This is a genomic window from Bacillus cereus group sp. MYBK15-3, from assembly GCF_051916765.1.
Lineage (GTDB): Bacteria > Bacillota > Bacilli > Bacillales > Bacillaceae_G > Bacillus_A > Bacillus_A cereus.
Genome location: NZ_JBQAHG010000006.1, coordinates 113,649 through 226,206 on the forward strand (window position 1 = coordinate 113,649; position 112,558 = coordinate 226,206).

Below are 112,558 nucleotides of genomic sequence, written 5' to 3' on the forward strand. Positions count from 1 at the left end.
GATGTACCATAAAATTGTACATGGTGTGTGTGCGTTAGGTATGGCAGCTGCCATGTTTAGTTTCAACCCTAAAGATGTACATGCAATTCGGCAGAACAAGTTAGATGACCCTGCACCTAATACAGCATCTTTAGAGATTGAACAGGCAATTGCAAAAGGTAAAGAGTTGGTAGGGGTTACAGACTACTGGTGGGGCGGAGGTCATGGTGGAGCTGACACCAAACAGTACAATGACAACCCACCAAAATTGGACTGCTCCAGTTTCGTCCATTGGGCGTATAACAAAGGGGCAGGAATGATGCTAGGTGAGGTAGGAACAACTACTTCATATAAACAGTACTTCAGTAAGTACAAACTGACAGGTTTAAAGAAAGAAGACTTTAAGCGTGGCGACCTTGTCTATCTAAACGGAGGGACGCATATCGTTATTTGGTTAGGTGGAGATGCGTTTATTGGCTGTCAGGGGTATGGTTCTCCCGATAAAAAAGGTGGAGTACAGATTTCAGATACAAAAGGGTATAAAATCGATGGTGTTGTTATCCGTATCGATAAAAGCTCAGAGGGCGTTAAGCCGGGGAAAGCTGAGCCGCTTAAAAACGGTTCGGTTACAGGAACTACAGGCGGAACAACTACTGAGAAAAAAGAGGGAGAAGGTACAACAGCTGCAACTGGTGGAAGTTACAAAGAGCCATTTAATCCGTTTATACAAGTAGAACAAAAAGGAAATGTAAAGGGTGCAGATGCAGGAGATAGAGTGTTAAGTCAAGATGTATACATGGCAGTAAACGATTGGTTTAAGAAAGCGCAGCATGGTTTGTTTATTCTAGCTATGTTACTTTCAGCGGTTCTTATTGTATATACGTCCTCGGTTATTGTTTGGTATTTTGCATTATTGCCGCGAAATGGAGCAAAAGGGTTGAATATGTTTGAGAAGTTTAGCGGTATGGATGCCATTCACGATAGACGTACATCGCTTGACTTGTGTGGAAGATGGGTAGTTAGTATCGCTATCCTTGGATTCTTTGTCTCAAAATCGTATGTAGTTGTAATGAGTGGGATTTACAAAGGTATCCTGACTATTATGAGTTAACTGAAATGCAACATGGTTGGAAATGGTTTTATATACATAGGCATGAACCATGTTTATGTACTTACAATCGAATAGGAGGGATACCGAATGGAAACTGGTGGACAACAAGGATTATCGGATATCGTCAATTTTTTTAACATGCAGTCAACAACTGGTGATGTATCGCAGGCGCTTTCAGCATCTGGTTGGGCATTCAAAATTGCGTTATTCTTAATCATGACAATCGGTGCTTTAGCAATGGCTATTTGGTTATCTCGTATTGCAGTAGATATCATCTGCTTAGTAACACGAGGAACGGCTATTGAATCTAAAATGGGCAAATTCGGTACAGGTAAGGGTGACAGTTACTCTTCAGTTGGAGCATATGCTAAAGGTAATTTAGTAGAAATTATCTTAGTAATCGTACTTATCACATTCTTGATGACTGGTTGGTTATTCCGATTAATCGCAATGGCTCTAAGCGGTATTGGAATCTTAATGAACAAACTATTAGGCTTGGATATTTCGGGCGGATTGGCAACTTTAGATGCTGATGCATTTAAAGAAAACATCTCAGCTCGCCGTACAACAAGCTTACGTAACCAGTACGATGATGAGTTATCTTCAGTTCGTCACTACGCTAACGTGTTATACGATAAAGCTAAAGACGGAGCTATTTCAGATGACCCTGCTTTCAACCAAGCAAAATCAATGTATACTCAATCAATGGTTAAAGCTGACTTATTAGCAGCTGAGTTAAATAAACGTAAAGCTTCTGACGAAATGAAATTAGGTGCTGATTACTTCAAACAACATCTTCGCCAAAACGGAGATGGAGCTTGTAACAAATCATTCCTAGTAAATGACGTTCAAAGCACATACGGTAAAACAATCTCTTGCGCAGGTTAATCTGTTAAAAAGAGTAAAAGAGGATTCCATCGGAGTCCTCTTTTTTATTGGATTTTAAGGGGAAGTAGAAAGAACGTAACACGATAGATAAAAGAGTAAAAAGGAGGGGATTGAGTTGCGGAACAAGGCGTTAAAACTGGGGATGGCTTGTCTACTATTCCTACTTATCTGCATACCTAGTTTACTAGTTCCATCACCTGCAATGGCGGAGGATTGGGGGAGTTTTAACCTTATGACCAAAAACTCACCGGGTGTAACAGCCGAGAAGATAAATGAGGTCGCTAGAAGTAGAGGAAGTGACTGGTTAGTGATTGGGGATTCTGTCATGAAAGCCAGTACCGAGACAGGAATAAATGCTTCTTTCATGATAGCGCAGCTCGTTATGGAGAGTGGTTGGAAATATAAGAGCTGTATGCCCAAGGATGCGTACAATTTCGGGAACATTAAAGGACAAGGGACGGCAGGGTCGACCCATTGTTCAAGCGGAGCGTATGCGAAGAATAACAATGCGGACGAAGGTTTCCGTATGTATGCGGAGTATATTGCGAGATATCCAAAAGGGACTGCTCCTGCAACAGATACACATAAAGCGGGAGAACCTTTAGAGACAATTAAGAAAATGCTTACGGTATATGCGCCTGAGAGTGATGGAAACAATCATGCGGAGTATATAGCGACAATGAAGGGAATTATGACGCAGTTAGGTCAGGATTATAGCGGAGAATTGGCAGTAGGTACAGGTGGCGGAGGGGTCACACCTACAAAAGACGGGGCGCAAATAAAGCAGCCTGACGGAACAGTGAAAGAAATTAAGTTCTGGATGGAGCCGAAAGTGGGATTAGGTTCAAGTAAGGGGGTGACTGGTAGCTCTGATGAGTTTGATGGAGCAATGGCTAACGCTTTTAGTGAAGGCTCTAAAACTGCAAATAAGTGGCTTGTGAGGAGTGGAGTTGTTTTATCCGCTTGTTTACTAACCTATATTGCTGCTTCGGTTGCTATGTATGTAGTGGCGGTTAATGGGTACGCAAGCGGTCGAGTATTTGAAAAGATGACAGGAATTACAGATGCCGATTATGGAAAGAGAACTATAATGAAGCTAACAGCTAGGGCATCCTTAGGTATTGGGGTCGCTGCGTTCTTCCTTACTAGTATGTATGTACAGGCAATGCACGGGATTTACAGTGGTGTGTTAAAGGTAGTTAATATCATATCTGGATAACAAATGAAGATGATAAGGACAAGCACTCTTTCGGGAGTGCTTTTTGATATGCTTGGTTAGATGATAGAAAGTGTACTGAAAGAGACTATAACTACTTGAAAGTGATAATACATAGGAGGTGGTTAAACCAATCTTGCAGGGAGCAAGATACAGACTCATCAAGAACAAGCATGGAAGGTGGGTATTGACAATTGAATATAGAAAGCAAGCGGAAACAGGTAAAGCCGTCTAGTACACTGAAGTCTTGCGTGGTTAAAGTGTTAGCAACTACGGTACTGCTCGGGTCGTTACTACCTACGTATGGAGCGCATGTCTACGCAGAGCCGGATAAAAACGGGGATGCAGGTAAGCAACAAAACGTAGGTAATGAGGTAAAAAAGGATGACGACAAAGATGGTACGAAAACGCCAGAAGGTAAAGGTAATAATAACGTTTTCGACACAGCCAATCAATCGTATGTTGAGCCTTTTAAGAAAGCCACGGGGTATAAACTTGGGATGCAGTATGCGGTAACGTATAACATTTTAAGTAGCCAGTACGGTGATGGTTCTAAGTATAGCGGACTTTTCCGTGGGGATAAGAGTTCTGTGTCCGGGTCTTGGTCAGAAACGTTTGCACTACCACAGGGTAATAGTGATTTAGCAGTCAGTAAATTCGGGGGTAAGAATTTATATGACGAGGTTACAAGTGGCGGTGTAAGGGATGGTTCTTTTGAAGAACACGATAAGAATCAAGATACGGGTAATGACAAATCGAAAGAGTTGGAAAAGTTAGCAGAACCACTTGCGGATAAGATGGCAGAGCGTTATGCATCTGTTATTAACTACTACTTAGGGGCTAGCGAGTCTTACATGACACAAGCATCTGAAATAGATGGTTGGGGTTGGACTTCTGACCAACGTGGTATGAAGGTTAAGTGGTACGATATGGGTTCTCGAGGTAGCAACCATGCGGAAGGTAAGTACGAGAAGAAGCTAAAAGAGGTTATTAAACCGAAATTAGTGGAAGACCTTAAGAACATAACCAAAAAAGAGGACATCGTAAAGCCGAACGGTGCAGGGTTAACGCTTGAGAAGGTTGTAGGTGGTAAAGGGTATATTGAGGCTTTCCGTGAAAAGAACACCGATAAGTCTGTAAAGAAAGGCTATAAAGGCTTAGGGGGTCAAGGTTGGTATAACCCTCGTGATAAGAGGTATTTATACACGGTAGAAGTCGGTGATATGTCCAAGGAGAAAACGAAAAGCGAGATTGATAGCTACGTTCGATTTATTTCCGAGCCTACACATGGTACAACGCAGGGTGCGAATTACCGAGCGGACTTAGGTAAAAAGTTTACCGAGGCTTCCCAAGAAGCTTATGACAGGCTCAATAAGAGTGACTTAGATAAGTACCTTAAAGTGCTTGCAGAAAAAGCGAAAGATGGGGATAAGTTTAAAGAGCAAACGGGCGATTACAGTGTTATGGGTTGGATGCCGCTTGTTGTAGGTTATCAAAAAACCGATATCACAGAATCAAACGGAGAGGCTTGGTATGATGCGAGTGGAGGCTACTTAAAGGCAATCGAGAAATTCGATGGTAGTAAACTATCTGGTACGTCGTTGCAAACGAAATCGGGCAGTCCACGTGCGGTAAGGCTTTATGACTTGTATGCAAATAAGAAAATTTCACCAGTCTTTATTTATAATACTGAGAAATATAAAAATAAGGCAGTAAGTGTGCAAGCAGGTAAGGCAGGTCGTTTCTCGGATAGCTCACCGGGTGAATACATCGGGGCGAAAGGCTCATCTGAGTTCAATCTAACGTGGAACGTTATTGATATGGTGTCTAATGCTGAAAAGCCAACGTTCGAGGTGGCAAAGCCGGAAAAAGGCAACTGGTATGGCGAGGGGTTAATGAAAGCAATTACAGCTAACCCTGGAGAAATCAAGAACCTGAAAACGGAGTCTGACGATACAGTCGGTATTGATAACTACGGTAACGTTATTGTAGGGAATACAGGGGCTGTGTTGATTCCGTATTGGCAAAACTACTTGTTCCTTGGAAAACTGGGAGATAAGTCGTCTTCTTACGTTTCTTCACCGATTTATAACAACAAAGGGGCATCGAAAATCAAAGATGCACTGAAAGATTACTTAGGTGAAGCAGGTGGATTCTCTTCATTAGAGAAGAAAGCAAACGTAGATAAAGTAGATGCATCTTTACGTGATAAGGTAAAAGCGGTACAAAGCGCATTACCGGATGGCGGTCAAATCAGTTTTGAAAAAATGAACGAGTTTATGCAAGGTAAAACACTTGATAACAACCAAGATACGATTCGTGCGTTAGCGATGCTTATTACCGCTGATACATCGGATGCAGTAAAGAGTTGGAACGGTAAGTTTATAGAAGATGCTGAGAAATCTAAGGAGCTTTACATGGACTTAGGTACTGGCGGATTCAATACTTCTGGGACTTCTTCTGATGGCACGGCTGATAAAAACAAGTGGGATGCCGCATCTCTTATCCAACGTATCGGAATGTTACTAGATATCGGTTTCTATGAGTTAATCCGATTGACGCTAGCAAGTTGGGTTGTTAGTTTGTACAACTCATCATTCATCGGGTATTCCATTAATGCTATTTTCCATACGTCTACAATCGCAGATACGGCGATGTGGGGAGATATAATGGGTTCAATTTCGCTGCTGCTTATTGGATTTATGTCCGTGTACATGATATTCATGGCGTTCAAGGTGTTTAGAAGAACGATGACGGCTAAAGATTTTGCGAAGCAGTTTGTGTTGGTGACTCTCATTATTTTAATACCTGCAATGGTGTATAGTCCGTTAATCAAATATGCAATTAACGAACCTGCAAATGTAGTTATTGGGAAGCAGCTACGTCAAACTTCTCTATTAGATACATGGCTTGCAATGGAGACAAAAGAGCGTAAACGTGATGAAATGTATGTGAAATTATTTGGCGGTACTGACCAATTGCGGGATAGAAGCCAAGATTACATCGTATATTTCTACACAACAAAGCATCGTCACGGTTTCGATATTGATACAGTGAAGGATGAAGAGTTAACGCTTAAGGATAAACTTAGCAAGCAGGTTGTAAATGATGGGGGTACTTGGAATAAGAAAGACTTGGTTAAAGTAGGTATTAGTATTTTCGACTTGTTTGATTGGGCTGAGGCTCGATATAACAAGAAAACCGAAGATAAATTATTTAACTGGGTCGAAACGAACAAGAATAAAAAAGGTGAGTATAACGGTGTAGGTGGCTATACGGAGTATCATATTGATACAAGCTCTAAATTTGGAAAACAGGCTGAGACAAACGGAATTAAGAATGCAAAAGGTATCGATATTACCGCTTCTGAGTTGTATTTACGTATCGTAAATAATACGAAGGATAAAGGGGTACTTGATAGCTTAAACGGTCTATATAAGGTGGCAAGCGCTCTTAGAGACCCTGTGCAGGGAAGTCCAATTACCGAAGAAGAACGTGAAGCGTTACTTCGTGACCTGTCTATGACAAAGGCGAGCAGACATGCAGCGTATGGTATGGAAGGGAATCCATTCTCTCCAAAAGCTGAGAAGTTAATGAATGAAAACGGAATTAACAAATCCGAAGAGGATATGTTAGGTATCGGGTCATTGGTTAATGAATTAGCACCTTACCGAGATATGCAGACAACAACGCTCGATAGGGATATTTACAATGTAAACCGTGAGTTACTTAACGATTACATGACTACGTATTCTATCGTTCGCGATAACATGAATAACCCTGCGGGGTCGTTCAAAGATGCGGAAATCCGTATGATAACACTGTCTGAGTTCTTTAAAGTCAACGGCGTTCTAGACTTGCATGGCTTCCCACGTAACTACGAGGGACAAACAATTTCGTTTGATAGTTATGTACGTATGGCGTTTGTACCGATGTATTTCTTCGACTTAGAGAATCAAGACATTGATAATGTAGCACAGTATCTATCATTACGTGAGAATCCGTTAGTGTTATTTGTATTCTTAGTGGCGTTATTCGCATTGCTTGTGTTCGGTATGACGTACCTTGTAGTGTTCTACTTCGGTATGATGCTAGTTATGGTTATCGCATTTGTGAAAAACTATGTGATTCGATTCAATCGTGATAATAAAGCATGGCTTGGGGCGCTCGTCATAATCGGAACATTCGGGTTAGCGAAACTAGGGTTATTGAGTTTATGGTATGCGATGACGTACTTCATGAACTACTCAACAGCTAAGGCTGAAGGGTTAACGTACCCATACACACTTATCCATTCGTTAATCATTTCGGTTTATATCTTTATTGTTATGAAGTTTGTCTTTATGAAGCTGTTTAAAGCGGTTATTAAAGATAAAGGAAATTTAGGTGGAGAAATATTCTCAAATGGTATTAATAGAATGGCAGGTAACTTACGTGGTCGTTTCGGTGGAGCTACAAGAGGTGTTTCTCATGGCGCAATGAGAGCTGCAGGAGGTTTAGGTAGTGCAATTAAGCGTACGCTTGGGCGTGAAGGAGCTGCGGGTAAACTTGCGGGTGCAGGTTTAAGTAAGCTAGGGGGTAAAAGTCTTGGCTTAGGTAAGCGTTTAGGAAGACGTACAGCGGGGGCATTATTTGGTAAGTCGTTGTCTAAAATGAATATCGTTGGGGCAAGAGATACAATTGTCAAAAAGCTGCAGGATGCAGGTTCAAGCTTGAAAACTGGGTTTAACGATAGCAAGGCAGGAAGACTACTTAAATATATGACCGGGGCTGATGGTGGAGCGTTTACGGCTGTTATGCAAGATTACTATAATATCGATGAAAACGAGTCAGATGTGTCTGGAGGTAAACAGAAAGAGGCAGGAGTTATTGCTTCTGGTGGCGCAAGCTATACAACAGTAGCGCTCGATACGGTAGAACAGGCACAGAAGATGGTGGATTATCTACAATCCCAAGGAGTTAAGGCAGTACAAGATATGTCTACGGTTTCATTCGATACAACGGGTCTAAATTTACAAAAAGCAGGCGTACGTAAAGGACTATTTAAAGGGTTACTGGATAGCACAGTAGATGAGCTTGAAAATCTACCAAAACCAAAAGATGTTTACGGATTAACGTCATTGAATTACAGTACGTATACAGATGACAACGGTCGTAAAATAGATGGATACAAAGTAGATTTAGGTCAGGATGGGTTATCTAATGAGTCATTCTCAAATCTTGTAAACTCTCAATACTTCCAAGATAACTTCAAAGTGTTAAAAGTACCGCAACGTGATGCACAAGGTAATTATTTACCGGGTACGGCTGAGTTAGAGTACATCGGTAAGCGTAACGGTAAAAAAGCAATGAAGAAGTTATTTAAAGAAGATGCTAGAATCCGTGAGGAGAATGGAGTAGAGGAGCGTAAAACTAGTAAACTATCTACTGGTTTAGAGGTGGGTGAAGGCTCACAAGATTTACTTAACGAAATAGATAATTTACTTGTTCAAGGAATGAAACGTCAAAACGGAAGAATCCTTTACGATAACCGAAATAAATACCACCGAAAAGCGATAGAGGAGATTAGAGATACGGCGTTATCTGGTTTCAATGAGATTCGTGAGAATAACGTAGATATGGCACAGAAATTAAGTGCTTATGTCGTAGATGGCGACAACCACGGATTTAACACAGGACACTTCTCAACGCAATCTGAGGGTTCTGACGCTATGTTTGAGCGCTTAGGTGTAGAAGCCGATACACATTTCGATAAAGTATTTACGGGAGCAGGTAACAGTGCTGCTGAAAATAAAGGGGTACTAGAGGGGTTACTGTCTCTTATCAATTTAGATGGGCAAGATATTGGGGAGTTTGCTAGAGCGAAGGCAGAGCTTACACAACGAGCAAATGAGCGCATCCTTACTGATGAGTCTGGGGCTGCGGATTATGCAAAAGGTGTGGCGAGTCTTACAACTTATGCTACAAAAGTAGGTTTACAAGGTGATTTCACTTCATTAGAAGATGAGTATGTACAACTAAACGAGGCAAGAGAAAACAACACGGTTAGTGATGATACGTACAATCGCAAAGCAAAAGAAATATTTGAAGCTATGCAGAGTGTAATGGAGACTACGGGTCACCTAGAAGGATTTGCTTCTGATAAGTTAGGAAGCTCAGTAAGTTCTAATGATAGAGATGCGTTAACTAAGTTTAGAGGGGTTAAAGAACATCTTGTTACAGATAAGCATGTAGATGCGGATATGTTAACAAAGGTTGATATCAGTCGCTTAGGGGAGTTAGAAAGCATCCTCGGACAAATTAAAGATATCAAAGCGAACCAAGATGGAGTACTTACAATCTTATCTAGAGGAAACGGTGTTAGCCAAAAAGGTATTGAGAATATCTTAAGGAGATATGGCAACATAAGCTGAAATTAAGTAAGGAAGTTCGAAAGCGAACTTCCTTATTTTTTATGTTTAGGCGATAGTAGGTAAACAAGATAGGTACATCGGTTAGGAGTTGATACATTGGGATTTTTTGATGACAAAGAGAAGATGTTTGTACCGTTAAGTATCGATAACGTAGACACGGAGAGGAATAGCTACTTCGCTTCTAATAAGAAGATGGTGGGTGTGTTCTTCGCTATCCTACCTTATGTCGGACTTCTATCTATATTTATGAAGCTAGGGGCAGGGATAATTCCTATTGTGGTTATGACAGGGATTTACTTGTTTATCTTTTCATTCTTCATTAGGTATTGGGTGTTTGAGGAAGTACGGCTAAGGAAGATGGTACAGGAAAAGGATGACAACGTAATAAGCGGTGTCAGTCATTTCTGGGGAACTGATAAAGTAGGTAGTGGCGAGCGTGATGACGGGTTGATTTACTACCAACGTGAGGGCGCAAAGCTAAAACGAGGGTTAGTGGTTTACTTTGATAGACGCTCAAATGTTGGAGTACCAGAAGGTCATTATGAGCAGTACCGTAAAACAAAGAATGAATTTTTACGGGAATTGTATACAAGAGGTATGGACTTTCAGTGGTACGAGGTACAAAGAAAGCCTGAAATGTCTAAGACACTCACACGTTATGCAGATATTTTAAATGATGAGCCACGAGAAGCAATGAGAATGTTGGCTAAACTTCAGTTAAATATCAACTCCATGTACACGATGGATGCGGAGCAGCGGTACGTAGACTATATTGTGGTCACAAATACTAGATTCGTAACTATGAAACGATTTAAGAAGATGCTAAACGATATCCTAACTTTAACGTTAAAGTCAAACGGGTACTTGGGGGATGTAAAAATCTGCAGCAAGGAAGAAGTAGATAAATTCTACGAGACAATTTATATGCTAAATTCCTTTAATAGTAGTTACATTCGTAAGTCGGTTGACATGCAACCGTTTAACAAGTTTGCGAAGCTTAAACGTCTTATTGGTGAAGATGGTCAAGCAATACCGATTGAACTTCTTGATGAGTTAGAGCTTTCAACTGGCGGTAAATCTCTTGAGGAGATTAGCCAAGCCGAAGAAAGAAAAGAGAAAGCTATTGAAAATGTACGTCTTAAGCAGTATAAGAACGAGCTTGAGACTGCGAAGAAAATTCGAATGTCTAACGAAATTACAACGGATGAGTACGATAAATTGGTTGCTGAGATTGAGTATAAATACAGTCCTGACAACTATGAGCCTGACTTGGATAAGAAAAAGCGTGAACAGGCACGGGCAGATGAACTAGAGAAACGCCAAAGAATAAAAGAAGAGCGTGAGGCTCTCAAAAAAGAAGATGTACCTGATAAAAATTGGCATCAACATAAACAAGGTATGGAAGTAGTAGTGGTTAAAGATACAGAACCGAATAAAGTCGATAATCCGGATGTTTTTGGCGATTACGATGATGACGATGAAGATTTGGAGTCATTCAATAAATAATGGGCAAGCCTTCGGGCTTGCTTTCATTTTAGGAGGATGGAATATGTGGGTTTTATTAGGTGGAAGGTTAGCGAAATCTATTGCAAATGAGGTGAGCAAGGTTTCGGGAGAGATGATAACTGGAGTGGAGTATGTAGATGATGTTTTATTTACACTAGAAACAAGAGGTAAGGATGCGTTTACTGAGGTAAAGGGTTTCATTGTATTGGATACGTCATTATCGACTCTTAAGAACTGGGATGTGGTGCGGAAATTGGCTAAGGAACATATGAATAAGCCAGTGCATGTGGTGAGTCGATTCCCAGAGCTTACACCAAGTTCTGATAGTTTTGGTTCGAATGTGGTTGTAGAAGCGACAAATAAGGTGACTGTGGATGGGTTGGCATATTTAATGCAGGCTGATGCAGCGCAGGTGTCTTAAAAATACATACATCGGTAGATACGAAGCAAAAAGACGAACATAGGAGTGAAGATGATGAAGAATTTCGGTATTGTAGCAGGATTACAGAGTGAGGCGTTAGCAAGTCAGATGGTATCTGAGTATCCAGATATTGAATTTACAAAGGCTTGGGGAGACTTAAGAGAGTTAAAGAACGATGTGGCTAAAGGAGACCGTGAGGCGCTTGGTGATATCGAGGGAATTCTGGTACTTGATTGGGGGATGACTAACCCAGATACGGAGGATGAGTTCTCTCATATTGTATTCGTTCAGAATATGTTTAACGCTAAGAAGTTTTTCGGGACATATCTCTTCTTCTGTACAAAACGAGTAGATTTATACAAACGATTAGACCAACATTTCATGGAGATGCCGGATGCGAAATACGATGGGACAAAGATTGATTTAGTGCATGAATATGAGATTGATAAACTTTATAAATTACTATCCTTCCCGTATGCGGTACTGCAAAAAGGAGCAAAAGAGTTAGATATCCGTAGGGAGGAACAACGTAAAGCTGCGCAGACCATTCTAGATACAAGACGATTCTATACGTTAATGGGACGCAAAGAGGAAATTAACTCACAACAACGTAGGTTAGATGCAGAGGAGCGAGTAATTGATGCGGAGCTGCTGAAGTTTACGCAGGAACGCTTAGACAGAAACTTAGATATGTCGGCTAGGGACTTTGATGCAGGTGTGAAGAAGCACCCAGAGGCAGTGTTGCTAGAGCCAGAAGAGATTGAAGAGGTTGTGAAACAAGAGATAGAGCCTAAGAAAAAACGAAACTTATTCTTTAGGTAAGTAGGAAGATGTGTAAGAAAAAGAAATGAGGGGTGAGACCGTGGCTATTTACGGGTTAGTGGCAGGTAAAAATTCGGATGCGTATGCAAATGCGTTAACAAAAGCAAACACAATGTTGGAGTTTCCTAAGACTTGGAGAACAACAGTTGATTTGAAAGATAGTTTATTGCGTGGCGGCGGGATGTCTATTAGTAATTATAATGCTGTGTTAGTGCTTGATTCTGGTTTCCGTAATGGTGAAGATGCACAGGTTATGGCTGAGGACTTTGTAGCGCTGCAGGATGTGTTTCAATCACAGTCTATTCACGGTACAAAACTGTATTTAATTACAAAGAATAGTAATTTATATCGAATGCTTGAGGGTTCGGTAAACGGCGTAAGCGGTACGTATTACGATGACGTTGAAATCTTTGTCACGAAGAGGGATGTCAAATCTAAGATGATTGTGGATACCTTGCAGGGTGCGCATGATGGTAAGGGGTTATATAACCGTGAGGCTAAGAAAGTCAGTCGTGAGGAGCGGTTAGAAAAAGAAAGTGAAGAGTTTATTGAAGATGCTAGAAGTGTAAGTAAAGAAGTCCTGCAGTACGGGGTAGATACACCGGTTAGTGAATTGTCGGATAACGATTACATTGATAGCGATAAAAATCAGCGCCAAGTGGAAGTGGAAAAGAGAATGGCTGCTGAGAGGGAAAAGGTGAAAGAACGTCAACGTAAAGAGTTAGAGCGGTTAAACGAGAAGGAAAAGAAGCAGATTGAGGCAGCGAAGGGTAGAAAAAACCCGGCGTTAAACCGATTAGGTCTATCGAAAGAGGATAAAGAGTTCTTAGAAAAGGAAAAAGGAACGCAATCTATCGACTTAGGTAAACCTGAGGTGCAGGTGCAAGAGCCAAACGTTCCCACATACCGTCCACAAACGCCGACTGAGGGTCAGAAAGGTGAGGTAGGTAAATCAATCCACATTTCAAATAAAGACGTCCGTGTGGGCGTTCCTAGCGCCCAGAGGTTGCGAGAACTATTTCAAACGGCAGTAAAAAGTGATTCGTATATCTCTGAGGATAAATTAGCTTCGGATGAGGGGATTATTTCGTTCATTGGGGCTAACAACTCTGGGTGTTCGGGGTTAGTGGCAAATGTGGCAGATATGTACGCTATGGTGGGTCGTAAAGTGTTAGTGGTTGATTTAGATATTAACAAACGTACGCAAACCTTATATTTTAAAAACTACGAGAGGGCGGTACGTGAACATAAGGGGATTAGTAGTTCTCTATTAAAGGTGGCGCAGGGCGGTGAGATTGAAAACGCTGCGGTTTCTGTAACATCTCGAGTAGATGTACTGAGTGTATCTCGTGACGATGTAGTGGACGAGGCATGGGCGGATACAGTTGGGGCAGAGTTAGGTACGTTCCTAGCGGATGCGAAGGAAGTCTATGATGTGGTGTTAATTGATATCCCGTTACGAAATTTAGGGTACTACTCAAGGTATCTAGGTATTGTAGATAAGAATGTATTTGTAGTAGAAAATACGATGCTTGCAATTGAGGACTTTTTTGCAATTACATTGGCTAAATTTTATAGCAAAGATAAGTTGATGTTAGGGGAGTTAATTAGTAAATCGTCGGTTATCTTGAACAAATATAAGCGTGGACGTAGAGATGAAGAAGGGTACGAGTTAACGCACAAACAAGTGAAGAAGATGCTTGAGAGTGCAGGGAGTCCGTACGATAAAATGATGGTAGCAGGAGAGATTCCGTACTACGAAAACTGGGAAGAGCAGTTCTTTACAGGTGTGCGGTATATTTGGAAGGATGATATCGCCTTACGTGTCTTTAAAAGTATCTTTACAAAAGCAATAGTGTAGGAGGGGTTTCCGTTGGAGGTAGCTGAGAAACAAGTAAACAAAGGTTATTTTCCGGATAATGAGCCAATATGGTTATTTACAGATAAACTAGTAATCAAGCAGGAAATCGAGGACGGGTTAAACCGTCCTGTTATGCTGATTCGTACGCCGGATGACTTCGTAATGAAGTTAGATGATGTACGGAGTGGAGGTAATGCGTATGCTTCGGTTATCCTTACAGACTCTATGCCACCGGATATTGTGGCTAACTTTTCAACGTTAGTAAGAGCCTTAAAGACGTTAAAAGGAATCAGAGTCGTTGAAGTAGGTATCGATAAGGTGTTTGAGGATGCCAAAAGGTTTGGTACAATCCGGGCGATGTTAAAGTTTGCACAAGAGGACAGACGAGAAGGGCAGATTCGTAACTTAGATACAACAGATACAACAAAAGACCTTATCCTGGGGTTAGAGGTTGATTTAAACGCCGCAAAAGGAAAAATAGCTAAATTAGAGGAAGAAAAAGCTGAGGTAGTGGCTAAGGATAAAGAGAAGCTGCAGCTTCTTATGGATATGAAGGGTCAAATTGAGAATGAGTTGATGCCTGACCTCGAGAAGTATAAAGAGGAGTGTGTGGCATTAACGGAGAAAGTAAAGAAATTGGAGTTAGACCTAGACATTGAGGTAGAGAAGACCAACCACTATGTGCGAGAAAAAGACGCTATATTGCGTGAAAAACAAGAGTTAGAATTTAAGCTAAAAGGTCAGGAACGGTACTATGCGGGCAAGGATGAAGAACGTAAGAGGTTAGAGAAGAAACTTGAAGGGTTCAAGCGAGACCTTGCAAAATTAGAGGAAGAAAAGTTGCAGATTATACGTAGTCGAGTAGACGAGGAAGTATACGCAATGAATGTAAAAGAGTTAGATGCAGCAAGGGAAAGTATACGAGACTTAGAGGAAAAACTTACGGATGTACAAATAGAGTTATCTAGCAAGTCTATAGAGATTAGCAAGAAAAACAGTGAAATTGCTGAGTTACGTAAGGGCAGTGACGTACTGAGTGAGGTGGGAGTCTCCATGTTGTTAGATAACTGTACGCTTGAACGCACAGATGTGGTGTACATTAAAGTATTTAACGAGCTGCCGTACCACAGATTAGCAATTAAGATGCTGTTTGATATGTTATCGGAACGAGTACATGGGTTAAGTCACCTTATGATATTAAAGGTAGATGAGGGGTTAGATAACAAGTATTTCAAAGGAGTACCGATTGTAGGTCAGATAGGTGATGTGAAGCCTGAGGATAGGGTATTTCGTCTATTCCCAAGTCGCTCTATGTTTACAGGTTACGAGAGATTCTCACGTAATGTAGATTTACTGGTTGTTGTGGATTATACGCAGAACGATAACTACTACGTGAAATCAAACGCCAGAGAGACCTACATAACAATGGTTCAGCGTTCTCGATACGTCCGTGAATTTGGGTTAAAGGGTATACCGTTGTCGTTAGATGATGATTCTATTTTCGATATTAAGTGGGATAGTCGAATTGTGAGTTCTAGCGTACAAGAAAATCGTCATGGAACATTAAGAATAAAAGTAGAAGATTGGATAAACAGATTAGGTTATGCAGGAAGGTAAGAAGGGTTAAATTAACCCTTCTTTTTCTTTATAAAAGGGAAGCTTCCATTGACTAAAATATAATAAAATGGTATATTAATAATATAGAAAAGCGCAGGAGGTTGTTGCAAATATGGGAAGACAACAAAGCGAAGGGTATGTGATGGGTCATATACGCATGCAGACTGCAGCGGGTTGGTACATCGGGAGTATCGAGTTCTTAAACGGTGAGGCATCTCCTTGGGATAAAGATGAGTTTAGCTGTTATTATCCAAACGAAAGTAAGTTACAGCAGGACTATCCAAGGTCTATGAGTATGGAAGAAGCGTTTAACAGAGCTGAAAGAATAGGAAAATATAAACCAGAATAGGTGGAGATTGATATGAGTAAATACGAGGGAATGACACTAATTAGTTTTGAAGAGGCAGTGAGCCGTTTTAACAATAATGAAGAGGTGTTTCACGTATATGGAGACGGTACAGAAGGTCTATGTGAAAGCCTAGAAGATATGAAAGAACACCATGAACGTGGGGGAGAATTTGGTCACGAGTAAAAATGAGGGCAGCGGAAACGTTGCTCTTTTTTAGGAGGTGTGTAGTTTGGTAGTGAAGGATACTGGATTTGTAGCATATAATTTCCATCACCGCGATGCGTTAGATTACGTGGTTAGTGAGCTGAAAAAGAGAGGGTATCGGGTTGAGAATATGTGGGATACGAGTAATGTACCTCTTTTTGATGTTTTAGTAGATGGAGAAATCAGGTTACAGGTATTTGGGGCTTCTTCTTTGGGAGGTTCATATGCTTTTTCTATCAAAGCAAGCAGACGTGGGAAGTTCGCAGGGTTGGAGGAAAAGTATAAATTATATTTTGAAAACGGGGATATTCGAAAGCTCTATAGGTTAACGTGTGACATTATGGTGTTTGTAGGAGAATGCAAAGGGGAATGTCAGACATGGTTAGTGGATTCACATGTTTTCTCAGATACAGTTAAGTTGATTCGATTCGTGAAGAGTATAAAAGGGAAGTATAAAGAGAACTATGAGGATTGGGATTTGATTGAACGTAGGAAGGTAAGGTAGTGGTTACGGTAACCACTACCTTTTTATTTGATAAGAATGAGGGACATTTCAGCTACATGTGTTGGTAGACTAAGACTATAACGTAATTACGAGGTGATTGTGAGGTGACTGATTTGTTCGTAACTTCTGAAGAACTAAGGTATATGTATGAAGTAAAGAAGATGTCAGACATAGAGATTGCGGTTATTTGTAAAAAGGATAGAACATGGGTAGCGAGGGTAAGGGAGATATATGGGATTCCTACCAGAACTACAATACATGATATTGCAGTTGAGTATGTAACCAAAGAGTTAGCAAAGATGGGACATGCTGTTAAGAATGTTAAGGATACCAATAAATCCAATCATTACGATTTACTAATAGATGATAAAATCAGAGTACAAGTGATGGGTGCGAATTGGTACGCCACAGGATTTCGATATATGTTTACAGTAAGTGGTAAGGATAAAACGATTTTAGAAGATGGGGTACGGATGTTGCTGCCAAACGGTAGGATTCGGAAACTATACAGTAAAACATGCGATAGTATTGTGTTTGTAGGTGTCAAAGAAGATGAGTTTCATGTGTGGGTTATGCCATCTAGCGATTTGAGGGATACCCAGCAGTCTATCAAGTTACCTATAAGCAGTAAAAGTAGATATAGTAAGTATTATAAAGAATGGTCAAATATAAAAGGATAAATATAAAAGGATAAATATAGAGGTGGGTGTCTATGGAATTAACAGAGGAGACATTGGTCGATATGTATATACGTAAAGGTATGGCTGCAAGCGAAATTGAAACATATTTCGGGTTAAAGAGGAACCATGTATTTCGTAAAATGAAGAAGTATAATATTGAACCCCGGGTGACTACACATGATTCAGCAGTGGATTACATGATGTCAGAATTAAGTGATAGAGGATTTGTCGCAACAAATGTGAGAAGCGAAGACAGTTCTTGTGAGTTCGATATTCTCTTAGATGGGAAAACAAGGATACAGGTACTCAGTGCAAGTAAAATTGACCTGCATGGAGCGTTCAGATTTGCCTTATCTGAGAGTAACAGAACGGGTAAATACCCGCAAAAACAAAATAAGTTGCTTCTCAGGAACGGTAGAATTCGCAAAATATATCGTAAAACTTGCGAATATTTAATAGTTGTCGGGATGGATGCCGGGCAGAAGTATATTTGGGTTATCCCGTCAAATGAGGTTAGTGATACATTGCAAACATTACGCACACCTACATCTGAGGTAAGTAAATACAATAAGTACTACGAAGATTGGAATCGATTACGAGTACATTAATAGAGTACAAAGAAGATGGTGTATAAGGATGCGTAAATTCGTGTCCTTATTTTTTATGAGCTGCAGGGGCTGTATATAGGGCTACAGTAATGGTAGGTGATAGTAATCTATCTTGAGGCGGGTTAGATAGCGACAGCGCTTCGGATAGTGGCTTAAAAGGTGGTAATTATTTTATTTATGATAGTAAGGTTTGCAATTTATAAAAATACTAAGATTTGAGTAAACGAAATAGTAGTGTACTAAGATAGTAACTATAGGAAATATATAGTAATTAAATACAGGTGGTTTGGGAGGTAAGCACATGCTATACGGTATAGACGTAGTAAATGCGGTTATTGGAGTTACAAAAATGTTGTCAGTTTCAGCAGTTGCAGTGGCATCGATGGTACTTATTTGTATTTATATTTATGGGGTAACAGAATCAACGTTTATGGTGGTGACAAAGGCAGTGTTACTGCTTATTTCGGGGCTTATTTATGTAGCAATTCCTAATGACATTCTTGAGGTGGTGTTGCGTACAAACTTTGGAAGTCCGACAGTGACGGTTATTGCTTGGGGATTCGTTACTTTGATTGTTGGTATTTTAGGTTTTGGTCTAGTGAGAAGGTACAAAGGGATGATGTGGGTAAAGCCGAATGACACGGATTGTGCTGCAAATAATTGAAATAAGAAAAAGTTGGAAATTAAACTATAAGACTGTAGAACTTATGGATTTGCCATCCTAATTTCTTATGAGTTATCACCTTTTGGATTATGCGAGAAAAGACACTTTGTAAGAGGGGTGTCTTTTTCTTATGTATTGTTGAATATTTAATTATACTGTATTATAGATAAGGACATGATTTATACCTAAACTCTACTACCTAGAATAGTTTCGTTTGTAAGTTCTGATTGAGGTGTGCAAGCGAGATGAATAAAGTTACTTGGATATATTCTGAGTAACTTTTTCTTTGTTTTGATAACGATGGGGCAGTGGGAAGAGGCTAGATACTGTATAGTTATAGTTGTAAGGCAAACAAAAAGCACTTACAGGCGATACTTTCACTTTTGTAAAAGTACTTGTCGGTCTTAATTTCTTTATGATTCAAATAATCAAGGTATACCAACTTGACGGTTTGGATGATATTCCCTAATTCCCCTTTTGGAAGAGGTACTCGTTGTAGTACCTCTTTTGTGTGGTTACGGGTATAATAAGACCTAGTTTGGGTTAAAGGAGAGGTAAGTATGGGTGCAAGTGAAGCAATAAAAGCAGCTATTCAATACGCTGAGTGTAAAATCAAAACAGATAACAGTTTCTACGAGAATGGATATCGTGAAGGACTGCGTATGATTCAAACAGAAGCGGATGTCGTGACAGAAACGTACGATGTGTTGCCACAAATTATTGTAGAGTGTCGTGACGCATTTGATGCGTGGGATGATGCAAAAGAGGCTAAGGAAGATGAAAATGATGTGAATTATCTGCAAGGAAAGTTCGAGGCAGTTCAGTCATTTTTAAATAAATTTAACTACTGGTTAAAGGGTCAAGATTTCGATACCATCGTAAAACATAGCGTGAATGAGTACATTCATTTGATTCCGGATGCTACAAAAGAATTAGATGTGAGGGAGAGATTCCTGCAGGCTCTTACAATGTATAAGTTAGATATGTATGATGTAGGTGAAGATGGGAAGGTAGTCGCAGTACGTGTAAAGACAGAGGGAAAAGAGCAAGAAGTGCTAACCGTGGATGAGTTCCAGCGTAGGTTTAAGTTTGACCACTTAGAGGAAGATTTTCCTGAGGATTGCAAGGCGTAGAATGCTTTGATTTCTAAGGTTCACTGTGGTACACTGAATGAAATAGCGAAGGTGGATTCGCTTCATTTCTCATAGTAAATAACATCAAAATTCTTCGAGGTAGAAAAGGTTCTCTACACGCTTACGAAAGTAAGTTACCAGAGATGTGGGATACGCCGCCCCACCGAAGAAGGAAGGAAGTTCTCTATAGCCGTAGAGAACTTCTTTTTTGTTTTTAGTTGTGCTTAATGTAAGGAACTGGTAAAATACCTGTAGGGATTGCAAATTCCCAAAAAACTCCTTAATTCTTCAAAATATATTAATATAAAAGTCTTTGTTATAGGGCTTTTGGAAAGCTTCTCACGGAAATGGGGAGCTTTTGTTTTTGATAACAACTAAACAGACTTTATTTAAATATAGTGGTATAGTTATATTGTGAAGGCGGAAACCTTCATGTTGTCTTTATAATCTAATGTGGATTATGTCTGTCATAGAACATGGTCGGTATTAGGTTCTTGTATTTCCTACGACATAAGATGTATGTATTTGGTCACCTAACTTTGGGTGACCTCTTTTTTTTTGATAACAACATGGCAGGAAATATACATACAGGATTGTATAATGAAAGTAAGTTGTATATTTGATTTGTGGGGTTCGCATCTCAGCAATGCGCATAAATAACAAAGTAGCTAACCACTAACCAAATTAAATGAAATGCGAACCTTACAATGTGAAAGTAACCGAGTGTGGGATATTTACCAACTATAATTGAACGTACAATGGTTATTAATACAACTACAAACTGGTCGAGGGTTACACCTCCTTCGTTGTGTAACTTCATTCAGCACAATGAAAAAAGAAAGGCATCTTCTCCGAGGTGCTTTTTCTTTTGGAAACATATAAGGGCAGTGAAAGTTTAAATAAGAATAGAACTGTATGGCGGTAATGCAAAACTCATGTGTTGCTCCAACGTGAAAGGGTGTTGGCTTATGTCAGCATCCTTTTTTCGTTCGGATAGATAAATATAAGGGAAAACAAGAAAAACAGGTAATACGAAGTAGGAAGGTGTAGCAGATGAAAGGGTTATTTAAAAAACGGTTAAAGGCTTCTGAGGAGTTGGAGGCTTCCGATATCGTAAAAAGAGGTACGAAACTCTTAGGGGCGATGGATTTATATATGAGGTTATTGGTGGATAAGATTACGCACGGCGGGATGGATGTGCCGCCCCGAGTATTGAGTGATGGGGAGTTCTACTACTCTACAAACCGAATCTTCACAAGGAACGGAGTAAAGAAGATGTTCTTTGTCCGTGACCTCCCTGATGAGATAAGCCGAGGTTTTGTAACAGACTTACGTGAAGCAGTTGCGAAGGATGTATATAACTACAATACAACCAATGGGACGGATTTCAACGTTTCAGTTACATTGTTAATTGATGGGGTCTTTTACCCACTTGATTTTAGTAACAAGAGAACGCAGGCACGTTGGAACAACTTTGTTAGGCAGCATGCAAGAGTTTCAAAAGAGGCAAAGAACAGAACATTAAAAGATGAGTTAAATACAGATAAATATGGAGCTGCCGTTGTACGTAAGGTTAAATCATTCCTATACTTGAAAGAGGCAAAAGATGAGCAGAACGCTGCGTTTTTCAAAACAAAAATTATCTTTGAGTTAGTAGCAGATAACGATGAGATTTTAGAGGTAGCTGAGAGAACATTCCGAGCGTTCACATATCGATATCGAATTCAACATAAAGAGGTATTTATTCAGACAAACGAATATCAAAAAGCGTATTCACCTGCGGGAAGACCTGCGAAGTCATTATTACGCCAGATGAACGAGGGCGATGTGTATGCGGACGATACCATTACATCTCTTACAGTTACTACACATGGTAAGGTCGGGGACGATGTTGGTGTGTATCACGGAATTGATATACAGTCCCGGGATGTTGTGGCATTCGATATGTATAGCGGAACAGATGCGAAGAACGTTTTACTAACTGCAGGTTCTGGTGAGGGTAAATCTAACTTTTCGAAGATGTTAGATACGTTTTATATGATAGACCCATTGTTTTCAACAGTTGTATTTGATTACGAGGGGACTGAGTATAAAGGTTTAGCTTACATCGGGGATGCGAAGATAATCGGGATGGGTTCAGCCGAGGGACGATATGTAAATACAATGGTTATTGGAGACCTTACGGGCGATGAGGAACTTGATGCGGAATTGAAAATCAATGCGATTGAGTCAACCGAGAGAGTATTCAATTTACTGGTAGATGAGAATTATGGAATGGAGCCGGAGCAGCTTGCTATCTTCAGTGATGCGTTAGGTGAAGTATATGCGGATGCAGAGGTTACAGAAGAAAGAGACTCTTGGAAAAACTCTAAGGGGTTAACGTACTTCCATATCTACTCTAAGATTGTAGAGATGACAACAGGTAAACATGCTAAGAAATACATCGAGGTACATACGGCTGAAAGGTTAAAGAATTTCAGAGCCATCTTACGTCCGTATTTTGAAGAAGGGGGTTCACGTAAGCACTGGTTCTCAAAACCGATTGATATTCCGGAGATTATGGAGAGTCGCCATATTGTATTCAACTTTGCAATGGGCGCAACGGATGAGTCGTCAGTAGACGGGAAAGCGTTGGCGTTACGTCAGATGTTCGCAAGCCATTTAACATTAATGAAAGCAGCGCAAAACAGAGTACAGGGAATTAAAACAGTTACGTTTATTGAGGAGTTACAACGTTACCTAAAACAGAGATATTCTGGAGATATTGTAGCTAACTTTGCATCTGCAGGACGTAAGTTAGGTTTAATTAACTACTTCATTACAAACGCACCTTCTTCAATGTTAATTAGTGCGGAGTCTGGAGCAACACCTTTAGATAAAAATATCGGAACAATCATGTCTAACATTACAATGATTATTATTGGGGCGCTATACAGAAGTGATATGGAGGCGTTAGCAGAATACTTCTCACTTCATGACTCCTTAGGGTACTTAAATGAGTTAGCAGATGTAAAAGAGAATAACAGTGAAGACGCAACACTTAAACATTGCTTCTATGTGAAATACAGAGGGCAGGCGGCTATTGTGAAAATGATGTCACATCCACAGTTGGAAGATTTACCTTTATATAAGACAGTAAACAACACATACAATCCAAACTTACGAACAAGCGAGTTTACGAGCGGTGCTGATGTGCAGGATAAGGTAACTTCTGCGTTCATTCAAGATGGCGAGTGGGATAAAATGAATGTAAGTTTCGAAGATAGGGTTAAAGGCAGTAAGGTATTTAAGAAATGGGAACGTACAAAGGAACATAAGTAGTACGTAAAATAGATAAAAAGGAAGAGAGAAGGAGAAAAACCTTCTCTTTTTTGTTGTTTTGATAAGCAGTAGGAACTGATGAGTTAGGGTTTATGTTAAGCTAAAGGTACAAATTTATTTTGTGGGTATGTGTGACTTAGTGTCGATTTAATGTAGACTTAATGTTGACTGTGGAAAGTACATAATACTTCCTATCTGGGGGTAGATATGGTATACTTCATAGTGTTGTGACTTAGTGTCGATTTAATGTAGACTCAATGTCGACTACTCGAAAATTAAATAAGGTAATAGAGGCGAGGGATTCGTATGAAAATTAATAGAATGAACGGAGATTTTGGTAACTCTACAGGAAATTTCTTGTTAAATGGTTACTACTTCGAGATTCCAACTAACGTAGTAGAGATTGAAAAAGAGGAAGCAGAAGGATACTTCATTAGTGATGTGAACGATGCAGCTGATTTATTAGAACGTCTTCTGGTTTGTACAGATATTGACGGAGAAGAACGCTATTTCATGGTAGGTAAGTTGGCTGAGGGTAGCGAATATTCGAATCAGCACGTAGGAGAAATGCACGATAAAATCACAACTCCAGTACCTTATGCAATGTTTTTAGCTGCAGTTGCATACAACTACAGAGTGAAGGCAGAAGAGCCGAAAGACGTTGATACAGTAGAGATTGATAAGATGAAAATGATGCTTCCAATCTGGCTATTAACTCGTGAAACGAAGTTCAGTATTGCGTTAGAGAAGATGGCTGCTAGATTCTCTGGTGAACATAAAGTGAAGCTTATTACAAAAGGTATGGAAACAGAGCTTACGATTGTGGTAAACAAGTCAGATTGCCGCATCGAGGGCGAGGTTGCTCGCCTAGCATTAAAATACAAAATGGTTAACGATGATGAGGGTAAAACGTCTATCGTACCACGTCCAGAAGCGGCTAATTTCAAGGATTATGAGACGGTTCTAGTAGATATCGGTGGAGGTTCTACAGATGCTGTATTACTAGCTAAAAACTTAGCAGCACCTATCTCTCGTGATTCATATCAAGTTATCTCAGTTAAGCCGTTTTTAGGAGAACTTGATAAGCTGCGTAACGATAAATTAATGGGTTATTTCGGTGATTTACGTACATTAGAGCGTTTTGTAGTCGATAATCATACAAAACAAAAATATGTGCTAGAAAACCCAAATACGGGCGCACGTGTGGACTTAACGGAGCAAATTACGTCTATGTTACGTAACTACGCTAAGATTTTAGTTAGACGTGTACTTAATACGTTTGCTAAGATGGCTTCTACAACGCTCAAATTCGTTTATTTCGGCGGAGAAGCTCCTATCCTAGAGGTATATATCAAAGAGGCTCTAGAAGCCGAGACAAGCGCAGAAATCGCTGCTAAAAACCATTACTTCTTACGCGACCTATTGGTTATTGGAGATAACGAGGTATTTACGCCAGTTTCTCGTACAATCAATATTGCGGCGCTTGAACTACTAAGTGCTACTGAAAAAGCGTAATAGATAGGGGGATGCTCCTATGAGTGGCAAAGAGCGTACAAAACGGTTTACGTTGACAGGTAAAAATATGCCCGAGTGGGTGTACGATAAATTGGAAGAAAAAAGCGAGAGAAAAGAGGCTACTGCATACATAGTAGGCTTGATGGAAAAGGAAGCTATGTTCAATAGAATTATTGAACAAATGGGCAACCTATCGCTGTTGAATGGAATTAACGACAAGTTAGATGCAATTCTTGGGGGAAACATCGAGGTGTCTGCCCCAACAGTTACATTTACGAAAAAAGAGGAAGTAAAAGTCGAGCCAGAAAAAGAAGAAAGATTGCCTGAGGCAGTACCTGAAGGTGATATTCATATCTCTGAGGAAGTTGAGAGTGTGGGTATTGACGAGGATGATTTTGGAGGCGGACCCGACTTCTAGGAAAAAGAGCCATTTGCTTATGCAGGTGGCTCTTTTTTATGTAGATTGTAGGGACTTAAGTGAAAGTGACAAAAGCAAATGTAAGGGATTTGAGCAGTTAGGAGGGTAGTTACATGCGGTTACTGTTTGACTTAGTTATGTTTTTCTACATGCTTGTACTGGCGTATGCGCTTGGTAGGCGTAGGTCTGACGGTACAAAAGTAATCCCGGTTGAGGTCACATCCTATGCAATGGTAGTGTTATTGGCAATTTTTATTTTAATTAATCTACCGAGCTTAATTGGATTGGCAGGGACATATGGGAAGTAAAAAAGGAGGTGTTGTGAGTGATTAATTTTTCCGACCGGCATCTTTACGAGGTGGAACAAGGGAAGTACAATCAGTTTTTAAAGAAAAAACTAGAGACAAAAACGGAATATAATCAGAACTCACAGTATTCAGAAGGAGATGAGGATGAGCCGGGATTCATGATGGAAGATGTCATCGGTGGAGAAGGCTTCAGCTTCGGAAGTGATGAGGATGATGGTTGGGGTGTTGGTAGTGAAGGCTTAGGCGGTGGTTGGTCTGGGGCAGAGCCGGGGGATAAGAGTGGGGTAGCTACGGCAAACGATTGGCGAAAAGAGAATTTCGTCAAAACGTGGTTAATGTCACCTATCTACCTGGTTAACTACGTATTTACAGACATCATAAAGGATTGTCCGAAGAAAGAAGAGTGGGAGCATATCCTTACGGCATTGAATAAAATCAATGTAGGCTCTGCTGCTGTTGCGGTGTTTGTTATGCTCCTTGGGTTAAATTCACCGTTTACACCTTCTGTACAGCTCTTTGTGGCTGTTATTTCATTCTTAGCAACCTCTTACGCATTAAAGGCGCTCTATAACAAGGGAATATTTGCGAAAGAGGACGAAAACGCTGAAAGTGAAGAAAGCAATTTAGAGGAAGATGACGAAGAAGGTGGCGGTGAGTTTGATTTTGAGGCGTTAAACTTCAGCGGAGAGGGAGTTGCCTTAGACGATGAGTTCGGCGCTGTTTTGGCTGATGAATATGAAGAGGAGGAAGAGGATGACCTAAACGAGGGTAAATACTCGATTGGAGCTTCGCCTATTAGTATTCAAAGTGACCAAGAGTTCTACGATAGCTTACTGGATGTATTCGCTGAGGGTAATAAGCATAGGGGTCGAGTTATCAATGAACGTATAGCGTTACTGCGCTCATTCGCTCCATATATTATTACGAACGATAGAAACTTCGGTAAATACAAAAGACCGAAAGAGCGTGGGGTTGAGTATAACAATATCGCATATGCAATCTTTAAAGGGTTAGTGGCTGTAGATAGTAAGTTCGAGAAAGATGAGAATAAACTTACAGTTCTAGATATTAAACATAGCCCACTGCTGTATAAGGTTGAGGTTGTACTTCCTTCTTACTTTAAAGCAGACATGATTCAGCGTAAAATCGATGCGTTTGAAGATATGCTAAAAGCATCTACGGACGATAAGGAAGTATCGGTACTGGTTAGCTTCTATCAAGGTAGATTTGTATTCAAATTTATCAGATTCGATAGTAGAACGCTTGTATCTCTAGGTGACATTCTTCGTTTCCAAGGAGATGCGAGTCAAAACGGTACAGCGCTTGAGCAGTTTGCTGATGAGAATAAAGGTCTTCCAATCCTATTAGGGTTACAGGATAACGAGTCGCCATATGTGATTGACTTTGAAAACAATACCTCCGGTACGATAGTTGGGGGTTCTGGTTCTGGTAAGTCGTGGCTGACATTCTCGCTTATGTGGAATTTCGTATTAGCAAATTCTTACGATAGTGTGCAGTTTATTGTTATGGATGCGAAACGTGCGCCGTTCTGGGAGTCGTTTGCTAGGATGCCACACGTATTGGGATATCACTATGACATAAGTACGTTCTTAGAGATACTACTTGAGGTGGAAGAGGAACGTAAACGCCGACAAGAACTTATGACGCAGTATGGAGCAGAGGATTTAAAAGGGTTGCGTAAAGCGCTACGTAAAAAGGGCGATTATGAGACTATGAAGAAGTTCCCGCTGCTGATTGTCATTATGGATGAGATTACGGCTACCATGCTTGAGTACGAAGAGCGTGATGACGATAAAGAAATGTACATGTCTGTACGTAACATTATGGGTACGATTACGGCAAAAGGGCGCTCTGCAGGGGTGAGGATTCTTACTATCGGGCAACGTTCAATTGATAAATCAGTACCTAAAACGGTAATGGCTAACAGTTCGTTTAAGTTTGGTATGCGTATGGATGCAATGTCTGACTTTACGACAATGTTTGGAGAGGAAATTAAGAAAGTCAAAAAACCGAATATGATGGGTATGGGGTTAGCTTCTACCTTTGATTATTCCGGGTTCTTTATGCTAAAGACGCTTACTCTAGGGGGAACAAACAACGAGCAAATGCTAGCACTTATTCGTGTTGTAGCGCTTGATTGGTTAAGAAGGGCTGCAGGTAATACCGACCTTACAGTGCCGCCGGAAGGGATGAATTTCCCTAAAGCCTTTAACCGTAACGAATATGTAGCGAAGTCATTACAGGAGTTACGTGAGGGTAAAATTTTAAACGCTATGACGGTAAGTAGAGGGTATGCTTTAGACCTTGAGGATGAGGATGCTGCTTCTAAGTTAGCGCCAGTCGGAATGGGTGTGGATTTAGGTAAGGATGCTGTAGATGTTCCGTTATACGATAACGCCCCTACGGGTTATGAAAGTAAGGTTTCTTTAGAGAAAGACGAAATATCAATTTTTAACAAAGATGAGGATATTCAGTCCTTTGATAATGTGGAAGATGAGTCAGATGAAAGAGATAATGGCGTTATAGATAACGGCTCAATGTTTGGAGGTTCTCTTGACGGTTTCCCGTCCTTTGATGAAATATTAGAAAATACAAATGATGTTCAGAAAGACGAAGAAACAAATTTTAAAGAATCACAATATTTAACTGAAGAAGATAACGAACACGGCACATCGAATCTTAACAATGAGCCGAATGATTTAGGTAATGGTTTGGCTGATAGTGGAGATGATTTGGATATCGATAATTTCAAATTTCCGTCATTTGAAGATATAACCGAAGAGGTTGAGGACGTACCTGAAGATGCCGATGCTCAGGATTTGTTAGCTGCTTTTGGAGGTCAAAATTATGAAGAGGATGAGGTAGGTCATTCTTCGCATAATCCGCCTGAGCAGGTTAATGGATTTGAGGCTAAGGATACCGTAGAGGATTTTCCAAGTTTTATGGATATATTGGCACATTCTGATACGGATAACGGTATTGATTCTGAAACGTCTGAAAGCAAATTATCTGAAATACCAGAACCGATAGATGTGTTCGGTGATGATAGTGAGGACGAAGGTTTCACATTAGACGATACAGTGATAGAGGCAGTAGCTGATGATTTCCCTTTAGTAGATGTAGAATTGAGTGAAAGACGCAGTGAAACTGATACTGAAACAGTAGGTGAAGAACTGGTACATGGGTCTGAAAGTGCCGAAAAAGGGGGTAAAATCAACCTTCCCGCAGAAAAAGTAAATATAGGGGATAAATTTCACTCGTCGAGTGAAGTTTTAGGTTTTTCGGTAGAAGAAGATGCAGACCGGAGCAATTTGGAAGATGTGTTAAATCCGTTAGAGGATATCGACGAGATTGGTCGTAGGGAAAAAGAGCTGCAGGAGGATAAAGAATTGGGGGCAAGTAACCCAAACCATCTTAAACAACCTACTGTAAACTTAAGTGATATCTTAGGAGTTGGCGGAAAGGTGCAGGAGCAAAAAACAGGAAAAGAACAAAATAAACCACATAAAGAGGTGGCTGTTCAAAGTCCTGTTCCAGAACTTGAGGTTAAATTAGAACTGGAGCAAACGCAAAAACCTGTAGTAAGTCCAGAGCCAAAACTGGAGGTAGACTCTGGGGTAAAACCAAAAGCGATAGAGGTTTCTGCTCCAAAGAAAGAACCTGCTCCAGTCGGTGCGGTAAAGGTTGCCTATGATTCTCCGACAATCACTAGAAATGAAGAACCGCAAGAAACGGTAGAACAGTATATTTTTAATAACGGTACAAAAATTGATATGTTCTCTTATTGCATAGCTAAAGATGATTTACACGCTGTGTATCCGAAAAAGAAAATAGATAAGGCGCTAAACATGACCTTAATTTTTGATGACGGTGATGTGTATGTAGCGGAGAAGTAAATGTTAGAAAGGGAGACTATAGTCTCCTTTTCTTCTTATACAACTATTGACTAAAATATAATAATACTGTATATTTAAGGTATCAAATAAAAGAAACGGGTGGTAAGTATGGCGAAAGAAGTTAAGTTATTTAAAGTAGGTATGGGATTAGATAATAAGCGTAAAGTAATTGAAGCTAGAAATAAATTCGAGGCGTTAGGCTTCTTCTTACTTAAGTGCTGTAAAGGTTCTGACCTTGAGATTGATATGGAAGATGTGGCAATTGAGAAAGCAAACATGCTTGAGGTTATTGTGGTAGGTGATACTTTTAAACCTGAGCATAAAACATTGGAGGAAATTCACAAAGGATTAGGAGACCATAAAGTGCCTTGTATGGTTATTGGGTTAGAGGGTTGTTACGATGAACGCTTATGTTAAGCTTAAAGGATATTAGTTGAAAGGAAGGGGGTTTCCCCTTCCTTTTTCTTATGTTTATAAGATAATAAAAACTGCAAAATACAAGGATTTTAGAATGTTAAGAGATAAATAGCCTGTTCATCGATGATATGTTAGTAATTTAATTGAAAGTAAACAATACAAAATACAAGAATTGTGGGTAATTACTTTATGAATGTTGTAGGGTTTATCGATAATATAAAAAGCAAAGGAAAGTAATATATACAAAATATAAGAATGTCTCCAAAATACTTTTGGAATGTTCGTGTTTTATATGATAAAGGTAAAAAACCAGAAAGTGTAGAATGCAAAATATAAGGGTAACTGGGGAGAATTGTATTAAAAATTAGAAAGTAAAATTAGCAAAATACGTGAATTAGTGCGGAATACCTTATATAACCTACCTAGAATCTATGTGTGCGGGTAATTACATGGGTAGCTATTTTTTCTATGCTGTATGGTTTACTGTTTACTGCGGGGCAATATTAACGGCATGTAAGCTAGTTAGGTAGGTAAGCGTCTTATGGGCTGCCTAAGATGTTGGCGTTCGTGTTTATTTGTGTGAAGGGTGCAATAGCTTAGGTAAAGAGTTAGCTATATTTAAGTTTGGTATTTGAGTAGTGACCTACATGCGGAGAAAATTAAGGAAGATGGGTAAAAATGTGTGTGATGATAAAAGGGAAGAAACCGAGAGGTACATTTGGATATTAGGACTAAAAGAGTTGTAGAAGTTAAGTTTGAGATAGGGGAAGGTGTATGTGGGGGTAACTACACAGGAGTAGACAGGAGGTAAAGGTATCAGTCGATTATTTTAGGAAATTGATAAGGGATTCACATATGAAAAGTTTATACCTGTTACAATAAAGATATATATTATGCATACATGAGGAGGCGTGACCATTTGTTATTTCAGAGCAGGGTGGCACAATTCCAAGAGAATGACTTTGAAGAAATGCTGTTTGAGGAGAGTCCCGATTTCTACATGAGTGGAGGGCTTTCTAAAAAACAAACAGAGATGCTCGATTTTCTGAAGGTCGTGCCGTTTAAGAAGATTGAAAAGACGGCGGATATTTTAGTGAGGTCGGCACGGGAGTTCAATCGGGATTGTGTAGAGATTTACTTACGTGAGGCGCAGGTATCTCCAGTGTTAATGAGTTATGTGAACCCGAGGTTTTTTATTGGAGATAAACCGGGTTTAGGTAAAACAGTTATGTCGGCAGCGAGTTATGCGTACTACAAATATATGCAGAAAAGAAAAGGGTTGAAGCCTAAGAAGGTTCTAGTTGTGACGGATTCGAGTCACGTTATGGGTTTTGCGAATGAGTGGAATAGTTACGGTATTAGAATCGTACCACTTACAAAATCTAGTACGGGGATTGCACGTGCGCTGCGAAAACATGATATGGATGAGCAGGATGGAGTAATTACAAACTGGGACGGGTTAAAGACGAATGGATTTTTAGAGTACTACTTGGAGCATGCGAATGAGTATGAGTTTGCTATATTCGATGAGACTTCAAAACTACTAAACCCAAAGTCTATGTTATATAAAACAGTAAATAACATTGTAAACAAATTCGAGGGTGGAATTGAAAGAGTTATCTTTTTAAACGGTTCAAGTTTCGAAAAGAACATTTTCGATTTCTACTACCAGTTCAATGTACTAAAACCAAAGTTGATACCGAATAAGGATTTTCTTGAGACAAGGTATGTAGTTCGTGGGGGTCGAGAGGTTTACATGCGAGACCTATCTAAATTTGACCCGTTTCAGCAGCATGTGGTCAAACGTAAAGTCGGCGAGATTGTGGACTATAAGAATCAGGCTGAATTAAGGGATAGGTTAAAGTATTACTACATAGCACGTTCTAAACGAGATTATTCGAAAGACTTACCGGAGCATAACTACGTCTTGCACGGAGTAGAACTTACGGCAAAACAGAAAAAGCAGATAAGTGAGTCAGCAAATGTGTCTCTTATTAACAGTCCGAAGACTTCTGACCCGGATGCGGAATTTTCGCAGAAGACTTCTCCTAAATTGAAGGCAGTTATTGAGTTTGCACAGACGGTGGAGGATGATAGACCACTTGTGTATGTCTACAATAAAGAGTCTCAAAAAACAATGAAGGAAGAGTTAGAGGAGTTAGGTTACAAAGTAGGAATACTAAATGGTGATATTTCTGTTGAGGATAAGACAGAGACGCTTAGGTTATTCAATAGTGGGCAGTTAGATATGTTAGTATTCAATGTCGAGAAGGCAGTTAACATACCAACTTCCGATAGAATACTTTTCTATGATATACCAACGATGCCACAACGTACGAATCAAATTAAAGGTCGTATTGATAGGAACAACTATGAGAAGAAGAAATTTTATGATTTCTTCTGTTATATGGATTCGCCTGAGATGGTCAATATTGTACGTCTTGCACATTTCCGTGAACATCATGGGAATGAGTTTACAGGTCAGAAAGAGGATGTATATGGTGCGTTAGTAAAGCAACTACGGAACATGTACAAAGAGGAATTAATGGATGGGATTGCTGAGAAGTTCGAGTGGATGGAAGCCAATAACAGAACGTTTGAGGATATTGAACGTGAGGTTAGACAGCTACTTGGTATGGATTAGCAAAACATACTGAAAGTGTAAAAATACACAGAAACGAATTTAATCAAAAAAGGGGAGAAACATATGAATACGAATTGGGTACAAATTTTAAATGGTGTAAAGAACAGTGTGGGCGCAGCAACATTCGCTGAGGACTGGGCGGAGGATATGGTAGAGACAGGAATGGATAACGTAGATAAGGACGTAGCATTAGTGTTAGATGCAGAAAGTGAAGTGTCATTACAGCTGCTTGAGAGTGGAGAGCATGCTAACACGGATACAGCAGTTGAGATTGCGCGTATTCCTGCTTTTGGGGCGTTAAATAAACATGGTGAGCAAAAGCTTTCTACAGGTGCAGTTGGTAGTTTTGTGAAAGATGATGTTTGGTTACAGTTTGTAAATGAATATCTTATTGAGGTTAAAGGTCTGGCGGTAAATGGTGAGGATGCTAAAGTGTCTCGAGAGCAGGTAAAAGGTCTTGCAGTTACATGGGAAGACTTTAAGGATTGGGACATGACTGCATATGGACAAGCAGTTGATGGGTTTATTGAAAGTTACTTAGCTCGTGTACGTGAGCATCTGGTGGGTAAAATTAATGACTTTTCATAAAGGAGGGAGCTTTCGAGCTTCCTTTCTTTCTATCAAAAAGAGAGGTGTAGGTTGTTATGGGTAAGGTTTACAGGGGAGTGGATATGGTACGTGAGCTTAATTTAGATTACAGCTCATTCATCTATATTATTAAGCTTCTTGAGAAGGAAGGAAAAAAGAAGAGGGTAAACGCTGTGGGAAATCGTATTTTTTCAGAAGAGGATAAAGAGTTGGTTATGGAAACAAGACGATTGTTTGAGGATGAAAGTTTCACGTTAGTGGAAGCTGCTCAGTTTGTCATGAATTCTCATGACGAGAGACTACGTGAGGATTTACAGATGCAAGCGGATATACGTGCAGAAGACAGACGTGTGAAACTTTCCCAGAGGAAAAAAGATGGGGAAGTGTATGAGTTGCATGAGGCAGCAGATATAGTAGGGTTTGGGGCAACAATATTTTTGAAATATATCAGCCTGTTAGTTAAAGAGGGTAGGGTTTATGAAACCAATAAGGCAGGGGTAAGGCGTTACTATAATGAAGATATAGACCTTGTACTAAAGATGAGAAGTTTGAAGGATAGCGGGTACTCATTGCAGAACGCTGCTAAAAAAGTTTTACATAAAGATATAGAATACATAGGGTACACAAAGACACATCCGTACAAAGTAAAGGATGTTGTAGGGCTGTTAGATGTGGTGGTAAGCAGAAGTAAAATGAGTCACTGTATCCGGTTATTGGAGGAGAGTGGTTACCCGATTAGGAGACTAAGGACACACCGGGTCTTTTCCGAACAAGATGTATCGGTGTTTCGGGAGGTTCTTGAACGTGGGGAAGATTCTGGAGTTCCATTACGAAGATGTGTAGAGGGTGTCACGAAAAAGTATGTAGGTTGACGTATCTGAGAAGATAAATAATGTAGGTATATCCGTATCTTTGCGGTTCGATTACTCTGAGAGAGGTATGTATTTTGAAGAGATAGGGGTTATATTCGCCGGGGGTCTTTAGGGATTCCCTTTTCTATTGACTAAAATATAATAATCTGGTATATTTAAGACAACGAAAAGATATGTCAGGAGGAGCTAAAATGAATTGTGTAGATGAGTTACGTAGTGGCAGGATTGGATATACCCCGAAGGAGGTATGTGAGCGATTGGGGGTAAAAATTTATATTTTAAATCGCTATATTCGCATGTTGAAAGAAAAGGGGTATCCAGTAAACGCTTCGGGTACACAGTTCCGATTTTACTCTGAGGACTTGGTTCGTTGCTTACATGAATTGATTGTGCTAGATGAACATGGAATGGATTTAGAGGCTGCAGTTAATACAATCATGGATAAGGGTACAGTAGGTTCAGAGTTGATAGATAGGCTTTCAGAGGAATTGAAAGGTATGTATGTTTTGGACGCTGCTGCGAAATTATTAGGTGTAGCCGCTAGTGAGTTAACTTTGTTCTCTAGATGTTTACAGAGTGAAGGGTATGAATTTAAAAGAAACAATAAACGTTATCGAATTTACACGGAGAAAGATTTTGATGTACTTAGAAAAGGATTTGCAATGAACAGAAACGGATGGGCTTTCACAGATATTGCAAACTGGTTAATGAAAGAGTGTCCATATGGAGATATGACTAAAATGTACACAGAAATTGTAGCATCTGAAAAGTTAGGAGCAAGTAAAGTTTTAGTAAAGGCGTGTATTCGTAAGTTAGAAGAGGAAGGAAAACGATATACGGTAACCAGTAAGGGGAAAGTTGCGTTAAACGACGATGATATTGCTGAGATTGAAAAAGAAATAGAAAAAGAGAAGAAGGTTTGTGAAGTATCTAAGGGTCTAATTACGTTTAGTGAGGCTGCGGATATATTGGGGTTTGGTGATAGATATGTAATTAATAAGTATGCATCAGCTTTAGAGGAAGTAGGATATGTTTTTTGCAAAACTATAAGCGGACATAGATTTTACACGGAAAAGGATGTGGAGTTGCTCGCCGATTTATCTGAAAAGGTGGGACGTAATGTTCCATTGATTACGGTTGCAAAGATGTTGGTAAATCCACAATCTTTAACAGAAACTGAAAAACTGGATGTAAACAGAATAGAGAAGTCTGTATATAAACTAGGGGATGTTGTTGATTTGATAGGAGTAAAACACCCTAACATTGTACGTTATGTAAATTATCTGGAGGATGAGGGATATAAGGTACAAAAAGATAGTAAAGGTCGTCGAGTATATGATGATGAGTTAGTCCAGTTATTAGTAGATATGCAGAAGTTACATATAGATGGTGTACAGGTTAAGAAAGCAGCTAAACAGGTGATGATGGATAAAATTGAGAAGGAGTAAAGTGGTATGGTTGCAGCACTTGGTTACGAGTCAGATAAAACGTATACGTCAAGAGAAGCAGCAGACCTTTTAGGGTTTGATAGGTTTAGTGAGACGAATCGCTACGCACGACTATTGGAGTCCGTGGGGTATGTGATACGTACAAACAGTCTTGGGCGTAGGTTATATACAGAAAAAGACATAGCGTTCATATCTGAAATTCGGAAGTACTCATATACACGGGTGCGGTTAGATGTGATAGCAAAATATATTATTGACCCAGATATGTTAAGTGAAGATGAGTTACTGGATATTAAACTCGCTTTTCAAACTACACATAAGATAAAGGATATTGCGGATAGGTTAGGGATACCGTTTCCTAATGTGGTTCGGTATGCTAATTATCTTGAAGAAGAAGGGTATGTTGTGCAGAGGGATAGGAACGGAAGACGGATGTATACAGATGAGTTGGTTAACTTACTTACGAAAATGCAGGGAGAGCATCTCGGTGGGTTAGAGGTTAAGCAAGCGGCTAAATTAATTGTAACTAAACATAAAGAGGAGGATTTAAATGGCTAATTCATTAAAATTTGGTTGTAAGGTCGATGACGGTTGGAGTCGTTTGGCGCAGCTAAAAAATCTCATGAATGTAGACGGACAAGTTGCTTTAAGGTATGCGAAAGTGTTTGAGAGTTTAGGTCGTGAAATCAATCGGGATGACAGAGGGCTTCGAATCTATTCTGCTGAAGAGGTACAGTCTATTTTAAAATTAAGGGAGTGCGAAAGACGAGGGGAAAATTTACTGGTGGCTGCTCAGAGAATCCTTAAGGAGTTAAAAGGTGAGACAGTATTAGTAGATATGGAGTATAGCAGATACAGTAGGTTAACGGTGGCGGAAAGATTGGGAACTAGTGTACATACAGTTGCAAACCATACTAAAACACTAGAGAAAAAGGGTTATAAGTTTACATTGGTGAACGGAAGAAACAGAGTATATTCTGAAAAAGACATTAATATTATCCAGAAGATGATGACGTATAACGACGAGGGTATGCGTTTAGTTGATGCTGCGGAAAAGGTAGTGGCGGAGCTTAACGAGGTTAGGGTTGTAAAGAATACGGGTGAAAAAACGTATCGACTACGTGTAGTAGCGGATATGCTCGGATACGATAAAGACGATATACTTCGCTATATGATTGCCCTTGAAAGAGGAGGGTATACAGTTGCTAGAAATGAGCAAGGTATTCGACTATATACGTCTGAAACGATAGAAGCAGTTCGGAAATTAAGAGAATTGATAGATTCTGGAGTACGTGCGGGCGCAGCCGTAAAACTAATATTGAGTGATAACAAGAGGTGTTCATAATGGGGGAGGTGTTATTTAAACTAAAGGATGCATGTCGTATGGTAAAGATAGAGGATGTGCAGTTTCGTGATTACATTCGATTACTGGAGAAGCATGGGTATGTTGTACAAAGGTTAGGGAATGGGCATAGAGTTTACACAAACAAGGACATTGGGGAAGTAAGGAAAATGGTAGAGTATGCTGAGTTAGGTATTCCATTATATACAACTGCAAAGCATATTATGGGGATAGAAGATGAAGATACTGAAATCATTTCCATACTCACAGACCCAAATAAAAAATTATTCAGGTTAAAGGGTGCTGCGGAAAAGATTGGTGTGGATAGTCGTGTGTTCCGAGATTGTGTGACGTATTTGGAGGTTGAGGGTCATCAATTGCATAGAATCGTAGCAGGTATGCGGTTATATTCTGAGGAAGATATAGAATTGGTACGTAAAATGTGTAGGAAAATTGGTGAGGATAAGGCAGTTTTACTAACTGGTACGGATTCCGATAATGAACCAAACACATATTATTTGCAGGAAGCTTCGATTAAGTCTGGAATCCTTGGACATACATTTAGGAAGTATATGAACTTACTAGAGGAGCAAGGGTATAAGGTATCAAAAACAAAGAAAGGGACTCGGGTCTATACGGATAAGGATATTGATACAGCTAAACAGATTAAAGAGTTAAACAAGAGCGGTGTGTTGCTGTTTGATGCTGTGAAAAAGGTTCTGGGAGCATAGGAGTATGCTCCTTTTACGTATTTAACTATTGACCAAAATATAAATAAATGGTATATTATGTGTAATAAAACAAACGGTAAACGAAAGGAATGGTTATAATGAATAAAGTAGAATTAATGTTAAGAGGTTATGTAATGATGTTGGAAGATGAGGATGTAAGAGTTAAACTTAGTAAATCAACTTTCGGATTAAATGAATTATACGGAGTGGGGTTTAAGGCTAGTTATATTGAAGAGGAAAACAAAATTGCTGTATACAAAATGGAAAACGATGCTTGGGAAATGGTAGGCAGTACAAAATTAGTTGATTAATTGAAGATGCAAAGGTGGAGTAAGGGGGCTTATGTAAGCTCTCTTTTTGTTTACAATTAATTTATTGACTAAAATATAATAAAGTGGTATATTTTAAATAGTAAAAAGGATAGAAAGAGGGAATTAAGATGGTAAACGAAGTGTCAGTGAGACCAAAATTGTTAGGGTTGAACTATAAAAGTGGGGATTGTAAAGGGGTTACATTGCCACATACAGACCCTAAAAAGGTTGCAGTGTTGGAGTATAATTCAAAGACAGGGGAGTATAGCCGGGCTTCGTTTAAAGTGTGGGTTGCGGTTGAGAATCTTATCCCTGACGGTAGGATATCAGGTACGGAGTACAATAAGGAACTGACAGATGAGGTTAAAAGGGAAAGAATGGATAACGTTGCAAAAGTTTACGAGGAAGTAATTCCTTATTTAAACACACAGTCGGAGCAGGATTATTTCCGTAAAGAAATTAAGGAGATAAAGGAAGGTAAGAAAATATTCTTTTAATATATAGGAGGGGTCAGTGTGACTGCATATAGCTGGGGGAAAGTACCGAATGCGTTAAAAACAAGTAAACAAGAGTTACGTGATTGTATGAATGGTTTGGAGAGTGCCGGGTATGTTTTTAATGACATGGGAGCTACAGATGAGGATATTGCAATAATTAAAAAAGCGTATGATTACCGCAGTAGGGGGTTTGCCTTTTGCGAAGTGGGAAATATGATAATGAATCCAGAAGAGATGTCCGATACGCATAGGAAATTGCTGTTGGAAACAACCTATAGTTTAGATGAGGTAGTAGAATTACTTGGATGTGCAAAGATTCATGTCATTCAAATAGCTAGTAATTTATATAAAAGCGGATACGAATTCCCGTTGAACGGAGAAGGAAAAAGAATATATACAAACGATGCGTTGGTGAAAATTAGGAAGGTAAATGAGTTTTCTGAGTTTGGGAGGGGTATAAGCGAGGCAGCTCAAAAAGTTATGGAGATGCCAGAGGATGAATTCAAACTGGATAGTAATGGTGAGGAAGATGTGGTATCTGTTCCTGCTGATGTCTTTTCGCAAATTATACAGAATCAAATAAAAATAGAGAACGCATTAGTAAATCTTTTAGCCGAATTAAAGGGCATAAAAGATGAATTAAAGGAATTAAAAAGAGAATAGGATATAACTTTACGATAAGGACTTCCAACCGTGTGAAGTCCTTTTTTGCTACAATTTTTTATATACGTAAATTACGATATAAATAGGAGTAAGAGAGGGGAAATAACTATGAGCGCATTTTTATGGATAGTGGCATTTGCCGTCATTTCAGCAGCTTTAATATTTGTTTGTAGAATCATATTTCTAGGCTCAGAGGTAACGGATAGTAAGGTTAATGAAGATGAGGGTAAAAAGGGCTTAGACCTGAGTAAAGAGAGTGGAGGAGAAGTAAAGAGGGCGGCGGTATGGGCTAACGGTAATGAACAGACGTACCTAAACAGAAAACGTAGCCCCAATAGGAATAAAGCAGCGTCACGTACAAACAGAAAACGTAGTTCTTCTGATGATTCTGATGTAGGTTACAGTCCAACGCCTGTGTACACGTATGATGACGATGATTCTGGTCGTTGTGGTCGAAGTTGGGGTGGTTCTGAAAGCTCTGGAGGTCACGGCGGAAGCCACGGAGGTGGGCATGATACTGGTGGCTCTGACAGCGGAGATTCCGGCGGAGGGGCTTGCGATTAAAACGTAATAAAGGTTTGATAAGGTCTGCTAACATATGGCAGACCTTATTTGTTAGTATAAGTGGTGTACAGTACACTATTGCATAGGTGAGTGGTAATGAGTGTAGGCAATATGTAAGGGTGGTTGCAGTAGTGTACACGTACAGGTGGGTATGGATTGAGTTGTGAGTCAGGTTCAGACATAGAACAACAGTATTTCCCATATCAATAACTACTGGTGTAGCGATTCGGATGCGTACCTACCTGTATGTGTGAATACAATGAAATGGGGATGATGTCATGCTTGGACAGACTTTGATTGTGGTTGGGGATATAAATGGTGAAGATGTATTTAAAGAGGTATTAAGAGGGGCAGCGGGTACGTATAAGGAGTACGTTGGGAACATAGAGTTTGAGAATCATAGTCCTGCTTTTGATGATTACTTCGATAACGCCTATAAAGGTGAGGGTACGGAAGCGCTTGTGGAGCTTGTACAACAGGGAAAATCTGTGGCAGTGATGAGTGATTATAAGGGGTATAGAGTTGAGTTACTGAATATGTTGATACGTGCTAGAGTTAAAGGTCAATTAGATAAAGGATTGATTGTCATTGGTGATGCGGATAGAGAGGTCATCTGGCAGGTTAAAGATGTGTTAAAAGAAAAGGGGCTACAGTTAGGTAAAGATATTTCTATACTCCTCACATTTGATGCAGAAACGGCGGATAAAGGGTTGCAGAGCTTACATGGGGAGTGCAAGGCTGCAATGTATTACGAGTTAATGGATGCCTTAGATGTCGTTACGTTAGATGTAGAGGATGATGATACAGAGCCGGAGGTTTGGTTAGTTGAAAGGGATTTTAACGAATACAGGTTACGTGAGTATATAAAGTAAGAAAGGGGTAGGCGTTGTGATTGGAAAACCTTTGATTGTTGTTGGTGACGTATCTGGTGAAGATGTAGTGGCTGATATATTACGAGGTGCAGGAGACAAAGCAGATAAGTTATTAAGTGGAATTGATTTTACGAATGTAAGTGAACACAAATCACTTAATGAAGATGTATATGACGTGATAGATAAGAACCCAAAAGAGTTAAACAGTCAGTTAGGGAATCTTTGCAGAAGTGTTGATAGAGGTGATTCTTTACTGGTGGTTGCGGATTTCCGTGAGGCTGATATCCGAAGGTTACTGAAAACAATTCTACGAAGACGAGCAACAGTTAATAAGGGGTTACTTGTTATAGATGGGGTAAGTGCAAAAAGGTTGAAACAAGCCAAGGGTTTGCTCGATAGTAAAGGGTTAGCGGTAGGTAAGGATGTTTCTGTCGTGGTTACTGGGATGTGCGTGACAGGGGCGCAGGGGCTTCGAAACCTACATAGAGATTGCCAGTATATAGGTTGGATAGGGCTTATGGATGCCTTGAATGTTGTTGTATATGAATGTTTAGATGAGGAAGAGCCTATGGAGTTGTATAAAGTGGTTCATGGCTTTAACGGGTATGGGTTACTTAAAATGTAATAGGGGATGAGGAAGATGTCAGAGACTAAAAAGCCAGTCATTACAGTAGGTAAAATGAGCGGAGCTGAGGTAGCTTCTCATTTACTGAGAGGGTTAAAGAACGTTACAAAAGCCTTAGAGCGTGTAGGTGGTTACTATTTCTTAGGGGAAACAAATCCGGTTATTGAGCGTAAGGATAAAAAGATACGAGAAGAGTTAGCAGAACTTGCTCGTTCTGGGAAATCCGTTTTGATTGTAGGAGATAAAGGAAGCGGAAAATCCGAATTACTTACATATCTAATTCGATGTAAAGCAAAATCCGATAAAGGGTTGTTAGTCATGGACGGGATTAATAACGATACAATGTGGGAAGCAGATGGGTTGTTAACGCAAAATTATATCCGTTTATATGAAGATATGGAAGTATTGGCAACATATGAGGGTTTCCATGCAGATACAGCGTTTATGGATATTTTGGATGAGAGCGAGAGTGCATTTGGGCTGCTTGCAAATATTGATATCGTGGTTAAAGTCGATGAGGGTGTCATTACAAACATGTTCGAGAATCGTAAGGAAGAAGGTTCGGAGCTTAGAGGGTTAGTGCCTATGGACGGCGCTGATGAGCTTGAGTACGAGAAGGAGAAGCAAGACCCTGCAGCAATGGCAGTGATATGGGATGAAATTAGTGATGGTCATGGGGTTTACATTGTAGGTGGGGATAAAAACGGCAGGTTCGGTCTTATGCGAGAGTTGCTAAGCGAAGTCAAAGGAAATGAGTTCATGACTCTTTTAGGGGATGAAAGTCACTTAACAAGGATTAAAGCATGGGAACTGGGGGAAGTAAAGCCTTATATTATACCGAATAGCCCGCAGGATACTATGTGGCTTATGGCGGCTTTAAACATGGCTGAATCTAGAGTGTCGTTCCTAGAGGTAGATGAAAGAATGACAAGCCCGCTGATGGAGTCGTGGGGTCGTGGTGAGAAAGGATTCGCAACGAGTGATGCCACAACTGCTGAGGAGGCTATGGAGCGTTTAGTGGATATGTTATCAGGTGGGGATGATTCGTTGCGTGATGCGAAGTCCAATGGAATTATAAGCAGTATCGGGGCGGTCGTTGTGATGAAAGGTAAAAAGGTTGCAGAGGTTTGGACACCTTATATGTCGGCGGATGGGAAAGTTATAATGGATGATATGTACATATCGTAAAGGGTTGTGAGGGTTTCACAGCCCTTTTCCTGCTTTATTTATTGACTAAAATATAATAAAGTGGTATACTAAAGGTAGAAAATAACGAAATAAACAACGGGGGTTTTAATCATGACAGTAAAGACAACAAAAGAAGTCGTAGATATGTTAAAGGGGTTCATTGCTGATGGAAACCGACTGGCGTTAGCGGTATATGGTCGTGAGGAACGATATGTGATTGTAAAAGAGCTAGTGAACTGGTTAAGTCAAACAAAGCAAGTCGAATTGATTGGGTTCGGAGATAAATACAATGAATTAAAAGAAAACAACAAGGTTAATGTCTACAGTCATTACAGTGACGAGTGGTACGGAATTATCGATGAAATCAATAGTAAACCTGACGTAGTAGAGTATCTAGTTCATGATGGGTACAATGAAGGAGGATTACATGCAACGCTTGATTATCTAGCGGAGGGGTACGTAGGGTTTATTGCCGATGGGCTTTCTATTGGAACAAAGGATATTTTGCTGCCTACAATTGCAGGTAAATACCTAGATAACTACGGAATCGATAAAGTGGGTGCAAACATCGATAAGGCTGTAGAGCAAGTGGTTGCAAAGGCTATAGATAAGGTAGTTGTTATTTACGAGGGAGAAGTGACGGTGTACGATATGAGTAAGCGTGTAGGACTTACATTACTAAAGTAAACGATAAGAGTTGCAGGTGTTCTGTGGCTCTTTTTTGTTATAGTAGGTGTAGGAGTTCAAAAAATACATGGGGGTTAGGAAGATGTCGGAAGTAAAGAAAAACAAAGTGGTTATTGTTGCAGGGGATTTAACGTATAAGGAAGTCTTTGGGGAGTTCGTAACCGAGTTAGGGTTCAATCCAAATTCGGGAGTTGAGTTACCTAAGGAGTCTAATTCTGGTACGGATTCTGATGACGAAGAGTTGCGACAGGCGCTTGATAAACTTGTAGAGGGTAATCATTCTGTTCTGATTGTAGGAAAGGCTCGTAGCGGTCGTACAACGCTGTTAAAACGATTGGTTCGTCAAAAGGCAAAGGCTAACACAGGGGTCGTGGTTATGGACGAGGTGCGTATTGAACATTTAAGTAAGGCTTGTGAAGAGTTAAGAACGAACGGAGTTAAGGAAGGGGAGGACGTAAGTATCATCGCTACTATGGTAGGTTCTAATGTAGATGATTGTTTAGATACGTTCTTTAACTATTGCGATGAGGTGGATTCTGATGGAGCTGTTGCATTAAGTGAGAAGCCTATCGATGTTGTTGTACTGATGGAAGATGGGAAAATCGTAGGGTTATTCGCAACTCGTAAGCATGCAGTAGGAGGGCATAGGTTGGTAGATTTAGACCCTAGTTCAAACAAAAGGGTTTTGTAAACAAAGTACTGATAAGGACTGGGGACTTTTCTCAGTCCTTTTTAGATATAGTAGGTATATAACTGGGAGGGATGAAAATGTCAGAAAAAGAAGGAAAAGTTATAATAGTAGCGGGTGAGATGTTTGCCCATCGTGTATTTGCCGAGTATTTACGAGGGATAGAGGACTACAAAGAGCTAGTACATGATATGGCGAGAGTGGACTTGATAGGTAAGGTAGATGATAGTGCTGATTACGAAGATGAAGAGTTGCGTTTAGCTTTAGACAGGTTTGTATCTTTAGGGAAGTCAGTCCTAATTGTTGGCGGGTACAGAAGTGGTAAAACTACGCTAATGAAGCGGTTAATTCGTCAAAAGGCAGCTACAGAGACAGGGTTGGCGGTTATAGATGGAGTTACACCGGAATATGTCGGTGAGGCAAGTAAAGAGTTACAAGAGAGAGGTCTGACGGTTCGGGAAGATGTAAATATTCTAGCAACTTTGACAGGTAATAATGCAAACTTTGGGCTTGCACAGTTTGTGCAGTACTGGAACAAGTATAATTCACCTGAGTCGCTTACGGAGGTGACAAGCCCAATTGATATAGTTACACTTATGGATAATGGTAAGGTTGTTGGGTTGTTTGAGGTGAGTAAGTATGGGGGAAATGATGCTGTACTGGAGCCTTTGAATGAGACGGAAACAAAGGTGGATATTTATCAAAATACTGTGAGGGATAAGACAGTTGATGTGGTAAAGGATTTGATTGATAACGGGAATCGTGTAATGTTGATAACCGACGATGATATTCCTGCAGAAAAGGCAGCTGTTGTACGTATGCTTACACATGAGTTAAGCAAAACACGAAACGTAACTATGTATGGTACGGCGGCAGCCTACGATAAAGCAATTAAAGATTCGAACATTGTGACTGCTTATGGGCATGGATATGAGATTGCAGATTGGGAGGAATTTCAGACTAGGTTAGCAGATAAGAATAAACCTATTGATTTTCTTCTGTCCGATAGAGGGTGTGAGTATGGGTTCTATGAAACAATCAACCACTTAGCAAAAGGAAACCCGGGATGTATTGTAGATGGGTATGTTAGGGTGGTAGAGAATCACGGAGACCTTTCTTTTTATGCTAGTAGATACATGACAGGTGCTAAAGAGGCAGGAGAGGTTAATTATACGATGACGGATATCTTTGATGACTCCGAACTAAACAATAAGGTGCTTACCAGTAAGATGTACCCAGCAATTGATAAGGTGGTTACAGTTACGAAAAAGGGAGTTATCACTTTATATAGTGTAGATAAAACAGGTGGTTATGCGTTAATAAAAGAATGATTGATAAGGACTGGGGACTTTTCTCAGTCCTTTTTTGATATAGTGAAAGTAAGTAAAGAAGCGGGAAAAGAGAGGGGTAAGGAAGATGTCAGAGATTGTACGAGAAGAGGATAAAAAGAGAATTGTCGTTGTAGTGGGCGGCGGAGTGGCGGTTGCGGATTTACGTAAAGTCGTTGCAGAGGTTTCGGAGAAGATTAAAGATGAAATTCAAATTGTAGAAGATGGGATTCGTGAAGCAGAGGATTGGATGTTCTTTGAAACCGAAGAGGATAAACGAACGGTTGCATGGTTAGAGGATAATGTACGTAGAGGTAAGTCTGTGGTCATTGTAGGCGAAGAACGTAGCGGAAAGGTACATTTACTTAAACGGTTGCTAAGGCAGCGTGAGCGTACGGCTAAGGGCTTCACGCTTGTAGAGGATATAACACCTGACTCTTTGAAGGAAATGAAGACGGAATTAGAAGAGCAACAGTTAATTATAGGTAAAGATGCAGGGTTCTTGGGTACAATTAATTCTCAAAATGTAAACGCAGCGCTGAGTAATATGTGGTGGTCATGTTCTGGAGAACGCCATGACATGTCTTACAGCAATTTGTTGATGGATACGGTTGATATTGCAGTACTGGTAGATAAGGGGTCTATTGTGGGAGTATTTCATGTAAGGATGCTTGGCAGTAACTGGGTAGCAAAAGACATTCCTGGTCTACCGGATGTGGTGGATGTAGTTCCGTACCCAGTGCAAGACCCAGATGCTTTGAGTTTAATAAAGAGTTTTGTACAAGCAAGAAAGAGTGTGGTTATTGTAGGGGAAGGCTCGGCAAAGTTCGGGTTCATGAACAAACTATTTACCTATATCCCTGCAAGTGAGAGGGTAACAATTTGGGATAACGGCGATGTGATTTCGTCACTTAGCGAGGCAGTGTATACACCTAATTTCGATGAATACACAATAAAGGATAGCAGGTTAGAGCTGCGAGATAAAGTGACGGATTCCCGTATGCCTAAGCAACGTACGGTGTTTGGAGAGTTGGATGGACGTACAGCGAGTGCGGCTGTTCTAGCATGGTCGATTGGTTTAGGTAGCTACAAGGGGGTTGCACTGCTTTCGGGGTCTATGTCAGGACAAGAGGCTATTCAACGAATAGAGGAATTGACGGGACATACGGAAGAAGGAAACCAGTCTAATAACCTACTAACGTATGCGGTAGACCTCATTGTGGTTATGGATGGGGATAGGATTGTAGAGGTTTCGGAAGTATTACTTACAAATAAGAAGGATGGGGCGTTAAAGGTAGACCAGTTATATGTGGCACAAGAGTAAAGGGGCTGAGTAAGCCCCTTTTATTTATGGGGATTCGCATCGGTGGGTTAAACCTTGGTATAGTAAAAGAAAACAGTTAGGAAGAAGGGGAACGTATGGAACATAAAGAGGATTTACAGCAAGTACAGGATGCGGTGAAAGAGGGGAAATCGGTTCTAGTTGTAGGGTCTGAAAATAGTGGTAAGACGGAGTTAGTAAGGAGTTTGGTTCGTGCAATTCCAGTAGATAAACAAACCATTTTGGTAGGAAAAGAGAAGGACTGGAAAGAGTATGTAAATGAGGATGTAGTAAGTTTTAGAAGTAGCACTGACGGGGCTGCTTATGGGGAGTCTATGAAAGAGATATTAGACAGACCACGGGGAACTACGCAGTTTGTATTTGATGATATGAACACACGAGGGGTGTATTTCGCAGTCCAGTCATGGGAGTTTAAAGTGCCGGGGATTGGAGTGTTAGAGGTGGAAGACGGGACTATGGAGTCGGCAATAAAGAAGATGGTAGATGCCCATGCGGACGTGCTAGGGTCTGATGTTTATAATCATTATGAAAGCATACAGGGTCAGATGTGTGAGGTAGTTGACCTAATGGTGATTATGGACTCTAATACAAAAGGAATCTATAAAATTGTAAATCCTAAGCAGTTGTAAAATATAAATTACGATAAGAACGCAAAGCTATATTGCGTTCTTTTTTGGTACAGTAAATATATACATACAGATAAATAAATAAATAAGGGGATGACGTTATATGTTTGATATGAGTAATGATAAAATAGCCGAGGCGTTGGCTACGTTCGGTGGGAATGCTGCAGCAATTGAATCTTTAAAAGAAGCGGTAAGGGAAGGTAAAACCATTGTTATTGTTGGGGAGCAACATGTTAACAAAACAAGACTGTTAAAGATACTAACGGGAGCAGTGCCAAAAGAGAAGAAGGTTGCTGTACTAAGTTCTGAAAATGGGGTTATTAGTGAAGATATTTGTAGCCTGTTAGGAAAAGTGGATAAAGAAAAAGTACTTCGTGCAGATGAGCAGGAGTTTAGTAGTGAAGAGCGTGATACAATCCTTGTGTGGGACGAAGTAACAGGTGCAGAGGCGCAGTATAATGTAGATGCTTGGGGAGTTGGTGTACAGGGGTTAGTAACTGTCACAAGTTTTAATGCGGTATCTGCTGTGGAGCTGATTGCTGATTATTATACAGGCGGGTCAGAAGAAACAACAAGTTTAGTGCATAGGGACGCGGTTAAACAAATCTGTAAGGATGTAGACTTGTTTGTTGTTTTAGAGGACGATATGTTGATTAGCGAAATCTCGGAGTTTAATTTAGAAGGTAACGGATTTATAAAAAGAACATTACTAGAGGCACAGCCTAAGTTAACTGAAGATGATAAAGCGTTTAAAATTATAGAGAACGCAGCTAAAAAGGGTGAAACAATTTTATTTGTCGGTCATGAGAGTAAGGAATCCTTGGAGTTATTTAGAGAGGTTGCCTGTATTGTGGCGGAGAATAAGGAAACCTATTGGTACACAAGTAGCGATGAAGAAGGCATGCAGTCGTATGTACGTGAAGTAAGTAACGGTTCACGTACACCTTATACGTCTGGTACTGCTGTAGCGGTCGAAAACTTAAGTGATGTAGGGATTTTATTTGCTATGAATACATGGGGAGATGGTGTACAAGGTCTGGGTGTGTTCCGTTCTCCTGATGGCAGTTTCGGTGCAGATGCCCTACGTACGCTTGCGATTCGTTATGCAAAGCTTAAGGGGTTAGATATTGACGAGGATTATGCTGAGGTACGAAAAGAACTATGCAATGCGATTGATTTAATTGTAACAATGTATAACAAGGATACGGTGGAGTTGATTTCAAGACCTTTAGGGGGTACTGAGGGGGTAGGGATACTGAGAGATGTTATTTATTATCACCCTACTTCAGAGTATGCGGAGCAGGTGAATTGGGAGGCAAATAAAGAAAAGCCAGAACCTATAGGTGATTGTAATTTAGATAAAGGTAAAGTTATGGAACATCTTGAGATGGAGTTTAATGCACTAAACGCTAAGACAGAGGCAAGTAAACTGGAGGGACGACCTCAGTTGGCAGTTATTACAGAGGCGTTAGCAAACGAGTACAAACGGTTAATGGAGCTGCTTGAGGGCGACCAATTTAAAGCAAAATAAGGTAGTTGATAAGGACTGTAGATTGTTTACAGTCCTTTTTTGGTAAAGTAGAAAATAAGGATATACAAATATAAAAGAGAGAAGGAAGATAACATGGAAGCAAACAAGCACCGAGGGTTAGAGGTTATAAATATGCTAGAAGGTTACATTCGTGACGGGAAAACGGTTTTAATTGCGGGGAATATCGGTTCTGGTAAAACAACGTTCCTTAAGGAGTTATCTTGTTTTATCGGTAAAGAAGACAGAGCTGCTGTCATTGGGTATAAACCGGATTTACAGGGTATCGAGCGTGAGAATGTTGTGGTTTGGGATAGAAATGAGTTCGAAGATACCGAGGCGCTTATCGAAACTGTAGGGGAGTATGACCCAACACGTTTAGTATTTGATGAGGTGCGAGGTGGCGATGTAGCGCCTGTATTTAACATTTGGGCTGAAGAAGGAAAAGGGCTAGGGACAATGATTGCTGCTAGTACGGATATGGTAAAGAGTTATTTGGTTCATAACTACATGGATACTACGTTGGATACAGCTCCTGATGCAGTCGAGAAGGTGGTAAATACACTCGATGTGTTGGTTATGATGGATTATCGCAGCCGAATGGTGTCTGAGGTGTTTTTAGTTGATAAGAAGGTAAAACATGAAGTTGTACTAAAGCGTGTATACAATAACTGGGCGTAATAATAAATTTAACAGAAATGGGGTCGATTTGTATGTTTAAAGAATTACAGCCAGAGGCGTTGGCAAGAGTAAATGGATATGTACAAGCAGGGAAAACAGTTATTATCACGGGAGAAACAGGTACGTACAAGACTACGTTATTTAAAGAAGTACTTAAGGGTATTGGAGATAGTAAAAATGTAATCATCATAGCGTTAATACCAGAAGAATTTAAGGAGTATAACAAAGGGAATATGTTAGTTTTAGGTGAGGATGCGTTCGGTTCTCTAAAGGATACAAATAACTTCGCAGCTAAACGTAACCCTGATATTGTATGTCATGATGGCTTGCGCTCTGATGGGGTATTTGATGCACTTCGTCTATGGTTAACAGGAAATTCTGGGTTAGCTACAATAGCGGGACATAGTGCAGAATCTTGTTTAAAAATAATCTCAAAGGTTGCAGCATCTTTACATGATAACTTACTTGAAAAAGGGGTTCAGTATACTGTAGAAGCTGTGGATGTTGTCGTAGAGATGGGCAAAGTCGGAACGGCTACACGTATTGTAGGTATCTACGAGGTCGATAAAGGGGTTAAAGAAGATATCATATTAAAGCAAGTGTACGATAAAGAAAGCTATTTGAACCGACCTGTTGGAGAGAGTCGTGAAGGTGTGTTCGACACTATTATGGAAGCAGCGCTTAAAGGTAATCAAAACCTTATTGTAAGTGGTGAGCCGGGAAGTGGGAAGGTACATCATACGCAACCTAACGCTGTAGGTTCGGGTAAAGGTGTAATGTTAGACATGTTTGTGCAGGGTTTAGAGGATGCTAAAGATTCCCCTTACGGTGAGAACCGAGAACTTACGGAAACTGAGGTTGTGGATGATGGGAAGGGCGGACTAGATTTTAAAACGTCAAAACTCAAATAATCGTTGATTTGATAAGGACTCTGGAGTTGTCAGAGTCCTTATTTGTTATATTAAAAATATACAGATTACTGCGAAAAGAAGACAGAAAAGCTAGGTGTACATGGGTAAAAAGAAAGGCGATGATTTAAAAGGAGGCTAGGTGTTATGGGTATGCCTGTTATGTTACAAGAAGAAAACGTTCATGACTATACTTCGGTAGGTGTATTAAAAAGCATTGTAGAGTCGAATGAGTTTAAGCGTGAGACAAGGCATCGTGACGGGTTACTGGTGAAGGATGTACAAATGGTCTATATTTCGGGTTGGACGGTACTGGGTAGCTATTACAGCCCGCAAATCGGCGGTTATAAAGTAGAACTTGTCATAAACGTATTTAGTGTGGCATTATCTAACCATAAGGTAATTAAAGTAACGATTCCGATACATCCACCTGCGTATTGGAGACAGGAAGAAGTGTCTGATAGAGTGTATGGTTTCCTACGTGAAATGCATAAATGCGGTTGTGATGTACGGGTAGGAGGGTATCATGTCGTGTTTGGTGAAGGAAAAGCAGTAGATGTCATCGACTACTCGGTTAAAGAACATATGGTTAGTAAACTACTTTATGATGAGGAAAAATTCGAGATTATTGAAGATAGAATCTTGTTTAACTCTCGGGTATTAAATGGGTACAAAAAACGTGCGTGGGATGTAGAGAAGGTGAATGGGTACTATGTCTACAGATTCCAGTTACGTTCTGGTAAATACCTCGGAATCACTTGTGGAGGCGCTTGGATTGGTCGTTCGGGTGATGGGGCAGGTAAAATGAAGATGATTTATGATTTAACGAAAATGGGTATGTCTGAAGCAAGGCAGGAAGTGAAGAAGGCATATCAACATAAGTACATTTCAGATATGATGCTGTGGTTTATCGATTTTGCGGATATGCGTAAGAAGATGCCGACGCAACAGCTTGTGTATTTGAGTGACCATATGGAGTAAAGCGCAGAGGGTGACCTTAGCGATTTTTACACAACGAGGAGGGTATAAACATGCAAGCAGTTGAGAGATTAGTAGAAATAACAAAATTAAACGTGGACTGGGATGTTTTACATGTTGTTCATAAAAACTGGGAGTTGTCTTCTGGGGAAATGCCTATCTGCTACACAGGAAAATACAAAACGTCTGATGAATTAGCTACGTTTGATGAGCTAGTAAAGTATGACGAAGGTTTTAGAGGGAGTGCGGTTAAAAGTTACGTGATGTTAAAGGATGGATTGTATACGTACGAGCGTGACGGTGACGGCGGTAACTGGGTTAAATGGATACTTGTAGATAGGATATAAGCTGCAGGCGGGGCAATCCGCCTTTTCTCGGTCAGATTAACGACTAAAATATAATAATGCAGTATAGTCAGGTAAAGTCAAACAAGAAAGAAGAGGGTATGGTTATGGAAATGAGTAAAAAGAGGAAATCAAATGTGATTGGGGTTGCGGTGTCGACAGCATTGTTATTGGTTATAGGTGTAGTATCTGTACTTTTTTATAATGCAATAATTGAAGAGGACAAAAAAGATGAAGTAAAGGTCGGTCAGGCTAGGGAAAATGTTAAGGTAGCGGAGGAACTGGTTGCAAAAGAGTTTGATAAAGATAAAAAATACTTCAGATTAGCAACAACGGAGCCAGTTGGGACGTACTTATATGATAATACGGACTATCCTTGGGTTGATGGGGATTTAAAAGCTGTGGTAAAATTTGATGATTCTGAGTATATAGTGCGGTTTAAAACAAAGGAAGTAAAGTCAGAGTATAAAGATGTGGAGCTACATGAGCCGGTTGAGGTAAGTAAAGTGTTGAAGAAGTAGAGGAGTGTATGCATGAGTATAGAGCAACTGTGTACGTATCTGACGGCTTGTTTCGTCATTACGTCGGGTGTGACATTGGTTATGTGGTTTGTAGTGTTTGTGTTGCGAACCAAGTTTGGAAGTAAGAAAGAACTAACGAATACAGATTACGATAGAATGATTAAATATCTGAACAAACATAAGGTTAAAGAGTGCGGAGTAAACTTTACGGATGACGAGTTGCAGCTACATAATAAAGATATAGGGGTAACGAGAAAAGTAGCTAGAAAATCCTTATTTGGTACGTACACAGAAGAATATACAAAGGTGAAGGGGCTTATTAAGTAAGTCCTTTTTTTGTATGTAAATAAAGTAAATATTGACTAAAATATAATAAATAGGTATAGTAATCGTAAGTAACGTATAAGAGACACGAAAGGGTTGACCTAGATGGTGTTGTGGGGAATTGAGGAAGTAAACGGGTGGCACTTTTCACAAAAATGGAATTACTATCAGAAAACAAGGGGAAGAGCAGTTGCTTACATACAGAGGTACATTGGGTTTTACTGTCTGCAGGTATATGAGAGAGGGGCATTGGGTGTTTGTGATATTGAATACCGTACAGAGAACTTCCAAGAAGCCGTAGACAAAGCATTAGAGTTCTTAGAAACGTATCAGGACAAGGATAAGACTGATATGGCTAAAGACTATTGGAGTCCGTATAACAAAGCGGGTTACTGGCAAACTGAGTATAAAAGGAGCTGATGGTTGTGACTAAAAAAGGGAATATTAAATATTGGTTAGATACATTTGGGTACACATGGATAGGAGACAAACATCCCACACACCCTATTAAACAAACGTATCCTTATTCTCAATTCACGGAAGAACAAGCCAAGGTAGAGGTTAAGAGTTTGGAAGAGGATGGCTATATCGAAAAACTAGATAAATAAAATTAGACTAGTATAAAGCAGGGAGCGTAAAGGCTCTCTTTTTCTTTGCACACTATTGACTAAAATATAATAAACTGGTATACTAAAGGCAGATAAAAGAAAGGATGTAGTGGGTATGAGAAATTATTTACTAACCTATGTACAGAACGGTCATGCAAAATACGAATGGTTTGAAACAGTAGATGAGATGCAGGATTTCATTGATGTGACACCTATTGACCGTATATTCGAGTCCTTGAAAATTGAAGGCTCTACGGAAGTGGAAGTTAAATTTATCAAGAAAGATAATAAGGACTGAATAGTGTGTAAGTCACTACGAAAAGCGAAACAAGGGGGAATAATCTATGAGTAAGAAGCCATTGTTTTTCATCTACCAAAACGGGTTTAGACAGATTTCGTTACCACCTAAACAAGAAGGGTATAGAAATTTTGAAACTATCAATATAACTTCATGTACGGACGGCTGCTTAGTGACTGTAGATGGAGATATGGAAGAAGCAGCAGATAAGTTAAATGAGTTTATAAATCACCCTGTTGTTAATATCTACTGCGATACAAACAGCATTAGTGAGGGTGATGTATTTTTAGGGGCTAAGGTGCAAAAAAGTAACTATAACGGGGAACTTATCTATTTAAACTACTAAGGAAGTATCTTAGTAGTTTACTTTACAATTTTAATTTAGTAGAAAAGGAGCGATTGTTATGAATCTTAAAAATCCTAACAACTATGCAAATATCAAACAAAAAATGAAAAATAAAGAGCAAAGACAGAAAGGGAAAGAATACATTTTCAAGAGTAAGAAAACAAAAAAGAAAAAATAGGGGTGTAGCAAATGTGGGATGTGGTTTTTATTGATAGGAACAATATAGAGCATACAGGGATTGTTTACGATGAAACTAAAGCAGGTGCAACACTTAAATGTTTTGAGTTGTTTAATTGTGCCATTATAAAATCACTCATCAAAGTGGGTTAATATTGGTGTGAAATGAGGGATAAAAGGTGAATACTGAGGTACAAATTTTAGTAGAAAAGACAAAGGTAGTTTTCCCGAAGGCTTATGTAAATAGCAGCAACGAATTAATATTCGACCCTAGAAATAATCTGTATTTCAGATTAGAGGATGTAGAAAACCGTTTGGATTTCATCTGCAAGATGTTCGCGTGGTTATCGAGACCGATTAGTAAAAGCTTAAGCGAATATAAATCTAGAGAAGTTCTAAAAAGATTCAATCATATGTTAGGGACAAGCTTCACAAAGGCTGAAATGTTAGTGATTTACAACTACTTAGGGAACGATGCAAATAGAAAGTTATGTGTGAGGTTTATTGAGTCTAATTACGATTTGTCGTTGATGGGAGAAAGGTAAATAAACAAGTGAAATAAGGGAAGGGGTTTGTAGATGAGTTGTATTAACATACTCAGGGAAGATATACTAACAATCCACAGAATAGAAGATACAGATGTCCGGGAAATCGGGGATGTAATTGAGTACCTTGGGGATACATTCCTTGTGTACTCTATTACAGATGTGTCAGTTAGAGCTGTGAAGGTTGTTGATAAAAGAACTAAGAAATAACGTGGGAATCAAACAAAGTAGGTTTATTAGTTAGAGTATAAGGAGGTGAGTCTTATGTCATTAGAGGTTAGTGGTGTTGATTGTGTTATGGGAAGTGAACGCATTTTAAAGCTTGTCGTGGATGCTTCAAAACAAGATATGTCAATCTATCATGACAGGGAATTCACCTACGCCAGTAACGATACAACCGGAGAGACAATTGTTATTGAAAAAGGAACATTAACTATAAAATTTGTAGATTCGGGTGAGACTGTTGATAAATAGGATAGTTGAAGATGGTGCAAAGTGTCCAACCTGTAAGTTAAATCATCTAACAGTGTATATGGATGATATTGGGGAACGGTTATCTGAGTGTTCCCACTGTGGGCATTACGTTGCAGATGTGGTGCAGAGATTGGGCAATAAATTAAATGTATATGTGGGACATGCAAACAGTTTTAATTACGCAGATGAGTTGTATAAGCCAGTAAAGGGCAGCAGTATGTATGTGGAGCATAATGTGGTGTTGCCGCATGAGGAATCGGGTAAACCATTTGACTCTAGGGAGTTTTTAAAGACCTGTGATATATTTATTGCTGAGGTTTCATATGCAGCAACTGGTCTAGGTATAGAGTTGTGTTGGGCAGATATGTTTGGAGTTCCTATTGTATGTGTGTATAAAAAAGGCAGTAAAGTGTCAGGCTCTATAGGAGTACTCACAGAAAGCTTTGTTGAATATGACTCTGAAGAGGATATGGTACGTAAGATAGAAAATGTTATAGCGGGGTATAAATAGCTCTGTCAGTTAAGGGTGCTTTAGCATCCTTTTTTTTCTGCGACACTATTGACTAAAATATAATAAAATGGTATATTAGAACCAGATAAGAAAACAACTATTTTAATAAAAACACTAAAGGGGATGGACGGGCATGGGTTTGAATGAGATTAAAAAGACAAATTACACTGAGATGCGGTTAGCACTTTTAAGAATTATGGAAAAGTATAATGATGAAAACGGTGAGCTGCATGCAGATATCAATAAAGTAATTGGGATGATTGAAGTTGAAGAGAAAAACACAGAAAAAATAAAAGATAGTCTAAACAAGATACTAGGAAAACTGTAAGGGGTGTAACTACGCTCCTTTTTTTGCATATTGCAGTTGTGTAGTGAATTAAGTAGATAAGTTTAGTAAAAGGTGGGATTACGATGTGGGTAAATGACTTACAGCCAGTTGGTGGAAAAGAAATAGAATTCACTTCATTTTGTATTTTTGAGGGAGAAAGAATCCTACATTTTACATTCACAGATGAAGATGTACTTTATATTACAAGCGATTCTGATATACGATTCTATGCAGGAGGTACATCGTTAGTAAATGACTTACCACCGTTTGCGGGGAAAATGATAGAGGTTGCTTCATTTTGTATACAGGACGATGTGAGGACTATAAGTATCACGTTCACAGATGGTTTAGTTTATACCATTACAAGCGATTCTGATATGAGATTTTATGATAATGAAGAGGAATTTATAGGGGAAGATAAGTAGAGGAAGGTAGGAGGTGTCTATGGTAAACTCAAAAGAGCATCTAATGAGAATGGTGAAAACCTGCAAGGATAAGGTTAAAGAAATGAAAGAGGTGTGTAAGAAATTCGATACCGACTACAATAGACGGTTACTTACATACTGGGAAACGAGGATGGTTGGTTACCAAAACGAACTTGACCGAATCGAGGAACGGGAACATGAAAGAGAAATGGGATATTTAGATACGTAAAATTGAGGATAAGTGGCGGTAGAGAGTGTGGTAGCGCTCTCTTTTTCGCATACTATTGACTAAAATATAATAAAGTGGTATACTTAAGATAGAAAGTTAAGCAAAGGAAATTAGAAAATAACCTTAGGAGGGGTAACGATGAATACAATGCCTGAAATGCTTTCAAATATCTTAGGTTTGCTTGGTGTCGCATTCTTATCACTGGTGGTTGTTGTAATATATGCGTTTTTAAGAGTTAAGTAGTGTTTAGTCGTGTACAAATATTGACTAAAATATAATAAAGTGGTATAAAATTTAATAATATAAAACTAATAAATAGGGGTGCTACTATGAAAGGCTTTACGGTAATCTGCAATTCTTGTGGGAACACTGTAAATTTAGATAAAGAGGTTAATAAACGACATAACCTAAAAGAAGGGTTGTCGGTCATGATTCATTCCAATGTAGAGTGTTTGTTTCGATGTTGGGAGTGCGAAGAATCAGCGCTACTAAACGATAAGGAGCAAGAAGAAAAGTCGGAGGGGTGTAAATAATGAAGCAGCCTAAAATTAAAATATTTGGAGAAGAACATAAGGTCGTGGGTATCTCTTTTGATGCAAAGACCGGATTAATAGATAAAATCACGTACCAAGTCAAACTACACCAAAACAGGTCAGTGTTCAGAAGCGATACGGTCATTTCTGAAACGTTAACAAAAGACGTACCTATCACAGAGCCTACGGTCGTACCGTTTCAAGACTACATATATGCTCCGGACTTGGAGTCGTTGCTCGTAGAGTAAAGGTAGACTGAGATATTTGAGTAATTGACTGATAGTAGGTAGGCGCACGGAGATATATAAAATAAGGGGGTGCATACAGATGCTTAGTTTATTGATTGGGTTAGGTTGTTTATTAGAAGACAGTAAGCTAGTAAAGATTTTAGGTGCGTTTCTTATTTTATTTAGTGCTGCAGGTATCTGGTTAGAGATGAAGTAAGGGATGGGAGGGTGTATTCCCTCCTTGTATTGTGTTTTCGGATTTGTGACTGTACAAAACAAGTAGATGAGGTGCTGATTATGAGAACGGAAGAAAAGATAAATGAAGAATTGGAAAGTTGTAAAGCGAAAAGAGACTTTTGGAAAATTAGGTTTTCTAATTTAGTAGCGGAAGAGTTTGATGGTCAGCGTAGGGACTATGAGGACAACTACCGAATTTGGGCTGAAAGAGTTAAGACATTAGAGTATGTTCTTGGCTTACGTGACGTTCTATAAAATAGCAATAGGAGGGTATTTATGCGACGTAATTGGGTAGTTAAGTTGGTTATAGTTCTTATACCTTTAGTGATTATTGGCGAGGTTATTAACTATACCCATGTGACGACAGTAAAGGGTCAGGTGGTCGATAAGTATACGAAATGGGATAAGGAGCAAGAGAAAGATGGCTTCTTCATTGTTGTAAAGAAGGATAATGGTGTGGAACAGGTGGTTCAGAATAGCGATAGTGTACTTATGTTTAAGTTCGATTCGGCAGATGTGCAGGCTACGGTACATAAAGGGAAAGACTACGAATTTAAACTGAGAGGATATAGGGTTCCAGTATTGTCATTGTTCCCTAATGTAGCTACAGTAAAGGGGTTATGAAAAGTAAAGTAAGTAAACGAAACAGGAGTGGCAGTTACCTCCTGTTTTTTCTTCATATTATTGACTAAAATATAATAAAATGGTATATTTAAACCAGTTAGAACAACCATAACATTTAGGAGGAACACATTATGATTACAACTGAAAAAATAGAAGGTATTAAAACATCGGAGATTGTTTTAGATATATTTAAAGTTAAACGAATTGGTGATGGTGTGTTTACGATTGTTGGGTTCAATTACGGGGAAGAAGAAACGAAGATGGCGAAAGGGACTGCTTTGGAAGTTGCTGAATTTATAAACAGCTACTTTGGGTTAAGAAAGTAATAAACGGGGGCGATTAGCTCCTTTATTTATCAAAAACTATTGACTAAAATATAATAATTTGGTATACTAAATACAACTTAAATCGGAGGTCGATGAGTATGAACGGTTTTCTTTGGCAAGATGCACACGATGGTGAAAGGTGTAAGTATTGTGGTAGTAGACACAATGTAAGGGTACTTGTATATCGTGGAAGAAAGGCGCAGTCGGGTGTATGCACCAAGTGTGGGGACGCCGAGGTGACGGCTGATAGCTTATATAAAAATAAAGTAAACAAGAAGCAGTATGTATAAGGAACTGCTTCTTTCTGCTATATGAAAATATGGAGGGTTCAATTATGAAACAACGGTGGAGAAAAACAAAGATAAAAATGAAGCCTTGGATTTGCGATGGTTGTGGGTCTTTTACAAAAGTAGAAAAGGATTACGAACCGAAGATGTGCTGTAATGGGTATGAGTGTGGCTGTTTTGGGATGCCTATAGAGCCTGTCTTCTGTGATTCGTGCGAAGAGAAGTTCTTTGGGAGTCCAAAGGGTTAAGGGGTTGTATAAATAAAACCAGGGACGGTAGCGGGCGCTAATCGTCTTTTTTGTTGATAATAAAGCGAAACAACAAGCGGTTAAAGTCGTGTATACTGAGGGTAACAAATAAGGCAGGGATGTGGAACAATGAGTCAATCAAACAATGAAGATAACAATAGAAATCAAGATGGATTAAGCAAATTTTTTGGGACGGATAGTAATGTAGAATTTCATGATAGAGCGGCAGTAGAGGCTTTGTTTTCTGATATCATCCCGCTTGATGCGGGTACGGGTAACGAAGAGGAAGCAGTTGAAAACACGGGAGATTCGGATGAAATTTTCGATTTTGGGGACGTTGAGATAGATGAAGATATGGAGAGTGTGAATGAGGATTTTGATGTACCTGCATCTACGTTTACAAGACCTCCGCAGCAAACGTCATGCAACCCATTGTTAGCACAACAAAATCGAGGTCATGTAGCGGTAGTGGACTGCAAAGTACAGGTAAATGAAGATGGAACGCATGATATCGTATGGAAAGCCGATAACATTGCATTAAACGTGACAGGTGTTGTGGTTCTCGATTTATTTAGAGGGTACGTAATGACAAGGCTTAATCGTGAGCTAGAGGAATCTGGTGTGGTTGCGACGGAAGATATGAGTCAAATTGCTACAGAAACGTTACTGGGGATTCAAGATGAGTTATTACATATCTACGGGCAGGTTAAAGGTTCGGCGGAAAATAAGTACCGAGTAAATCTTTACGATGCCGAGGGTGGTTTACCTTATGTGGGGGCTAGAAAGCCGAAAGATGATGGATATGAGTTTATTAATGTAGGTGGGGCGTTACGTGATGTGGGGCTGATTACACTCGTATTGATGGCTAAATACATTGAAGAAACGTATACAGGGAAAGGAATGACTGCTCCCGATACGTTTGCGCTATTTAGTTCGAATGGGAATCATAGAAATAGCGTGTTAGCAATGGATAGAAACGCTTATATACGAGCAAGTAAGTGGCAGAGCGTATTATCACGTTTACGAAGATTTTAAAGTAGAGGCTCCCGTGAGGGGGTCTTTATTTGTGTAGGAGGAACGTATATGGGGCTGTTTAATAAAGATGAGAAAAGCCAAGCAAAAGGACAAAAAAGACCGAGTCCTGCAAGAAAAAAGAAGCAGGAGCCTAGAAAAAAGAGGGTAAATAGGGACGCTGAGAAGGCAGTTAAGAGGGCAAACTCTTTGCTGTGGTTGGCAATCGTAGCAATTTCTATTCTGGTTATTGGTTCGTTGAACGATTTAATCTTTGGGCAGAAGGTCGGGGATGCGGCTAAAAACGGTGTGAAGCAGGAAATAAAAACAACAGGCTCTGAGGTGTCTGAGGCTTACATGTTAATTGATAGACTTACAAGTGGTCTAAATGTTAAAGAACCTGCAGGGACTGTCGGTAACGGTGTTGTAATGGGTTACCGTGCTGAGTTTGGTAAGAAGGATAGAGAGGGTGACTTGGTTAAGGTGTTAGTACTTGTCGATAAGGCAGGGTGGTTAGACCTTGAGGAGGATGAACAGAAGCAATTGGCACAGAACGCCGGAAGTGGGGCTAATGACATTGCGGATTATGTAGGATTACAAAAGACGGGTGCTTCTTATATTAGCCTTACTATATTGGATAATAAAAGCGGTGAGCAGTTAGCGAAAAGCCAAGTAGGTAAGCTGAAAAAACAATGAACATGATAGACAGAGTGACTTGATAACATTATGTGATTATCAAGTCACTTTTTCATTTATACTAGGTATAGATTTAATTTGTAAGTTTGAGGTGATGATTGTGCGTGAGAAATGTGAACGATGTGGCGGTAGTGGTAGGTTGTTTCTTAAAACAGGGTCAAAGATGGAAAAGGTAAAGTGTCCTGTTTGTAAAGGGAAGAAAACAATCGCTACAGAGGATGACATTATCGTTGAGGATAGAAAAAGTTTAGAAAAACTATTTGAAGAATATATACCGAATGAGTATTTTCGTTTCGATAATTATAATCGTAAGAAGTTAGAAAAGGGTATGGTTATACCTCCAAGTTTACGGGATGTAACGGTGGAGACGTACTTTGAATTTATAGATATCATGCTAGCAACCTTACTTATGGGTGGGATTCCTAGAAAGTCTTATATGGTGTCTGCACCGGATATGATGGGTAAGAAATGGTTTGCGTATACGGCAATTAAAAACCTGTTACGTGCGGGGTTAAAGCCTACAAAGTTGTTAGACAGTAAAGACTTATATGAGCTGCTTGAGAAAAGACAGTTTGGGGAACTAAAGAAAGAGTTAACGGGAGATGTGGCGTTTTTAACGCTAGGAGGTTCCCCATCTAGAGCGGATATTGTGGTGCTAAAAGAAGCGGTAGATATCTGTGAACGTATGGGAACGCCTATGTTTGTTATCTCGAGAACAGACGGAGCATACCTAGCTCGTTACGATGCATTCTTAGCAGATGCTATAGGGGTTAAAGCTACGAAAGAGGGAGACCTCGGTCGGTTAGAGCAACAAGGAATATATGGAGCAACGGCGATGAACATTAGAAATCATTTAGCACAAACGAGAGGGTAGGGGGACTAAGGTATGTCATTTGTAATAACAGAGGCGGAGATTTTTAAATACATGCTGCCGAGGGAAGATGAAGATATCCCGTATAAAAAGAATACGAGTATATTACTTTCTCGCATTCCCGTAAATATCTTTAAAAACGAATATTGGGTAATGTACACTATTTTGGAGAAAGCCAATCAGATGAAAGTGCGGTTGGGGTATGACCAGTTCCACCAAATCGTACTGAGCAATTTATCGGTTATTGTAAACAGCCCTAGTGTAAGTTTATTCAAAGAAGATGGGTTAACGGATAGAGAACTACAGGAAAAATTACTGGATTACTTGCTTGCAGAGTATGATGCATTAGTTGAGCAGCCGATTATGGAAGATGAGTTGGAAGGTAACATGAATCTGTATATCGATGCGTGGGCAGAGGAAGCCATGCGTGATGTAGCAGCTAAGCAAATGCAAATTATTAATGAAGGATTAAAGATTGGGAAAACCTTCTATAAAGGGGCAATCGATGCACAGGTGTATGCACGTAAAGCATTCGATAGAATCCGTGGGTTAGTAGACGGAGATGAGTCCTTACTGAGTGAGTCTATTGATACGTCTAAGGACTCTGTAGCGGATATTCAAAGGAAGATGCAGGAGCAGGAGTTAAACTCAGTGCCTGTTGCAAACTCTGGAATTGATGCAATTGATTCGGAGGCAAGAGCCTACTATAAAGGGGAAATTATTACGATACAGGCGGGTACAGGGGTAGGTAAAACTCGTTTTGCTGTTAACATCTCGTATAACGGGATGGCTATGGGAAGTAACGTGTTGTATCTATCGTTTGAGCAGAAGTCTACTCGTATATATCCAATGTTCTTAGCTAGACATATCCTAGAGACTGGGGGAGATTACCCAGACCTTTCGGATAAAGATTTAATTCGTGGTACATATAGTTTCGAAAGAGAGCCAATTAAGGTCGAAGCAGAAACAGATATGACAGAGAGCGAAAACTTAGGAAGACTACGTATCGAAGGGCGTTCATTACGTGCTTCTGAGTTACGGGATTATATGAGTCGAGTATGGGATGAAGGTTTCCATTTCGACATTCTGGTTATTGACTACTTTGGACTATTAGATACGTCTGACAGCAATAACAGATATAACGAATTAACAAATGCAGTAAATATGATAAAATCTGAGGTTAAGAGCTTTAAGGGTGTTGGATTCCTTGCTATTATACCGAATGCATTGAAGCCGGAGGCTGAGGCGGAGTTAGCTAAAGGTGGAGATGGAGTACAAATTTCTAAAATTGGTGGTACAGAATCACAATATATCAACCGTGCATCTGACCATGTATATACACTTTATCAAGATACAGATATGAAGAATGACTTTGAAATGAGAATTTTCCAAAGTAAGATGCGTTTAGGGGATGCAGACCCGAGCGTAATGGCAGAGGTGTCTTTAGGTAAATGTTACTTCTGCGATAAAGAGGTCGATGAGACAGACGATGATGACTACTAGGACTTGGGTCTATTAAGTTGAATGGGGTGTTAGGATTGGGGAATGTCGGGAAATGTATTCAAGTGGCAATTGCGACACAAGAGTTAATTATCAGTGGGTGGGTATTTGTCACTTACACACGAAACGGAGAAGAGTGTGTAAAGGAAGCTCATAATATAATTGATGGGACTTTTGTTGAGTTTAATACGGATGATGAGTTTGTCTCGTGGTTGTTAGATAAAGCAGCTGCTTTACGTGAGCTAAATAAGAGTCAGGATGCAAATAACGGAGGTAAGTAGAGGTGAGGAACTATGGGAAATCTCCCATTATTTATGGCTCTAGGTGTAGCAGCTATGGGGTTAGTTTCGATAATAGGAGTATGGGGTGTATCGGCATCAGGTGGTCTAGATAGTGATAAGATTAAGGCATCCATTATCGGGACGGTAGTGTTATTGGCGATTACTGTACCGGGAAGTCTTTATTCGTACTACAGTTTAGACAATGCAGATAAAGACTTAAAGGTGAAGGTAGCAGCCAAAATGGATGAGCTAAAGCAGGAAGAAAATAAAATGTATGTATTGTTAGAACGTGAGCTACATGTAGGTAAAGATAAAATGATTGTAGAAGATGCAGATGGTTATAAAAAAGTCACATCAAGTTCCGGTATCTATAAAGTTAAGTTTAAGTATGATGGCGAAGGTAAAATACAAGAGATTGAAAATGCCGATAAGATTATGGATTAAGTAAAATACTTCCTTGTGATGAAATACGTAAGCTCGGTAATAGTGAGGTGATAGTGTGGGTGTTTTAGGTATAGATTTTAACAGTGATTCTTGGTTTGCGGTCGAGGGTATCTTGTGGATGGGAGCATCGGCAATTGTGGTGATTTGGCTTAGTATCGGATTATCTACTTTTGGCTTTGATTCTGACGGTCGTAAAGCTGCAGTACAGGGAACATGTATGTGTCTATTAATTACTTTTGTTTGCGGTACGGTTGTATACACTGCAAACGAGTTAAGAGGTAAAGGTGTAAAAGAAGCTTCTGAGACTAAGGTGGAAGAGGTAAAGAAGAGTAATCAAGAGGATAAAAATAAGCTATATCTTCTGCTTGAAAGGGAGCTAAAAGAAGACCGAGATAGAATGATTATAGAGGATGTTGATGATTTTAAAAAAGTAACAACAAAATCTGGAATCTATAAGGTGAAGCTCAAGAATGATGTGGGTGGTAGTTTGGAAGGTATCGATAGTGTAGTTAAAATTGCAGATTAGATGAAGATGGTCATGCAAGTATGGGGTGTACTTGCTAGGTTAATTGGTTTGGGTAAATATAGGACAAGGAGTGTAGGGTTACATGGATTACATACCGTTTGAAGATAGTAAGAATGATAACTTTGGTTTTTATCTATTGGATGATGCGGTGGAGGTGCAAGCAGACGATACATTTTATTTACTGTCCAGTGGGGTGCAGGATATTATAGAGGCGAAGAACAAGCGAGAGCTTGGGAGTAAGTTGCCTTTTAAGGAGAGTCATTCTTCTGGGGGTTGGTTTATGTTATCTGATAGTGGGGTACAGATTAAACAGTCATTAACATATGGGTTCACTAATGCATGGCTTCCGCATTCTTGGTTAAAGCAAATCATTTACGAAATGAATAGAAAGATGCGAGCAGAAGGAAGATGATAAGCAGGGTGCGGAGCCTTGCTTATTTATTTTGTACAATAGAATTAAGGCGGTGATTGTGTGGAAATTATTGAAGAGCAGCTGCAGAAAGCCAGGGAAGAGTTAAAAGAAAAAATACCTATGTCAAAGTACTTGATGGATAACAAACTGGGGTATGATTTAGGTGAAAAAGGGAAAATAAGGTGTATGGTGCATGATGATTCGTCACCTTCGTTCTTCTATGATGATGAATTGGGTACAGGAAACTGCTTCGGTTGCGGTGTAAAAGGTACGGTACTTGAAATTCATTATGCTAGGATAAAGCAGGAAGATGAAAGGTATACGCAGGTACGTGCTATACGGGATTTAGCTAAAAAATATGGGGTTAAAATCCCTAACTTATATAAAAGAGACATGAGCCGATATGGGAAGAATCATATAAACCCTTCTAAACGTCAGAGAGGTTCTGGTATGACGGAGGATATGTATAGGGTAAAGGTTAATGATTTAACAAAACAAATAAACGCTGTTGAGGATGTAGATATCCGAATGAAGCTGTTTAAGGTTATAGATAGTATGTGGTTAGGAAATACAACGGCGAAGGATGCACATGGGGAGCTGCTTAGGGAGCTGAGTGTCATTCGAGCAGAGGAGCGCCGTAAGTTGTTGGAGGGAAGGAATCGTGAAAGATAGACGGAAGTATTACGACTTAGTACACAAGCGTAAGAAAAATCAAACGGCAGAGACTGGGGTAAAGCCAGACCTCAATAAAATTACGTACCCTTGCTATCTGTTTTTAGACCAATCAACACGTACAGGGTATGCATTGTTTGATGGGGATTCGAGGTTGATTCTGTCTGGGGTTGTTGAGAAGGATGCAAAGGAATCAGTAAGGACGTACGGATTTGCTCTAGCGGATATGGTTAGGGAGCTAGCTCAGACGTATCAAGTAAGTACAGTGTTTCACGAGGAAGTATATGATAAAGCAAATATGATAACAACAGAAACACTAATGTACATTAAACATAAAATACAGGATATTTCGTATACGGATAAAGAGATTGAGGTATTAGGTCTTGACCATATGCGTTGGAAATCGGAGTTAGCGAAGCCTGAGAAGTTCGTGAAAACAAAAGACCATAAGGTGCAAGTACAGAAGTTTGTAGGAATGGTATTCCCGTTAGTGACTATGTTTACAGACGATGAATCGGATGCAATCGGTATGGGTATTGCGGTTCTCATGAAGCAGAGAAAACGGGGTAATTTCTTCGATGTAACAAGATATAATAAAAACTTAGCAATCTGGGATTATATTGTAGAGGGCGAGGTAACACCAGAAAACATTCATGAGGTTATTGATGGGATGCGTAAACCTGTAAGAGATGCGTTCGAGATAGGTGGGGCGTTCGAGATTCCTTTAGATTCAAGGAAGCGTGTAGATGATACGTTCAGAAAGTTTCTATCTCACAGGGACTCTGTTGTGTACACACATATTCCTAAGAAGTATAAGTACTGGGGCGTTATGTTACTCGATAATGGAATCAAACCAAGTAAGTTAGTGCGAGAAGATGAATCGTTTACGGTAATTAGCTGCCGTAAAAAGAGACTATAGAAAGAACAGAGGGGCTGAAATAGATTCAGCCCCTTTTATTTTTATAAGGGGAAAATCTTTAATTCAATTAATAGGATAATAGAGAGGTGTAAGTATGGGTGAACGATACGAAGGGCTGCAAGAGTCCTTAAGTAAATTAGGTAGTTTGGTAGAGGAAGAGAAGAGTAAACAGGTGGAAAACCTTGTTAATGAAGATGTACCAATCCATGAAGAGGTGGATGACATCTTTGCAGACGATAAAGATGATTTCGATGTGTTTGGAGCAGCTGCAGAGGATGATGAAGGGTTCTCTTTAGACGATGTTGTGAAAAGCAAAGAAGGAGAAAATGTAGTAGAAGAAGATAATGAAATGATACCTGATGTGTTTGATGCTGTGACAGAGGGCGCTGAGGATAGCGTAAATGGGTTTGAAACGTTTGTAGGTGCAGATTCACATTCTGGTGTGGATATCGGCTTAGAAACGGAAAGCAAAGGCGACATTGAGGATTTTGGTGAGGTTGCTGATTTAAGTCCGTTTGATACTACAAATGATGGCGATAGCGATGTACCTGATGATTTTGATTTCGGTAGTGATGAGTTTGTAGGTCAGATGGAAGATGGGGACTCTAATGAGTCGGTAAGTGAAGTGGAAGGTTTAGATTTCGGTAGCGATGAGTTTGTCAGTCAATTGGGCGATGAGGAGTCTAAGGATATTGATTCGTTTCATGAGGTTGCAGAAGAGGTTAATGATTCGGTAGATGAAGATGACGAACTGATTGAAGAGTCGGCTGTTGTTGAGAATTTCGGTAGTGATGAATTGGCTGAACCTGTGACTGTGGAGAGTGTAGGTGAAGAGGTTAAGGAAGATGTAGAAGTTACACTCGCAGAGGAGGTTAGCGTTGAAGAAAAATCAGAACCGGTAAAACTGGTTAAAGATGGGGTAGAATATCACACAACTACAGGGTCTGTGAGAGAAGACGTACGTGTAGTAACCCCCGAAGATGTCGAAAAGGATGCTCTCAGAAAGGCTGAGATAGAGGCTTCAATTGCGAGGGCGAAAGAGGAAAAAGAGAAACTATTCGGTAATCCGGACGTGCAGGTCAATTTGGATTACGTGTTAGAGGATGAAGAAGGTAACCACATCGAGGCGAGGAACCATGAGGGTACATATCTGATTGACGTTGTGCCAATCGATAAAATTAAAGGTGTTGGGAGTGCGGACGATATTGTAAGGAAGGGTGATTTAGAGTTAGCTGCCTTACAGGAAGATATTCATCGTTTCGGTCTGCTTGAACCAATCCATGTTGTACCTCATAGACATGTAGGGTTTAGGAAGGACGAAGATGACAACGATATTTTGGGGAGACCTTTATACAACCGCTATTTGTTATTGAGTGGGAGAAGACGTTTAGAGGCATGTATTAATCTAGGGTACACAGAAGTCCCAGTGTTAGTGGATTCTACAGTGCCGCCAAAACTAATTAAATTCTATGAAGCGTTAACAAATAACATGAAGGAATACACATTCCCAGAAAAGTTAAGCCATGCAAATTTCCTAAAGAGAACGCAGGAAAATATCACAAATGATATGGTCGAGAGTATTTTAAATTGGCGTTCTGGGGAGTATTTAAAGGCACAATATATCGACCAGATGAAGAACGATTACCCGGATATTTACAGACAGGTAGATATGAGGAAGCTGTCAATCGAGCAAGGGTTTAAAAAGCTTGAAAAAGAGATTGAGAAAGCGGAGAAAGAGCTGCAACAGGCTGAAATGTCTGAGGACGATATCGATGAGAAGTTACGTGAAGATAGCAAGGATGAGTTAACAGAGTTGCAGGTAGATAAGCAGCAACAAACGGTAGGAAACCGCCAGATTCTTGACCCAATGATTCGTAAGTCCGTAGAGGTTAGGGATTTACATTGCCAGTGCTGTGGGTACGGTAAAGGGGAAGAGGATTTCATGGGTGTGTTTAACGTCCATCATATTATTGCAGTGCAGTACGGTGGGTCTGATAGTAAATTCAACTTAATTCTGCTTTGTGCAAACTGCCATAAGCTTGTACATGACTATGAAGTTGGGAGATTCATTCCGGCGCAGCAAACTTATGATAAACGTAGTGATGTAAAACATATTGTCGTGTTAGGAAATATGTTGAAACGTATGCGTGGTATGGCGTTCGATGTGCTGCGTAAGAATCATAAGGATTTATGGAACCTAGTAGATAAAGGTGCATTATCCGTTGGTAAAGCGATATTAAAAGCAGGAATCGATTTAAAAGGTGAGGCAATGTTTGAACCAAATCCGTATGAAAAGTTCAAAGAAGCTACGCTCGACTTAAGTTTAGGTGGAGATATTACAGATGAATTAGGGGTTATTGAGTGGACGAAAGAGGACGATGAGCAACACGAGGAAATTATGTCTTATGGGAAGTTGTAAATCTATTGGAAATGTATAAATAAAGGAAATACATGCAGTAGGGATATCGGGTATAGAGTTTATCAGTGGTAGACAGTAAGTGATAAGGAAACAAATAAAACCGTCAACGTTTTTTGGTACTATAAAGTAAACTTATTAGGAAACCGAGAAATGTTGGGGGTTTTTGTATGGCTAAGCTACAAATGGGTGATATCCTCTTAATACATCTTGATAATCCGTACCATGAGTGGAGAATACGGGATGTGGCTAGACGGTTAAAGTACCCCATTAGAAGAATAGATGTAACAAACAGTACACTGTCTAAGGTAAAACAGTTTCAATACGCATCTTTACATGCCGGAAGGGAAATTATCTGGCTGCGTGTTGAGAAGAATGTAAAGGGTTTTGTAGAGGTTATGCAGCGAGTAAGTCCTGCAAAAAGGGTGTACGTAATTGAACTTAAGAGCCGAGACCTTGCAAAAGACTTGATTCGAATGAAAGTGAAGAGGTTGCGGGTTGTACCGCTAACTAAAGTAAAAACGTTTGATGATAAGCGGGAAGTGTTACGTAACTTATTAAAGCGTTGGGGAGCGGTCTTTGAGAATCAAAAGACGGAAAAAAGTCTTATACGCCTTATGATTCAAAACGAGGATTCTTGGGACGATGTTCGAATCACGGCAGAGATGTTTTACACCTCTGGGCATGTATTTAGCTCGAAGGATGTAGAGGATTTATATCCAGATGATGAGCTGTACAGGTTAGATGAGTGGTTTGATAGGATTTGCGAAGGAAATGTAAAGAGAAAAACCATTCAGATGACGCATTACTATACGCAGAACCGTGGGTACACCGTTGCATGGCTGATAAATAAACTACGGGAAGATATAATTAATCGGAGTTATGTATACCAAGCGTACCGTAAAGGGGTGCTGCGAGTACCTACAGAAAAAGGAAGACTGCAGGAACGATTAGATGCAGTTGGTTGGGCGGATGGTTTACCACTTCTCGATTTAAATTTAAAGCAGCAGGAGAGATATATCAGATACGCACAAGGGGTTTCGTATCGAACATTCGTTGAAATTGAGGAAGTTGTTTTCTCTGGAAGCGAATTTGTGCAGGATGTCGATAGCTTATATGAATTGATGTTAAAAATAAAGGAAATATTTACGAGGTTAGAGGTTAATGACTTGTTAGATTAAATGTGGAGGGGAAGTAAGGATGGCGTTAACTAGGGACAGTTTAACAGATTGCCAATGGAAAGTAGCTAACGGGGAAGTTGTTATTGTAAATGGATTTATACAAGATAATCCGTTTGCACAAACATTAAGAAGTAGTAAAGCAGCACAGTGGATGTTAAACAATCGGGAGAAGGTCAATGCGAAATTGGGGAAACTTCTTTCAGATTATGCAGTGCAGGGTGGGGACTACCAAGACTGCTTCGATTTTGGGTTAAGTTATTTTACAGATAGAGATAGTCGTGTATTTAAGCAGAATTTCCACGGGAAGGGAACAAGCTATAACGTAGGTGCGTACGTAATGAGTAATCTAGCGAACGTGGTGGAGTCTTATCGGAGTAAGCTGAATCCGAAAGATGTAAAGATTTTACCTATGTTGACGGCGGATGAGTCAGAAAGAAATTGTACAGGACACTTGGCGGATATGGTTACGAGCTACAAGGAAATGTCGCCCGAGGACTATGTCACGTCGCAAGACTACGAGTATTGGGATAACTATTTTGAGGGTGTTGTTGACTGGTTTCGTGAACATGCAGAGGAGCAAAAATACGCTGCGTTTAAGTATGATGAATTTGTGTATTACATGTTCTTGGTGAATCGTTCTGTAAGGTCATCTTCAAAAGATGTAGGGAACGCTGCTATTATGGAGCAGTTAAGAAGTACTGCGGAGTTGTGTGGTATGGGTCAGGCTCTTGCTGAGTATGTGTATAAGAAAATGAAGAAGGATATAAACGCTCATGAACCTTGGACGTTCGGATTTGCACAGGGGATTCTTGAGATGCTTGAAGCAGTTAAAAATGGTTGGAAACCTGAGTTTCTAAGGGGTGAATAACGTATGGGTACAAGTTTCTACGAGGGATTAGGGATATTTGGTTGGATTGCTGTGGCAATTCGAATAGCACTTGTTTTATCTATTTTTATGAAACCTAACTGGTGGTTTAACTTTGAGGAACGAATGCCGAGATTTAGTATGTTTGAAGATTACTTATATACAGGTTCACGCATTTTCATCTTCATGGGGTTACGCCTTATTGTGGTATTTTGTGGTATTTGGGTATTTACAAACCTGTTGATACTCATAGGCTGATAGAGAATTGAGCTGAAAAAAGAGAAGATTAAAACTGTACTTTGATAACAAGGGTACAGTTTTTTGTTTTGTAATCCAGTATTATGTGTGTAGGGAAAACATTAGGGACTGGTGATAGGTGTACCCATTTGGCGTTGTATAACGTAAATAGGTGTAATGGTATTCCTTTTCGTTTGCATGCGTGACAGGCGCTGATAGAGGTCATAAAGGGGTGATGACTATCGGGGATTTGATTCCGTTGTGTAAGTATGAAAGGACGCTGATGTGATACAATTTGTTGGGGTAATTCAACAGGTAAGACGTTGTGGTGAGCTTAGATACTGGGAAACTAACATAAAGGAGTAAGAGAGGAAGATAGTTATGTATGAGGTTTATTTTGACTATAAAGATATCGGTGACCAACTGTTGTTAGGGATTGTGGTAAAAGAGGGTGCTGATGTGATTATACAGGATAAGAAAACTGTACCAAAAGACCCTAATTTATCTAATTATGAATATAGTTTGGCAGCATGGAGATGGGCTTCGCAGGCAGTTATAGATGAAGATTTAGATGATGTAAAATTTATGAACCAAAACCAGTATATATTTGATTGGGCAGGTAAGCGTAGATATTCAGATATACGCAAGCCGTACTACGAGGTTATTATTCCAAACCTTGATGCTATGGTAGATGTTGGGTATCAAGTTGGTTTTGAAGTGATAAAAGGAACAAAGAATTTAGCTAAAAAGTATTTAAATGGTATGAGTAAAGGAGTTACGATTGCAGGTAGCTTTAACAGTCTCTTTCAGCAAGCAAAAATTGCTGAGAATCCTATGGATAAAAAGACGGCTAAAAAGGCACGAGGGATTTCTGCTCCAAGAGGGTTAAGAAGTACTTCAGATAGTGGGATGCCGACAAAGCAAGCCGTTGGCGGTAATGTGTTAAGTCTAGGAAGTAATAGACGTAAAAAAGCGTAGTAAAGGTGGCGAGGGATGAACATGGCTAAAGTCTATGAATTTAAAGGAGCGCGTAAAACAAGTGTTGAACTAGATGGGACTACGTTACGAATTCAGAGAGTTGGGTTTATGTCGTCCCTCGATTATTGGTTTAACGGGGATGTTACTTTTGATGTGCTTGACTTGATAGATATGGAAATAAAAGAACCAGGGTTCAGTAACGGGTTTATTCATTTTATTCTACCGGGAAGCTATTCTTCATTTGGAGGTAGCTTGTTAATCGCATTAAACGATAAAAATGCAGTTATATTTACGGATGACGAGTACGATATGGTACAGGAGCTTAAAAAGAATATAGATGACTTGCGAGCGCTTGAAGATAAACGCAAACGAGAGGATGCTAAAATTAGGGTAGATGCTGAAATCGAGCGACAGGAGTGGCTACTAGCTACTGGACGTATACCGTTTGAAGAGTTTTCCGAAAAGAAAAAGAATTTATTAGAATACAGGAGGCTTAACACATGACAATGGGTAATGCAGAATCTATGTTTTTCAGATTGTATATGGTGAATGGGAAAATGGATGTACTGTGTTTAACAGATAAGACAGTGCAGTCGTTTGAAGAGGATTATTTCATGACTGATGAAGATGGGCATATCTTGCAGTTTGATAACGAAGATGCTGCGGTAGATTGGTTACTTAAGAACATCAAACCTGATTTACTTGCACCTAGTTATCGAAATAAAATAATCAACCCGAAACAGAACCGAGAGTATTGGTTAAAGGGTGAGGGAGATTCCGATTTAGGTGAGGAAACGTTTGCTTTAGATATGTACCGCCTATATGTGACTGACGGCAAGGTAGGTGTTGTGTGTATTAAAGATGGGGATGAATCTAACTACGATAAGGGTAAATTCATTACCGAGAGGGATGGAAGTGGTCTTGTCTTTTATTCTGAACCGGCAGCGGTAGAGTGGATGTTAGCTAACGTAAAACATGGGTTAATCCATAGAGAATACGTAAGAACGGCAGCAAGCGCATCTGATAGGGTTAGCGATAATCTGAACTACTGGTTGAACTAATATAGGGGGTTTTCAGTTTGTTAGGGTTGTTTGGGAGAAGTAAAAAGAATGGGTTATTAGAAGATAAGAAGAGTGAAAGCTGTTGGATGTTGTATATGTCGGCGGGTAAATTAACTGCACTTTTTGTGAAAAACGAGGCTGCATACAAGGAGCAAGAAGAGTATTATATGGTGGATGAGAATAAAAAGCCATTGCAGTTCCCAACTAAAGATGAGGCAATCGCTTGGTTATTTGATAATGTAAAACTGGAACTAATAAACGATTTGTACAAACTCATGCCGAAATACAACCCCAAACATTATTTAAAGAACTAAAGTGTAGGTACATACTGGGCTGCTGTTGTAGCCTTTTTCTTTTTGTGGATTGTTGACTAAAATATAAACAAACGGTATAGTATAACCAACAAGACAGTAAAGGACGGGTTCAGATGGCAAAATCGAGAGATATAACAAAAGAAGATGTAGCGGTATGGAAGAAAGAATACGAGAGTGGGGCTTCATTACGTAAGATTGGCGAGACACATAATGTTGATAAAACTACGGTTAAGTATCATCTTAAGGGAGTTGTAGAGTTCCGTGAGAAGTCACCGTTCAAAAAGTATGCGGATGAATGGTATCAACTGCACCTAGAGGGTTGGACGAATGATGCGATTGCCAAGAAATATAATGTAACAAAAACTACTGTTTGGAATATCCTTTCGAAAGAAAAAGGTATAAAGAAAAAGTCAGGAAGAAAAAAGTATGCGCATTTAACCCCTACGTTTATTCAAATGTATAAGGACGGGGCTGACCTTACAGATATCAGCAAAGCAACAGGGGCTTCTAGACAAACGGTGTTGAACTATTTAAATGATGAGGGTGTTACGGCACGTACGTACAGTGAAACTTCTCGTATTCATGAGGTAAAAGAAGATTATTTTGATACTATTGATTCGGATAGAAAGGCTTATATGTTAGGGTTAGTGTTTTCTTCTGGAACGCTTTTAGAGCATCATGGGACAAAATCCCTGCAAGTATCGGGAGCTAATACGAAATCCCATGTTATTGGTGAGATATTTGGGGAGTTAACAGATAGAAAATTGGAGGATATTATGAACGATGGGGATAAATACAAAGACCGCATTTTCTCTCCAAACTTATATAAGTCTTTAAAACGTATAGGGATGGGTCTTAGGGGCGAAATGACGTTTCCAGACCTTACGGGTTCATATCGTTCCGAGTTCCTTCGTGGCTATCTTGTGGGGCGTGTAACGCTAGATGAAAAGTTAAATAATCTCTTCGTAGCTGCAAGACCGAATAATGTAGGTAAGTTACGTGATATGCTTATACAGATTGTGGGGGTAAACTCGGACGCCATTAAGAGCCTTACTGGGTCAGATGATAGGCTTGTTGTCTATAGAAACGATGAGGTAGAAAAAATAATGGAGTTTGTGAAAGAGACTGGTCGCTAGTCTCTTTCTTATTTACGATTTATTGACTAAAATATAAATAAATGGTATAGTAAAACAAAGACAAAGAAGGTGGAGGTAGGCGGTTATGGGGAAATTGAAGGCTGTAAGTTCTGTATGTTTTAGACCGTATATGAAAGCAGGGAAAATGAGTATTGTAGAGGTAAACAGTGTAGATACTTCTGCGTATATAAATGAGAATTTTATGGTAGATGCAAAGGGAAATTACGTGCAGTTTGCTACAGAGGGGGATGCAGTAAATTGGTTATGTGATAACATAAAAACGGAATTAATTCATGAGGATTATGTATCAAAACTAATCAGACCATCTAGCAACCGAGAGTACTGGTTAAAGGCAGAAGTATTGAAACAAGAAAAGGTATTACATATAGGTTCATCTAAGGGGTTACGAGACACACAGGAAATGGAGCTTGGAGAGGTAACAGCTGAAGTGGTAAATTTGGTAACGTATCGACTGTATATACAGAAGGGTAAAGTGTCTGTGGTACGTATAATGGGAGGAGATATATCAGAATATAATCCGTATGCATTCATGGATAAGGCTGATGGAAGTGAACTTGTTTTCGATAGTGAGGGTGAAGCAGTGAATTGGATGGCTGCTAAATTACAAATGAAGACAATACACCCGGATTATTTAGAAAGAGCGGGGTACACGGTTTATAGGGAAAGTTCAATTTCGGGTGATGAGGATTCTTATTCACTTTCGGGTTTCTCTCGTTGATGGGGTGCGTTTGCATCCTTTTTCTTTTGCAAAACATATTGACTAAAATATAAATAAATGGTATAGTAAGGAAAGAACAGAAAGAAAGTGGGTTGGGTAAATGTATGATGGGGTGTACTATAAACTTATGGAGGTAGATGACAAACTGATGGTCATTTGCTTAGGTGACAGTGATGAAATCAACTATGACCAAGATAAATTCTTGGTTACACCTAAAGGAACGCAGTATAAATTCGAAACGGAAGAGGCTGCGCTCAACTTCATGAGATTGTTTGTAAAACCGGAGTTAATTCATGATGACCATAAAGAGGCACTACGTGAATTGGAGATGAACGTGGGGTCTACGTCACCAAAACATAATCCGGATTATTGGTTAAAGTAAAAATTGGGGGAGATACATATGAGAACAGATGTTAAAACAACGTCAGTATGCTTTAGACCTTATGTTAAGGCGGGTAAAATGAGTATTGTTGAGTTAAATAGTGAAGACCCGAGAGTACGTAGAGAGGATTACTTCATGACGGACGTAGACGGGAATTATTTGCAATTCGCTACCGAGGCTGAGGCAGTTGCTTGGGTATGGAAGAACGTAAAGACAGAATTAATCCATGATGACTACCTAGATAAGTTAACCAAACCTGCGGTCAACAGAACCTATTGGTTAAAGGACGAAGTACTGCAGAAAGAGAAGGTGGAGGGTAGTCATTTAGATACATACCGACTATATGCTTCTGAGGGCAAGGTCGATGTTGTACGTATTCTAGATGAAGATGTGACCGAGTATGATATGGACAACTTCATTACAGATAGAAACGGTTATAGCTTAATTTTCTCTACGGAAGATGAGGCAATTGATTGGTTACTTGAGAACGTTAAGCCGGGGTTAATTCATCCTACACGCTTGTTTCCGGAAAGAGATACGGAGCCAATGAAGGTTAAAGGCAATCTAAGTTACTGGTTAAAATAGGGGTGCGTTTGCATCCCTTTTCTTTATGGGAATTTATTGACTAAAATATAAACTTATGGTATATTTACAATAGAATTTTAATAAAGGACGGGATGATATGGCGGCAAAGGGAACACCTAAAGAGACGGTAGCTATGTGGAAAGAAGAGTATGAGGGCGGGGAATCGTTCGCAGCGATTGCACGTAAATATGGGGTAGCTTCTGGTACAGTTAGAAATAATTTAAAAGGAAAGGTAAAGGTGAGGGAGAATGGTACAAGTAAAGAGGTTGTGGAAGAATGGTATCGATTGTGGCTAAGTGGAGTAAGCAAAACTGCAATTGCAAAACAATATAATACAGGCTGTGCAACGGTTTCAAGGGTGCTAGAGAGGGAAAAAGGGGTAAAAAAGATTCAAGGTGAAAGGGAGTTTGAACATTTAATACCTACTTTTAAAAGAATGTACGAGAGCGGGTATGATTTAACCGATATTAGCAAAGAGACAAATGTTTCTCGACAAACAGTGTTAAATTATCTGAATGCGGAAGGGGTAACAATTAGAACGTATAGTGAGGCAACCCGTATGTATGATGTAAAAGACAACTATTTCGATGTAATTGACTCGGAGAGAAAGGCGTATATACTGGGGCTTATTTTCTCTTCGGGAACAATAATAGACCATCGGGATTCGTATTCGCTGCAGATGGTCACATCAAAGCGGAGGGCGCATGTGATTCAAGAGGTGTTTGAGGAGTTGACAAACAAACCAAAAGAAGATATTTGGTTTTCGGCTTCAGATAATAGCTATAAAGACCGGATTTTCTCTAAAACCATATACGATAGGTTAAAGGAGCTGGGGTTAGGGCTTAAGGGTGAAATACATATGCCGAATATAGACAAGAAGTATGTAAAGAGTTTCTTAAAGGGGCATCTTGTGGATAGTGCATCCCTATACGAGAAGAGAAACTATATAAGAATTGGGGGAAGACCGAACATGATGGAGTCTATCCGAAATTTATTGACTCAGTGTGTAGGGGTAAATCCAGAAGCGGTGCTGAGGGAGTCAAAAAGAGGTCATGCTCTCGCTGTGTTTCAAAAGGCAGAGGTAGAAAAAATAAAGGAATTTATGAAAGGGACTCGTTGGTAGTCCCTTTATTTTCGTAAAGATATTGACTAAAATATAAATAATTGGTATAGTAAGTATATAAAGTTAAGCAGAGGGCGTGATGGTATGAAAAACCATGAAGGTGTGGAAATCCGATTAAACGTAAAAACAAAAGGGACTTTAACAAAAGAAGAAAGAGAAACGTTAGAGGTAAACCTGTGGTCGCTTCTGAATGAGGTAAGACCGGACTTGGTAAGTCATGGACTCGCTACAGTTATTGAAAAGGTTGATGTAGTAGGGATTGATACGGAGAATACAGGTTCTACAACGCCTACGAGATTTGGTACAACGGTAGAAAATAATGTAACGTACTCGCCATATGCACAGAAAGATGGCACGATTGCTGTGGCACGTATTGTAGATGATAATCTTTGTGATTATGGTGAGGAGAACTTTATGTATGATGGAGAAGACTTATGTGTGGTCAGCTATCCTACTGAACAAGGGGCAGTGGATTGGGTAAACAAGCATATCAAAAAGGAACTTATCGACCCAAAATATCTAGGTTAAATATAAGGAGTGGTTTACATGTTAAATAACGTGGGATTAGCAAAATCGATTTCGGCAAATGTAGCGGATTATATGATGTCCGATGCAGGGATTACAGTGTGGCGAGGGTTACGCAGTGAAAACCGAAATGTGGAGGAACATATAGCAACTGTCGATGAGTTAGGGGATTCTTTATATCCGGTTGTGTCTAAAGTATTGGATGTCATCGATATTCCAAGAGATGTGTACGATTTGAGATGTTTAGAGGTAGCGTTTAAAGGGCTTATAACGTCTGTCTGGGAGGCTGTATGGTATAAGTGGTCATTTGCCTTCGATAACTATAAACGCTACAAGGAAGGGTACACGCTGCTACATACAAAGGGTGTTCATGCAATTCACATCATGTTAACGGATTGTGTAAATTTCTTGGATGATAAAATGGAGATTCCGCAGGTTCTGGGCGGTGTAGCTGAGGACTTTAGAAACAAGTTAGAAAAAAGCCATGTAAACGAGACAGACTGGTTAGTGGGCGGAACATTCCACAACTTTAAAGGTTCAGAGGGGTATCAGCAAATGGCAGATATGATTGAAATTCCTGATATATTACATAAACAAAGAGCTGAGGTAGCTACTGGGGATGCTGAATCTATTGAAGAGGAAGCAGCTTGGGAAGAGGTGAATATTGTAGAACATGTGAGTCGTCATATTTATGTTATGTATTTAGGGGATGAAGTACCAGAGTATAAGGTAATTCGAAACCCTGAGGGTGAAGGTTGGGTACTCGCTAAATTTGATGATTTTATAGGGGAGTATACGGCTTTTAATGATGATTTCGTGTTTGAGTCAGAAGTGGCAGCCATGAGTTACGTAGATGGCTTAGTATAATAAAAAGTAAACCGTAGAGCTTAACGCCCTGCGGTTTTTCGCTTCTTATTGACTAAAATATAATAAACTGGTATACTGAACGTAACAAGAGTAAAGAGAGGGGACGGTTTTATGTTTACCTGTGATTTTGTAAAAACATACAAAAAAGGTTTATGGGTATATTTGTTTAAGGTAAAGGTAAAGGAATTGTTGGAAAGCTGTGTAGGGAATGAGTATAACGCTATAGATAACCCTACTGGATACGCTGCAAAGGTTACAGATAAACATGTGAGGGAGCGGGCGCAGAAGATTGAAAGTATGGGCAGCATTTTCCTTGTTTTAAAAACTATAATGTTGGCTACAAACAAAGATACAATTCGAGATTTAGATACTTCTGTAGCATTCGAAGCGGATTTACGGGTTGTAGGGGGTCATTTAGATGTGGCAGCACTTCGGTATTTAATAAACAGCTATAGGAAGTCTGGGAGTGAAGATGATGTGGAAAAAGCCAATGAGCTTAGGGAAGCAGATATTCCAGTTATAGTGCTAGCGGTAGGGGATATTCAAAATAGAATTTTTGAATTACAGGCGTATATTTCTATAAACGAGAGAAATAAAGAAATGTCAGTTCTGAGGGCAAAGAAAATGCTCAGGGACTTACAGGGCGTGGGGCTACCTCCGGATTATAGGTTAGAGGATGTGCGAAAAGAGTTTGTGACGCAAATTTCATTGTATTTAACAAGTGCTGATAGTTCTACGGTGTGGAGTACGGCATGGCTTAAGGGTGATGTGTTAGATATTCGCAGTATGCGTGAGTCGTTGCTTCCAGTAGCTGATAAAGTAATAGCGGCGTTGGGCGATGACGTAACGAGTGAGGATTTGTATGCTGCTATAGATAGTGTGAAATATATGGTTGATAGTGCTTGGAGTATGGTGAATTATGAGTGGGGTTCTGCATCTAATTATGATAAGGAAATAGATGAGGATTATGTGCTACATAAAAGTTTGGGTATGTATGTCATCCATTCCTGGTTAGCAGACTGCATATGCGGATTCAATGTGGATGCTGACACGGTGGAAAGGAAGTTAGAGAACGTTAACAATCATACGTATGATGCTTTCAGAGATGCAGTAAAAGAAAATAAACTTGATTTTGGTTGGGAGTGGCATAAGTCTGCAGCATTCGGTACGTTAACCTTAAACGATGTAGACAGGGTTAAACATTATATTAAACATGGGGAGTTCCCAAGTGAATAAAAGACTATCGGTAGAGATAGTCTTTTTTATATGAAACTAGAAATAAAGGAAGAGTAAGACGTGGGTGTACGGGATATGTGATAAGGGTAAGTCCTTTTTAGGTAAGTAGAAACTATATACTACATGTAAATAAATTGAAAAGAGGGGGATGGGTGTGTTAGGTATCAAAGGAAGATTGATAGAGAGTATTAAGAAGATAAAAGAGCGTGGGCTTACGAATAAGTTCATTGTAATAGATGGGACAGCATACGAACGATTACCTAAGAATTATGGGGATGTTATTGACGAGAAGAGTAAGCGTGGGTATATCAAATGGTTATATGAGGGAGAGCATGCAAAAAACAACCTATACGGGTTATTGGCGTTGTCAGAGGAAGAGAGTATACGGGCAATTAAAGTAGAGTTTTGTAATCAGTGGGGAGTTCATCATATCCGTATTGAAGTGTATGCAGATAGTTGGGAAAAGCTAGATGTTGTAACAAACATATTCGGGATACAGAAGAGAGTACCGTGTATGGTTACGCTAGGAGAAAAGGAACATAGGCAGCTAATCAAAGATTTTAAAGAGGTAAAGGCAGTTCTAAGGGTCGTCTGATGTAGATGGCTCTTTTTTGTGTACAGGATTGTGTTACAATTTCAACAAGTAAAGGAAGCTGAATTGGTAGAGAACAAATTATTGACTAAAATATAATAAAATGGTATAGTATAGACAATAAAATGCAAACAAAGGGAGAGGGATTGGAATGGAAGTACGTGAGTATATTCAAGTGAACCAGTTAGGCATGCAGTTTTATATGTTTTCGGTTACAGCAGGGGAGTTAATCAAAAACTATACGTTAGATATACATCATGCTGAGGAAAACCCTACAGGATATCAGCGAGAGTTAATCCCTACATTGTACCGAGATATTGCAAATGTGGTTTTAGACAGAAAAGGTTTGATTTTTTATTCTGAGCAGGTAATGGGTGCAATTGATAAAGAAGATGTGAAAGTAGAGAACGGTGCGCTACATATTTCAGATAAGGTACGTATTGTAGCAGAACAGTATAGGGTGAAGGCGTTAGATTGGGCGATGCAGTTAACACATAAGCGAGACATCGCGGATGCTGATGAGGTAAGAAAGAATATCAGCGAAATGAAGATACCATTTACTTTGTTAGTGATTGATAATGCGTTAGGACAAAAGCGATATGAAATAACTACATTTATACGTGCAAATAAAGGAACTCGAGGAACAAGTGTTGATGTAGCTCGTGAAGTAAAAGAGCGTTTATTTCCAGAGGTTTTAGATTACCTAGATAATGAGGATAAGCTTTACCGAAAAATAGGGGAAAATGTTGCAATGTTTATCAACGGTAAGTCAGATTTAAGAGTTTGGCGTGGTTCGTTATATGAAAACGTTGGCGGAGACAATAAGGTGATGTTGAAGTCTGGGTTCGGGAACTCTATGAGACCTATTATCGATAAATATGTGAAGCAAAGAGGTAAACTGGAAACATTAGAGCAAATCAAAGAGGTTGAGGCGGTTGTGATTGCTATTGTTTCCGGAGGTTGGGAGATTGTCTCAGGTAAGTGGGAAGATGCGTTTAACATGTACGGTGGCTTTAATGCAAACTATATGATTCAGAAAGCTGCGGGTGTCCGTATTATTCATTCACTTTTAGCTGATTGTATGCCAGATTTCGAGGCAGGAAACGAAGAGTTTGCTACTGTAATGCCGAAGGTGGTTAGTCAGACGTTACATAACTTTAAATCTATGATTGACCAAAGCCCTGTTAATACGTATGAGTGGCGCTCGGGCGGGGTGTTAAGTAGTTACAAGGATACAAAACGTATAGAGGCTGTGAAGGGTCAATTTAAAGCCGAGGAGTGTGAAAAGTAGTATGGCGGCTAAAACGAAACTCACGTTAGAGCAGTTAGAGTTACTTAAGAAAATAGCCAGTAAAAAAGATAAGCTATTTGGCGCACCTCGGTATCTAGCAAAAGATAGTGATGGGGAGCTAAGGTCTTATGTAGGTCGAGAGCCTGTGAGGGGTTCAAATGGTTTCTGGGGAGGCGGTTTTGACGTCGTTCCTTACGAAGATTATACGGGTGTAGAGGCAGGTATTCTTAACTTTATCCAGATAGAGCATGAGTTGCCGTTTGATATAGAGAAAATGATACGAACTGGCTACGTTAGGACAACGGAACGCAATGAGTTGTTAGATGTTATGGATAATCGTCAGTTACATGAGTACGCAGGTTCAAAAGAAGATATAGGAATTTTTATCAATGAGTGTTTAGATGATAGCCAGACAACGGTTATAGGGAGGGAGTCGGATTTCTTCCCTCATGGGGTTAATGCTCCTGTTATATTTGTAAATATGCCGGTAAACGCTGAGGGACTATTGCGTATGGTGACACGTACCTATCCTATGCTAATTGTAATAGATGTGTCGAGAAATGAAGTTGCTTATGAACAAATGAAAAGTGAAATACATGGGTTAAACAGAATGGGACACCCAGTTATCGTAGTTAAATAGTATAGAGACTGCCTAAAAGCAGTCTCTTTTCGTATATCCTATTGACTAAAATATAATAAACTGGTATAGTAAAGGTAAGAAAAACGAAGGATGTGGTTGCTATGTTAACAACAAACTATGTAAAAATGAATCAAAACGGGCTAGAATCCTATATGTTTCAAGTCAATGTAGAGGATTTAGTCGCTGATTATACATTAGATATACATGATGAAGAAAAGAATCCGGAAGGTTACCATTATGCGCCTGTAGAGTCTATGTGTATGGGGCTTGCGAACCAGTTGATTCGTAGTAAAGGTAACATGGTTGTACCTATTCAGTTCGTCGGAGCGGTAGATAAAGAAGATGTAAGTGTGAATAATATGTTTGTGAAGTTCGAAGAAAAGGTTCGTATTGTAGTTGGGCAAGACAGAGTACGAGCGTTTGAACTCGCAGTTAAAAAACTAAAGGAGCAGGGGGACGAAAAGCTTCTGTTTACGTTTCTAAACTATAAAGTACCTATCACGGTGATGGTTATTGATAAGGAAAAAGGACAAAGACGTCATGAGTTAGAAACGTATATCTTAGCAAATAAAAGCACGTATATTGCAGGGGTAGATAAGGCGTTAAAGGTAAAAGAAAGATTGTATCCGGATAAAGTAGATTATTTGAACGATACAGAGAAGTTAGTTAAAAATCTAGCCGATGATATCGCAAATTCGGTGAATAATGGGGCAGAAATTGGTGGAACAGTGTGGGAACAAGGCATGATTGGAGGGGAGACAGTAAGTCTAGATGAGTTTAGTGATTCGATACAGCCTGTCATTCGTGAGGTACTAAACCGAATCCCGTCAGTACAAACAAAAGAAGATGTAGATATGTTAGTAGACCGATTAGGGAGATGGTTTGTCTTTAGTTGGTGGGATATTCAAAGACGTTGGAAGGGTACATTTGGGGAAATGGGAAGTCAATTATATGTAATACAGAAGCCTATTGGGGTAAGAGCTTTACATACAATATTAAGCGAGTGCGTTGCAGATAGAACCTACGATTGGTTCTGTAAAGTAGAGGAGCGTGAGGCAGGCAGTAAATTAGAGTCTAAACTGAATCAAGTTACAGAGGAGGCAGGAAAAAGATTTAGTAAAGTACTAAGGGAAAGTCGAGCTTCGGATAATGATTGGTGGTACACATCTTTATTTGAAAAGCTAACTGATGATGATTATCTAAAGGTAGTAAATTATGTGAAACATGGTAAGTTTCCGTGGGAATAAGGGAAGACCTCTATTTGTGAGGTCTTTTGATATAGATACGCCTGTATAAGATTACAGATGTCGATATAGTGAAAACAAGTAAAAAGAAAAAGGGGACGATGTTGTGTTACTAGAGAAGTATATGAAAACAAACCAGAGTGGGTTAGACTCCTATATTGCAGAAGTTACGGTTAAGGATTTAGTAAGTAATTATAGATTTGATGTACATAGTTGGGGTTTAAATAGAGATGGGTATCAGCATTCACCTTATCCAGTGGTTTCTATGGAGATTGCAAATACTATCATTTCCACATTTAGCCGTCTACATGTCCCTATTCATTTCATTGGAGCAATCGATGTAGCTAAGTTAGTAGATGATAATGAGGTACTAAATCTGCAGGGTGAATTAAGGATTGTGGCGGGTCATGACTGGGTTAAAGGTTTTGAGTATGCAATACAGAAGTTAGAGGCTGTGGGAAATATTGATTTACTGACACAGTTGCAAGAATTCAAGATACCTATCACTATTATGGTAATCGATGAAAGTAAAGGACAAAAACTACATGAAATCGATATGTTTATTGGCACTAATCGTGGAATTTGGGAGGGGTATATTGATACTGCAATGGAAGTAAAGGGTAGAGTTTTCCCAGAGACGTTATTGGTTTCTACAGATGAGGACAGTCTTGTTGAGGAGATTACAGATAGTGTTGTGTTAGAAATAAATAACGGAGAGGAGTACTATAGAACGCCTTGGAAAGATGAGATTAGAATTGATAGGAAAGATACGAACAAATCAGTAACAATGTTGGATTTTAGTAAATCCCTAAACCCTGTTGTACGTGAGATGATAAAGCATACGAGACCAATTCAAACAAAAGAGGATGCTAGAATCGTAGAGAGCGTTCTCAAAGATTTAATTATTGGAATCTGGTGGGATATCAAGTATCAGTGGGATGAAGCAACAAAAGAGTACGGTTCAAACAAATACCTTATTCAGCAACTGGTAGGTGTAAAGGCTTTTCATCATACTCTAGTGAATTGTGTTCCGGAGCTGAACGTAACGGATGTAACTACAGGGGATAGAGGAAAAGATTTAAAGGTCATAGCCGATAAAGTAAGAGGAAATTTTAAATTAGTCATAGAAAACAGTGGTGTGAAAGACGAAGACTGGTTACTGGATGGTTTGTTCTCTGGTTTAGACTTGGATGACGGTTACAAGTCCGTGGCGAATTATTTAAGTACAGGAGAGTTTTAAATAAGTAAAGTGAAAAATAAAACCCTACTCATTTGTAAGTGTGAGTAGGGTTTTTCTTATTTTGATACTTTTCGGATGGTTTGGATGTTCTTAAGTAAGCTATAAATCTGCTCGCATGCTTCTGGGTCTTCTGCAATACTTGGAATCTGTACAAGTTTTGTTAACTCAGTTTGAATCTTAGTGGATTCCGTAAAAACCGTTTCAAGCGCCTTGGTGTCCTTCTGAGAGGCTTTCAGAAGCTCCATGTATTTTTCTTTAACTGCTTGGTTTTTCTTATGTAACACGGCTGCTTGGTAGTCTACGCTTTCATATTTTCCGGATTTACTAGCTAACTGAAGTTCAATTTCAACCTTATCTTGTAGTGTTAAGGGTATTTGAAAGTATTTTTCTTCTACACCTAACAGACTAGTTAATTTAGGTAAATGTTTTGATGCTATAGGTTTTACTCCTTTTACCCATGAGTTAACCATTTGTGCGGTTACGCCTAGTTCTGCTGCTAGTTCTTTATGTGGTGTTTCGTTGACAAATAAAATGTAAGTTAATCCGTTCATTGTATTTTATCCTCCTTAGGTTTAAAAATAAACCCAATTAATTTATAAAAGCGGGGTTTACTATTTAACCAAATTATACTATACTAAGGGTAACAAGACAACAAACAAATAAACAAACAAACAAATCGAAACTAGGAGGCTTTACAATGGTTGAATTAAATAAATTAGATTACCAAGACAAATTAAAAATTAAAGATATGGAAGAGGGAAAAACGTACCCAATAACGCAAGGCGATAATGGCTATTCAGATGGTGTAATGGTTACAAAAAACGGGGACGAGCTTCGCTTACGACACTTCTGGGAAGCAGATTGGATAGAAGAAGAGGGTAATGAAGATGGGGCTTACTTTAAAGAGAATGGGCTATATTACCCTACAGATGTAGATTGGGACCAAACCGATGTAATACATAAAGATATCATGCAAATTTTACCAGATGCAATTGAGTACACGTTTGAGGAGATGACTTTAGGTGAATTTTACGAAGTTGTAGTTCTGGGTCTTTACTACGAGAGAAACGAAGAAGGATTTGTCGTACCTAACCATTTAAAAGGGAAATGTATAACGTATAACCGTGAAGGTAAAAAACTACACGGATTAGACTAACGGTAAATTCAATATAAAACAAAAAGAGACTACTCGGATATGGGTAGTCTCTTTTTCGGGTATCTGGCGACTCTTGGGTGTATTTCTAAGTTAGGTGTGGTCGCCACAGGGTTAGTATATGCAGAAGGGAAATAGATTATACATAGTAGACAGACAAAGGGGTTAGCTAGGTTGTGTAGCCAATTACTTTAACAGCTTACTATTGACTAAAATATAATAAACTGGTATATTATAAGTAACAAAAGAAAACAAAAGGAAAGAATTGAAAGGGGTCGTTATACTATGTTTAGTACTGTATATGATATTCGTTTCAAAGGATTAAGTTTAGATGGAAAATGGTTTGAGGGTTTGGTTGATTTTAAACACGTCGGGCAAACGGTAGCAACGTTTATTGATAAACATCAAGTGAAGAAGGACACAGTAGGTCAGTATATCGGTATGGATGGGGCAAAAGGAGAATTGCTCTACGTAGGCGATGTGGTTAAAGTTGAGTATAAAGAGTTCGGTAAAGTTCCTGCGGTTATTGAGTGGGACAGAGAATCTCGTAGTATTAGACTAGCAGTTTATGATAACGTAAAAGCCATCGGAGATAAGCCTTATGATACAATGACGTTAGAAGGTTTTATGGATGGTGACCTAGAACGTATTGGTAATGTCCATTCTGATGAAGATAAAGCGGTATGGGGAGCGTAATAGCTCCCTTTTTACTACTAATAAGGGGTGATTGTTGTGAGTGAATCGGTTAAAAGGAAAGTTGATTTATTAGTACATATGACACAGGATTGCATTCAGAAAGAGAAGGAGTTATCTCGAGAGTTTGATGCGAAATCTACAGTGTTTGCAGATGCTATTCGAACGATGACGCAGTCTGTGTATAAGTTGCTGAAGTTCGATGAGGTTCCGTATGGCGGGGGATGTAAGGGAGAGCCATTAGACGGTGCAATGGTTTACTTCGACTCTCTTTTTAATTTAGTCCTTGATGGGAAGCTAGATGTTTGGGTGTTGGTAGAGTTTCGAAAGGAATATACGAAACTTTCAGATGAAAGCAGTCATGGAGCGCTTACGTATCATGATTTTCATAATCGTAGATTGAAGTTAGAAGAAACATATAAAATAAATTGGCTGTAAACGGGAGGGTGTATTATGGACGAGTTGATACCGAAGGAAGAAAGAGAAACGGTTGATATGTTAATTAGGGTTATGAAGCACAACCTTGATGTGGAAAAGAAGATGACGGAGCTGACAGGTATTAAGAATGATATGTTTCGTTATCCGTTAAGCCAGATGCAGGAGGCAATATTTCGAATACTAAACCTGCAGGACACTGGGGTAGGTACGTACGATTCTGGGGTGTTTCGTCATGTATTTGAGTCTGAGGTAAGCATCTGGGATGTTGTAGATTTTATTGTTGCCCGTAATTTTGTACGTGATAAGTATACAAGGTGTGAGATTGATAGGGATGAACTGTACGAAAAGACGGCAGAGCTTGAAGAAAAATACGGACTTGCAGACTAGGAGGGGTGCTGTGCTTACGATTAAAACAAAGAAAGCCGTAAATAGGTTAGTGGACTCTATTAAAGAGTGTGTGAGGCAAGAACAAGAGTTGACTGCTACGTTTGGTAAGGAAACAACTGTATATGAGGGTGCGGTACAGGGAATGGCAGATGCCGTATATATGTTAATGGGTATGGTTGGTGAGCCATTTCGGGTACACTCGGTTCGGGATTGTACAGGGTTCAAGTTGGTTGTTGAAGGTGGTTTGTTGTTGGAACATATGCCGAGTTACCAGAAGGACTTTGATACTGTAGCGAAGGCATATAAAGCAGGAGAATTAAGTCTGGACGTATTGTGTGATAAGCATGATGAGATAGATAAGAGGTATGGTGTAGTTCCAGTATTATATCGAAAAAAGTTACCAGTATACATGCGATAGGGGGATTAAATCGTGGATACGTTGAGATATGCCGAGGAATTTTTAAGACGGGTATATGCTGCGGGAGTAAACGAAGATATTAAGAGTACCGAGGATATGCTAAAAGAAGAATATACAAAGATTAGAGACTTGTACGTATATGATAATGCCTTAGAGTTTGTGGACTATCAGGATAAATTTCAGTTGTTCGAAGGTGTTGGGGATACGACAGTAGCAAGCATTCGAGGGTCATTGAGTTCTTTTTGGGGTAGGGCTTTAAAAAGCAACGAAGATGTTCGTGGGGTTGATACGTTCACATTGGCGTTTGATTGGATGAGGAGTAAGTATAAAAACTATGTACCAGAACCGGTTCTGGTACGGGATATTGAATTAGTTTTCTATAGGTACAAAAAGGACTACATACGAAAAATCGAGAAACACAGAGAAAACTATCCGGATGGGCATAAGGATGCAGCTATTTATTGTGTAAAGCTGTGGCTAGAGAATGATATAAAGGGGTTAAAGATTTGCTGTGAAGCCTTGGACGAAAGTTCCCTAGAAATGTTAGAGTCCGGTATGGGTTACTTATCGAGAAATCCTGAGGAACTTGCATTTAGTGTACATACATTAGATAGACGTATGGATGAACTAAAGAAGACAGTAAAAGGTAAAATCTATTATGCGTTAGATAGGGAAGACTTCGATTTGATAGGGTTAACAAGCGATAGGTATGTGGAACTTGTAAAGGCTGTAAGAAAGTATAAGAAAGCGGTTCAACAAACGTTGTAAAGTAAGTGGAGGTAAGGGTTATGAACATTACATATGTAAGAAAAAGTGCTGATTTATTTGAGGAAATCATTGTAAAGACTGCGATTTTTAGATACAAAAAGAGCAATGGGGAAAAGGAAGATGTTGAGTTTATCTTGCTTGATATTCCAAAAATACGAGAATCTTTAGCAAACCAAACAACCAGTATACATAAGAAATATATGTTACTAGAGTTGTGGGAGGAGTACCAAGAGAACCTCGAGGCGTTTATCGATGCTGCTATGGATTACATAGCTAGCGTAAACCGTTATAACAAGGCGACAAGGGCGTATAACGAGCTTACACTTACAACTGACCCGCAAGAGGTCGTCATGCGTGACGTAGGTATATTTAAACGCCAGTATAATCAAAGTAAGTTATTACAAGACGCAAGGAAGATGGGAATTTTCCTGCAACAGAATCCAAAAGACGATTATGATATGCCAGATAAAACACCGATTAAAAAGAGTTAGGGGGTAGCAAGGGCGTATGGCTAAATATGTAGGAGTATTCGTAGTTTTATTTTGTGTAAGTTATGCGTTATTGCTTGGATTAACTGACTTAGGTGCATTGGAGGTTTTACGGGATGCCAATGCGATGATGGTTGTTATGCAGTCTAAAGTTGTACTTGCAATGTGTGTAGGGTTAGTGTTTATAAGCAGTGGAGGGCTTATGTCATTATTAAAGAATGACATGAAATATATCGTTAACGGTAGCATGATTGGTTGCGTGTGTATGTTAGGGATTATGTTGTGGGATTTCGTAAGTAAAACAATCCTTCAAAATATATAAAGGATAGGTGGTTACAGTGGCAGCAGCTTCGATAAAGGTTATTGTGGACGGTGTAGTGTTGCGTATACATGGTGGGAATCGTTCTTGGGTTCGTGATATGTACAATGAGTATCTGAATATGACTTATGAAGAGTTTATAAAGGTACATCCAAGCGTTACAGAAGATGAATTTAAACGAGTACAATTTGTGGTTAAGTACAATAAGAAAAGCAGAGGAGGGTATCCTCTTGGGGTGACGGCTCGCTTAGAGTTAAAAGCAATAAATTGGTTTGGGGACACCTATATTCAAATTAAGGATAAAGGAACTGGGAATAAGGTAGAGCTTACGTCTGTTCAACTAAACAAAATTATACGTAGTGAAAGCACGAAAGGGTTCATTCCTACTGGAGGATGGTCTAAGGATGGCGACAAAATCACAGTGTACAACGAAGAGGATGGGCGTAAAATCGAAGTCACATTTACGGTTCATGAGTTAGATTTATTGTTGAATTAAATGGTTTTGTAAAAAAGGTAGTTACCTCTTAACTACCTTTTTTGTGTTCAGAAGATGCAGAGATAACAAATAAACGTAATTAGGTAAGTAATGGTGGTATTCTGTCAGTAGGGAAGTAATTACAGGAAGGTGATAGGTGTGGTAACGGATAAATACAGGGTTAAAGTAGATAGAGTGCGGTTGGCTAAGGTGTTTAAAATCACAGAGGTTGCTACAGGTAAATGGATTGAATCGCCGCAGTGGATATTGCGTTCGATATTGGCGACAAACGAGTTGAGTGGGCGGTTTCACCACCTTACTTGGATTCGAGTAGAGGATAATATTTCAATTTACCATACGGATGAGGGTGAGACACATATTATCCGTGGTACGGTTGGAGATTTGGAGGAGTTAATAGAGAAGTAAACGCAATAGGGAAGGTGAGGGATATAGAGATGGAGTTTAAAAAAGAACGGATTGTAAGTAAGAAAGAGGCTGAGGCGCAGTTAAGGCATACGATTTTAGAAGACGGGGAAGTCACAAAGAACGCCACGTTTTCTCTGTCGGATGTGGATACGAAAAGAATTGAAGATATAAGCAAGCAAAATAAACTCTTAGAAGAAAGGTACGGGCTTAAGGGGTTACCTACTACAAAAGCAGATATTATTGCTAATGCAATTGAGGTGTACGTTAAGGGATATTTTGAGAGCCTACATAAATTAGGATTAGAGTTCGATGGGGCAGATAACGTTGAATGTAGAAAAGACTCTCCTTTATTGGGATTAGATACATTAGTTGTTCCCGCTAGGAAGGAAACGTTTGAGAAAACATTTATAAAGCACCGGGAGATAGGGGTTCGAACGTCCGATTGGCGGTTAGAGACTATTAAGAATGTAGCGATTTACGTAGACACGCCAGTAGAAAAAATTACACATTATGCAGCGGTTGAGGGTATTTCGGAACTGTGCAGAGGTATATATGCAATTAGGGTTGGTGAGCCTGTAGCGTTAGATAATCCAATCGAATTGGCGATTGATGATAAGGTAGGTATTCACAGGGTTACATATACAACGGTAGACAAGTTAAAGAGCGCAAAGTATATACATGAACTCTCACGTTAGGGGTGTAAATGGAGAATAGGGGGATAAATTGTGAGATTTAAAAACGAAATTTATCAGTGTTTTATTAAATACAAGGACGAGGAACGATTGGTAGAGCATAAGAAGAGTAAGGGTAGGGAAAATGTGCTGCATTTCTATGATATGGAGGAGGATAAGTTCCGTAGGTTACTAAACACATATACTTGGTTAGCGATGTTCAACTCTCCTTACTTACGTGTAGAGAATCCTGTACATAAGCCGACAAACGAGGATATTGTAGAGGCGATGGAGTTGTTGCGAAATGAGGGTGATGACTTAATTGTATATGCTAAAAAACATCCCAAAGGGGACTTACGTACGGACTTAATGAAGATGGCTAAAAAAGAGATAGATTGCGCAGCGTATTATATCGGGTTAGCGCAAGAGGACTTCTATAAAGGTAAAGAATTGAAAACAATAACGCCGTTAAAAGAGGTGGAGTAAGATATGTGTAAGGTAGAAGAGTACCCAACTTGTAAACGCTGTGGAAAACCGGTAGTTAAGGGTAAGAAGGACTATAGTTTGTTCGAAGGGATGCATTGGGTTTGTTTTCATTTTGAGTTTGAGCATGGGGAGTTCGACCCTGATGAGCCTTGTAATGACCCGGGGTGTGTATGGAATCGAATAAAGGATAAAGAAGATGGTGAGGAATTGTAATGTGTATGGAACATGATTTGAACGCTGAAGGAGCGGTTAAAACGGACGAGACTGCGTATTTAGTGGTAGATGTGGTGCTGCTAGATGGGAAAGAGCTACTAGGTTACGTCGTGTTTAAGGAAGTCGATGCGTTCAGTAAAGAGTATGTAAGTGATGTGGGTCAGGTAAACCAGATGTTCCAATTGTACCCTTGGGGAAATGAAGTAAGGCGTATTTATTTGCAGGGTGTGGTCAGTAGGGAGCAGGTGGTTACAACGCCAAATAAGGTAAAGAGTGTAAAACCGTACTGGGTAAACGCTAAAGGTGAAGTAATAAAAGGAGCGGAGAGTAGCTTATGATAACTGTAAAAATGGAGAAACAACGGCTTATAAGTACCTCTGATGAACGATTTGAGTGCGGACAGCTTATCCGAACTAAAAAAGGAGTGCAAACGGTCTATGAGTTTCCGTTCGTAGATACCGATAAGGTAAAGACTGCACTGTTAAAGCAGAAGACAGGGCTAGATACTAAGTTTTATTTGTTTGGGGAGTGGAAGAATTTCCAAAGACACGTAAAGGTATTTTTAGAAAAGGCTGAAGGTTTTGCAAAGGCTTGTACTGCGTATGCTGCGGAAAAGGAGAATTTTACAACAATACCGGGTTGGTTTGAACCATTGGATGTTATCTGTAAGGATGCAGAGAAGTACATAGCTATGTATGAGAACCAAGGAACAATTAACGATGCAATGCATTTAGTTTTGCAGTTACAGGCGTTTCCGGGGGTAGAGTATCCGTATCAGTTACGTGAGGATGAAGATGATGAGGTAATTTCAGCATTGGTTATTGATGTTGAGCTTGTGGATGGGACAATTCTTAAGAGCTGCCTTGTATATAAAGAAGATGAGATTGAAGGTAAGCGTTATGTAAATGACGAGGAGCTTATTGGTAAATTGGTAACTACGTATCCGTACGGAGAGGCAGTAAATCCAGTACATTTAAAAGGGTTAAAGAGTAAGATACAAGTTACGGTAGAGCCTTCTAGTATAAAAAGGTGGGAGCGCCGTTGGGCGTATGCGAATACGTCTGATTTGTAAGGGAGGGTGAAATATACCCTTTTTTACGTACATATTATTGACTAAATTATAATTTTCTGGTATATTAAAACCAACAAATAAAGGAAACGAGGGGATTTGTATATGTTACGTGTAGATGTGGTGAAGAGACAAGGTGTGTCTGAGTCCGATGAGTTAATTGATTGTGGAATGGTCGTTTGGAGTTTTGATGGGGGTACATGCGAGGTCGCATTACCTGTATTAGATTTAGAAAAAGTTCGTAATGTGTTGGAAAAGCAAAAGACGGATAAAGAACGAAAAGATGAGCTTTTTTCTCTGTGGAGCGTTCACCAAGAAAAAATTGAGTTATACCTTGAGAGTGCGAAAGCAGTTGCAGATGCTTGTAAGGCATATAGTGTAAATCGCTCAGGGTTTGCAGATACGTATGCAAAGGATGACCATTGGGAGATGGTTTCACATGATGCAGTTGATTTAGAGGTTACACATGCTAGCGATATAAGTTTGTACCATGCGTTAGATATGGTAGTTAATCTGCAATGCAAACCTAAAGAGGAGTACCAAGTTTGGGTTATGCCAGAAGATGAGGATAAAAAAGGGTCAGTACGGGTTAACATTACATTAAAGGATGGTTCTACGTTAAAAAATTGTGAAGTAATGAGTGGAACTAGTTTTATAGGGGCTGAGCCAGTAACATCCAAGTTAGAGTTAGTTGATTGGTTTACAGTCCAACCTTCTGTAAAACAAGAGAGAGTAATTAAAATTAGAACGCAAAGTCCTGCGGTAGTTTTGGAATTAGAGATAAAGCCTTCAATGGTGGACTCATGGGAATTTTATAAAGGTGAGGGGCAGGAAAGTAATCGTGTGCTTGTAGCGGATATACTACCTGCGGGAAGTATATGGATAAAGAATTGTATTGTTTATAAACAATTGGAAAACGGTACGAAAAAGTCTGTAAGGGATATCAATGAACTAGAACGAATATTTGCTAACAAACATAAGGATGCTGCTAATCAGGGTGTGTATGTGGAGACAGAAGATGAGGGACTTATTAAAATAAATCCTGGGGTTGTAATAAGAAAGAACTTTAAATGGGTAAATCGTGAAGATTGGATGGGCAGTGAGATATAAGAAAAGAGGTGTCTCTAATTGCAGCTAAAGGTGAAAGAAAAACACTTACGTTGTATTTACATTCTGGAGTTGATGCAGGTAACGGCGAGGTTCGTTACCTGTTTAACGATAAAGAAAATAATTCATACGAGTGGTGGACAAGGACACCGTTCTACTATAACGATTCAAAATGGTACGAGGTTCGGGCTACAGTAGTAGGGCTTAACGTCGATGTATACACGGGCGTAACCCGAACACAGCTAAAGAGGGTTACGGTGCTTTCTCAACTTACATAGAAGGGTGAAATGTAGCCCTTCTTTTTTGCGTTATTTATTGACTAAAATATAATAATTTGGTATAGTATGTATAACAAAACAAAGAGAAGGAGTGGGTGTAGGTATGGGAGAATTACAGGTTTGTCCAATCGGAAACGATAGAGATATGTTGAGGATTAGGGACGGAAAAGGCGGCTCAATGGTTGTGTCTGCTGACAATTTGGCTGAGGCTACAAGTAAAGATGGAGAGTTTAAGATTGGTAGACGTATGTGGGTCAATACGGGAGAGGTTATCGAGATATATAAACCTGCTAAAAACGAAAAAAGACTACCTACAGTTTGCTTCTCGTTACGAGATTTATGGAATTTAAAAACGGGAGATTGGGTTAAACCTGTACAGTTTAAGGCAGGTATAGAGGTTATTGTGGAATGCGATTACGGGGATGGGTTAGAGACAGAAACCGTAATTATCGATGAGTATAGAGCCTACGGGTTGTTTACACATAAAAAAGATACAGGTAAGTACGTTATGTTTGATTGGAAGTACGTGTTGAGCGTATTACCTGCAGATGAATCAAAATCGGCAGAAGAGGTTATTGATAGCCGGAATACGCTAGCTGAGGTACGTATCGGATTCGGTAAAGGGGTGGAACTGGTTACGACAGTGCTTGTTGGGCGTGATTCTTCTGAAGAGGCGATTAAGCGGGCAGCAGTGGAGTTTATTCAAAAGAACGTACCGAGTGTGTATGAAGTTGATAATATAGGTAGTTTAGTAGATAGTCGTAAAGCATTCATTACAGTAAATAAAGACTAGGAGGTAGGAACATGTTGAGCGGTCATTGTTCGCTAGGAATTACAGATGAAGATATGGGTTTGCTACGACTTACAGGGTTTGTAGACGTTCCGGGGTGGTTAGCTGCAGGTACATGTTGTGATTACTGCGGGAAAGGGATTCGCAACGTATTTCTACTTACAGACGGGAAACGTCAGGTTGTATTGGGAAGTGAATGTGTTAAGAAAGCGGCAGGGGTGCAGAGGAAAGTGTTTGTAGATGGGATGTACGAGAATGTACCTAAAAAGTATCATGGGAGAATAACAGATACGAGTGATGACAACCTGCCATTTTAAGGAGGTATAAAGTGATAAAGCTGATTGTTTCGTTTATTGGCTTAAACATTGTTATGTTACCGTACTATATTTTCATGTTTACGTTAGGTGTCATGGTGATAGAAAGAGTGGATGTGGGTTGGCTGCAGGGTATTCTTAACGCTGCAGTGGTACTGGGGACGTTTTTAGCGATGTCTCTCCCTAGTCTACTTGCACTATTCTTTCTTAAGCAAAAGAGGACAAAGGTAGCAACGAAAGTGTTTTATGTAGAGAGGATAATACATTTTGCGATTGTTGTGGGCTGTTATATTTCTATATTTTTTACAAACAAATAAAACGAGGTGGTATATATGAATACGTATATGTTAGTGACAGGAGAAGGAGTCCCTACGCAGTGGGTGTGGGCAATTACAGAGTACAGTCAAGATGATGTGGTTGAGGCTTGTAATAGATGGCATACGTCTATTGGGTATGAAATAATAAATGGTCGTGAAGGTCTTACATTGGGCGGGGTAAGTAAATGGACAGAGAAATACATTAGCAATATGGTTACCTATTTAAAATGTGGGGAAACAGTGCTAGTTAACCCTAAAGGCGGATGCATGTTACTTAAGGACTCTATGACAGTCCTTAAAACGGTACAGGACGTTCGTTTTCCTTTCGATGGCGACCATAAGGGTGTAAATGGTTGGCTAGCCCCTAGCGGGCAATTTCATGCGTGTGAGCATGGGGAGCATTACAAGTTTGCTAGAAACTTTGATAGTTCTGCTGAAAATGAGGATGAGTATATCCGTATGAGTAGCTGCCGTGAGATTGATAGTTCGATAGTGGATATTCGTGTAGAAAACATCACAGATGCACAGCGTAAGTGGTTACTGCAAAACTATGAGCAGTTCGATGATACGCAGGTCAAGGATTTAGAGCGGTCGGGTGTTGTAAAATAAGTCTAGGAATATAAAAGAAACGGTATAGGAGTTGGTTAATGTGGGTTGGAGAATAGAAACGGATAACGAGACGGAGTGGAAAGTTGTTTCGTCTGTGGTAGATAACGTAATTGCGACGTTCACTACAGAACATGATTTAAAGGTGTGGTTGTCGCTTGAGCAGGAGTATAAAGGTAAACTAAAGGCGGTTGAGACACTTATGGCGTTCCCTAGCCAGTGGACGGTTAACGGGAAATTGTCCCTTGGGGTTGGCGGTGGTGAAGCCATACAAAGCTATTATAAGTGGGTACAATCTATTCAAGAGATTAAAACGTACAAAGAATACTACGAAGCGATAGATAAAAAGTTAGAAGAGCTAAGAAAAAAGTAGATATTCGATTACTCCTTGGTAGCAACCAAGGGAGGATTGAATTATGAAAATGGTCAAGAAGTGGATTAAGGACTGGTTAGGTAATAATATACGTTGGATAATGTTGACGGTGCTTAGTATGCAGATTGTTGGGTTACTTGTACTAAAGTTTATGTGGTGGGATGAAGTAGTCCGAGGATTCATCGACTTGTTCAAATAAACCGTACGTACATGATGAAGAGGCAGGTGGGTTGCTGAAATGAAAGTAAAAATTAAAGAAAATAAAGATAAATACGATACAACATTGGTTGCGAAGTTGATAGGGCTTACGCTATCTGTGGCGCAGGTTGAGGCAGATGGTGTCATTATCGATATTTGTGGAGGATTAAAGTTGTATGAAGGTGAATATGAGGTGGTTGAGTCGTGATACCTGTAAAAATAAAAAGCGTTACAAGTGGTAGATTGGTTAATGGTGAGTATACAGCAAAGCAGTTATTGGACTTCTGCGGTGAAGAGGAGCTTGTGCAGAACCTTACGCAGTGCGATTGTCAGTCCGTTGGGGAGACGAACGTAGTGGAATGTAATTGCGAAGAAGAGTGGGAAGATTACGAGCTGTTTCTTGATTATAAATAAAACAAAAAGACGGAGGAGTTAGGATGAATAATCATTCACGAGTTGCAAAGACAGTAGCAGAAGGTGTTAAGTTGAATTTAGGTGGAGGTGCTGAGGCTACGGTTAATGTCTGTCTAAATGAAGAAGGGTTTTTATTAATTGATGGGTTAGATATGGACAGTGTGGAGTACGAGGCGTACATGCATGATAATAAAAAACTAGAGATTCAAATTTTAGCGCCATCAGGTTTTGATGAAGATGAGGATATGTAATCCATAGAGGGTAGGTTATTGGTTATGGAAGGGTTAAAAAGGACAACTAAACGTAAATTAAAACATGCAGAAAAGAGAGCTAAGGAGCTTAAAAAGGCGCATGGAGCTACTCCCGGTAAGACTCATACATATCATGGGGGTTGGGATTTAGGTTATTGGGAAGGTAGAGCTTCTATGGCGCAAGATATATTGGATGAGGTAGGTGGGGTAAATATGAAATTCGGTATTTATTTAGATGGAGAGTTGATAGCAGAGCGCGAAGATATCTTTGAGGCGTATAAAGAAGCTGTATACGCAACGACAGTATTAGGTGTGCCGCATGAGGTTAAAATCATGTCTGAGTAAAAGAAAAATCTCGATTTTGAAAAACAAAGGAACGTAACTTATTACTTTATTTGTACGTTCCTTATCTATTTTTAGATTCCTATTATATTAATAGTAAAGTATATGAATATGATGTACATGGTGGATTAAAAAGACAGTCAGGAGGTGATTATGGTGGGAGTTGTTCCGGATTTTGTGTACGGAGTTATGACTAATACGGGTGATGGCGATGAGTTTTTATGGCGTTTGGGTGTGTGCTTGACAGAAGAGGACGCAGACGAGAAGTTTGCTGAATATCTGGGTTCTGGCAACTGGATTGGTAAGGTTAAAGTACTTAAGTAATAAAAAATAAAGGGAGATAAGGTGATGGGTACAATGGTCAATCTATACAAAGAAGAGGCAAAAATAGTACTAGAGAAGAAAAATATATTTGGGGAAAAGGCAAATATAATAGGAGTTATGGATATCTCGGGGTCTATTAAAAAGTACTTCAATAATGGTACAGTGCAGCAAACCTTTGAGCGTGTTTTAGGTGTCGGGATGAACATGGATTCCAATAAATCTATTGAGGTGTACGCATTCAACAACGATGTGACGTATATCGGTGAGGCAAATGAAGGGAACATTGAGAATTTCACAAACAACGTGTTCCTAAAGAAAGTAAAGGTTAATGGTGGAACAAGCTATGCTCCTGCTATGAAAGCCATAGTGAACAAGGTTGATGGGGAGGAAAAAAGTGGGTTCTTTAAGAGGCTGTTTGGTAAAAAAGAAGATGATGGGTTTGATAGAGACTTACCTACGTTTGTTTTCTTTTTTACAGATGGGGAAAACTCGGATGTCTCTGCTACAAAAGCATACATAAAAGAGATATCCGATAAACCTATCTTTTGGCAGTTTGTTGGGATTGGTGACAAAAAGATGCCATTCCTAGATGAGTTAGATACGATGACGGGTCGTGTTGTTGATAATGCTAACTTCTTCCGAGCGGAGGATATCAAGAATCTGTCCAATTCTGGGTTATATAATGCGATTTTAAATGAATACCCGCTTTGGTTAAAAGAAGTTAGACGTAAAGGTATTGTAAAATAGGAGCAAATGGGGTGGAACTAGTTCCACTCTTTTTTAGATTTTAGCGTTAAATGGGAAGTTTGGTAGATTATGATAAGTTTATAGAGCATTATGTTTGTATGTGAGGCTATAATAAAATAAAGATATAGGCTAAATAGCTAGTATTAATTGAAACGATAAGGGGGAAAGAGGTATATCTAGTAACTAAGTAAACTAGTAAGGTGTACCGAATTAAGTATGAACATTAGATTTTATAAAAAAGTAGTCGCATTAACAGCAGGAATCTCAGTATTATCTTCACCAGTCGCATCATTTGCAGAGACACAAGTAAATGGTGAATCGCAGCAAGTAACCGTTCAAGGTAAATCTAATGAAGATGTAGGTTCTGTTACGAATGAGAAGGCGTTAAAGAGTATTGAGGAGAATTTCAAAGACATTGACGGTAGAGGAATTAGCCAAGATGATGTTACAGATAAAATAGAGCCGGCAGAGGAAGAGACGGGTACGTTCACAGTTCCTAGTGGAAGCAATAGAACAAAACGAAGTCTTATGTATGCTGCACCTACAAAGAGAACGGAAGTAAATGGCGTACCGTTAGTGGAAAAGATTGTACCAAAAGGTAATGACAATATCAGACCGGGTTATGCTATGAAACCGGAGTACATTACAATCCATGAGACAGGGAATCCAGAGGTCGGGGCAAATGCTAAGAACCATGCAGATTACCTATACAATCAGGCTGTTGGGCAGTTAGACCGTGTAGCTTCTTGGCATTTCACGGTAGATGACAAAGAAATTTATCAACATCTACCAATCAATGAAAACGCATGGCATGCAGGTGACGGTAATGGGGATGGGAATAGAAAATCTATTGCTATCGAGATTGCGGTTAACAGTGATGGGGACTACAATAAAGCGGTAGAAAATGCTAAGAAACTAGTAGCCTATCTAATGAACGAGACTGGGGTAACAATCGATAACGTAGTAAAACATCAAAAATGGAAAGGTAAGAACTGCCCAGAGATTATGATTCGTACAGGTCAGTGGCAACCATTCTTAGCGGGAGTACAAAAGTATGTGGCGGTTAATCCACCTACGATAGCACCAAAAGATGATATTACTGGCGGTTGGTATGAGCCACATATCCGTGAGTTAAACAAACGAGGAATTATGGTAGGGGAAGGAAATGGTGTGTTTGCGCCAAATCGCGCGGTAACAAGAGCGGAATTTGCACAGTTAGTATCGAATACGCTTAACTTACCTGAGGGTTCTAAAACGTTTAACGATATCGGGGTAGCACATCCTACGTTACAGGGCGGAATTAAACGTGCAGCTACTGCAGGAATTATTAACGGTCGTGGGGATGGTAACTTTGACCCTAACGCACAAATTACACGTGAAGAAGCTGCAATTATGGTAGATAGAGGCTTGCAGTACAAAGGAATTAAGGGTAAAGAGGTTGCAATTCCGTTTACAGACCAAGAACAAATCTATGCAAAAGAATATGTACAACGACTGTATAGCTTAGGGGTTGCAAAAGGAAATGAGAACAACCAGTTCGTACCGAAAGGAACAACTACTCGTGGGGAGTCTGCATCGTTCCTTGTAAACATGATTCAAGTCATGGAGGGTGGTAAACCTCAACAGGCTATTGGAACGGCGCAAATCAACGGTATCGGGGTTAATGTGCGCAGCGGAGCAGGTTCGCAATACTCAGTTGTGAAAAAAGCAACGAAAGGCGACAAAGTAAACGTGTATGAAGAGAAAGATGGTTGGTTGCGTATCGGGAAGTCTGAATGGGTATTCTACGATAAGAGCTATATCGATTATAAAAAACGATAAAAAGTGGGAACAATTTAGCGGGCGTAGATAGTACTATTGAGGTAGAGAAAGAAGTTGTACCGAAATAGGAGGGGTTCGTATGAATGAAGGGTTTCTATATATCCCAGAACAGTTAGAAGAGTATAAAGAGGGTATTTTACAGTCTGTAAAACCAACCATAAGGGTTAAAGCCGAAAAAGGAAGTACAAAGCTTTGGGATAGTAAAATAGGCGGAAATCCTTATTTACCAATTGGGGTAGATGCTCCAAAAAGTGCGAAAGGTGTGCCGTTAAAGTTATTGGCACAAATCAATTTTGAAGATGTACCGCCGATGGAAAACCTGCCAAAAACGGGTATTTTACAGTTCTATATTGATGTGACGCACTACCTGATAGGTATGTCGCTAGATAATAGAACAGAACAAAAGGATTTCCGTGTAATATACCATCCCGAAGTGATTAAAGACAGAAACAAGCTGATTGTAGGGTTTGAGGAAATACAGGGAGAAACAGTTATAGATATTCCAGAAGCGAAGTTGGATTTTGCAAAAGGGATACAGCCAGTTACGTCTGGTGATTACCGATTTAACTCGGAGTACCTGAAAGGGTTCGATGAGGATAAAGAGGTAAAGGATGGCGATAACTCGGTGGAGTTAGGCGAATTCTACTATACGAATATGAGCGAGGCAGGACATCGAATGGGTGGGTATCCTTTCTTTACCCAGTTTGACCCACGAGATGAAGATAGTGAATACGACACGTTGTTACTACAGATTGACTCGGATGAATCGATTGGGCTTATGTGGGGAGATGTAGGTGTTGCGAATTTCTTCATTAACAAAGATAAGTTAGCTAAGTTAGATTTTTCAGATGTATTATATAATTGGGACTGTTGTTAAGGTGGGGAAATTCCCCACCTTATTTTATAGGGAAAACGGGGAGGATACGTAATGCGTAAATGGTTAGTGACTGGATTAAGTCTGGGGTTGTTGTTCGCGGTTTCTGGCTGTTCTGAAAACAAAGAGGTAGCTAAAGATACAAAACAGGTTAATGAGTCTAATAAAGGCGAGAAAGCGGCTGAAACAAAGCCAAAAGAAGATAAGAATGCAATAGATAAAAAAGACACAACAAGTACTGACGAGGCTGCTCCTAAAATCGATGAGAATTGTGCAGAGGTATACAGTAAAGAAGAGTGTGAACAGTTTGCTGCGTATACGAAGTCGGATGCAGGGAAACAAGAGGCGCAGGCATCTAAAGAGAAACCTGTACAAAAAGAGGTTAAGTTGTCAGGTAAAGAAGTGTACGAAAAAATGTACTGGGTACTAGAGCAATGGGGAAGCGGGAAAGTATATCCTGCGCCTTACAAAGAAGGAATGGTTGTAAAGAGACCGGATGGGTTATATTACATCAATTCTACGTATGAAATCCGTGGAACGTTAAAGGGTGATGGGGTCTATCCGTATGAAATGTTAGTAAGCGATACCTTAGACCTTAAAGATGCGTATTTGCCGGGTACATATGGAAGGTATGCCAGACCTATGAAGTACGACGAAATACAGGAATACTATAGACAGGTAGAAGAGAAAAAGGCTATAGAGAAGGCGAATGAAACGCCTGAGGATAGGGAGCGAAAGCGTAAAGAAGCAGAGGAAAAAGAGAAAAAACATAAAGAAGTCATGGAGAGTATTTACGGTAAAGATGCGGTAAACGGTAAGGTAATCGATATGGATAAAGAGACTCTGGGGGAGTAAGTGGCAGTGGCATTGTGCTGCTGCTTTTTTTATGTGAAGATATTGATTAAAATATAATAAACTGGTATATTTAAGATAAGAAAAGAAGGGGTGGTACGTCGTGGGACGTTGGGAAGAAAAGAAGGATAACTATTACTATCAATGTGTAAAAGAAGCCAATAAAGAGGTAAATCAACCGTTCTCGGTTGCGGAAATTGAGGATGTGGTTAAAGTTCGTGTAAGTGAAGATGTAGATGGGAACACAATTGTAAAGGGTATGGGGTATCTTGTGACGTTGGTTCAAGAAGATGTGCTATACGTAAAACCTTTGAGTCGTTGTCGTCAAGTAGACTATATGCATTCACATGTATTGGCGGGCTTATCGGATAGTGATTTTACTGGTGTGCGTAAAGTAAGAAGAGCAGATACGTTTATTATCCAGAAGGTAAACGCCGAGAAGTACATGTGGTATCTGCGGGAGCAAAAGAAAGCGTACGGGGTTGTAAATCAGGATGCATACTGTGGATTTACAGATAGATTTGTATCTGATGGGGTTCAATTATAACTTATCAAACAACAAATATTGACTAAAATATAATAAAATGGTATATTATAGTCACAAGCAAGAGATAAGCAAAGTTACAAGGAGTGGTTAAGGTGAACGAAAAAGCGCAAAAAGAATTACATACTTTAGTAAAACAAATTACTAACACAAACCAAGAGGTTGTTAAGGTTATCTTGTTTGGCTCATATGCGTACGGGTCACCTAATGAAGATAGTGACTTTGACTTATGTGTGTTAGTGAATGATACCGTTGATAATGTAAGAGAGATTCGAAAACAAATACATTTAAGTGTGTATGAGATTATGGAGACACCAATCGATTTAATGGTGTATCAAGTTAGTAAGTTTAAAGCCAGAGCAAGCAATGTTGTTACGTTAGAATACAAAATAGATAAAGAGGGAGTGGTTTTACATGGTGAACAATAAAAACGCAGTAGAGTGGTTTCAATACGCTACAACAGATTTAAAAAGCGCAAAGTTTTTAATGGGTATGCCAGAACTTCCTGTATCTATTGTTTGTTATCATAGTCAACAAAGCGCTGAGAAATATCTAAAAGGTGTAATTGCAGCTCATGGTGGTGAAATCGTTAAAACACATAGCTTAGTGTATCTGTTAAAGTTATGTAGCAAGTACGATAAATCCTATAGAAAGTTAATTAAGGATTGTGTTGAGTTAAACGATTACGGCGTAGATGTACGTTATCCTTCAGAGAATAAGGTAAATGAAGAGGATGCAGAACGTGCGTTAAAGAGTGCTGAGAAAATCGAAAAATTTGTAACTAGAAAAATCAGAATCTAATAAAGGGGATGACAGGTATGTCATATAAAAGTAAGTTAGGCATTACGGAGGATATTTTAAGTACAGAAATAGATGCGTATTTTAAGAAACTAGGTTTTTATGTAAGTGTAATGAAGCCAGATATCGTCGATGAGGGCGTTTATGCGAAATTGGATATGAATGCTCCGGCATTGCAGTTCGATGCACGTCAAGAGGATAGATACATCCATGTGTATATGAATGTAAATGAGGTGTACGTGGAGCATTTGGATAAGGTAGACAGTAGCTTAATTTGTGGAAACCACCATGTGTTTAGTGAGCCGCCAAAAACGATTGAAGAAGTAGAGGATGTTTTAAATAAACTGGTTTAAAGGAAAGTAAATGCTAGTTCGAAAGTGGAAAATAATTATGTAAAGGATGGAGAAGTGTGTCTCTATCCTTTTTATTTATGTGACTTTATGTGTACTTAATGATGACTTAAGGTTGACTAGAAATATACAAACAATGACAGCAAATAAAGGAAGAAGAGTAGGCAGTACATGTTGTGATTTAACGTTGACTTTATGTGTACTTAGAGTCGACTTGTTTGATAAGAACCATAGATATAGGGGAGGAAAAAGATGGTTTAATTGAAGTAACAAATTCGGGTAGAGGTGATGGGTTATGCGTACAATTGATAAAAATAGGGAGTTTGTAGAGTGGTTACTGGCTGTAGGTAAATTTAAAACGAAGCATGTAATCGGTATTCTTGTACATGCAAAAAAGTTTAACCATACGCTCGAAAATATTCAGTTTTTATCTGATGAGGAATACAAAGCGTTAACAGGTAAAAGAAGAGTGATGGTCGTTAAAATGAATCGGTACTTTGAGGAGATAGAGGGAGCTACAGAGTTACGTATTTTAGATGTGGATGGGACATATGATACACGTAATTTAGATGATGCACTGAGTGGGTTGCGGATAGGAAGTGGTTCACCGTTCTATATGTACATCCAGATGGAGGGTATTGTGGGGGAGGATAACTTCACATCGGTTACAGAAAAGGTAAGTGAGTTTGATATAGAGGTTCGAACGGGGTCAAAAATTGATGAACTGGCTATACATGAGTTTCGGGACATTGCTCGAGCGGTTGCGGATGAGGTAACGTATCGTAAAGAGATTGATAAGGCGTTAGATGACCGTGACGAACCTCGATTCCATCGGTTAGTGGTGGCGTATAAGAAAAAACATGGGATGCTATAAGCAAAAAGGTGGGGTTTATATGTCAGAAGTGGGTATCAGGTTAACGATGGAAAGGTTGCAGGTACTTGCGGATAGAGGACGTACTTTGCAGCAACTTCTAGATGTAACAAAAGAAACACAGGAACTAGTGAGCGGTGGGTTCGAGGAACACTTCACTATGTCTTGGGTTGTACTGTATGAAGGTATTTGTTATGTGGTTGATATATGCAAGATTCCGCATGGGTATCATGTAGATGTCTGCGAAGAGGGGACTAAGAAAATCCGATGTATGGATATAGAATCGGATGATTTGAATGAGTTTATTACGGACTTAAAAGGGTTAATAGGTGTGAGTTAAGGTGGGTAGGTGTATTCACCTTTTTCTTACACCTAAACTATTGACTAAAATATAATAAAATGGTATAGTAGAGACAGATAAAACAAACCGAAAGGGTGCTGTGAAATGTCTTATATTACAAAACTAGCTGATATATCTCGTAAAATTAAAGAAGAAAAAATAACTTCTGAAGATAGAAATAATGTAGATACAATTACTGCGATTCAAGAGGTGCAACATGAATTAAGCGGGTTAGAGATGCGAATGACAGTATTAGTAGATTTGGGTAAAATCGGTGCTTTCGGGTTAAGCGGGAAGACAATCGCTGATTTACATAGAGTATTCAGTGTAGCAAAAGAGAACCTAATAAATGTGTTTGCGTTACATTACGATAACTATGCAAAGGTTACAGTTGAGTTCCGTGGTCAAAGGTTTACAATGCTTACGTTTGAAAAGAAAGGTTATTTTGAGGTGTTGGTGTACAACATGAACGGAAATGAAATTATCTATAGGGAGTATATAACTATAAAAGATAACTTATATGATGTAACCCTTCATATAGCAAATAAGTTAACGAAATACATGGGTGGATTTATTGAGTGTGCAGGATGTCATGATGGAATCAAAAAAGAAGATGTAGTAGGTAAAATCTATGCAGGTTCGTTCTGTAAAGAGTGTTGGGAAGAAAAAGGCTACAAGCAAGAGGCGGACTTTTATAGAGCTTTAGATTGATGGTGGGTACTCCCTACCATCTCGGTAGGTAATAAAGACGATAGGTTGAGGGGTGTATGTTGTGGCTAAAGGTACAGGATTTAAAGTCAACCCGTCTGATATACCGAATGAAATTACGATTGTACTAGGTGAGAAGGATAAATGTCTGTTTGCACAGATGCTTACAGACATGTTGATTCCTGCTGAGGATGCTGCTAGTAATTTTCAGAGTATATACAGACGAGGGTTACATATGGTTTATAACGAGAGTTATCCGGAAGACAAAGTATTTTAAATTGAATGTATAGGGGTGAAAGGTAATGATAATGTTTGTATTACATGAAGATGAGACAGATTTCTTTAATTTCACAATACCCAACGAGCGCTTTAAAGTTGGGGATAAGGTGGAGCGTGAGGATTTAGATGGGACGTATGTGGTTGTTCATTGCGACCCAGTGACGGTTGCAGTGAAGCCAGTTTAAGGGGTATATACCAAATTTATTGTGAGGTGAAGGTATGGATATCGATAAGGTAATTAGTCAGCTTAAGGAATCAGCAAAGGCTAACGATAAGCAGGCAGAAGAGACCGAAAGTAAACATTTAGAGCTTCGTGCGTACCACAAAGGTCAGGCGGACGCTTTCCGGAGTTCGGCACTCTTATTGGCTAAACTAACACTTGAGGATACTTTAGAAAATTTATAGATAAAGTTTTAATGCGGTTTTGATTTTGTACAAAAATGAGGTGATAAGGTGGCTAAAACTTGTTTTAATTGCAAGTTCTATGATGGGTGGTGCTGCATGTACAACTTATCGGTTAAATCCATACTCAATGAGGAAGACGCTGCAAGCAAATGCTCAAATTATAGTGAAGGTAAATACGACGAGGAATCGTTAGAGAAAAGTGAATACAAATAAGGTAACGAACTAGGAGGAAACAGAATGAGAGATAAGACGTCAATGGTTATAGGCTCTTTGTTAGGTATGAAAAGACATGGCTGGTGTAATATAAGTAAGAGTTATAGTGAAGAAATTAAAATTATCAAAAACGTACTTGAAGAGTGTGGGGAAGCATACACCACCTGTGAATCTGATAAACAAGTAAAGTTTTTTGTTAAATATAAGTAAGGATAAACTTTGTAGGGATTGGGGGAAGACTTGTGAACACAATAAGGATTGAGTGTGGTCAAGGTATTGAGGCAAGGAAAGATATGCAGGATATGGTTAAAGTCTTACAGGATAAAGGGTATATTGCTCAAACTGATAAAGATAGTGGTGTAGTGAAATTAGTTAAACAAACTAAAGATGAACCTAGTATAAAGAAATCATTTGCAGAAATACGGGAAGGCGTTGAAGAGGAAAAACGAAAAGGGAGATGGGACTCAGATTTATTTTGAGAGTTAAACCCCGACAAGATAGCTAGTGCAATATTGTTTACGTATGGGAAGGTAGGTGTTGTATCATGGCAATTAAGAAAGGGACTCATGAGGGCTTATCGTTATCCTCTTGCTGTCAGGCTAAATGTAAACGTGGATATAAATTAGCCCAAGACTATAAATCTATTTATTGTTGAAATTGCGGTAAGAAACAGAACTAATTAGGTGACAAGGAAAATAAATAACGTAAAGGGTTGAACAATTAGGGGTAAGGTTTAAACAGAATAAGAGGTAATACGCTGCTGTCTGGAAACGGGTAGTAGTTTTTTAACGTCCTACTATTGACTAAAATATAATAATATGGTATAGTTAAGACAGTAAGATAAACAAACATAAGGGAGCGGTTATATATGAACATTGCTATGAAATTAGTGGAATTTGCAAGAAACGTTAAATGGGGAATTTTAAATCCTGGTGATACATATAAAGAAGATGCGGTGGAAATGATTCGTGAAATACATGATGAGTTAAATGATTTAAATACAATGAAAGTGGCTGTAATTGTTACGCTAGAACAGTTAGGTGAGTTAGGAAACAAGGGTAAAACAATTTCTGACTTAGCTAGAATGCTTAGAGTAGCTACAGAAAGCATGAAGACAGTAGTAGGGTTAGAATATGAGAATCATACAGAAATCAATCTGGATTTTCGTAACAAGCGCTACAGAATGTGCGTAATGAAAAACACTACAAACTGCGAGGTTCGTGTATATACGTTAAAAGGTTCTGAGTTAATCTATAAAGAGTTTTTAAACACAGAGGTTAACGTAGGGGATGTTTCGGATGCTTTGGCTAGTTTATTAGTAGGTTACGAGCAGGATAAGCAGTACAGTTAAGGTAGGGAACTCCCTACCTTTTTCTTTTACCTAAACTATTGACTAAAATATAATAATTTGGTATAGTATAAGTAGATAATACAAGCCGAAAGGGTGTTGTACATGAGATTTTTAACGAAATTATCGGAGTTTGGTGGAACAATTAGAAATAAACGAAAGTTTTACGATAACGAAGGGAAAGAAGCGCCAATTGAATATAAAGAGTACTTAGATAAAGCTGATGTGGTTGGTATGGTAAGACATGTGCAAGATACGGTGGAATGCTTAGGTATGAAAATGAAAGCAGTTGTACCTTTTGATAACCTGCAGAGAATGGCACGTGATGGGGTGACGTTAACAGAGTTGGACTACACATTTAATGCGACGGTAGAGAGTACGGTGAATGTGTTTGGCTTAACCTACGCTAACGATGCGAATATATTGGTTCAATATAAGGATAAGCAGTATAAGGTACTTACGATGATGGCTTACGGAAAGTTCGAACTATATGTGTGGGAAAGTAACGGTTATATCAGTATAGATTCGTTTAAAGTATGTGACTCCGAAAGTTTACAGGTGGTTATTGATTGGTTAGAGGTTACGTTAAATGATGATATCAGAGGGTTGGTTGTATGTAGCCACTGTAGAAAGAAAATACCTGCTGCTGAGGTAGCGAAAGAGGTTTTCTCAAGTCGTTATTGTCGTACTTGTTCTGGAAAATAAGATTGTAAATATAAAGGGAAATAGATGTAATAAGGAGGCTCGAATCGGGTCTTTTTATTACAGAATGGGGGAGTTTAGGTGAAAGTGTATGATGTGGTGGTTGCTCGTTCTGGAGGGATGGAGTCGCATGCAATACGGACAGCAAAAGGGGCGAAGGACTTTGGTAAGTTCTTAGGGTTACCTAAAAAGAATATAGGGTCATTAATTATAGGAGCTATGTTTCACGATAACGGTAAGAAATATGTACCTAAAGAGGTATTAAATAAGCCGGGGAAGTTGATGGCGGCTGAGTTTGAGATTATTAAGAGCCATGTTACGTTAAATAAAGTAAGGTGTGAAGATAAGGATGCCTTAGACATTGTTATGCAGCACCATGAACGTGTAGATGGTTCGGGGTATCCATTGGGGCTTCAAGGGAATCAAATTAATTATTTAGCTAAGGTGTTTGCGTTAGTGGATGTATATGATGCGTTAACGAGCGACAGAGTGTATAGAAAAGCTTTCTCATTCAATACAGCATTAGATATTATGAGGGGTATGGTCGGTGTTAATTTTGATGCAGACTTATTTGATAAATTTGAAGAATTTATACGAGCAAATAATTAGAGAGTCTTTTTAAGGCTCTTTTTTGTTTTGATAACGAGTTCCTGATATTCCTTCCCAGATAGTGATATGATAGAGGCAGATTATTGTTTCGGAAGAGAAAGGCGGGAAAGGAATGCATTTTTTACGTAAAGGTGAGAAGCCCAAAAAGAAAGTATCTGGGTCAGTGGATTTAGGTGGCGGGTATGTTGCCCGTTATGTTGCTACGTCTGCCCGTGAACATGTAATGGGGTATAAGGATGGTGAATTAATTGCATCTATTTACATGTCAGCTAGTTTCATTAAAGAGTTAGATGTGGAAATGGATAAAATACAGGTGGCAGGGGATTACGAAAGATTCCTTCCAGTTGTAGGTGTTGGGGTAAAAGAAGAGGATGAAATTCCCCATATTGAGTGGGACAACACGGCTAAAGGTAATTCTAACAAAGTAAAGGGAATGGAATATGAGGATTACGTAGACACAAGTAGTCAGAAGAACGCCATTAAGAGCGGGATTGAGGACTACTTATATACCAATGTTCCGTTGCGAGTACTGCAGGAGGAAAACGATTTATCTTGGGCAGAACGAAAAAATTACCGCATCCTAATTGAAGATGATGAGATTTTGGAGTGGATTGAAGGTTTAAAAACAACTAATGAGATTGTAGGGTTCGATACCGAGACGTCTGGCTTACTTACAAATAGAACCAAGCGGGACGTGTTAGTAGGAATCTGTATGAGTTACGAAGATAATACGGGAGTGTATTTCCCTCTTCGCCATGAACGGTATGAGAACGTAAAAATGGGTGAGAAACGTTTACTGCACTTATTGAGACCGTATTGCGATAAAAACTACAAAACAGCTAAAAAGTTAGTTACGCATAATGGTCAGTTCGACTGGCGTGTTATGAAGATGTTTGGTTGGAGATTAAATATCGTATATGATACGTTAATTCGTCAGGCTATTAAAGAGATTGCATCTGCTTCAAGATTACGTAAGTTAAAGGATATCGCCCGTGCGGTATTACACGTAGATGTTGTGGAATTAGAGGATATGTACGAGAAACGTACAAAAACCGATTTAAAACTAATCTACGATGCAATTCAATCTGGAGCAAGTGTAAATGATATAACAAGATTCAAGTTCAGACATCCGGTTGAAAAACAAAATGATGTGCTTGATTTCCGTTATGCGAGTCGCGAGTTCAGTGAATTATACGGACCTGCCGATGCAGATTTTCCTCGTTTAATCCATCAAATTATGGATAAGGATTGGGATGAGAGTTTAGACTTCATTTATCGCTTGGAAGTGGCGTTAATTCCTGCTCTTGGGGAACAAGAGTATTACGGGGTTAAAGTAGACAAAGAGGGTATTGAGGGGCTGTATGAGGATACAAAACGTAAAGTCATGGAGCTAGAGACAGAAATATATCAGGTGGCGGGGCGTAAGTTTAAAATCTCGTCACCTCAGCAAAAAGTAGATGTGTTGTTTAACGATATGAAGATACCTGTAAAACCTCGTTATAAAACGAAAAAAGGCGGGATTTCTACAGATAAGAATACGATGGATGATATTGCGCAGTATAAAAACAATGATGGGTCGGCAAAATACCCGATTGTCCCATTACTGCAGGAATATTCAAAACTATCGACGTTAATTTCGAACTTCTATTCTAAGCTGCCAAAACTGGTTATTGACGGGTACTTATTCCCTAACTATAACTCGACACGGGCGGAGACGGGACGTTTAACATGTTCCAATCCAAACGTACAGCAAACAGAGCCGCAGACACGTAAGTATATGATTCCGGAAACGGATGAATATTACTTCCTAATCTGTGACTTCTCGCAGGTAGAGTATCGATTGATGGCAGGATTAAGTGGAGAGACAAAGGTTGTAAACTTCTTCAGGTCTAATCCAGAAGCCGATTATCATATCATGGCGTATGCAAATATGATGAACAAAGCGTATGAAGATGTAACGTCAAAAGAGCGTAAAGTAGGTAAGGTGTTAAACTTCGGTACATCTTATGGGTTAGAGGATGCAAACTTAGCCCTAAAACTGTACGGGGATGATACACCATATCATCAAAAAATGGCTCGTGAAGCTCGTAAACGTTACTTTGATGGTGTACCTAACTTACGTGACTACTTCGAGGATGTGCGAGATAGAGCCGAGGTTACAGGGTATACAGAGACGTTATTTAAACGTCGTCGTAACATTCCTGAGTTCCAAACGTTCGGTAAAATTCCGGAATATAAACGTGGTTCTGGTAGACGTAAAGCAGGTAACATGCCTGTACAGGGAACAGCTGCTGATATCATGAAGATGGCAATGTATCGTATTTACATGTTCTTCAAGAAATACGGTTTCAACGAGGAAAAAGTACGTATGGTATTGAACGTACATGATGAGGTGTGCGTACAGGTTCATAAATCGATTAACCCTTGGTTAGCAACTGCAATTATGCGTGAGGCTATGGAGATTGACTTCTCTGCAAAAGGAATCCCACCATTATACGTAGGTGCAAACGTTGGTTACTGTTGGAAAGATGGTAAAGTGGACGAGCTTGAGGCTCCGGTTATTCTTATGGATGAAAAATGTGCGTGGGCTATGGAGAAATTCAAAGCAGGGGAAGAACTTCCTGTGTATGATGACCCTCGTACCTTCTGGGAAAACGAAATTAACGAATTTGCGGTACGTGTTATTGCGGAGGAAATTGAAAAAGACGGGGTTAAGAACTTAAAAGAGGCACATAAAAACGGTCGTATTATTAAGTACAGTCACCACTTTGGAGATGCAGCCGAGGCAATGATTGTAGAGGTACTAAAACGTGGTAAAGATGCGGTATATGCAGACCTTAAAAATGTAGTAGAGTTTAATAGTATTTTAGCTAAAAAACTACTTAAAGCTTGTATGAAACGTATAAATGAAAAAGGGCATGAAACAAAAGAACAAGCACTTAAAGACAGCGGTTTAGAAAATGCGTTGAAATACTTCGGTATGTTTGCAGGTAACGTTGTTGAGTGGTTAATGGAAACGGAAGGCGACGTTGATGCGGTTCTAGGTAATGTAAGACATGCGTTTGCAAACAAAAAACAGGTAAAACCTGTTGGGTTTACTACAGTTAATAAGAAAAAGAAAAAAGGTGAAGAGGTCGAAGAGGACTTTGTATCTGTTGAAGATAAGATGAAGAAGATGCTTCGTTATAGCAAGAAAAAC

The 112,558-nt window shown here is 39.4% G+C and carries 148 protein-coding genes (2 of these 148 only partly in view); 147 read left to right on the forward strand and 1 reads right to left on the reverse strand.

The annotated features are described in order from the left end of the window. From ACTFR8_RS22700 to ACTFR8_RS23185, 98 genes are all read left to right on the forward strand, one after another. A protein-coding gene (locus ACTFR8_RS22700; protein WP_440028037.1) for an NlpC/P60 family protein crosses the window boundary here: on the forward strand, window positions 1-1,090 show its 3' portion. Its footprint begins 5 nt before the window's first position; 1,090 of the gene's 1,095 nt are visible here — the last part of the coding sequence; its start codon lies off the left edge, out of view; its stop codon occupies window positions 1,088-1,090. Window positions 1,091-1,177: 87 nt separating this feature from the next. Beyond that, window positions 1,178-1,978: a hypothetical protein gene (locus tag ACTFR8_RS22705; RefSeq protein ID WP_221660317.1), complete on the forward strand. Its 801-nt coding sequence runs from the start codon at window positions 1,178-1,180 to the stop codon at window positions 1,976-1,978. Window positions 1,979-2,093: 115 nt separating this feature from the next. Then, window positions 2,094-3,197 (forward strand): glucosaminidase domain-containing protein, encoded by a 1,104-nt coding sequence (locus ACTFR8_RS22710; RefSeq protein ID WP_221660318.1) that lies wholly within the window; start codon window positions 2,094-2,096, stop codon window positions 3,195-3,197. 191 nt (window positions 3,198-3,388) lie between these two features. Then, window positions 3,389-9,607, forward strand: coding sequence for a hypothetical protein (locus ACTFR8_RS22715; protein ID WP_440028040.1), 6,219 nt, complete (start codon window positions 3,389-3,391; stop codon window positions 9,605-9,607). 96 nt (window positions 9,608-9,703) lie between these two features. Further along, window positions 9,704-11,113: a hypothetical protein gene (locus ACTFR8_RS22720; RefSeq protein ID WP_440028043.1), complete on the forward strand. Its 1,410-nt coding sequence runs from the start codon at window positions 9,704-9,706 to the stop codon at window positions 11,111-11,113. A 43-nt stretch (window positions 11,114-11,156) separates the two neighbouring features. Next, entirely contained in the window at window positions 11,157-11,534 is a 378-nt protein-coding gene (locus ACTFR8_RS22725; protein ID WP_440028045.1) for a hypothetical protein, read from the forward strand. Window positions 11,535-11,588: 54 nt separating this feature from the next. After that, window positions 11,589-12,356, forward strand: a complete 768-nt coding sequence (locus tag ACTFR8_RS22730) for a hypothetical protein (protein WP_221660322.1) — start codon at window positions 11,589-11,591, stop codon at window positions 12,354-12,356. A gap of 40 nt (window positions 12,357-12,396) precedes the next feature. Further along, entirely contained in the window at window positions 12,397-14,217 is a 1,821-nt protein-coding gene (locus ACTFR8_RS22735) for a hypothetical protein (protein ID WP_221660323.1), read from the forward strand. A 12-nt stretch (window positions 14,218-14,229) separates the two neighbouring features. Continuing rightward, entirely contained in the window at window positions 14,230-15,834 is a 1,605-nt protein-coding gene (locus ACTFR8_RS22740; protein ID WP_440028047.1) for a hypothetical protein, read from the forward strand. A gap of 112 nt (window positions 15,835-15,946) precedes the next feature. After that, window positions 15,947-16,183, forward strand: coding sequence for a hypothetical protein (locus ACTFR8_RS22745; RefSeq protein WP_221660325.1), 237 nt, complete (start codon window positions 15,947-15,949; stop codon window positions 16,181-16,183). 12 nt (window positions 16,184-16,195) lie between these two features. Further along, entirely contained in the window at window positions 16,196-16,366 is a 171-nt protein-coding gene (locus ACTFR8_RS22750) for a hypothetical protein (RefSeq protein ID WP_440028050.1), read from the forward strand. Between the two features lie 46 nt (window positions 16,367-16,412). Continuing rightward, complete coding sequence (locus tag ACTFR8_RS22755) at window positions 16,413-16,892, forward strand: hypothetical protein (protein ID WP_440028053.1); 480 nt, start codon at window positions 16,413-16,415, stop codon at window positions 16,890-16,892. Window positions 16,893-16,996: 104 nt separating this feature from the next. After that, window positions 16,997-17,572 (forward strand): hypothetical protein, encoded by a 576-nt coding sequence (locus ACTFR8_RS22760; RefSeq protein WP_440028056.1) that lies wholly within the window; start codon window positions 16,997-16,999, stop codon window positions 17,570-17,572. A 32-nt stretch (window positions 17,573-17,604) separates the two neighbouring features. Further along, entirely contained in the window at window positions 17,605-18,180 is a 576-nt protein-coding gene (locus ACTFR8_RS22765; RefSeq protein ID WP_440028059.1) for a hypothetical protein, read from the forward strand. Window positions 18,181-18,481: 301 nt separating this feature from the next. Further along, window positions 18,482-18,844, forward strand: a complete 363-nt coding sequence (locus ACTFR8_RS22770; RefSeq protein WP_440028062.1) for a hypothetical protein — start codon at window positions 18,482-18,484, stop codon at window positions 18,842-18,844. Window positions 18,845-19,404: 560 nt separating this feature from the next. Next, window positions 19,405-19,977, forward strand: a complete 573-nt coding sequence (locus ACTFR8_RS22775; RefSeq protein WP_221660330.1) for a hypothetical protein — start codon at window positions 19,405-19,407, stop codon at window positions 19,975-19,977. 1,053 nt (window positions 19,978-21,030) lie between these two features. Beyond that, a complete protein-coding gene (locus ACTFR8_RS22780; protein WP_440028065.1) occupies window positions 21,031-23,298 on the forward strand; it encodes a hypothetical protein in 2,268 nt (755 codons plus the stop codon). 306 nt (window positions 23,299-23,604) lie between these two features. Continuing rightward, window positions 23,605-24,813, forward strand: a complete 1,209-nt coding sequence (locus ACTFR8_RS22785; RefSeq protein WP_221660332.1) for an Alp7A family actin-like protein — start codon at window positions 23,605-23,607, stop codon at window positions 24,811-24,813. A 19-nt stretch (window positions 24,814-24,832) separates the two neighbouring features. Continuing rightward, the gene (locus tag ACTFR8_RS22790; protein ID WP_221660333.1) at window positions 24,833-25,231 is read left to right on the forward strand and encodes a hypothetical protein; all 399 of its coding nucleotides are present in this window, start codon (window positions 24,833-24,835) and stop codon (window positions 25,229-25,231) included. 113 nt (window positions 25,232-25,344) lie between these two features. After that, the gene (locus ACTFR8_RS22795; RefSeq protein WP_221660334.1) at window positions 25,345-25,539 is read left to right on the forward strand and encodes a hypothetical protein; all 195 of its coding nucleotides are present in this window, start codon (window positions 25,345-25,347) and stop codon (window positions 25,537-25,539) included. A gap of 17 nt (window positions 25,540-25,556) precedes the next feature. Then, window positions 25,557-29,456, forward strand: coding sequence for an FtsK/SpoIIIE domain-containing protein (locus tag ACTFR8_RS22800; protein ID WP_440028069.1), 3,900 nt, complete (start codon window positions 25,557-25,559; stop codon window positions 29,454-29,456). A 108-nt stretch (window positions 29,457-29,564) separates the two neighbouring features. Next, the gene (locus ACTFR8_RS22805; protein ID WP_440028072.1) at window positions 29,565-29,873 is read left to right on the forward strand and encodes a hypothetical protein; all 309 of its coding nucleotides are present in this window, start codon (window positions 29,565-29,567) and stop codon (window positions 29,871-29,873) included. A gap of 919 nt (window positions 29,874-30,792) precedes the next feature. Further along, entirely contained in the window at window positions 30,793-32,517 is a 1,725-nt protein-coding gene (locus tag ACTFR8_RS22810) for an SNF2-related protein (protein WP_440028075.1), read from the forward strand. Window positions 32,518-32,580: 63 nt separating this feature from the next. Continuing rightward, on the forward strand, window positions 32,581-33,105 hold the full coding sequence (locus ACTFR8_RS22815) for a hypothetical protein (protein WP_221660338.1): 525 nt from the start codon (window positions 32,581-32,583) through the stop codon (window positions 33,103-33,105). 56 nt (window positions 33,106-33,161) lie between these two features. Next, window positions 33,162-33,977: a hypothetical protein gene (locus tag ACTFR8_RS22820; RefSeq protein ID WP_440028078.1), complete on the forward strand. Its 816-nt coding sequence runs from the start codon at window positions 33,162-33,164 to the stop codon at window positions 33,975-33,977. Between the two features lie 191 nt (window positions 33,978-34,168). After that, complete coding sequence (locus ACTFR8_RS22825) at window positions 34,169-35,425, forward strand: hypothetical protein (protein WP_440028081.1); 1,257 nt, start codon at window positions 34,169-34,171, stop codon at window positions 35,423-35,425. Between the two features lie 6 nt (window positions 35,426-35,431). Beyond that, on the forward strand, window positions 35,432-35,983 hold the full coding sequence (locus tag ACTFR8_RS22830) for a helix-turn-helix domain-containing protein (protein WP_440028083.1): 552 nt from the start codon (window positions 35,432-35,434) through the stop codon (window positions 35,981-35,983). Further along, entirely contained in the window at window positions 35,976-36,770 is a 795-nt protein-coding gene (locus ACTFR8_RS22835; protein ID WP_440028084.1) for a hypothetical protein, read from the forward strand. Before ACTFR8_RS22830 ends, ACTFR8_RS22835 begins: the two co-directional genes overlap by 8 nt. Further along, window positions 36,770-37,498 carry a hypothetical protein gene (locus ACTFR8_RS22840; protein ID WP_440028087.1) on the forward strand — a complete coding sequence of 243 codons (729 nt, stop codon included), beginning with the start codon at window positions 36,770-36,772 and terminating at the stop codon, window positions 37,496-37,498. Before ACTFR8_RS22835 ends, ACTFR8_RS22840 begins: the two co-directional genes overlap by 1 nt. Window positions 37,499-37,632: 134 nt before the next feature. After that, window positions 37,633-37,809: a hypothetical protein gene (locus ACTFR8_RS22845; protein WP_440028089.1), complete on the forward strand. Its 177-nt coding sequence runs from the start codon at window positions 37,633-37,635 to the stop codon at window positions 37,807-37,809. 128 nt (window positions 37,810-37,937) lie between these two features. Further along, the gene (locus tag ACTFR8_RS22850; RefSeq protein ID WP_221660345.1) at window positions 37,938-38,306 is read left to right on the forward strand and encodes a hypothetical protein; all 369 of its coding nucleotides are present in this window, start codon (window positions 37,938-37,940) and stop codon (window positions 38,304-38,306) included. Window positions 38,307-38,324: 18 nt separating this feature from the next. Further along, the gene (locus ACTFR8_RS22855) at window positions 38,325-38,969 is read left to right on the forward strand and encodes a hypothetical protein (RefSeq protein WP_221660346.1); all 645 of its coding nucleotides are present in this window, start codon (window positions 38,325-38,327) and stop codon (window positions 38,967-38,969) included. Between the two features lie 108 nt (window positions 38,970-39,077). Next, window positions 39,078-39,533 (forward strand): hypothetical protein, encoded by a 456-nt coding sequence (locus ACTFR8_RS22860; protein WP_221660347.1) that lies wholly within the window; start codon window positions 39,078-39,080, stop codon window positions 39,531-39,533. Window positions 39,534-39,811: 278 nt separating this feature from the next. Continuing rightward, window positions 39,812-40,405, forward strand: coding sequence for a hypothetical protein (locus ACTFR8_RS22865; protein WP_221660348.1), 594 nt, complete (start codon window positions 39,812-39,814; stop codon window positions 40,403-40,405). A gap of 16 nt (window positions 40,406-40,421) precedes the next feature. After that, window positions 40,422-41,030: a hypothetical protein gene (locus tag ACTFR8_RS22870; RefSeq protein WP_440028092.1), complete on the forward strand. Its 609-nt coding sequence runs from the start codon at window positions 40,422-40,424 to the stop codon at window positions 41,028-41,030. Between the two features lie 15 nt (window positions 41,031-41,045). After that, window positions 41,046-42,218 carry a hypothetical protein gene (locus ACTFR8_RS22875; RefSeq protein ID WP_440028095.1) on the forward strand — a complete coding sequence of 391 codons (1,173 nt, stop codon included), beginning with the start codon at window positions 41,046-41,048 and terminating at the stop codon, window positions 42,216-42,218. A 111-nt stretch (window positions 42,219-42,329) separates the two neighbouring features. Next, the gene (locus ACTFR8_RS22880; protein WP_440028097.1) at window positions 42,330-42,905 is read left to right on the forward strand and encodes a hypothetical protein; all 576 of its coding nucleotides are present in this window, start codon (window positions 42,330-42,332) and stop codon (window positions 42,903-42,905) included. Window positions 42,906-42,987: 82 nt separating this feature from the next. Continuing rightward, entirely contained in the window at window positions 42,988-43,596 is a 609-nt protein-coding gene (locus tag ACTFR8_RS22885) for a hypothetical protein (protein WP_440028100.1), read from the forward strand. 77 nt (window positions 43,597-43,673) lie between these two features. Beyond that, window positions 43,674-44,924 carry an ATP-binding protein gene (locus ACTFR8_RS22890; RefSeq protein WP_440028103.1) on the forward strand — a complete coding sequence of 417 codons (1,251 nt, stop codon included), beginning with the start codon at window positions 43,674-43,676 and terminating at the stop codon, window positions 44,922-44,924. Between the two features lie 85 nt (window positions 44,925-45,009). Then, a complete protein-coding gene (locus ACTFR8_RS22895) occupies window positions 45,010-46,245 on the forward strand; it encodes a hypothetical protein (protein WP_440028106.1) in 1,236 nt (411 codons plus the stop codon). 95 nt (window positions 46,246-46,340) lie between these two features. Beyond that, window positions 46,341-46,892, forward strand: a complete 552-nt coding sequence (locus tag ACTFR8_RS22900; protein WP_221660354.1) for a CpaF/VirB11 family protein — start codon at window positions 46,341-46,343, stop codon at window positions 46,890-46,892. Between the two features lie 100 nt (window positions 46,893-46,992). Continuing rightward, entirely contained in the window at window positions 46,993-48,420 is a 1,428-nt protein-coding gene (locus ACTFR8_RS22905) for a hypothetical protein (protein ID WP_440028109.1), read from the forward strand. A 93-nt stretch (window positions 48,421-48,513) separates the two neighbouring features. Beyond that, window positions 48,514-49,098, forward strand: a complete 585-nt coding sequence (locus ACTFR8_RS22910) for a hypothetical protein (protein WP_440028112.1) — start codon at window positions 48,514-48,516, stop codon at window positions 49,096-49,098. A gap of 32 nt (window positions 49,099-49,130) precedes the next feature. Next, complete coding sequence (locus tag ACTFR8_RS22915; RefSeq protein ID WP_221660358.1) at window positions 49,131-50,009, forward strand: ATPase, T2SS/T4P/T4SS family; 879 nt, start codon at window positions 49,131-49,133, stop codon at window positions 50,007-50,009. A gap of 144 nt (window positions 50,010-50,153) precedes the next feature. Next, window positions 50,154-50,987 (forward strand): hypothetical protein, encoded by an 834-nt coding sequence (locus ACTFR8_RS22920; protein ID WP_440028115.1) that lies wholly within the window; start codon window positions 50,154-50,156, stop codon window positions 50,985-50,987. Window positions 50,988-51,037: 50 nt separating this feature from the next. Continuing rightward, the gene (locus tag ACTFR8_RS22925; RefSeq protein WP_221660360.1) at window positions 51,038-51,331 is read left to right on the forward strand and encodes a hypothetical protein; all 294 of its coding nucleotides are present in this window, start codon (window positions 51,038-51,040) and stop codon (window positions 51,329-51,331) included. A gap of 104 nt (window positions 51,332-51,435) precedes the next feature. Continuing rightward, a complete protein-coding gene (locus tag ACTFR8_RS22930; protein ID WP_440028118.1) occupies window positions 51,436-51,849 on the forward strand; it encodes a hypothetical protein in 414 nt (137 codons plus the stop codon). A gap of 12 nt (window positions 51,850-51,861) precedes the next feature. Continuing rightward, window positions 51,862-52,176, forward strand: coding sequence for a hypothetical protein (locus ACTFR8_RS22935; protein WP_440028120.1), 315 nt, complete (start codon window positions 51,862-51,864; stop codon window positions 52,174-52,176). 102 nt (window positions 52,177-52,278) lie between these two features. Further along, window positions 52,279-52,593 (forward strand): hypothetical protein, encoded by a 315-nt coding sequence (locus ACTFR8_RS22940; protein ID WP_440028122.1) that lies wholly within the window; start codon window positions 52,279-52,281, stop codon window positions 52,591-52,593. Between the two features lie 5 nt (window positions 52,594-52,598). Continuing rightward, window positions 52,599-52,781, forward strand: coding sequence for a hypothetical protein (locus tag ACTFR8_RS22945; protein WP_221660364.1), 183 nt, complete (start codon window positions 52,599-52,601; stop codon window positions 52,779-52,781). A gap of 115 nt (window positions 52,782-52,896) precedes the next feature. Then, window positions 52,897-53,079: a hypothetical protein gene (locus ACTFR8_RS22950; protein ID WP_440028125.1), complete on the forward strand. Its 183-nt coding sequence runs from the start codon at window positions 52,897-52,899 to the stop codon at window positions 53,077-53,079. Window positions 53,080-53,125: 46 nt separating this feature from the next. Then, a complete protein-coding gene (locus ACTFR8_RS22955) occupies window positions 53,126-53,425 on the forward strand; it encodes a hypothetical protein (protein WP_221660366.1) in 300 nt (99 codons plus the stop codon). 189 nt (window positions 53,426-53,614) lie between these two features. Further along, window positions 53,615-53,755: a hypothetical protein gene (locus ACTFR8_RS22960; protein ID WP_221660367.1), complete on the forward strand. Its 141-nt coding sequence runs from the start codon at window positions 53,615-53,617 to the stop codon at window positions 53,753-53,755. 26 nt (window positions 53,756-53,781) lie between these two features. Beyond that, window positions 53,782-54,147 (forward strand): hypothetical protein, encoded by a 366-nt coding sequence (locus ACTFR8_RS22965; protein WP_221660368.1) that lies wholly within the window; start codon window positions 53,782-53,784, stop codon window positions 54,145-54,147. 33 nt (window positions 54,148-54,180) lie between these two features. Then, on the forward strand, window positions 54,181-54,357 hold the full coding sequence (locus tag ACTFR8_RS22970) for a hypothetical protein (RefSeq protein ID WP_221660369.1): 177 nt from the start codon (window positions 54,181-54,183) through the stop codon (window positions 54,355-54,357). A gap of 54 nt (window positions 54,358-54,411) precedes the next feature. Further along, the gene (locus ACTFR8_RS22975; protein ID WP_221660370.1) at window positions 54,412-54,621 is read left to right on the forward strand and encodes a hypothetical protein; all 210 of its coding nucleotides are present in this window, start codon (window positions 54,412-54,414) and stop codon (window positions 54,619-54,621) included. After that, the gene (locus ACTFR8_RS22980; RefSeq protein ID WP_440028129.1) at window positions 54,611-55,132 is read left to right on the forward strand and encodes a hypothetical protein; all 522 of its coding nucleotides are present in this window, start codon (window positions 54,611-54,613) and stop codon (window positions 55,130-55,132) included. Before ACTFR8_RS22975 ends, ACTFR8_RS22980 begins: the two co-directional genes overlap by 11 nt. A gap of 133 nt (window positions 55,133-55,265) precedes the next feature. Beyond that, the gene (locus tag ACTFR8_RS22985; protein ID WP_221660372.1) at window positions 55,266-55,460 is read left to right on the forward strand and encodes a hypothetical protein; all 195 of its coding nucleotides are present in this window, start codon (window positions 55,266-55,268) and stop codon (window positions 55,458-55,460) included. An 83-nt stretch (window positions 55,461-55,543) separates the two neighbouring features. Continuing rightward, the gene (locus ACTFR8_RS22990; RefSeq protein ID WP_221660373.1) at window positions 55,544-55,885 is read left to right on the forward strand and encodes a hypothetical protein; all 342 of its coding nucleotides are present in this window, start codon (window positions 55,544-55,546) and stop codon (window positions 55,883-55,885) included. A gap of 13 nt (window positions 55,886-55,898) precedes the next feature. After that, a complete protein-coding gene (locus ACTFR8_RS22995) occupies window positions 55,899-56,114 on the forward strand; it encodes a hypothetical protein (RefSeq protein ID WP_440028132.1) in 216 nt (71 codons plus the stop codon). Window positions 56,115-56,443: 329 nt separating this feature from the next. After that, complete coding sequence (locus tag ACTFR8_RS23000) at window positions 56,444-56,647, forward strand: hypothetical protein (RefSeq protein ID WP_221660375.1); 204 nt, start codon at window positions 56,444-56,446, stop codon at window positions 56,645-56,647. 44 nt (window positions 56,648-56,691) lie between these two features. Continuing rightward, a complete protein-coding gene (locus tag ACTFR8_RS23005; RefSeq protein ID WP_440028135.1) occupies window positions 56,692-56,895 on the forward strand; it encodes a hypothetical protein in 204 nt (67 codons plus the stop codon). A gap of 276 nt (window positions 56,896-57,171) precedes the next feature. After that, complete coding sequence (locus ACTFR8_RS23010) at window positions 57,172-57,366, forward strand: hypothetical protein (protein WP_440028138.1); 195 nt, start codon at window positions 57,172-57,174, stop codon at window positions 57,364-57,366. A gap of 21 nt (window positions 57,367-57,387) precedes the next feature. Further along, entirely contained in the window at window positions 57,388-57,735 is a 348-nt protein-coding gene (locus ACTFR8_RS23015) for a hypothetical protein (protein WP_440028141.1), read from the forward strand. 131 nt (window positions 57,736-57,866) lie between these two features. Further along, window positions 57,867-58,061, forward strand: a complete 195-nt coding sequence (locus tag ACTFR8_RS23020) for a hypothetical protein (RefSeq protein WP_221660379.1) — start codon at window positions 57,867-57,869, stop codon at window positions 58,059-58,061. Window positions 58,062-58,159: 98 nt separating this feature from the next. After that, the gene (locus ACTFR8_RS23025; protein WP_440028145.1) at window positions 58,160-58,351 is read left to right on the forward strand and encodes a hypothetical protein; all 192 of its coding nucleotides are present in this window, start codon (window positions 58,160-58,162) and stop codon (window positions 58,349-58,351) included. A 44-nt stretch (window positions 58,352-58,395) separates the two neighbouring features. Next, window positions 58,396-58,596 (forward strand): hypothetical protein, encoded by a 201-nt coding sequence (locus tag ACTFR8_RS23030; RefSeq protein WP_221660381.1) that lies wholly within the window; start codon window positions 58,396-58,398, stop codon window positions 58,594-58,596. 129 nt (window positions 58,597-58,725) lie between these two features. Continuing rightward, complete coding sequence (locus ACTFR8_RS23035) at window positions 58,726-59,631, forward strand: hypothetical protein (RefSeq protein ID WP_440028148.1); 906 nt, start codon at window positions 58,726-58,728, stop codon at window positions 59,629-59,631. Window positions 59,632-59,679: 48 nt separating this feature from the next. Continuing rightward, entirely contained in the window at window positions 59,680-60,303 is a 624-nt protein-coding gene (locus ACTFR8_RS23040) for a hypothetical protein (protein WP_440028151.1), read from the forward strand. 100 nt (window positions 60,304-60,403) lie between these two features. Next, window positions 60,404-61,177: a hypothetical protein gene (locus ACTFR8_RS23045; protein WP_440028154.1), complete on the forward strand. Its 774-nt coding sequence runs from the start codon at window positions 60,404-60,406 to the stop codon at window positions 61,175-61,177. A 12-nt stretch (window positions 61,178-61,189) separates the two neighbouring features. Next, window positions 61,190-62,677, forward strand: coding sequence for a DnaB-like helicase C-terminal domain-containing protein (locus ACTFR8_RS23050; RefSeq protein ID WP_221660385.1), 1,488 nt, complete (start codon window positions 61,190-61,192; stop codon window positions 62,675-62,677). A 35-nt stretch (window positions 62,678-62,712) separates the two neighbouring features. Next, window positions 62,713-62,955: a hypothetical protein gene (locus ACTFR8_RS23055; RefSeq protein ID WP_221660386.1), complete on the forward strand. Its 243-nt coding sequence runs from the start codon at window positions 62,713-62,715 to the stop codon at window positions 62,953-62,955. Window positions 62,956-62,967: 12 nt separating this feature from the next. Beyond that, a complete protein-coding gene (locus tag ACTFR8_RS23060; protein WP_221660387.1) occupies window positions 62,968-63,399 on the forward strand; it encodes a hypothetical protein in 432 nt (143 codons plus the stop codon). Window positions 63,400-63,517: 118 nt separating this feature from the next. Next, window positions 63,518-63,925 carry a hypothetical protein gene (locus ACTFR8_RS23065; RefSeq protein ID WP_440028158.1) on the forward strand — a complete coding sequence of 136 codons (408 nt, stop codon included), beginning with the start codon at window positions 63,518-63,520 and terminating at the stop codon, window positions 63,923-63,925. Window positions 63,926-64,007: 82 nt separating this feature from the next. Then, a complete protein-coding gene (locus tag ACTFR8_RS23070; protein WP_221660388.1) occupies window positions 64,008-64,337 on the forward strand; it encodes a hypothetical protein in 330 nt (109 codons plus the stop codon). 60 nt (window positions 64,338-64,397) lie between these two features. Further along, complete coding sequence (locus ACTFR8_RS23075) at window positions 64,398-65,009, forward strand: CHC2 zinc finger domain-containing protein (protein ID WP_440028161.1); 612 nt, start codon at window positions 64,398-64,400, stop codon at window positions 65,007-65,009. Next, window positions 64,999-65,928 carry a hypothetical protein gene (locus ACTFR8_RS23080; protein ID WP_440028164.1) on the forward strand — a complete coding sequence of 310 codons (930 nt, stop codon included), beginning with the start codon at window positions 64,999-65,001 and terminating at the stop codon, window positions 65,926-65,928. The genes ACTFR8_RS23075 and ACTFR8_RS23080 overlap by 11 nt, the downstream gene beginning before the upstream one ends. 94 nt (window positions 65,929-66,022) lie before the next feature. Beyond that, a complete protein-coding gene (locus ACTFR8_RS23085; RefSeq protein ID WP_440028167.1) occupies window positions 66,023-68,347 on the forward strand; it encodes an HNH endonuclease in 2,325 nt (774 codons plus the stop codon). 167 nt (window positions 68,348-68,514) lie between these two features. Continuing rightward, window positions 68,515-69,525, forward strand: a complete 1,011-nt coding sequence (locus tag ACTFR8_RS23090; protein ID WP_440028170.1) for a hypothetical protein — start codon at window positions 68,515-68,517, stop codon at window positions 69,523-69,525. Between the two features lie 19 nt (window positions 69,526-69,544). Further along, entirely contained in the window at window positions 69,545-70,393 is an 849-nt protein-coding gene (locus ACTFR8_RS23095; protein WP_440028172.1) for a hypothetical protein, read from the forward strand. A 3-nt stretch (window positions 70,394-70,396) separates the two neighbouring features. After that, complete coding sequence (locus ACTFR8_RS23100; protein WP_221660394.1) at window positions 70,397-70,648, forward strand: hypothetical protein; 252 nt, start codon at window positions 70,397-70,399, stop codon at window positions 70,646-70,648. A gap of 360 nt (window positions 70,649-71,008) precedes the next feature. Next, on the forward strand, window positions 71,009-71,605 hold the full coding sequence (locus tag ACTFR8_RS23105; protein WP_440028175.1) for a hypothetical protein: 597 nt from the start codon (window positions 71,009-71,011) through the stop codon (window positions 71,603-71,605). A 15-nt stretch (window positions 71,606-71,620) separates the two neighbouring features. Next, on the forward strand, window positions 71,621-72,109 hold the full coding sequence (locus ACTFR8_RS23110; RefSeq protein ID WP_440028177.1) for a DUF4429 domain-containing protein: 489 nt from the start codon (window positions 71,621-71,623) through the stop codon (window positions 72,107-72,109). After that, a complete protein-coding gene (locus tag ACTFR8_RS23115) occupies window positions 72,106-72,666 on the forward strand; it encodes a hypothetical protein (RefSeq protein WP_440028179.1) in 561 nt (186 codons plus the stop codon). The genes ACTFR8_RS23110 and ACTFR8_RS23115 overlap by 4 nt, the downstream gene beginning before the upstream one ends. A 17-nt stretch (window positions 72,667-72,683) precedes the next feature. After that, the gene (locus tag ACTFR8_RS23120) at window positions 72,684-72,980 is read left to right on the forward strand and encodes a hypothetical protein (protein WP_440028182.1); all 297 of its coding nucleotides are present in this window, start codon (window positions 72,684-72,686) and stop codon (window positions 72,978-72,980) included. Window positions 72,981-73,093: 113 nt separating this feature from the next. Next, entirely contained in the window at window positions 73,094-74,116 is a 1,023-nt protein-coding gene (locus ACTFR8_RS23125) for an endonuclease (RefSeq protein ID WP_440028185.1), read from the forward strand. 85 nt (window positions 74,117-74,201) lie between these two features. After that, window positions 74,202-74,855 carry a hypothetical protein gene (locus ACTFR8_RS23130; protein WP_440028187.1) on the forward strand — a complete coding sequence of 218 codons (654 nt, stop codon included), beginning with the start codon at window positions 74,202-74,204 and terminating at the stop codon, window positions 74,853-74,855. A gap of 100 nt (window positions 74,856-74,955) precedes the next feature. Further along, window positions 74,956-75,237: a hypothetical protein gene (locus ACTFR8_RS23135; RefSeq protein ID WP_440028189.1), complete on the forward strand. Its 282-nt coding sequence runs from the start codon at window positions 74,956-74,958 to the stop codon at window positions 75,235-75,237. An 18-nt stretch (window positions 75,238-75,255) separates the two neighbouring features. Continuing rightward, a complete protein-coding gene (locus ACTFR8_RS23140; RefSeq protein WP_440028192.1) occupies window positions 75,256-75,822 on the forward strand; it encodes a hypothetical protein in 567 nt (188 codons plus the stop codon). A gap of 97 nt (window positions 75,823-75,919) precedes the next feature. Continuing rightward, complete coding sequence (locus tag ACTFR8_RS23145; RefSeq protein ID WP_440028194.1) at window positions 75,920-76,945, forward strand: helix-turn-helix domain-containing protein; 1,026 nt, start codon at window positions 75,920-75,922, stop codon at window positions 76,943-76,945. An 84-nt stretch (window positions 76,946-77,029) separates the two neighbouring features. Beyond that, the gene (locus ACTFR8_RS23150; RefSeq protein ID WP_440028197.1) at window positions 77,030-77,473 is read left to right on the forward strand and encodes a hypothetical protein; all 444 of its coding nucleotides are present in this window, start codon (window positions 77,030-77,032) and stop codon (window positions 77,471-77,473) included. Between the two features lie 18 nt (window positions 77,474-77,491). Continuing rightward, entirely contained in the window at window positions 77,492-78,337 is an 846-nt protein-coding gene (locus ACTFR8_RS23155; protein ID WP_440028199.1) for a hypothetical protein, read from the forward strand. 111 nt (window positions 78,338-78,448) lie between these two features. Beyond that, on the forward strand, window positions 78,449-79,573 hold the full coding sequence (locus tag ACTFR8_RS23160) for a hypothetical protein (protein ID WP_440028202.1): 1,125 nt from the start codon (window positions 78,449-78,451) through the stop codon (window positions 79,571-79,573). 154 nt (window positions 79,574-79,727) lie between these two features. After that, window positions 79,728-80,168 carry a hypothetical protein gene (locus ACTFR8_RS23165; protein ID WP_440028204.1) on the forward strand — a complete coding sequence of 147 codons (441 nt, stop codon included), beginning with the start codon at window positions 79,728-79,730 and terminating at the stop codon, window positions 80,166-80,168. 148 nt (window positions 80,169-80,316) lie between these two features. Beyond that, window positions 80,317-81,456, forward strand: coding sequence for a hypothetical protein (locus ACTFR8_RS23170; protein ID WP_440028207.1), 1,140 nt, complete (start codon window positions 80,317-80,319; stop codon window positions 81,454-81,456). Window position 81,457: 1 nt separating this feature from the next. Beyond that, window positions 81,458-82,096, forward strand: a complete 639-nt coding sequence (locus ACTFR8_RS23175) for a hypothetical protein (RefSeq protein WP_440028210.1) — start codon at window positions 81,458-81,460, stop codon at window positions 82,094-82,096. Window positions 82,097-82,197: 101 nt separating this feature from the next. Continuing rightward, the gene (locus ACTFR8_RS23180) at window positions 82,198-83,343 is read left to right on the forward strand and encodes a hypothetical protein (RefSeq protein WP_440028213.1); all 1,146 of its coding nucleotides are present in this window, start codon (window positions 82,198-82,200) and stop codon (window positions 83,341-83,343) included. Between the two features lie 103 nt (window positions 83,344-83,446). Continuing rightward, window positions 83,447-84,580 (forward strand): hypothetical protein, encoded by a 1,134-nt coding sequence (locus ACTFR8_RS23185; protein ID WP_440028214.1) that lies wholly within the window; start codon window positions 83,447-83,449, stop codon window positions 84,578-84,580. 56 nt (window positions 84,581-84,636) lie between these two features. Here the strand turns inward: ACTFR8_RS23185 and ACTFR8_RS23190 are convergent, their stop codons facing one another. Then, complete coding sequence (locus tag ACTFR8_RS23190) at window positions 84,637-85,131, reverse strand: helix-turn-helix domain-containing protein (protein WP_440028216.1); 495 nt, start codon at window positions 85,129-85,131, stop codon at window positions 84,637-84,639. Window positions 85,132-85,277: 146 nt separating this feature from the next. On the opposite strand from ACTFR8_RS23190, the gene ACTFR8_RS23195 reads away from it, so the two are divergent. The 49 genes from ACTFR8_RS23195 to ACTFR8_RS23435 all read left to right on the forward strand — a co-directional run. Further along, window positions 85,278-85,736, forward strand: coding sequence for a hypothetical protein (locus tag ACTFR8_RS23195; protein ID WP_440028219.1), 459 nt, complete (start codon window positions 85,278-85,280; stop codon window positions 85,734-85,736). A 282-nt stretch (window positions 85,737-86,018) separates the two neighbouring features. Next, the gene (locus ACTFR8_RS23200; protein WP_440028222.1) at window positions 86,019-86,429 is read left to right on the forward strand and encodes a YopX family protein; all 411 of its coding nucleotides are present in this window, start codon (window positions 86,019-86,021) and stop codon (window positions 86,427-86,429) included. Window positions 86,430-86,465: 36 nt separating this feature from the next. After that, complete coding sequence (locus tag ACTFR8_RS23205; RefSeq protein ID WP_440028225.1) at window positions 86,466-86,864, forward strand: hypothetical protein; 399 nt, start codon at window positions 86,466-86,468, stop codon at window positions 86,862-86,864. A 15-nt stretch (window positions 86,865-86,879) separates the two neighbouring features. Next, window positions 86,880-87,251 (forward strand): hypothetical protein, encoded by a 372-nt coding sequence (locus ACTFR8_RS23210; RefSeq protein WP_440028227.1) that lies wholly within the window; start codon window positions 86,880-86,882, stop codon window positions 87,249-87,251. A 10-nt stretch (window positions 87,252-87,261) separates the two neighbouring features. Beyond that, window positions 87,262-87,669 (forward strand): hypothetical protein, encoded by a 408-nt coding sequence (locus ACTFR8_RS23215; protein WP_440028229.1) that lies wholly within the window; start codon window positions 87,262-87,264, stop codon window positions 87,667-87,669. 12 nt (window positions 87,670-87,681) lie between these two features. Beyond that, window positions 87,682-88,437 (forward strand): hypothetical protein, encoded by a 756-nt coding sequence (locus ACTFR8_RS23220; RefSeq protein ID WP_440028232.1) that lies wholly within the window; start codon window positions 87,682-87,684, stop codon window positions 88,435-88,437. Between the two features lie 20 nt (window positions 88,438-88,457). Beyond that, the gene (locus ACTFR8_RS23225) at window positions 88,458-88,928 is read left to right on the forward strand and encodes a hypothetical protein (protein WP_221660420.1); all 471 of its coding nucleotides are present in this window, start codon (window positions 88,458-88,460) and stop codon (window positions 88,926-88,928) included. 16 nt (window positions 88,929-88,944) lie between these two features. Next, window positions 88,945-89,247 (forward strand): hypothetical protein, encoded by a 303-nt coding sequence (locus ACTFR8_RS23230; RefSeq protein WP_440028234.1) that lies wholly within the window; start codon window positions 88,945-88,947, stop codon window positions 89,245-89,247. A 16-nt stretch (window positions 89,248-89,263) separates the two neighbouring features. Continuing rightward, entirely contained in the window at window positions 89,264-89,740 is a 477-nt protein-coding gene (locus tag ACTFR8_RS23235; RefSeq protein WP_440028236.1) for a hypothetical protein, read from the forward strand. A gap of 138 nt (window positions 89,741-89,878) precedes the next feature. Further along, the gene (locus ACTFR8_RS23240) at window positions 89,879-90,145 is read left to right on the forward strand and encodes a hypothetical protein (protein WP_440028239.1); all 267 of its coding nucleotides are present in this window, start codon (window positions 89,879-89,881) and stop codon (window positions 90,143-90,145) included. Window positions 90,146-90,174: 29 nt separating this feature from the next. Further along, window positions 90,175-90,840 (forward strand): hypothetical protein, encoded by a 666-nt coding sequence (locus tag ACTFR8_RS23245; protein ID WP_440028242.1) that lies wholly within the window; start codon window positions 90,175-90,177, stop codon window positions 90,838-90,840. Window positions 90,841-90,870: 30 nt separating this feature from the next. Next, a complete protein-coding gene (locus ACTFR8_RS23250) occupies window positions 90,871-91,302 on the forward strand; it encodes a hypothetical protein (protein WP_221660424.1) in 432 nt (143 codons plus the stop codon). Window positions 91,303-91,305: 3 nt separating this feature from the next. Further along, window positions 91,306-91,515: a hypothetical protein gene (locus ACTFR8_RS23255; RefSeq protein ID WP_221660425.1), complete on the forward strand. Its 210-nt coding sequence runs from the start codon at window positions 91,306-91,308 to the stop codon at window positions 91,513-91,515. Beyond that, window positions 91,515-91,853, forward strand: coding sequence for a hypothetical protein (locus tag ACTFR8_RS23260; RefSeq protein ID WP_221660426.1), 339 nt, complete (start codon window positions 91,515-91,517; stop codon window positions 91,851-91,853). The genes ACTFR8_RS23255 and ACTFR8_RS23260 overlap by 1 nt, the downstream gene beginning before the upstream one ends. After that, the gene (locus tag ACTFR8_RS23265) at window positions 91,850-92,587 is read left to right on the forward strand and encodes a hypothetical protein (protein WP_221660427.1); all 738 of its coding nucleotides are present in this window, start codon (window positions 91,850-91,852) and stop codon (window positions 92,585-92,587) included. The genes ACTFR8_RS23260 and ACTFR8_RS23265 overlap by 4 nt, the downstream gene beginning before the upstream one ends. 102 nt (window positions 92,588-92,689) lie before the next feature. Next, entirely contained in the window at window positions 92,690-93,694 is a 1,005-nt protein-coding gene (locus tag ACTFR8_RS23270; RefSeq protein WP_221660428.1) for a hypothetical protein, read from the forward strand. 50 nt (window positions 93,695-93,744) lie between these two features. Continuing rightward, window positions 93,745-93,969, forward strand: a complete 225-nt coding sequence (locus ACTFR8_RS23275) for a hypothetical protein (RefSeq protein ID WP_440028248.1) — start codon at window positions 93,745-93,747, stop codon at window positions 93,967-93,969. 103 nt (window positions 93,970-94,072) lie between these two features. Continuing rightward, window positions 94,073-94,762 carry a hypothetical protein gene (locus ACTFR8_RS23280; protein WP_221660430.1) on the forward strand — a complete coding sequence of 230 codons (690 nt, stop codon included), beginning with the start codon at window positions 94,073-94,075 and terminating at the stop codon, window positions 94,760-94,762. 11 nt (window positions 94,763-94,773) lie between these two features. Next, on the forward strand, window positions 94,774-95,076 hold the full coding sequence (locus ACTFR8_RS23285) for a hypothetical protein (RefSeq protein WP_221660431.1): 303 nt from the start codon (window positions 94,774-94,776) through the stop codon (window positions 95,074-95,076). A gap of 11 nt (window positions 95,077-95,087) precedes the next feature. Then, complete coding sequence (locus ACTFR8_RS23290) at window positions 95,088-95,390, forward strand: hypothetical protein (protein WP_221660432.1); 303 nt, start codon at window positions 95,088-95,090, stop codon at window positions 95,388-95,390. Between the two features lie 15 nt (window positions 95,391-95,405). Beyond that, window positions 95,406-95,999, forward strand: coding sequence for a hypothetical protein (locus ACTFR8_RS23295; RefSeq protein ID WP_221660433.1), 594 nt, complete (start codon window positions 95,406-95,408; stop codon window positions 95,997-95,999). Window positions 96,000-96,039: 40 nt separating this feature from the next. Then, the gene (locus tag ACTFR8_RS23300) at window positions 96,040-96,369 is read left to right on the forward strand and encodes a hypothetical protein (RefSeq protein ID WP_221660434.1); all 330 of its coding nucleotides are present in this window, start codon (window positions 96,040-96,042) and stop codon (window positions 96,367-96,369) included. Window positions 96,370-96,412: 43 nt separating this feature from the next. Then, window positions 96,413-96,568, forward strand: a complete 156-nt coding sequence (locus ACTFR8_RS23305) for a hypothetical protein (protein WP_440028253.1) — start codon at window positions 96,413-96,415, stop codon at window positions 96,566-96,568. A 39-nt stretch (window positions 96,569-96,607) separates the two neighbouring features. Continuing rightward, window positions 96,608-96,775, forward strand: coding sequence for a hypothetical protein (locus ACTFR8_RS23310; RefSeq protein WP_221660436.1), 168 nt, complete (start codon window positions 96,608-96,610; stop codon window positions 96,773-96,775). Next, on the forward strand, window positions 96,772-96,981 hold the full coding sequence (locus ACTFR8_RS23315; RefSeq protein ID WP_221660437.1) for an acetyltransferase: 210 nt from the start codon (window positions 96,772-96,774) through the stop codon (window positions 96,979-96,981). The genes ACTFR8_RS23310 and ACTFR8_RS23315 overlap by 4 nt, the downstream gene beginning before the upstream one ends. A 23-nt stretch (window positions 96,982-97,004) precedes the next feature. Beyond that, window positions 97,005-97,232, forward strand: coding sequence for a hypothetical protein (locus ACTFR8_RS23320; RefSeq protein ID WP_221660438.1), 228 nt, complete (start codon window positions 97,005-97,007; stop codon window positions 97,230-97,232). A 24-nt stretch (window positions 97,233-97,256) separates the two neighbouring features. Further along, complete coding sequence (locus tag ACTFR8_RS23325) at window positions 97,257-97,577, forward strand: hypothetical protein (RefSeq protein ID WP_440028257.1); 321 nt, start codon at window positions 97,257-97,259, stop codon at window positions 97,575-97,577. Window positions 97,578-97,730: 153 nt separating this feature from the next. Continuing rightward, a complete protein-coding gene (locus tag ACTFR8_RS23330) occupies window positions 97,731-97,898 on the forward strand; it encodes a hypothetical protein (protein WP_440028260.1) in 168 nt (55 codons plus the stop codon). Window positions 97,899-97,922: 24 nt separating this feature from the next. Next, window positions 97,923-98,645 carry a VWA domain-containing protein gene (locus ACTFR8_RS23335; RefSeq protein ID WP_221660440.1) on the forward strand — a complete coding sequence of 241 codons (723 nt, stop codon included), beginning with the start codon at window positions 97,923-97,925 and terminating at the stop codon, window positions 98,643-98,645. Window positions 98,646-98,861: 216 nt separating this feature from the next. Then, a complete protein-coding gene (locus ACTFR8_RS23340) occupies window positions 98,862-100,466 on the forward strand; it encodes an S-layer homology domain-containing protein (RefSeq protein WP_440028263.1) in 1,605 nt (534 codons plus the stop codon). Between the two features lie 79 nt (window positions 100,467-100,545). Further along, complete coding sequence (locus ACTFR8_RS23345; protein WP_440028266.1) at window positions 100,546-101,343, forward strand: YwqG family protein; 798 nt, start codon at window positions 100,546-100,548, stop codon at window positions 101,341-101,343. Between the two features lie 51 nt (window positions 101,344-101,394). Next, on the forward strand, window positions 101,395-102,195 hold the full coding sequence (locus ACTFR8_RS23350; RefSeq protein ID WP_440028267.1) for a hypothetical protein: 801 nt from the start codon (window positions 101,395-101,397) through the stop codon (window positions 102,193-102,195). 100 nt (window positions 102,196-102,295) lie between these two features. Beyond that, on the forward strand, window positions 102,296-102,739 hold the full coding sequence (locus tag ACTFR8_RS23355; RefSeq protein WP_440028270.1) for a hypothetical protein: 444 nt from the start codon (window positions 102,296-102,298) through the stop codon (window positions 102,737-102,739). 92 nt (window positions 102,740-102,831) lie between these two features. Beyond that, on the forward strand, window positions 102,832-103,164 hold the full coding sequence (locus tag ACTFR8_RS23360) for a nucleotidyltransferase domain-containing protein (protein WP_440028272.1): 333 nt from the start codon (window positions 102,832-102,834) through the stop codon (window positions 103,162-103,164). Next, complete coding sequence (locus ACTFR8_RS23365) at window positions 103,151-103,537, forward strand: HEPN domain-containing protein (protein WP_221660447.1); 387 nt, start codon at window positions 103,151-103,153, stop codon at window positions 103,535-103,537. The genes ACTFR8_RS23360 and ACTFR8_RS23365 overlap by 14 nt, the downstream gene beginning before the upstream one ends. Window positions 103,538-103,554: 17 nt before the next feature. Beyond that, the gene (locus tag ACTFR8_RS23370) at window positions 103,555-103,887 is read left to right on the forward strand and encodes a hypothetical protein (RefSeq protein ID WP_221660448.1); all 333 of its coding nucleotides are present in this window, start codon (window positions 103,555-103,557) and stop codon (window positions 103,885-103,887) included. A gap of 292 nt (window positions 103,888-104,179) precedes the next feature. Continuing rightward, window positions 104,180-104,758, forward strand: coding sequence for an IDEAL domain-containing protein (locus tag ACTFR8_RS23375; RefSeq protein WP_440028274.1), 579 nt, complete (start codon window positions 104,180-104,182; stop codon window positions 104,756-104,758). Window positions 104,759-104,777: 19 nt separating this feature from the next. Further along, window positions 104,778-105,095 (forward strand): hypothetical protein, encoded by a 318-nt coding sequence (locus tag ACTFR8_RS23380; RefSeq protein ID WP_440028277.1) that lies wholly within the window; start codon window positions 104,778-104,780, stop codon window positions 105,093-105,095. Window positions 105,096-105,200: 105 nt separating this feature from the next. Continuing rightward, complete coding sequence (locus ACTFR8_RS23385) at window positions 105,201-105,806, forward strand: hypothetical protein (protein ID WP_440028280.1); 606 nt, start codon at window positions 105,201-105,203, stop codon at window positions 105,804-105,806. 61 nt (window positions 105,807-105,867) lie between these two features. Continuing rightward, on the forward strand, window positions 105,868-106,080 hold the full coding sequence (locus tag ACTFR8_RS23390; RefSeq protein WP_440028282.1) for a hypothetical protein: 213 nt from the start codon (window positions 105,868-105,870) through the stop codon (window positions 106,078-106,080). 25 nt (window positions 106,081-106,105) lie between these two features. Then, window positions 106,106-106,267, forward strand: a complete 162-nt coding sequence (locus tag ACTFR8_RS23395) for a hypothetical protein (protein WP_221660453.1) — start codon at window positions 106,106-106,108, stop codon at window positions 106,265-106,267. A 34-nt stretch (window positions 106,268-106,301) separates the two neighbouring features. Continuing rightward, window positions 106,302-106,487, forward strand: coding sequence for a hypothetical protein (locus ACTFR8_RS23400; protein ID WP_221660454.1), 186 nt, complete (start codon window positions 106,302-106,304; stop codon window positions 106,485-106,487). Window positions 106,488-106,512: 25 nt separating this feature from the next. Then, a complete protein-coding gene (locus tag ACTFR8_RS23405; RefSeq protein ID WP_440028284.1) occupies window positions 106,513-106,680 on the forward strand; it encodes a hypothetical protein in 168 nt (55 codons plus the stop codon). 44 nt (window positions 106,681-106,724) lie between these two features. Continuing rightward, the gene (locus ACTFR8_RS23410) at window positions 106,725-106,910 is read left to right on the forward strand and encodes a hypothetical protein (protein ID WP_221660455.1); all 186 of its coding nucleotides are present in this window, start codon (window positions 106,725-106,727) and stop codon (window positions 106,908-106,910) included. Window positions 106,911-106,942: 32 nt separating this feature from the next. Next, a complete protein-coding gene (locus tag ACTFR8_RS23415) occupies window positions 106,943-107,179 on the forward strand; it encodes a hypothetical protein (RefSeq protein ID WP_440028286.1) in 237 nt (78 codons plus the stop codon). A 389-nt stretch (window positions 107,180-107,568) separates the two neighbouring features. Further along, window positions 107,569-108,051: a hypothetical protein gene (locus tag ACTFR8_RS23420; protein WP_440028289.1), complete on the forward strand. Its 483-nt coding sequence runs from the start codon at window positions 107,569-107,571 to the stop codon at window positions 108,049-108,051. 102 nt (window positions 108,052-108,153) lie between these two features. Continuing rightward, a complete protein-coding gene (locus tag ACTFR8_RS23425; RefSeq protein ID WP_440028291.1) occupies window positions 108,154-108,753 on the forward strand; it encodes a hypothetical protein in 600 nt (199 codons plus the stop codon). A gap of 78 nt (window positions 108,754-108,831) precedes the next feature. Continuing rightward, window positions 108,832-109,359 (forward strand): HD-GYP domain-containing protein, encoded by a 528-nt coding sequence (locus ACTFR8_RS23430; RefSeq protein WP_440028294.1) that lies wholly within the window; start codon window positions 108,832-108,834, stop codon window positions 109,357-109,359. A 112-nt stretch (window positions 109,360-109,471) separates the two neighbouring features. Then, window positions 109,472-112,558 carry the 5' portion of a DNA polymerase gene (locus tag ACTFR8_RS23435; protein WP_440028296.1) on the forward strand. Its footprint extends 390 nt past the window's final position, so the window shows 3,087 of its 3,477 coding nt (coding positions 1-3,087); it begins with the start codon at window positions 109,472-109,474; the stop codon falls past the right edge of the window.

Excerpts from the sequence above, each read along its gene's own strand:
- ACTFR8_RS22705 (WP_221660317.1), top strand. The coding sequence starts at position 1,178 with ATGGAAACTGGTGGACAACAAGGATTATCGGATATCGTCAATTTTTTT.
- ACTFR8_RS22725 (WP_440028045.1), top strand. The coding sequence starts at position 11,157 with ATGTGGGTTTTATTAGGTGGAAGGTTAGCGAAATCTATTGCAAATGAG.
- ACTFR8_RS22730 (WP_221660322.1), top strand. The coding sequence starts at position 11,589 with ATGAAGAATTTCGGTATTGTAGCAGGATTACAGAGTGAGGCGTTAGCA.
- ACTFR8_RS22745 (WP_221660325.1), top strand. The coding sequence starts at position 15,947 with ATGGGAAGACAACAAAGCGAAGGGTATGTGATGGGTCATATACGCATG.
- ACTFR8_RS22750 (WP_440028050.1), top strand. The coding sequence starts at position 16,196 with ATGAGTAAATACGAGGGAATGACACTAATTAGTTTTGAAGAGGCAGTG.
- ACTFR8_RS22765 (WP_440028059.1), top strand. The coding sequence starts at position 17,605 with ATGGAATTAACAGAGGAGACATTGGTCGATATGTATATACGTAAAGGT.
- ACTFR8_RS22770 (WP_440028062.1), top strand. The coding sequence starts at position 18,482 with ATGCTATACGGTATAGACGTAGTAAATGCGGTTATTGGAGTTACAAAA.
- ACTFR8_RS22775 (WP_221660330.1), top strand. The coding sequence starts at position 19,405 with ATGGGTGCAAGTGAAGCAATAAAAGCAGCTATTCAATACGCTGAGTGT.
- ACTFR8_RS22780 (WP_440028065.1), top strand. The coding sequence starts at position 21,031 with ATGAAAGGGTTATTTAAAAAACGGTTAAAGGCTTCTGAGGAGTTGGAG.
- ACTFR8_RS22785 (WP_221660332.1), top strand. The coding sequence starts at position 23,605 with ATGAAAATTAATAGAATGAACGGAGATTTTGGTAACTCTACAGGAAAT.
- ACTFR8_RS22790 (WP_221660333.1), top strand. The coding sequence starts at position 24,833 with ATGAGTGGCAAAGAGCGTACAAAACGGTTTACGTTGACAGGTAAAAAT.
- ACTFR8_RS22795 (WP_221660334.1), top strand. The coding sequence starts at position 25,345 with ATGCGGTTACTGTTTGACTTAGTTATGTTTTTCTACATGCTTGTACTG.
- ACTFR8_RS22805 (WP_440028072.1), top strand. The coding sequence starts at position 29,565 with ATGGCGAAAGAAGTTAAGTTATTTAAAGTAGGTATGGGATTAGATAAT.
- ACTFR8_RS22815 (WP_221660338.1), top strand. The coding sequence starts at position 32,581 with ATGAATACGAATTGGGTACAAATTTTAAATGGTGTAAAGAACAGTGTG.
- ACTFR8_RS22820 (WP_440028078.1), top strand. The coding sequence starts at position 33,162 with ATGGGTAAGGTTTACAGGGGAGTGGATATGGTACGTGAGCTTAATTTA.
- ACTFR8_RS22825 (WP_440028081.1), top strand. The coding sequence starts at position 34,169 with ATGAATTGTGTAGATGAGTTACGTAGTGGCAGGATTGGATATACCCCG.
- ACTFR8_RS22830 (WP_440028083.1), top strand. The coding sequence starts at position 35,432 with ATGGTTGCAGCACTTGGTTACGAGTCAGATAAAACGTATACGTCAAGA.
- ACTFR8_RS22835 (WP_440028084.1), top strand. The coding sequence starts at position 35,976 with ATGGCTAATTCATTAAAATTTGGTTGTAAGGTCGATGACGGTTGGAGT.
- ACTFR8_RS22840 (WP_440028087.1), top strand. The coding sequence starts at position 36,770 with ATGGGGGAGGTGTTATTTAAACTAAAGGATGCATGTCGTATGGTAAAG.
- ACTFR8_RS22845 (WP_440028089.1), top strand. The coding sequence starts at position 37,633 with ATGATGTTGGAAGATGAGGATGTAAGAGTTAAACTTAGTAAATCAACT.
- ACTFR8_RS22850 (WP_221660345.1), top strand. The coding sequence starts at position 37,938 with ATGGTAAACGAAGTGTCAGTGAGACCAAAATTGTTAGGGTTGAACTAT.
- ACTFR8_RS22860 (WP_221660347.1), top strand. The coding sequence starts at position 39,078 with ATGAGCGCATTTTTATGGATAGTGGCATTTGCCGTCATTTCAGCAGCT.
- ACTFR8_RS22865 (WP_221660348.1), top strand. The coding sequence starts at position 39,812 with ATGCTTGGACAGACTTTGATTGTGGTTGGGGATATAAATGGTGAAGAT.
- ACTFR8_RS22875 (WP_440028095.1), top strand. The coding sequence starts at position 41,046 with ATGTCAGAGACTAAAAAGCCAGTCATTACAGTAGGTAAAATGAGCGGA.
- ACTFR8_RS22880 (WP_440028097.1), top strand. The coding sequence starts at position 42,330 with ATGACAGTAAAGACAACAAAAGAAGTCGTAGATATGTTAAAGGGGTTC.
- ACTFR8_RS22885 (WP_440028100.1), top strand. The coding sequence starts at position 42,988 with ATGTCGGAAGTAAAGAAAAACAAAGTGGTTATTGTTGCAGGGGATTTA.
- ACTFR8_RS22890 (WP_440028103.1), top strand. The coding sequence starts at position 43,674 with ATGTCAGAAAAAGAAGGAAAAGTTATAATAGTAGCGGGTGAGATGTTT.
- ACTFR8_RS22895 (WP_440028106.1), top strand. The coding sequence starts at position 45,010 with ATGTCAGAGATTGTACGAGAAGAGGATAAAAAGAGAATTGTCGTTGTA.
- ACTFR8_RS22900 (WP_221660354.1), top strand. The coding sequence starts at position 46,341 with ATGGAACATAAAGAGGATTTACAGCAAGTACAGGATGCGGTGAAAGAG.
- ACTFR8_RS22905 (WP_440028109.1), top strand. The coding sequence starts at position 46,993 with ATGTTTGATATGAGTAATGATAAAATAGCCGAGGCGTTGGCTACGTTC.
- ACTFR8_RS22910 (WP_440028112.1), top strand. The coding sequence starts at position 48,514 with ATGGAAGCAAACAAGCACCGAGGGTTAGAGGTTATAAATATGCTAGAA.
- ACTFR8_RS22915 (WP_221660358.1), top strand. The coding sequence starts at position 49,131 with ATGTTTAAAGAATTACAGCCAGAGGCGTTGGCAAGAGTAAATGGATAT.
- ACTFR8_RS22920 (WP_440028115.1), top strand. The coding sequence starts at position 50,154 with ATGGGTATGCCTGTTATGTTACAAGAAGAAAACGTTCATGACTATACT.
- ACTFR8_RS22925 (WP_221660360.1), top strand. The coding sequence starts at position 51,038 with ATGCAAGCAGTTGAGAGATTAGTAGAAATAACAAAATTAAACGTGGAC.
- ACTFR8_RS22930 (WP_440028118.1), top strand. The coding sequence starts at position 51,436 with ATGGAAATGAGTAAAAAGAGGAAATCAAATGTGATTGGGGTTGCGGTG.
- ACTFR8_RS22935 (WP_440028120.1), top strand. The coding sequence starts at position 51,862 with ATGAGTATAGAGCAACTGTGTACGTATCTGACGGCTTGTTTCGTCATT.
- ACTFR8_RS22940 (WP_440028122.1), top strand. The coding sequence starts at position 52,279 with ATGGTGTTGTGGGGAATTGAGGAAGTAAACGGGTGGCACTTTTCACAA.
- ACTFR8_RS22950 (WP_440028125.1), top strand. The coding sequence starts at position 52,897 with ATGAGAAATTATTTACTAACCTATGTACAGAACGGTCATGCAAAATAC.
- ACTFR8_RS22955 (WP_221660366.1), top strand. The coding sequence starts at position 53,126 with ATGAGTAAGAAGCCATTGTTTTTCATCTACCAAAACGGGTTTAGACAG.
- ACTFR8_RS22960 (WP_221660367.1), top strand. The coding sequence starts at position 53,615 with ATGTGGGATGTGGTTTTTATTGATAGGAACAATATAGAGCATACAGGG.
- ACTFR8_RS22970 (WP_221660369.1), top strand. The coding sequence starts at position 54,181 with ATGAGTTGTATTAACATACTCAGGGAAGATATACTAACAATCCACAGA.
- ACTFR8_RS22975 (WP_221660370.1), top strand. The coding sequence starts at position 54,412 with ATGTCATTAGAGGTTAGTGGTGTTGATTGTGTTATGGGAAGTGAACGC.
- ACTFR8_RS22985 (WP_221660372.1), top strand. The coding sequence starts at position 55,266 with ATGGGTTTGAATGAGATTAAAAAGACAAATTACACTGAGATGCGGTTA.
- ACTFR8_RS22990 (WP_221660373.1), top strand. The coding sequence starts at position 55,544 with ATGTGGGTAAATGACTTACAGCCAGTTGGTGGAAAAGAAATAGAATTC.
- ACTFR8_RS23000 (WP_221660375.1), top strand. The coding sequence starts at position 56,444 with ATGAAAGGCTTTACGGTAATCTGCAATTCTTGTGGGAACACTGTAAAT.
- ACTFR8_RS23010 (WP_440028138.1), top strand. The coding sequence starts at position 57,172 with ATGAGAACGGAAGAAAAGATAAATGAAGAATTGGAAAGTTGTAAAGCG.
- ACTFR8_RS23015 (WP_440028141.1), top strand. The coding sequence starts at position 57,388 with ATGCGACGTAATTGGGTAGTTAAGTTGGTTATAGTTCTTATACCTTTA.
- ACTFR8_RS23020 (WP_221660379.1), top strand. The coding sequence starts at position 57,867 with ATGATTACAACTGAAAAAATAGAAGGTATTAAAACATCGGAGATTGTT.
- ACTFR8_RS23025 (WP_440028145.1), top strand. The coding sequence starts at position 58,160 with ATGAACGGTTTTCTTTGGCAAGATGCACACGATGGTGAAAGGTGTAAG.
- ACTFR8_RS23030 (WP_221660381.1), top strand. The coding sequence starts at position 58,396 with ATGAAACAACGGTGGAGAAAAACAAAGATAAAAATGAAGCCTTGGATT.
- ACTFR8_RS23035 (WP_440028148.1), top strand. The coding sequence starts at position 58,726 with ATGAGTCAATCAAACAATGAAGATAACAATAGAAATCAAGATGGATTA.
- ACTFR8_RS23040 (WP_440028151.1), top strand. The coding sequence starts at position 59,680 with ATGGGGCTGTTTAATAAAGATGAGAAAAGCCAAGCAAAAGGACAAAAA.
- ACTFR8_RS23050 (WP_221660385.1), top strand. The coding sequence starts at position 61,190 with ATGTCATTTGTAATAACAGAGGCGGAGATTTTTAAATACATGCTGCCG.
- ACTFR8_RS23060 (WP_221660387.1), top strand. The coding sequence starts at position 62,968 with ATGGGAAATCTCCCATTATTTATGGCTCTAGGTGTAGCAGCTATGGGG.
- ACTFR8_RS23065 (WP_440028158.1), top strand. The coding sequence starts at position 63,518 with ATGGGAGCATCGGCAATTGTGGTGATTTGGCTTAGTATCGGATTATCT.
- ACTFR8_RS23070 (WP_221660388.1), top strand. The coding sequence starts at position 64,008 with ATGGATTACATACCGTTTGAAGATAGTAAGAATGATAACTTTGGTTTT.
- ACTFR8_RS23085 (WP_440028167.1), top strand. The coding sequence starts at position 66,023 with ATGGGTGAACGATACGAAGGGCTGCAAGAGTCCTTAAGTAAATTAGGT.
- ACTFR8_RS23090 (WP_440028170.1), top strand. The coding sequence starts at position 68,515 with ATGGCTAAGCTACAAATGGGTGATATCCTCTTAATACATCTTGATAAT.
- ACTFR8_RS23095 (WP_440028172.1), top strand. The coding sequence starts at position 69,545 with ATGGCGTTAACTAGGGACAGTTTAACAGATTGCCAATGGAAAGTAGCT.
- ACTFR8_RS23100 (WP_221660394.1), top strand. The coding sequence starts at position 70,397 with ATGGGTACAAGTTTCTACGAGGGATTAGGGATATTTGGTTGGATTGCT.
- ACTFR8_RS23105 (WP_440028175.1), top strand. The coding sequence starts at position 71,009 with ATGTATGAGGTTTATTTTGACTATAAAGATATCGGTGACCAACTGTTG.
- ACTFR8_RS23110 (WP_440028177.1), top strand. The coding sequence starts at position 71,621 with ATGAACATGGCTAAAGTCTATGAATTTAAAGGAGCGCGTAAAACAAGT.
- ACTFR8_RS23115 (WP_440028179.1), top strand. The coding sequence starts at position 72,106 with ATGACAATGGGTAATGCAGAATCTATGTTTTTCAGATTGTATATGGTG.
- ACTFR8_RS23125 (WP_440028185.1), top strand. The coding sequence starts at position 73,094 with ATGGCAAAATCGAGAGATATAACAAAAGAAGATGTAGCGGTATGGAAG.
- ACTFR8_RS23130 (WP_440028187.1), top strand. The coding sequence starts at position 74,202 with ATGGGGAAATTGAAGGCTGTAAGTTCTGTATGTTTTAGACCGTATATG.
- ACTFR8_RS23135 (WP_440028189.1), top strand. The coding sequence starts at position 74,956 with ATGTATGATGGGGTGTACTATAAACTTATGGAGGTAGATGACAAACTG.
- ACTFR8_RS23140 (WP_440028192.1), top strand. The coding sequence starts at position 75,256 with ATGAGAACAGATGTTAAAACAACGTCAGTATGCTTTAGACCTTATGTT.
- ACTFR8_RS23145 (WP_440028194.1), top strand. The coding sequence starts at position 75,920 with ATGGCGGCAAAGGGAACACCTAAAGAGACGGTAGCTATGTGGAAAGAA.
- ACTFR8_RS23150 (WP_440028197.1), top strand. The coding sequence starts at position 77,030 with ATGAAAAACCATGAAGGTGTGGAAATCCGATTAAACGTAAAAACAAAA.
- ACTFR8_RS23155 (WP_440028199.1), top strand. The coding sequence starts at position 77,492 with ATGTTAAATAACGTGGGATTAGCAAAATCGATTTCGGCAAATGTAGCG.
- ACTFR8_RS23160 (WP_440028202.1), top strand. The coding sequence starts at position 78,449 with ATGTTTACCTGTGATTTTGTAAAAACATACAAAAAAGGTTTATGGGTA.
- ACTFR8_RS23170 (WP_440028207.1), top strand. The coding sequence starts at position 80,317 with ATGGAAGTACGTGAGTATATTCAAGTGAACCAGTTAGGCATGCAGTTT.
- ACTFR8_RS23175 (WP_440028210.1), top strand. The coding sequence starts at position 81,458 with ATGGCGGCTAAAACGAAACTCACGTTAGAGCAGTTAGAGTTACTTAAG.
- ACTFR8_RS23180 (WP_440028213.1), top strand. The coding sequence starts at position 82,198 with ATGTTAACAACAAACTATGTAAAAATGAATCAAAACGGGCTAGAATCC.
- ACTFR8_RS23190 (WP_440028216.1), bottom strand. The coding sequence starts at position 85,131 with ATGAACGGATTAACTTACATTTTATTTGTCAACGAAACACCACATAAA.
- ACTFR8_RS23195 (WP_440028219.1), top strand. The coding sequence starts at position 85,278 with ATGGTTGAATTAAATAAATTAGATTACCAAGACAAATTAAAAATTAAA.
- ACTFR8_RS23200 (WP_440028222.1), top strand. The coding sequence starts at position 86,019 with ATGTTTAGTACTGTATATGATATTCGTTTCAAAGGATTAAGTTTAGAT.
- ACTFR8_RS23210 (WP_440028227.1), top strand. The coding sequence starts at position 86,880 with ATGGACGAGTTGATACCGAAGGAAGAAAGAGAAACGGTTGATATGTTA.
- ACTFR8_RS23225 (WP_221660420.1), top strand. The coding sequence starts at position 88,458 with ATGAACATTACATATGTAAGAAAAAGTGCTGATTTATTTGAGGAAATC.
- ACTFR8_RS23230 (WP_440028234.1), top strand. The coding sequence starts at position 88,945 with ATGGCTAAATATGTAGGAGTATTCGTAGTTTTATTTTGTGTAAGTTAT.
- ACTFR8_RS23245 (WP_440028242.1), top strand. The coding sequence starts at position 90,175 with ATGGAGTTTAAAAAAGAACGGATTGTAAGTAAGAAAGAGGCTGAGGCG.
- ACTFR8_RS23255 (WP_221660425.1), top strand. The coding sequence starts at position 91,306 with ATGTGTAAGGTAGAAGAGTACCCAACTTGTAAACGCTGTGGAAAACCG.
- ACTFR8_RS23260 (WP_221660426.1), top strand. The coding sequence starts at position 91,515 with ATGTGTATGGAACATGATTTGAACGCTGAAGGAGCGGTTAAAACGGAC.
- ACTFR8_RS23265 (WP_221660427.1), top strand. The coding sequence starts at position 91,850 with ATGATAACTGTAAAAATGGAGAAACAACGGCTTATAAGTACCTCTGAT.
- ACTFR8_RS23270 (WP_221660428.1), top strand. The coding sequence starts at position 92,690 with ATGTTACGTGTAGATGTGGTGAAGAGACAAGGTGTGTCTGAGTCCGAT.
- ACTFR8_RS23280 (WP_221660430.1), top strand. The coding sequence starts at position 94,073 with ATGGGAGAATTACAGGTTTGTCCAATCGGAAACGATAGAGATATGTTG.
- ACTFR8_RS23285 (WP_221660431.1), top strand. The coding sequence starts at position 94,774 with ATGTTGAGCGGTCATTGTTCGCTAGGAATTACAGATGAAGATATGGGT.
- ACTFR8_RS23295 (WP_221660433.1), top strand. The coding sequence starts at position 95,406 with ATGAATACGTATATGTTAGTGACAGGAGAAGGAGTCCCTACGCAGTGG.
- ACTFR8_RS23305 (WP_440028253.1), top strand. The coding sequence starts at position 96,413 with ATGAAAATGGTCAAGAAGTGGATTAAGGACTGGTTAGGTAATAATATA.
- ACTFR8_RS23310 (WP_221660436.1), top strand. The coding sequence starts at position 96,608 with ATGAAAGTAAAAATTAAAGAAAATAAAGATAAATACGATACAACATTG.
- ACTFR8_RS23320 (WP_221660438.1), top strand. The coding sequence starts at position 97,005 with ATGAATAATCATTCACGAGTTGCAAAGACAGTAGCAGAAGGTGTTAAG.
- ACTFR8_RS23325 (WP_440028257.1), top strand. The coding sequence starts at position 97,257 with ATGGAAGGGTTAAAAAGGACAACTAAACGTAAATTAAAACATGCAGAA.
- ACTFR8_RS23335 (WP_221660440.1), top strand. The coding sequence starts at position 97,923 with ATGGGTACAATGGTCAATCTATACAAAGAAGAGGCAAAAATAGTACTA.
- ACTFR8_RS23340 (WP_440028263.1), top strand. The coding sequence starts at position 98,862 with ATGAACATTAGATTTTATAAAAAAGTAGTCGCATTAACAGCAGGAATC.
- ACTFR8_RS23345 (WP_440028266.1), top strand. The coding sequence starts at position 100,546 with ATGAATGAAGGGTTTCTATATATCCCAGAACAGTTAGAAGAGTATAAA.
- ACTFR8_RS23350 (WP_440028267.1), top strand. The coding sequence starts at position 101,395 with ATGCGTAAATGGTTAGTGACTGGATTAAGTCTGGGGTTGTTGTTCGCG.
- ACTFR8_RS23365 (WP_221660447.1), top strand. The coding sequence starts at position 103,151 with ATGGTGAACAATAAAAACGCAGTAGAGTGGTTTCAATACGCTACAACA.
- ACTFR8_RS23370 (WP_221660448.1), top strand. The coding sequence starts at position 103,555 with ATGTCATATAAAAGTAAGTTAGGCATTACGGAGGATATTTTAAGTACA.
- ACTFR8_RS23375 (WP_440028274.1), top strand. The coding sequence starts at position 104,180 with ATGCGTACAATTGATAAAAATAGGGAGTTTGTAGAGTGGTTACTGGCT.
- ACTFR8_RS23380 (WP_440028277.1), top strand. The coding sequence starts at position 104,778 with ATGTCAGAAGTGGGTATCAGGTTAACGATGGAAAGGTTGCAGGTACTT.
- ACTFR8_RS23385 (WP_440028280.1), top strand. The coding sequence starts at position 105,201 with ATGTCTTATATTACAAAACTAGCTGATATATCTCGTAAAATTAAAGAA.
- ACTFR8_RS23395 (WP_221660453.1), top strand. The coding sequence starts at position 106,106 with ATGATAATGTTTGTATTACATGAAGATGAGACAGATTTCTTTAATTTC.
- ACTFR8_RS23400 (WP_221660454.1), top strand. The coding sequence starts at position 106,302 with ATGGATATCGATAAGGTAATTAGTCAGCTTAAGGAATCAGCAAAGGCT.
- ACTFR8_RS23410 (WP_221660455.1), top strand. The coding sequence starts at position 106,725 with ATGAGAGATAAGACGTCAATGGTTATAGGCTCTTTGTTAGGTATGAAA.
- ACTFR8_RS23420 (WP_440028289.1), top strand. The coding sequence starts at position 107,569 with ATGAACATTGCTATGAAATTAGTGGAATTTGCAAGAAACGTTAAATGG.
- ACTFR8_RS23425 (WP_440028291.1), top strand. The coding sequence starts at position 108,154 with ATGAGATTTTTAACGAAATTATCGGAGTTTGGTGGAACAATTAGAAAT.